113 protein-coding genes, 5 tRNA genes, 1 pseudogene and 1 riboswitch (2 of these 120 only partly in view) are annotated in these 115,343 nt (G+C 54.9%); of the genes and pseudogenes, 42 read left to right on the top strand and 77 right to left on the bottom strand.

From position 1 onward, the window contains the following. On the top strand, positions 1-646 hold the final stretch of the coding sequence (dld, locus tag KGP16_RS08280) for a D-lactate dehydrogenase (protein ID WP_021805196.1). It extends 1,052 nt beyond the left edge of the window; the window shows 646 of its 1,698 coding nt (coding positions 1,053-1,698); the start codon falls outside the window, past its left edge; it ends in the stop codon at positions 644-646. A gap of 356 nt (positions 647-1,002) precedes the next feature. Beyond that, a complete protein-coding gene (locus KGP16_RS08275) occupies positions 1,003-2,376 on the top strand; it encodes an NAD-dependent succinate-semialdehyde dehydrogenase (protein WP_094982726.1) in 1,374 nt (457 codons plus the stop codon). A 56-nt stretch (positions 2,377-2,432) separates the two neighbouring features. Here the strand turns inward: KGP16_RS08275 and KGP16_RS08270 are convergent, their stop codons facing one another. The 4 genes from KGP16_RS08270 to KGP16_RS08255 form a co-directional block, all read right to left on the bottom strand. Further along, complete coding sequence (locus KGP16_RS08270) at positions 2,433-3,611, bottom strand: MalY/PatB family protein (RefSeq protein ID WP_223501140.1); 1,179 nt, start codon at positions 3,609-3,611, stop codon at positions 2,433-2,435. Next, entirely contained in the window at positions 3,598-5,046 is a 1,449-nt protein-coding gene (gene nhaC, locus KGP16_RS08265) for a Na+/H+ antiporter NhaC (RefSeq protein ID WP_021805199.1), read from the bottom strand. Before nhaC ends, KGP16_RS08270 begins: the two co-directional genes overlap by 14 nt. A gap of 142 nt (positions 5,047-5,188) precedes the next feature. Continuing rightward, the gene (locus KGP16_RS08260; protein ID WP_094982724.1) at positions 5,189-6,193 is read right to left on the bottom strand and encodes a LacI family DNA-binding transcriptional regulator; all 1,005 of its coding nucleotides are present in this window, start codon (positions 6,191-6,193) and stop codon (positions 5,189-5,191) included. Positions 6,194-6,329: 136 nt separating this feature from the next. Then, on the bottom strand, positions 6,330-6,920 hold the full coding sequence (locus KGP16_RS08255; RefSeq protein WP_021805201.1) for a Yip1 family protein: 591 nt from the start codon (positions 6,918-6,920) through the stop codon (positions 6,330-6,332). 207 nt (positions 6,921-7,127) lie between these two features. Between KGP16_RS08255 and KGP16_RS08250 the strand changes: the two genes are divergently transcribed. The 8 genes from KGP16_RS08250 (at position 7,128) to KGP16_RS08215 (ending at position 13,157) form a co-directional block, all read left to right on the top strand. After that, entirely contained in the window at positions 7,128-7,595 is a 468-nt protein-coding gene (locus tag KGP16_RS08250) for an acyltransferase (protein WP_037375107.1), read from the top strand. Next, complete coding sequence (locus KGP16_RS08245) at positions 7,596-8,138, top strand: GNAT family N-acetyltransferase (RefSeq protein WP_021805202.1); 543 nt, start codon at positions 7,596-7,598, stop codon at positions 8,136-8,138. A 79-nt stretch (positions 8,139-8,217) separates the two neighbouring features. Further along, complete coding sequence (locus KGP16_RS08240; RefSeq protein ID WP_021805203.1) at positions 8,218-9,051, top strand: DUF1460 domain-containing protein; 834 nt, start codon at positions 8,218-8,220, stop codon at positions 9,049-9,051. Positions 9,052-9,169: 118 nt separating this feature from the next. Then, positions 9,170-9,982 carry a MetQ/NlpA family lipoprotein gene (locus KGP16_RS08235; RefSeq protein ID WP_021180425.1) on the top strand — a complete coding sequence of 271 codons (813 nt, stop codon included), beginning with the start codon at positions 9,170-9,172 and terminating at the stop codon, positions 9,980-9,982. Positions 9,983-10,114: 132 nt separating this feature from the next. Beyond that, the gene (locus KGP16_RS08230; protein WP_223501138.1) at positions 10,115-11,140 is read left to right on the top strand and encodes a MerR family transcriptional regulator; all 1,026 of its coding nucleotides are present in this window, start codon (positions 10,115-10,117) and stop codon (positions 11,138-11,140) included. 388 nt (positions 11,141-11,528) lie between these two features. After that, positions 11,529-12,077: a GNAT family N-acetyltransferase gene (locus KGP16_RS08225; RefSeq protein WP_209523510.1), complete on the top strand. Its 549-nt coding sequence runs from the start codon at positions 11,529-11,531 to the stop codon at positions 12,075-12,077. A gap of 365 nt (positions 12,078-12,442) precedes the next feature. After that, the gene (locus KGP16_RS08220; protein WP_037375109.1) at positions 12,443-12,982 is read left to right on the top strand and encodes a hypothetical protein; all 540 of its coding nucleotides are present in this window, start codon (positions 12,443-12,445) and stop codon (positions 12,980-12,982) included. Beyond that, a complete protein-coding gene (locus KGP16_RS08215) occupies positions 12,966-13,157 on the top strand; it encodes a hypothetical protein (protein ID WP_223501136.1) in 192 nt (63 codons plus the stop codon). The genes KGP16_RS08220 and KGP16_RS08215 overlap by 17 nt, the downstream gene beginning before the upstream one ends. A 121-nt stretch (positions 13,158-13,278) precedes the next feature. On the opposite strand, the gene KGP16_RS08210 is transcribed toward KGP16_RS08215, so the two are convergent. From KGP16_RS08210 to KGP16_RS08185, 6 genes are all read right to left on the bottom strand, one after another. Continuing rightward, positions 13,279-14,199 carry a DUF808 domain-containing protein gene (locus KGP16_RS08210; RefSeq protein ID WP_021805207.1) on the bottom strand — a complete coding sequence of 307 codons (921 nt, stop codon included), beginning with the start codon at positions 14,197-14,199 and terminating at the stop codon, positions 13,279-13,281. A 176-nt stretch (positions 14,200-14,375) separates the two neighbouring features. After that, the gene (pbpG, locus tag KGP16_RS08205) at positions 14,376-15,305 is read right to left on the bottom strand and encodes a D-alanyl-D-alanine endopeptidase (protein WP_037375110.1); all 930 of its coding nucleotides are present in this window, start codon (positions 15,303-15,305) and stop codon (positions 14,376-14,378) included. Positions 15,306-15,461: 156 nt separating this feature from the next. Continuing rightward, complete coding sequence (locus KGP16_RS08200) at positions 15,462-16,565, bottom strand: adenosylhomocysteinase (RefSeq protein ID WP_021180419.1); 1,104 nt, start codon at positions 16,563-16,565, stop codon at positions 15,462-15,464. A gap of 227 nt (positions 16,566-16,792) precedes the next feature. Beyond that, positions 16,793-17,476: an outer membrane protein gene (locus KGP16_RS08195; RefSeq protein WP_021805209.1), complete on the bottom strand. Its 684-nt coding sequence runs from the start codon at positions 17,474-17,476 to the stop codon at positions 16,793-16,795. 109 nt (positions 17,477-17,585) lie between these two features. After that, complete coding sequence (locus KGP16_RS08190; RefSeq protein ID WP_021805210.1) at positions 17,586-18,209, bottom strand: response regulator transcription factor; 624 nt, start codon at positions 18,207-18,209, stop codon at positions 17,586-17,588. Continuing rightward, a complete protein-coding gene (locus tag KGP16_RS08185; RefSeq protein WP_223501134.1) occupies positions 18,209-19,477 on the bottom strand; it encodes a sensor histidine kinase in 1,269 nt (422 codons plus the stop codon). Before KGP16_RS08185 ends, KGP16_RS08190 begins: the two co-directional genes overlap by 1 nt. Positions 19,478-19,681: 204 nt before the next feature. On the opposite strand from KGP16_RS08185, the gene KGP16_RS08180 reads away from it, so the two are divergent. Continuing rightward, positions 19,682-20,245 (top strand): DedA family protein, encoded by a 564-nt coding sequence (locus tag KGP16_RS08180; protein ID WP_021805212.1) that lies wholly within the window; start codon positions 19,682-19,684, stop codon positions 20,243-20,245. Positions 20,246-20,247: 2 nt separating this feature from the next. On the opposite strand, the gene KGP16_RS08175 is transcribed toward KGP16_RS08180, so the two are convergent. Together KGP16_RS08175 and KGP16_RS08170 are read right to left on the bottom strand one after the other, a co-directional pair. After that, complete coding sequence (locus KGP16_RS08175; protein WP_021805213.1) at positions 20,248-20,874, bottom strand: LysE family translocator; 627 nt, start codon at positions 20,872-20,874, stop codon at positions 20,248-20,250. A 107-nt stretch (positions 20,875-20,981) separates the two neighbouring features. Then, positions 20,982-21,869 carry a LysR family transcriptional regulator gene (locus KGP16_RS08170; RefSeq protein ID WP_021805214.1) on the bottom strand — a complete coding sequence of 296 codons (888 nt, stop codon included), beginning with the start codon at positions 21,867-21,869 and terminating at the stop codon, positions 20,982-20,984. Positions 21,870-21,988: 119 nt separating this feature from the next. Between KGP16_RS08170 and KGP16_RS08165 the strand changes: the two genes are divergently transcribed. Next, positions 21,989-22,426, top strand: a complete 438-nt coding sequence (locus tag KGP16_RS08165) for a PACE efflux transporter (RefSeq protein WP_021180412.1) — start codon at positions 21,989-21,991, stop codon at positions 22,424-22,426. A 160-nt stretch (positions 22,427-22,586) separates the two neighbouring features. Beyond that, entirely contained in the window at positions 22,587-24,053 is a 1,467-nt protein-coding gene (ansP, locus tag KGP16_RS08160) for an L-asparagine permease (protein WP_223501132.1), read from the top strand. Between the two features lie 57 nt (positions 24,054-24,110). Here the strand turns inward: ansP and KGP16_RS08155 are convergent, their stop codons facing one another. From KGP16_RS08155 to KGP16_RS08145, 3 genes are all read right to left on the bottom strand, one after another. Further along, on the bottom strand, positions 24,111-27,212 hold the full coding sequence (locus KGP16_RS08155) for an efflux RND transporter permease subunit (protein ID WP_223501130.1): 3,102 nt from the start codon (positions 27,210-27,212) through the stop codon (positions 24,111-24,113). Positions 27,213-27,222: 10 nt separating this feature from the next. Next, positions 27,223-28,311: an efflux RND transporter periplasmic adaptor subunit gene (locus KGP16_RS08150; RefSeq protein WP_223501504.1), complete on the bottom strand. Its 1,089-nt coding sequence runs from the start codon at positions 28,309-28,311 to the stop codon at positions 27,223-27,225. Between the two features lie 159 nt (positions 28,312-28,470). Then, complete coding sequence (locus KGP16_RS08145) at positions 28,471-29,223, bottom strand: SDR family NAD(P)-dependent oxidoreductase (protein ID WP_021180410.1); 753 nt, start codon at positions 29,221-29,223, stop codon at positions 28,471-28,473. Between the two features lie 975 nt (positions 29,224-30,198). Between KGP16_RS08145 and KGP16_RS08140 the strand changes: the two genes are divergently transcribed. Then, positions 30,199-30,960 (top strand): arylamine N-acetyltransferase, encoded by a 762-nt coding sequence (locus KGP16_RS08140; RefSeq protein ID WP_059201991.1) that lies wholly within the window; start codon positions 30,199-30,201, stop codon positions 30,958-30,960. On the opposite strand, the gene dusC is transcribed toward KGP16_RS08140, so the two are convergent. From dusC to rhlE, 3 genes are all read right to left on the bottom strand, one after another. Further along, complete coding sequence (gene dusC / locus KGP16_RS08135; RefSeq protein ID WP_021180408.1) at positions 30,957-31,886, bottom strand: tRNA dihydrouridine(16) synthase DusC; 930 nt, start codon at positions 31,884-31,886, stop codon at positions 30,957-30,959. The genes KGP16_RS08140 and dusC overlap by 4 nt on opposite strands. A 74-nt stretch (positions 31,887-31,960) precedes the next feature. Then, complete coding sequence (locus KGP16_RS08130) at positions 31,961-32,920, bottom strand: D-2-hydroxyacid dehydrogenase family protein (protein WP_223501129.1); 960 nt, start codon at positions 32,918-32,920, stop codon at positions 31,961-31,963. 71 nt (positions 32,921-32,991) lie between these two features. Further along, positions 32,992-34,365 (bottom strand): ATP-dependent RNA helicase RhlE, encoded by a 1,374-nt coding sequence (gene rhlE / locus KGP16_RS08125; RefSeq protein ID WP_021180406.1) that lies wholly within the window; start codon positions 34,363-34,365, stop codon positions 32,992-32,994. Between the two features lie 324 nt (positions 34,366-34,689). Here rhlE and cecR point away from each other — a divergent pair, with 324 nt between their 5' ends. From cecR to dinQ, 6 genes are all read left to right on the top strand, one after another. After that, positions 34,690-35,388 (top strand): transcriptional regulator CecR, encoded by a 699-nt coding sequence (gene cecR, locus KGP16_RS08120; protein ID WP_021805219.1) that lies wholly within the window; start codon positions 34,690-34,692, stop codon positions 35,386-35,388. Positions 35,389-35,415: 27 nt separating this feature from the next. Further along, positions 35,416-36,402, top strand: coding sequence for a secretion protein HlyD (gene hlyD / locus KGP16_RS08115; protein ID WP_021805220.1), 987 nt, complete (start codon positions 35,416-35,418; stop codon positions 36,400-36,402). Between the two features lie 9 nt (positions 36,403-36,411). Beyond that, the gene (locus tag KGP16_RS08110; protein ID WP_223501128.1) at positions 36,412-38,148 is read left to right on the top strand and encodes an ATP-binding cassette domain-containing protein; all 1,737 of its coding nucleotides are present in this window, start codon (positions 36,412-36,414) and stop codon (positions 38,146-38,148) included. After that, on the top strand, positions 38,145-39,281 hold the full coding sequence (locus KGP16_RS08105) for an ABC transporter permease (RefSeq protein ID WP_021805222.1): 1,137 nt from the start codon (positions 38,145-38,147) through the stop codon (positions 39,279-39,281). The genes KGP16_RS08110 and KGP16_RS08105 overlap by 4 nt, the downstream gene beginning before the upstream one ends. A gap of 9 nt (positions 39,282-39,290) precedes the next feature. Further along, entirely contained in the window at positions 39,291-40,397 is a 1,107-nt protein-coding gene (locus KGP16_RS08100) for an ABC transporter permease (protein WP_021805223.1), read from the top strand. Between the two features lie 352 nt (positions 40,398-40,749). Further along, the gene (dinQ, locus tag KGP16_RS27670) at positions 40,750-40,833 is read left to right on the top strand and encodes a damage-inducible type I toxin DinQ (RefSeq protein ID WP_363136641.1); all 84 of its coding nucleotides are present in this window, start codon (positions 40,750-40,752) and stop codon (positions 40,831-40,833) included. Between the two features lie 562 nt (positions 40,834-41,395). Here the strand turns inward: dinQ and KGP16_RS08095 are convergent. The 7 genes from KGP16_RS08095 to moaA all read right to left on the bottom strand — a co-directional run bounded on the left by KGP16_RS08095 (position 41,396) and on the right by moaA (position 45,673). Next, positions 41,396-41,827 (bottom strand): DUF2628 domain-containing protein, encoded by a 432-nt coding sequence (locus KGP16_RS08095; protein WP_059200189.1) that lies wholly within the window; start codon positions 41,825-41,827, stop codon positions 41,396-41,398. A 198-nt stretch (positions 41,828-42,025) separates the two neighbouring features. Next, positions 42,026-42,733 (bottom strand): Bax inhibitor-1/YccA family protein, encoded by a 708-nt coding sequence (locus KGP16_RS08090; RefSeq protein ID WP_021180400.1) that lies wholly within the window; start codon positions 42,731-42,733, stop codon positions 42,026-42,028. 125 nt (positions 42,734-42,858) lie between these two features. Then, positions 42,859-43,311, bottom strand: coding sequence for a molybdopterin synthase catalytic subunit MoaE (gene moaE, locus KGP16_RS08085; protein ID WP_021805225.1), 453 nt, complete (start codon positions 43,309-43,311; stop codon positions 42,859-42,861). A 2-nt stretch (positions 43,312-43,313) separates the two neighbouring features. Further along, positions 43,314-43,559 (bottom strand): molybdopterin synthase sulfur carrier subunit, encoded by a 246-nt coding sequence (gene moaD, locus KGP16_RS08080; protein ID WP_021805226.1) that lies wholly within the window; start codon positions 43,557-43,559, stop codon positions 43,314-43,316. Continuing rightward, a complete protein-coding gene (moaC, locus tag KGP16_RS08075; protein WP_021180397.1) occupies positions 43,556-44,035 on the bottom strand; it encodes a cyclic pyranopterin monophosphate synthase MoaC in 480 nt (159 codons plus the stop codon). The genes moaD and moaC overlap by 4 nt, the downstream gene beginning before the upstream one ends. A gap of 3 nt (positions 44,036-44,038) precedes the next feature. Beyond that, entirely contained in the window at positions 44,039-44,551 is a 513-nt protein-coding gene (moaB, locus tag KGP16_RS08070) for a molybdenum cofactor biosynthesis protein B (protein ID WP_021805228.1), read from the bottom strand. Between the two features lie 138 nt (positions 44,552-44,689). Continuing rightward, on the bottom strand, positions 44,690-45,673 hold the full coding sequence (gene moaA / locus KGP16_RS08065) for a GTP 3',8-cyclase MoaA (RefSeq protein WP_179246199.1): 984 nt from the start codon (positions 45,671-45,673) through the stop codon (positions 44,690-44,692). Continuing rightward, positions 45,664-45,806, bottom strand: a riboswitch (molybdenum cofactor riboswitch). It overlaps the preceding gene by 10 nt. Before the next feature lie 263 nt (positions 45,807-46,069). Between moaA and yvcK the strand changes: the two genes are divergently transcribed. Continuing rightward, the gene (yvcK, locus tag KGP16_RS08060) at positions 46,070-46,987 is read left to right on the top strand and encodes a uridine diphosphate-N-acetylglucosamine-binding protein YvcK (protein WP_218519673.1); all 918 of its coding nucleotides are present in this window, start codon (positions 46,070-46,072) and stop codon (positions 46,985-46,987) included. Here yvcK and KGP16_RS08055 read toward each other — a convergent pair. Both KGP16_RS08055 and uvrB read right to left on the bottom strand, forming a co-directional pair. Beyond that, on the bottom strand, positions 46,984-47,229 hold the full coding sequence (locus tag KGP16_RS08055; RefSeq protein ID WP_021180393.1) for a VF530 family DNA-binding protein: 246 nt from the start codon (positions 47,227-47,229) through the stop codon (positions 46,984-46,986). The genes yvcK and KGP16_RS08055 overlap by 4 nt on opposite strands. Before the next feature lie 102 nt (positions 47,230-47,331). After that, positions 47,332-49,344 carry an excinuclease ABC subunit UvrB gene (gene uvrB / locus KGP16_RS08050; protein ID WP_021805232.1) on the bottom strand — a complete coding sequence of 671 codons (2,013 nt, stop codon included), beginning with the start codon at positions 49,342-49,344 and terminating at the stop codon, positions 47,332-47,334. Between the two features lie 1,061 nt (positions 49,345-50,405). Here uvrB and KGP16_RS08045 point away from each other — a divergent pair. After that, positions 50,406-51,116, top strand: coding sequence for an ABC transporter ATP-binding protein (locus tag KGP16_RS08045; protein WP_021805233.1), 711 nt, complete (start codon positions 50,406-50,408; stop codon positions 51,114-51,116). A 25-nt stretch (positions 51,117-51,141) separates the two neighbouring features. Here the strand turns inward: KGP16_RS08045 and bioD are convergent, their stop codons facing one another. From bioD to bioB, 4 genes are read right to left on the bottom strand one after another with little or no spacing between them, the layout of a single operon-like run. Then, complete coding sequence (gene bioD / locus KGP16_RS08040) at positions 51,142-51,822, bottom strand: dethiobiotin synthase (RefSeq protein ID WP_059200186.1); 681 nt, start codon at positions 51,820-51,822, stop codon at positions 51,142-51,144. After that, on the bottom strand, positions 51,815-52,582 hold the full coding sequence (gene bioC / locus KGP16_RS08035; RefSeq protein ID WP_218519674.1) for a malonyl-ACP O-methyltransferase BioC: 768 nt from the start codon (positions 52,580-52,582) through the stop codon (positions 51,815-51,817). Before bioC ends, bioD begins: the two co-directional genes overlap by 8 nt. Further along, positions 52,566-53,717: an 8-amino-7-oxononanoate synthase gene (gene bioF, locus KGP16_RS08030; RefSeq protein ID WP_218519675.1), complete on the bottom strand. Its 1,152-nt coding sequence runs from the start codon at positions 53,715-53,717 to the stop codon at positions 52,566-52,568. The genes bioC and bioF overlap by 17 nt, the downstream gene beginning before the upstream one ends. After that, positions 53,717-54,754, bottom strand: a complete 1,038-nt coding sequence (gene bioB / locus KGP16_RS08025; RefSeq protein ID WP_021805237.1) for a biotin synthase BioB — start codon at positions 54,752-54,754, stop codon at positions 53,717-53,719. The genes bioF and bioB overlap by 1 nt, the downstream gene beginning before the upstream one ends. A gap of 91 nt (positions 54,755-54,845) precedes the next feature. On the opposite strand from bioB, the gene bioA reads away from it, so the two are divergent. Then, complete coding sequence (gene bioA / locus KGP16_RS08020; RefSeq protein WP_223501127.1) at positions 54,846-56,120, top strand: adenosylmethionine--8-amino-7-oxononanoate transaminase; 1,275 nt, start codon at positions 54,846-54,848, stop codon at positions 56,118-56,120. A gap of 75 nt (positions 56,121-56,195) precedes the next feature. Then, a complete protein-coding gene (locus KGP16_RS08015; RefSeq protein WP_021805239.1) occupies positions 56,196-56,678 on the top strand; it encodes a kinase inhibitor in 483 nt (160 codons plus the stop codon). Between the two features lie 43 nt (positions 56,679-56,721). On the opposite strand, the gene pgl is transcribed toward KGP16_RS08015, so the two are convergent. Next, on the bottom strand, positions 56,722-57,717 hold the full coding sequence (gene pgl, locus KGP16_RS08010) for a 6-phosphogluconolactonase (RefSeq protein ID WP_223501126.1): 996 nt from the start codon (positions 57,715-57,717) through the stop codon (positions 56,722-56,724). Between the two features lie 155 nt (positions 57,718-57,872). Between pgl and KGP16_RS08005 the strand changes: the two genes are divergently transcribed. After that, complete coding sequence (locus KGP16_RS08005) at positions 57,873-58,694, top strand: pyridoxal phosphatase (RefSeq protein ID WP_223501125.1); 822 nt, start codon at positions 57,873-57,875, stop codon at positions 58,692-58,694. A 108-nt stretch (positions 58,695-58,802) separates the two neighbouring features. Then, a complete protein-coding gene (locus KGP16_RS08000; protein WP_371822683.1) occupies positions 58,803-59,957 on the top strand; it encodes an IS481 family transposase in 1,155 nt (384 codons plus the stop codon). 244 nt (positions 59,958-60,201) lie between these two features. Here KGP16_RS08000 and modC read toward each other — a convergent pair whose 3' ends face one another. The 4 genes from modC to KGP16_RS07980 form a co-directional block, all read right to left on the bottom strand. Next, a complete protein-coding gene (gene modC / locus KGP16_RS07995) occupies positions 60,202-61,305 on the bottom strand; it encodes a molybdenum ABC transporter ATP-binding protein ModC (RefSeq protein ID WP_021805242.1) in 1,104 nt (367 codons plus the stop codon). Beyond that, entirely contained in the window at positions 61,306-61,995 is a 690-nt protein-coding gene (gene modB, locus KGP16_RS07990; protein WP_021180337.1) for a molybdate ABC transporter permease subunit, read from the bottom strand. It abuts the gene before it with no gap. After that, positions 61,992-62,765, bottom strand: coding sequence for a molybdate ABC transporter substrate-binding protein (modA, locus tag KGP16_RS07985; protein ID WP_223501123.1), 774 nt, complete (start codon positions 62,763-62,765; stop codon positions 61,992-61,994). Before modA ends, modB begins: the two co-directional genes overlap by 4 nt. Positions 62,766-62,914: 149 nt before the next feature. Then, complete coding sequence (locus tag KGP16_RS07980) at positions 62,915-63,058, bottom strand: AcrZ family multidrug efflux pump-associated protein (protein WP_021180335.1); 144 nt, start codon at positions 63,056-63,058, stop codon at positions 62,915-62,917. 179 nt (positions 63,059-63,237) lie between these two features. Between KGP16_RS07980 and modE the strand changes: the two genes are divergently transcribed. From modE to gpmA, 9 genes are all read left to right on the top strand, one after another. Next, positions 63,238-64,029, top strand: a complete 792-nt coding sequence (gene modE, locus KGP16_RS07975; protein ID WP_209528013.1) for a molybdenum-dependent transcriptional regulator — start codon at positions 63,238-63,240, stop codon at positions 64,027-64,029. Positions 64,030-64,119: 90 nt separating this feature from the next. Next, positions 64,120-65,589 (top strand): molybdate ABC transporter ATP-binding protein ModF, encoded by a 1,470-nt coding sequence (gene modF, locus KGP16_RS07970; protein WP_223501121.1) that lies wholly within the window; start codon positions 64,120-64,122, stop codon positions 65,587-65,589. 120 nt (positions 65,590-65,709) lie between these two features. Then, positions 65,710-66,282: a cysteine hydrolase family protein gene (locus KGP16_RS07965; protein ID WP_021805246.1), complete on the top strand. Its 573-nt coding sequence runs from the start codon at positions 65,710-65,712 to the stop codon at positions 66,280-66,282. A gap of 216 nt (positions 66,283-66,498) precedes the next feature. Then, a complete protein-coding gene (locus KGP16_RS07960; RefSeq protein WP_021180331.1) occupies positions 66,499-67,317 on the top strand; it encodes a CPBP family intramembrane glutamic endopeptidase in 819 nt (272 codons plus the stop codon). A gap of 264 nt (positions 67,318-67,581) precedes the next feature. Further along, positions 67,582-68,631 (top strand): galactose-1-phosphate uridylyltransferase, encoded by a 1,050-nt coding sequence (gene galT / locus KGP16_RS07955; protein ID WP_021180330.1) that lies wholly within the window; start codon positions 67,582-67,584, stop codon positions 68,629-68,631. Continuing rightward, positions 68,631-69,782 (top strand): galactokinase, encoded by a 1,152-nt coding sequence (galK, locus tag KGP16_RS07950; RefSeq protein ID WP_021805248.1) that lies wholly within the window; start codon positions 68,631-68,633, stop codon positions 69,780-69,782. The genes galT and galK overlap by 1 nt, the downstream gene beginning before the upstream one ends. Further along, complete coding sequence (gene galM, locus KGP16_RS07945; RefSeq protein WP_223501119.1) at positions 69,776-70,819, top strand: galactose-1-epimerase; 1,044 nt, start codon at positions 69,776-69,778, stop codon at positions 70,817-70,819. The genes galK and galM overlap by 7 nt, the downstream gene beginning before the upstream one ends. A 187-nt stretch (positions 70,820-71,006) precedes the next feature. Then, positions 71,007-71,345, top strand: a complete 339-nt coding sequence (locus tag KGP16_RS07940; RefSeq protein ID WP_024483131.1) for a PsiF family protein — start codon at positions 71,007-71,009, stop codon at positions 71,343-71,345. A 282-nt stretch (positions 71,346-71,627) separates the two neighbouring features. Beyond that, positions 71,628-72,380 (top strand): 2,3-diphosphoglycerate-dependent phosphoglycerate mutase, encoded by a 753-nt coding sequence (gene gpmA, locus KGP16_RS07935; RefSeq protein WP_021180326.1) that lies wholly within the window; start codon positions 71,628-71,630, stop codon positions 72,378-72,380. A 52-nt stretch (positions 72,381-72,432) separates the two neighbouring features. Here the strand turns inward: gpmA and KGP16_RS07930 are convergent, their stop codons facing one another. The 3 genes from KGP16_RS07930 to aroG form a co-directional block, all read right to left on the bottom strand. Then, positions 72,433-73,467, bottom strand: a complete 1,035-nt coding sequence (locus tag KGP16_RS07930) for a M48 family metallopeptidase (RefSeq protein ID WP_223501118.1) — start codon at positions 73,465-73,467, stop codon at positions 72,433-72,435. Between the two features lie 10 nt (positions 73,468-73,477). Continuing rightward, positions 73,478-74,656 (bottom strand): YjgN family protein, encoded by a 1,179-nt coding sequence (locus KGP16_RS07925; protein ID WP_021805252.1) that lies wholly within the window; start codon positions 74,654-74,656, stop codon positions 73,478-73,480. A 367-nt stretch (positions 74,657-75,023) separates the two neighbouring features. Continuing rightward, entirely contained in the window at positions 75,024-76,079 is a 1,056-nt protein-coding gene (gene aroG / locus KGP16_RS07920) for a 3-deoxy-7-phosphoheptulonate synthase AroG (RefSeq protein WP_179248189.1), read from the bottom strand. Between the two features lie 209 nt (positions 76,080-76,288). On the opposite strand from aroG, the gene zitB reads away from it, so the two are divergent. Continuing rightward, positions 76,289-77,227, top strand: coding sequence for a CDF family zinc transporter ZitB (gene zitB / locus KGP16_RS07915; protein ID WP_021805253.1), 939 nt, complete (start codon positions 76,289-76,291; stop codon positions 77,225-77,227). 33 nt (positions 77,228-77,260) lie between these two features. On the opposite strand, the gene pnuC is transcribed toward zitB, so the two are convergent. The 26 genes from pnuC to sdhC form a co-directional block, all read right to left on the bottom strand. Continuing rightward, positions 77,261-77,986 (bottom strand): nicotinamide riboside transporter PnuC, encoded by a 726-nt coding sequence (pnuC, locus tag KGP16_RS07910; RefSeq protein ID WP_021805254.1) that lies wholly within the window; start codon positions 77,984-77,986, stop codon positions 77,261-77,263. A gap of 30 nt (positions 77,987-78,016) precedes the next feature. Next, complete coding sequence (gene nadA / locus KGP16_RS07905) at positions 78,017-79,078, bottom strand: quinolinate synthase NadA (RefSeq protein WP_223501117.1); 1,062 nt, start codon at positions 79,076-79,078, stop codon at positions 78,017-78,019. Positions 79,079-79,571: 493 nt separating this feature from the next. After that, positions 79,572-79,647, bottom strand: a tRNA-Lys gene (locus tag KGP16_RS07900). Between the two features lie 30 nt (positions 79,648-79,677). Beyond that, positions 79,678-79,753: transfer RNA gene (locus KGP16_RS07895), tRNA-Lys, on the bottom strand. 128 nt (positions 79,754-79,881) lie between these two features. Beyond that, positions 79,882-79,957 (bottom strand) — tRNA-Lys (locus KGP16_RS07890). Positions 79,958-79,964: 7 nt separating this feature from the next. Continuing rightward, positions 79,965-80,040: transfer RNA gene (locus tag KGP16_RS07885), tRNA-Val, on the bottom strand. Between the two features lie 26 nt (positions 80,041-80,066). Further along, positions 80,067-80,142 (bottom strand) — tRNA-Lys (locus tag KGP16_RS07880). Between the two features lie 174 nt (positions 80,143-80,316). Beyond that, positions 80,317-81,120 (bottom strand): cell division protein CpoB, encoded by an 804-nt coding sequence (cpoB, locus tag KGP16_RS07875; protein WP_021805256.1) that lies wholly within the window; start codon positions 81,118-81,120, stop codon positions 80,317-80,319. 9 nt (positions 81,121-81,129) lie between these two features. Then, on the bottom strand, positions 81,130-81,639 hold the full coding sequence (pal, locus tag KGP16_RS07870) for a peptidoglycan-associated lipoprotein Pal (RefSeq protein ID WP_021805257.1): 510 nt from the start codon (positions 81,637-81,639) through the stop codon (positions 81,130-81,132). Between the two features lie 47 nt (positions 81,640-81,686). Continuing rightward, positions 81,687-82,979: a Tol-Pal system beta propeller repeat protein TolB gene (gene tolB, locus KGP16_RS07865; RefSeq protein ID WP_021805258.1), complete on the bottom strand. Its 1,293-nt coding sequence runs from the start codon at positions 82,977-82,979 to the stop codon at positions 81,687-81,689. A gap of 136 nt (positions 82,980-83,115) precedes the next feature. After that, positions 83,116-84,318, bottom strand: coding sequence for a cell envelope integrity protein TolA (gene tolA / locus KGP16_RS07860; protein ID WP_223501116.1), 1,203 nt, complete (start codon positions 84,316-84,318; stop codon positions 83,116-83,118). 78 nt (positions 84,319-84,396) lie between these two features. Then, on the bottom strand, positions 84,397-84,825 hold the full coding sequence (gene tolR / locus KGP16_RS07855) for a colicin uptake protein TolR (RefSeq protein ID WP_021805261.1): 429 nt from the start codon (positions 84,823-84,825) through the stop codon (positions 84,397-84,399). A gap of 16 nt (positions 84,826-84,841) precedes the next feature. After that, positions 84,842-85,525 carry a Tol-Pal system protein TolQ gene (tolQ, locus tag KGP16_RS07850; RefSeq protein WP_024483139.1) on the bottom strand — a complete coding sequence of 228 codons (684 nt, stop codon included), beginning with the start codon at positions 85,523-85,525 and terminating at the stop codon, positions 84,842-84,844. Beyond that, positions 85,522-85,929, bottom strand: a complete 408-nt coding sequence (ybgC, locus tag KGP16_RS07845; protein ID WP_223501115.1) for a tol-pal system-associated acyl-CoA thioesterase — start codon at positions 85,927-85,929, stop codon at positions 85,522-85,524. The genes tolQ and ybgC overlap by 4 nt, the downstream gene beginning before the upstream one ends. 133 nt (positions 85,930-86,062) lie before the next feature. Next, on the bottom strand, positions 86,063-86,359 hold the full coding sequence (gene ybgE, locus KGP16_RS07840; RefSeq protein WP_021805264.1) for a cyd operon protein YbgE: 297 nt from the start codon (positions 86,357-86,359) through the stop codon (positions 86,063-86,065). Then, positions 86,359-86,472, bottom strand: coding sequence for a cytochrome bd-I oxidase subunit CydX (gene cydX, locus KGP16_RS07835; RefSeq protein WP_021805265.1), 114 nt, complete (start codon positions 86,470-86,472; stop codon positions 86,359-86,361). Before cydX ends, ybgE begins: the two co-directional genes overlap by 1 nt. 17 nt (positions 86,473-86,489) lie before the next feature. Further along, the gene (gene cydB, locus KGP16_RS07830) at positions 86,490-87,629 is read right to left on the bottom strand and encodes a cytochrome d ubiquinol oxidase subunit II (RefSeq protein WP_021805266.1); all 1,140 of its coding nucleotides are present in this window, start codon (positions 87,627-87,629) and stop codon (positions 86,490-86,492) included. Positions 87,630-87,644: 15 nt separating this feature from the next. Next, positions 87,645-89,213: a cytochrome ubiquinol oxidase subunit I gene (gene cydA / locus KGP16_RS07825; protein WP_021805267.1), complete on the bottom strand. Its 1,569-nt coding sequence runs from the start codon at positions 89,211-89,213 to the stop codon at positions 87,645-87,647. Between the two features lie 762 nt (positions 89,214-89,975). Continuing rightward, positions 89,976-90,848 (bottom strand): succinate--CoA ligase subunit alpha, encoded by an 873-nt coding sequence (gene sucD / locus KGP16_RS07820; protein WP_021805268.1) that lies wholly within the window; start codon positions 90,846-90,848, stop codon positions 89,976-89,978. Continuing rightward, entirely contained in the window at positions 90,848-92,014 is a 1,167-nt protein-coding gene (gene sucC / locus KGP16_RS07815) for an ADP-forming succinate--CoA ligase subunit beta (protein ID WP_218519684.1), read from the bottom strand. The genes sucD and sucC overlap by 1 nt, the downstream gene beginning before the upstream one ends. Before the next feature lie 119 nt (positions 92,015-92,133). Continuing rightward, entirely contained in the window at positions 92,134-93,351 is a 1,218-nt protein-coding gene (gene odhB, locus KGP16_RS07810) for a 2-oxoglutarate dehydrogenase complex dihydrolipoyllysine-residue succinyltransferase (RefSeq protein ID WP_021805269.1), read from the bottom strand. Positions 93,352-93,361: 10 nt separating this feature from the next. Then, positions 93,362-96,178, bottom strand: coding sequence for a 2-oxoglutarate dehydrogenase E1 component (gene sucA, locus KGP16_RS07805; protein WP_021805270.1), 2,817 nt, complete (start codon positions 96,176-96,178; stop codon positions 93,362-93,364). Positions 96,179-96,432: 254 nt separating this feature from the next. Next, the gene (locus KGP16_RS07800) at positions 96,433-97,149 is read right to left on the bottom strand and encodes a succinate dehydrogenase iron-sulfur subunit (RefSeq protein WP_021805271.1); all 717 of its coding nucleotides are present in this window, start codon (positions 97,147-97,149) and stop codon (positions 96,433-96,435) included. Positions 97,150-97,165: 16 nt separating this feature from the next. Then, entirely contained in the window at positions 97,166-98,932 is a 1,767-nt protein-coding gene (gene sdhA, locus KGP16_RS07795; protein ID WP_021805272.1) for a succinate dehydrogenase flavoprotein subunit, read from the bottom strand. Continuing rightward, positions 98,933-99,280: a succinate dehydrogenase membrane anchor subunit gene (gene sdhD, locus KGP16_RS07790; RefSeq protein WP_021805273.1), complete on the bottom strand. Its 348-nt coding sequence runs from the start codon at positions 99,278-99,280 to the stop codon at positions 98,933-98,935. After that, on the bottom strand, positions 99,274-99,663 hold the full coding sequence (gene sdhC, locus KGP16_RS07785; protein WP_024483149.1) for a succinate dehydrogenase cytochrome b556 subunit: 390 nt from the start codon (positions 99,661-99,663) through the stop codon (positions 99,274-99,276). The genes sdhD and sdhC overlap by 7 nt, the downstream gene beginning before the upstream one ends. Before the next feature lie 646 nt (positions 99,664-100,309). On the opposite strand from sdhC, the gene KGP16_RS07780 reads away from it, so the two are divergent. From KGP16_RS07780 to KGP16_RS07770, 3 genes are all read left to right on the top strand, one after another. Continuing rightward, entirely contained in the window at positions 100,310-101,599 is a 1,290-nt protein-coding gene (locus KGP16_RS07780; RefSeq protein WP_021805275.1) for a citrate synthase, read from the top strand. A 388-nt stretch (positions 101,600-101,987) separates the two neighbouring features. Beyond that, positions 101,988-102,272 carry a DUF1778 domain-containing protein gene (locus KGP16_RS07775; RefSeq protein ID WP_071683113.1) on the top strand — a complete coding sequence of 95 codons (285 nt, stop codon included), beginning with the start codon at positions 101,988-101,990 and terminating at the stop codon, positions 102,270-102,272. Further along, positions 102,263-102,745, top strand: coding sequence for a GNAT family N-acetyltransferase (locus KGP16_RS07770; RefSeq protein ID WP_179252390.1), 483 nt, complete (start codon positions 102,263-102,265; stop codon positions 102,743-102,745). The genes KGP16_RS07775 and KGP16_RS07770 overlap by 10 nt, the downstream gene beginning before the upstream one ends. 23 nt (positions 102,746-102,768) lie before the next feature. On the opposite strand, the gene nei is transcribed toward KGP16_RS07770, so the two are convergent. From nei to KGP16_RS07710, 12 genes and pseudogenes are all read right to left on the bottom strand, one after another. After that, positions 102,769-103,560, bottom strand: coding sequence for an endonuclease VIII (nei, locus tag KGP16_RS07765; RefSeq protein ID WP_223501114.1), 792 nt, complete (start codon positions 103,558-103,560; stop codon positions 102,769-102,771). Positions 103,561-103,632: 72 nt separating this feature from the next. After that, a complete protein-coding gene (gene pcp, locus KGP16_RS07760; protein WP_179245125.1) occupies positions 103,633-104,277 on the bottom strand; it encodes a pyroglutamyl-peptidase I in 645 nt (214 codons plus the stop codon). 8 nt (positions 104,278-104,285) lie between these two features. Then, the gene (locus KGP16_RS07755) at positions 104,286-105,293 is read right to left on the bottom strand and encodes a DUF979 domain-containing protein (RefSeq protein WP_021805278.1); all 1,008 of its coding nucleotides are present in this window, start codon (positions 105,291-105,293) and stop codon (positions 104,286-104,288) included. Then, positions 105,290-106,021 (bottom strand): DUF969 domain-containing protein, encoded by a 732-nt coding sequence (locus KGP16_RS07750; RefSeq protein ID WP_021805279.1) that lies wholly within the window; start codon positions 106,019-106,021, stop codon positions 105,290-105,292. Before KGP16_RS07750 ends, KGP16_RS07755 begins: the two co-directional genes overlap by 4 nt. Positions 106,022-106,087: 66 nt before the next feature. Further along, positions 106,088-106,825, bottom strand: coding sequence for a 5-oxoprolinase subunit PxpA (gene pxpA / locus KGP16_RS07745; RefSeq protein ID WP_223501113.1), 738 nt, complete (start codon positions 106,823-106,825; stop codon positions 106,088-106,090). Continuing rightward, positions 106,822-107,748, bottom strand: coding sequence for a 5-oxoprolinase subunit PxpC (gene pxpC / locus KGP16_RS07740; RefSeq protein ID WP_223501112.1), 927 nt, complete (start codon positions 107,746-107,748; stop codon positions 106,822-106,824). Before pxpC ends, pxpA begins: the two co-directional genes overlap by 4 nt. Next, positions 107,742-108,398, bottom strand: a complete 657-nt coding sequence (pxpB, locus tag KGP16_RS07735; RefSeq protein ID WP_024483155.1) for a 5-oxoprolinase subunit PxpB — start codon at positions 108,396-108,398, stop codon at positions 107,742-107,744. Before pxpB ends, pxpC begins: the two co-directional genes overlap by 7 nt. A 224-nt stretch (positions 108,399-108,622) precedes the next feature. Further along, positions 108,623-109,366: a type 2 GTP cyclohydrolase I gene (locus tag KGP16_RS07730; RefSeq protein WP_024529338.1), complete on the bottom strand. Its 744-nt coding sequence runs from the start codon at positions 109,364-109,366 to the stop codon at positions 108,623-108,625. 17 nt (positions 109,367-109,383) lie between these two features. Beyond that, a complete protein-coding gene (locus tag KGP16_RS07725) occupies positions 109,384-110,364 on the bottom strand; it encodes an MBL fold metallo-hydrolase (protein WP_223501111.1) in 981 nt (326 codons plus the stop codon). A 22-nt stretch (positions 110,365-110,386) separates the two neighbouring features. Then, positions 110,387-111,811, bottom strand: coding sequence for a deoxyribodipyrimidine photo-lyase (phrB, locus tag KGP16_RS07720; RefSeq protein ID WP_223501110.1), 1,425 nt, complete (start codon positions 111,809-111,811; stop codon positions 110,387-110,389). Positions 111,812-111,826: 15 nt separating this feature from the next. Continuing rightward, positions 111,827-112,001: pseudogene (locus tag KGP16_RS07715) on the bottom strand (DUF1722 domain-containing protein); the annotation flags it as partial. 128 nt (positions 112,002-112,129) lie between these two features. Beyond that, on the bottom strand, positions 112,130-112,336 hold the full coding sequence (locus KGP16_RS07710) for a YbfA family protein (protein WP_021805287.1): 207 nt from the start codon (positions 112,334-112,336) through the stop codon (positions 112,130-112,132). A gap of 431 nt (positions 112,337-112,767) precedes the next feature. Between KGP16_RS07710 and KGP16_RS07705 the strand changes: the two genes are divergently transcribed. The 3 genes in view from KGP16_RS07705 to kdpB are tightly spaced (at most 25 nt apart) and all read left to right on the top strand, a layout consistent with a single transcriptional unit that may run on beyond the window. After that, on the top strand, positions 112,768-112,857 hold the full coding sequence (locus KGP16_RS07705) for a K(+)-transporting ATPase subunit F (protein WP_037375124.1): 90 nt from the start codon (positions 112,768-112,770) through the stop codon (positions 112,855-112,857). After that, positions 112,857-114,545 (top strand): potassium-transporting ATPase subunit KdpA, encoded by a 1,689-nt coding sequence (kdpA, locus tag KGP16_RS07700; RefSeq protein WP_218519688.1) that lies wholly within the window; start codon positions 112,857-112,859, stop codon positions 114,543-114,545. The genes KGP16_RS07705 and kdpA overlap by 1 nt, the downstream gene beginning before the upstream one ends. A 25-nt stretch (positions 114,546-114,570) precedes the next feature. Further along, positions 114,571-115,343, top strand: the 5' portion of a protein-coding gene (gene kdpB / locus KGP16_RS07695) for a potassium-transporting ATPase subunit KdpB (protein ID WP_021805289.1). The gene runs 1,297 nt beyond the window's last position; 773 of the gene's 2,070 nt are visible here — the first part of the coding sequence; it begins with the start codon at positions 114,571-114,573; the stop codon falls past the right edge of the window.

Genomic DNA, 115,343 nt, shown 5'->3' with positions numbered 1-115,343 from the left:
GCACAACCTCACCGATAACCTGATGCAGAAGCTGAGCAAGCTGGCCCCTAACCATCTGCCGCCGCGCATGAAAGAATATCGCCAACGCTTTGAACACCATCTGCTGCTGAAAATGGCCGGCCCAGGCGTAGAGGAAGCCCAGCAGTATCTGCAAAGCTATTTTGCCCAGGCCAACGGTGACTTTTTCGTCTGCACGCCTGAAGAAGGCAAGAAAGCGTTCCTGCACCGCTTTGCCGCAGCGGGCGCCGCCGTGCGCTATCACGCGGTACATGCCGATCAGGTCGAGGACATTCTGGCGCTGGATATCGCCCTGCGCCGCAACGATACCGAGTGGTTCGAAACCCTGCCGCCAGAGATCGACAACCAACTGGTGCACAAACTGTATTACGGCCACTTTATGTGCCACGTGTTCCACCAGGATTACGTGGTGAAAAAAGGCGCGGACAGCCATGCGCTGAAAGAACAGATGTTGGCGATCCTCAATCAGCGTGGTGCGGAGTATCCGGCCGAGCACAACGTCGGCCATCTGTATCATGCCAAGCCGGATTTGCAGGCGTTCTATCAGGATGCCGATCCTACCAACAGTTTTAATCCCGGCATTGGCAAAACCAGCAAGCAAAAACACTGGGGTAACAACATTCAGTAACATTTTATCCTATCCCCTCACCCCAACCCTCTCCCACAGGGAGAGGGAGCTGTCCGGAGTCGTGCTCAGGTGCGAGAGTTAGTCTGTAACTGAGTTGATTAGAATAAAAATGACGCCATTAAGTTGTGGCACATTCTGTCCCCTCACCCAACCCTCCCACAGGGAGAGGGAGCTGGTAGAGCCTGCCCTTTTGGGAGCAAAGGATCATCTCAGCACACTCGTATTAAGCCTCTGCATGCGGGGCGCTAGCGCGTTATCGCTCTTTATGCCCCTGTTCTTCTGCCCAGTCGTCTAGACTTAATGTTCTGAATAAGGCGTCTGTCAGGCGTCAACATGAGCGACGAAAGGAGCACTTCATGCCATACCAGACAGTAAACCCCTTTAACAATCAGCTAATTAAAGAATATACCCCGCATAACGACGATCAGGTGGAGCTGGCGCTGGCCCAGGCCGATGCGCTGTATCATTCCGACTGGGCCAAGGGTGAAATCATCCAGCGCCTACCCGTGTTGCATAAGCTGGCCGATCTCATGGAGAGCCGGGTGGAAGAACTGGCGAACATTGCCAGCGTTGAGATGGGTAAGCTGATCGAGCAAAGCCGTGGCGAAGTAAAACTGTGTGGCCAGATTGCCCGTTACTATGCCAATAATGCGCAAAAATTCCTGGCCCCGGTAAGCTATGAGTCCAGCCTGGGTGAGGCCTGGGTCGAGCATCATCCCATTGGGGTGTTGATGGCGGTCGAACCTTGGAACTTCCCTTTTTACCAACTGATGCGTGTGCTCGCCCCTAACCTGGCGGCCGGTAATCCGGTATTGGTCAAACATGCCAGCATCGTGCCACACTGCGCCGAAGCGTTCGAAAAGCTGGTGCATGAGGCCGGGGCACCCAAAGGCGCCTATACCAACCTGTATATTTCCCAGGACCAGGTGGCCAATATCATCGCCGACGATCGGGTGCAGGGCGTAGCACTGACTGGCTCGGAGAAAGCAGGTAGCATCGTGGCAGCTCAGGCGGCCAAGAAGCTGAAAAAGGCCACGCTGGAACTGGGAGGTAACGACGTTTTTGTCGTGCTCGACGATTGCGATCTCGAGAAAGCCGTTAAAGTCGGCGCCCAGGCGCGACTGAACAATGCCGGGCAGGTCTGCACCGCCGCCAAGCGTTTTATCGTGCAGGAGAAAGTGGCGAAAGCGTTCCTGCAACAGCTCACGGAGCATTTCAAGAATGTGAAAATGGGCGATCCACTGGATGAAACCACCACCTTAGGGCCGCTATCTTCCAAGTCGGCTCTGGAAGGGTTAACCGAGCAGGTCAATGAGGCGGTGAAACAAGGGGCCAAACTGCACCTGGGCGGCAAGGCATTACAGCATGAAGGTAACTTCTTTGAACCCACCATTCTCACGCATATCAGCCGCGATAACCCGGCCTATTTCACCGAGTTCTTCGGCCCGGTGGCGCAGGTCTATGTGGTGAGCGATGACGAGGAGATAGTGAAACTGGCCAACGACTCCCACTACGGGCTTGGCGGGGCCATCTTCAGCACGGATATTGAACGAGCCAAAAAGCTGGCCTCACGCATTGAAACCGGCATGGTGTATATCAACTCCTTGACCGATACCGCGCCTGAGCTGCCGTTTGGCGGTGTGAAACGTTCCGGCTTTGGGCGCGAGCTGTCAGATCTGGGGATTAAGGAGTTTGTGAACCAGAAGCTGGTGGTGGTAAGCCATAGCTGAGTTTTTATACTCGAGGGACGCTAAGCGGGCGCAGTATCCTGCGCCCACTATAAAAATCAATCAGTTAGTTTAGCCAACCCTGCGACGGCCATTTCAAGATAGATGCGTGGGCAGCCGAGATTGATGCGGATAAACCCCTCCCCTTGCTCGCCAAATCCACAGCCCATCGAAGGCGCAATTTTGGCCTGTTGACGCATGGCTAGCTGCAAAGCATCATCATCCAACCCCAGCGCACGGCAATCCAGCCAGGCCAGATAGGTGCCTTGTGCTGATATTATCCGGCACCATGGAGCCGCCTGCTCCATTGCCTGTGTAAACCAGCGCCGGTTCTCAGCCAAATAAGCCAACAGGGCATCAAGCCACGGACCGCCCTGCTGGTAAGCCGCCGTTGCTGCCGTCATGGCAAGCGCGTTGAAAACGTCTAACCCATGCGCATTGAGCCGTTCGACAAATTGTTCACGTAGCGCCGTATTCGGGATCAGGAAATTGGAGATGCGTAGCGACGACAACCCAAAGGTTTTACTGGCAGAGGTGGCTACAATCACCCGATCGTGCCACTGCGGCCCCAGGTGTAACACCGAGGTAAAGCGCTCATCTGGCAGGATCAAATCCGCCCAGATCTCATCAGAGATCACCGTCACCCCATGTTGCTGGCATAGCGTCAGCAATTGCGTCAGTTCCTGCGGGTTCCAGCAGCGGCCGGTTGGGTTATGCGGATTGCACAGCACCAGCAACGGCGGCTTCTCCCGCTGCAACATATCGGCCAACTGGATAAAGTCAAAGTGATACTCCCCTTCCCGCTCCTGCAGTGGGTTCTCTAGTACCCGCCGACCATTGAGAGCGATCACCTTCTTGAAGGAGCCATAAAAAGGCCCCTGCACCACGACGCCATCACCGGGCTGGCTGAGCATCTGGATCAGCAGAGCAATCCCCGGCACAACCCCTTCGATCGAGGTAAACCATTGCCGTTCCAGCGGCAGTTGGTGACGTTGTGCAAACCACTCTATAGCCGCCCGGTAGTAAACTTCGTCACGTTCGCTATAGCCAAATACGCCATGATCGACACGCGCATGCAGAGCCTGCTGCACTGCTGGCGGGCAAGGAAAGTCAAAGTCTGATACCCACATCGGCAACAGGTCGGTTTCATGCAATTGCAGATAATGCCCCATGAAATCCCATTTTACCGAGCTGGTATGGTGGCGATCGACCACCTGGTTGAAATCAGGCTGTTTCATTTGGCATCTCCTGCTGTTGAGCCTCTGGCGTCACTCTGGCGATGCCAAAACCGGTAAAGCCGTAAATCAAGGCGAAGAAGACCGCCGCGTAACACTGCACCGCCCAAGGCAGCAGATCCAGCGTGTTCACTCCCAACGTGGTGGCCATATAAACACCGGCCGCTGTCCAGGGAATGAGGGGCTCAATCACCGTACCGGCATCTTCAATGGTGCGTGACAGGTTGGTGTTATCCAATCCCATGCGGCGATAAGCATCCTTATACAGCTCAGCAGGAATGAGCAGCGCCAGTTTGCCGTCGCTGGTCGCTCCGGTGACCAGGATGGTGGTCCCCACCGTGGCGGCAATCAGTTGGCCGGTGGTGCGTACCACTTTCAGCAACCGGTTGATAATCACCGTCAGCGCACCGGTCAAGGTCAGCGCACCGGCAAACGAGAAGGCACAGAGTACCAGCAGGATGGTGCTCATCATTGAGAACATGCCACCCCGGTTAAGCAAGCGCGGAACATCGGCGATCACACCGCTGATATCATGCCCGCGTTCAGCAAACATCGACAGGTTGAAGCCGTCCATCAGCGCGTTCAGGCCCTGTTTCAGGCTAAAGCCCTGCATCACCACGGCGAGGCCGATCGCTAGCACACAGGCTGCTAGCATGACCGGGATCACCGGTCGTTTGGTCACCGCCCCCCACAGCACCAGCACCGGCGGCAGGATCAGCAGCAGGTTGAAATGATATAGGCTTTCCAGCCCAACAATGATGTCAGTGACCCGCTGTGGCGTGGCAACCGTTCCCACCACGCTGCTATGACCGGCGATCAGGTAAACGGTGGCTGCCAGCACAAAGCTGGGCAGTGTGGTGTACATCAGGTGTTTGATATGCGCATAGAGATCGGTTTCGGCCACGATGGCGGCAAAGTTGGTCGAATCCGACAGCGGAGAGATTTTATCGCCGAAATAGGCCCCGGAAACCACCGCGCCAGCCGCCGCAGCCAACGGCACATCCAGCCCCGCAGCAACGCCCATCAGCGCAACGCCGACGGTCCCCGCAGACCCCCATGAGGTGCCGGTACAGACGGAGATCACGCTGGTGAGGAAAAAGGCCGCGATCAGAATATATTGCGGGCTGATCACTTTCAGCCCCCAGTACACCATGTAAGGAATGGTGCCGCTGATCATCCAGGTACCAATCAGCCCGCCGACGCAGATCAGGATCATGATCACCGGCATAGCCTTCGCCAGTTTGCTGACGATCGAGTTGATAATGTCATCCCAGCTGTAGCCCTGCCACAGTGCCAACCCGGCAGCAACGGCCGCCGAAAGCAGTAACAGCGGTTCAATACGTAATTCCCACACCCCATAGCCGACGATCAACAGCGTCAGCATGGCAACGATCGGCAGCAAAGCCAGCCAAAGGTTGAGCGTTTTCTTACCATCCATAGGTCACCCCGAATTGTTATTGATGTGCCGCTAGCGTAGTGAATCCTGATTTCTCGGGGTGTGAGCTAGCGCCTCAAGCCATGTAACCGCTTTCATGACGGATAACTTTGTGAGGCAGATCTCAGAACAACCTCTGGACAAGTTATCCCTGCCAGCGAGTGACCGAGTCACGCAGCACCAGTTCAGCGCTAAACATGTTATTTTGCGGCGGCACCCCTTGTTGTTGCTGGCTCAGCAACGCCAGCCTGGCAGCCCGCCTGGCCATACGCTCGATGGGATAATGCATGGTACTTAACGCGGGATACAGATAGCGCGCCAGCACCACATCATCAAAGCCGATAATCGACAGTTGCTGCGGCAAGGGGATTTGGCGCTGGTGCAAGGCTCGCATCATGCCGGCGGCCATCACATCATTAAACGTCACCGCGGCCGTAAAACGATGACGGCTGGAAAGTATCTGCTCTGCGGCCAATTCGCCCCCCTCTTCATCAAAGGGCACGCTGATCACCCATTCACCCGGAACGTCGATTCCCGCCTGTGCCATCGCGTTGCGGTAGCCCTGTAAACGCAGTTTGCGATCGTCGATGGGCAAATCGGCGGTCACACAAGCAATACGCCGATGCCCCTGTTGCAGCAAATGTTCGGTCGAAGCCTGAGCCGCGCTGAGGTTATCCAACCACACGCAGCGGTTGGCAATGGCAGGAAAGTAGCGATTGATGATCACCAAACCGGGGGAATGAGCAGCATAGCGCAGCACATCGGCATCGCTCATGCGGGTGATGTGGGCGACAATCGCCTCACAGCCCTGGTTAATCAGAAAATCCAACCCGGCCTTTTCGCGCTCCGCCTGGTGCCCGCCGCTGCACACCATCAGCTTCGCCCCTTCTTTGCGGGTCACTTCCTCCACACCGCGTGCCAGACGCGAGAAAAAAGGATCGGCCAGATTGCCGGTCAGCAGCCCCAGCATGTTGCCACTGCGTTTGGCTAACGCCAGGGCCGCCGCATTGCGGTGGTAATTGAACTCGCGCATCGCTTTTTCGACACGCTCGCGGGTAACAGGCTCAACATAGGCGGTATTGTTAATCACCCGAGAGACCGTCGCAGCGGAAACTCCGGCTCGCTGCGCCACCTCTTTCATTGTCGCCATCAATTATTCCAGTCGGTATCATTTGATGAGTTGATAATAAGCAGGCGGGAGTAACAAATCCAGATGAGCGAGTTCGGCTCCTTTAAACAAAAGCCCCTCATACCCAAGGATATGAGGGGCAACGATCACGCTAACATCAGAATAACCAGGAACCATATCCCCACATTAATACCGTCAGACCGAGCAACAGCTCAAGCAACAGAATGCCCATAGCCAACGTCGAGCTGGAGAAGATAAATCCCTCTTTACGATCGATATTCAGGAAATGCGGAATGCCGAGATACAGCAGATAGCCCGAATAAGCCAGGCCGATAATCCCGACGAACAGGCACAACCAGACCACCGGGTACAGCGCCACTAATCCGCTGAGGAACATTGGAGTCGCCACATAGCCCGCAAAGACCATACACAGATGCAGACTTGGCCGCGACTCATAACGCCGCGCCATCCAGTGGATCACCTTGCCCATGATCGCCACGCCAGCCAGCATCAACAGATAAAACGCGACGGCGGTGTAGAAAGCGGTGAACATATCCAGGCGAATTGCCTGCCCTTGGCCAGAGAGCCAGCCAAGCTGCGTGGTACCGATAAACGCACTGACCACCGGTATTAACGCCATTAGCAGCACGTGGTGGGTATACAGGTGCGAGACGGATTCATTCTCGCTTTTGATCTGTTTCAACTCGACGTTGGGATGGGTCAGTAGACCCCAGACATGATTGACCATGAGACACCTCCTCACTTCGCCGCCAACCGCGATCGGCGAACGGAAAACACACCACTGGCGGTTCAGACACCGCGCAAGGGTTGCGGCTATCAGGCTCTCTGCCCTGCATCAATTATAGTCTTTGGCTGAAAAAACGTACGCTGTCAGCGGCCTGTGGGTTACTCTGCACTATAATCAATATGTTGCGTTATTTGATGGAGGGAGACCATGACAACCAAGATCCGCACCCGCCAAAGCGGGATTAATAACGTCCAGGCCGGACAGAACGTGATGGTGATAGAACCCAGCAACCTGTATGGCTGCCAGTTGGGGGACGACGTGTTTGTCGGCCCATTTGTCGAGATCCAGAAGAACGTTTGCGTGGGCGCGCGCAGCAAGATCCAGTCGCATAGCTTTATCTGTGAATACGTGACCTTGGGCGAAGATTGCTTTATTGGCCACGGAGTGATGTTTGCCAACGATCTGTTCAAAGGGGGCACCCCAAATGCCGACCCGGCAAGCTGGGGGCACACGCAGCTCGGCAACCGAGTTTCTGTGGGTTCTGGCGCCACCATACTGGCCGTGGAAATCTGCGATGACGTGGTGATTGGTGCTGGTGCAGTAGTCAGCAAAAACATCACCCGCAAAGGTATTTATGCGGGCAACCCCGCCAGGCTGCTAAGGGAGCTGGAATAATTGCATCAGGCGATCGGCATCGAAATTATCAGCGAACTCCCCTTCGGTTACCTGGAATACGGTGATTTTTCCTTTGCCGTCTCCTGTTACGCCCAGCCCTGTTTTGATAAGCCAGTCGAGCTGTGGCCGACCCAGCCAGTGGCTCCTTTCAATAAAGTCTACCCGCTGGCCCCGTTCCTTAATGACGATGGGGAAACCTTCCTCGCTCGCTACCAGGGGGAAGCGGTAGGGCATATCACACTCAGCAAAAACTGGAACGACTATACGCTGATCGAGGAGATTGCCGTTAGCCACCACGCTCGCCGCCAAGGCGTAGCCACGGCGCTATTGGATGCCGCACGTCATTGGGCACGAGAGCAGGACACCGCCGGGCTGATGCTGGAAACGCAAAACAATAATCTGACCGCCTGCCGCTGCTATCAACGCTATGGTTTTGTGCTGGGTGGCATCGATCATTTACTCTATCGTGGGCAACCGGACATTGCCGATCATGAGATCGCGCTGTTTTGGTATCTGCCGTTCAATAATGAAGTGGGCTATTGATCTACCACTTTTTGGGTGACGTTAGGTTTACCTTGCGCACGCCATACTGGCCAAACCAATGATCGCTTGGGAGAGAGGGATGCGTGGCTTGGCCCTGATAATATTGTGTACGACGCTGATGGGTTGCAGTGGTAAACAACCGGCCAAAATCCCGGTAGAATCGCTACCGCAACAGGTGAAACCAATAACAATGGCGATAGCAATGGACGATTACACAGTAAACAAACTGCAGGCAGCGCTGGCTCTGCATGCGGCGGTACCGGAAATCGATAAAGGGCGGGCCATTGAGATGCTCTCGCAGACTTTCCTGGAAACCCCTTACCTAGCCAACCGGCTGATCGGTTCCGCCACCACAGCGGAACAATTGGTGATCGATTTCCGTGGGGTAGATTGCTTTACCTATCTGGATTACGTGCAGGCGCTCAGAACCGCCACCAGCGAAAATGAATTCGTCGAAAATGTGATTCAGACGCGCTATATCAATGGGGACATCAGTTTCCCGCAGCGCAAGCATTTCTTCACCGACTGGGCACACACCCGCCAGATCCTTGCCGATGACGTCACCCCGCAACTCAGCCCGCATACCGTCACCGTGGTAAAACAGCTCAACCGCAAAGCGGATGGCGAGCTCTATCTGCCTGGCATCCCAGTCACCGAGCGCAGCGTCACCTATATCCCTAGCGAATTTATTGATGAGCAGGTGATTAGCCAATTACAGACCGGTGACTATATCGGCATCTATACCAAGCTGCCTGGGCTGGACGTTACCCATACCGGCTTCTTTATCATGACCCCAAATGGGCCGGTACTGCGCCATGCTTCCTCGCGCACGGAAAACCACAAAGTGATGGACTCGGCGTTTGCCAGCTATGTGCTGAATACGCCGGGGATCGTGGTGTTACGACCGCGCTGATCGCCGGGTTATGAGCTATAAGAAATTGTGCTTAACCAGGATTTGACTTGGCTACGGCCATAGGTTTAGCTGTTGGCACAACACTGACCGATCTTATTGTTTTTACAGGGAGTCACTCATGGCAATTGTTTGGCGCTGCACCGCTTTGGCCGCAGCATTAGCAGCAACGTTGTTATTACAAGGGTGCGATCAGAAAGCCGATCAAAACCATATCAAGGTTGGCGTCATTAACGGTGCCGAGCAGGACGTGGCAGAGGTCGCCAAACGGGTGGCCAAAGAGAAATATGGCCTGGACGTGGAGCTGATTGGCTTTAGCGGTTCGTTGCTGCCCAATGATGCCACCGACAAAGGGGAACTGGATGCCAACGTATTCCAGCACCGCCCCTTCCTGGAACAGCAAAATAAAGATCACGGCTACAAACTGGTGGTGGTAGGCAATACCTTTGTGTTCCCCATGGCTGGCTATTCGAAAAAGATCAAATCACTGTCAGAGTTGCAGGACGGCGCGGTAATTGCCATCCCGAACGATCCCACCAACCTGGGCCGTGCGCTGTTGCTGCTGCAAAAGGTTGGGCTGATCGAGCTTAAGCAAGGCAAAGGCCTGCTGCCAACCTCGCTGGATATCAGTGCCAACCCGCACAACTACCAGATTATGGAGCTGGAAGGTGCACAGCTGCCCCAGGTATTGGACGATCCGAAAGTCGCGGTAGCGGTGATCAGCACCACCTACATCAACCAGATTGGCCTGACGCCGACCAAAGACGGGATTTTTATCGAGGATAAAGATTCGCCGTACACCAATATCGTGGTGGCGCGCGAAGATAATAAAGATGCACAGAACGTGCAAAACTTCGTGAAAGCCTACGAGTCCGATGAAGTCGCCAAAGCGGCAGAGAAGATCTTCAACGGCGGTGCCGTCAAAGGCTGGTAACTCCCCCGCGATCTGTTGCAGGCGCTGGTTGTTGGTGCCTGCAACGCGCCACAAAAATTCCCCACCTCCCTGCTTGACCCTCACGTAACGTCAGGCTGTAGTATCTCTGCTCACACCAGGGAGATAACCAGCATGTTACTGAAAGTCGGCGAACTGGCCCGCCGTTCGGGCATCACCATAAGAACCTTACATTATTACCACAGCATTGGGCTGCTGGTTCCCTCTACACGTTCCGATGCCGGATATCGCCTCTACAACCGGGAAGATATTACACGCCTGCACCATATTCAAGCCTTGCGGCGAATGGGTGTCGCACTGGCAGAAATCGACTCGATTCTGGCGCACTCAGGGCTGGCATTACCTGCGGTTATTGAACAGCAGATTGCCATGCTCGATCGGCAACTGACGCAGATAACCACGTTGCGCAGTCGCTTACAGCATATGCACGCCCAATTGACTCAAGGCAATGAACCTGAACTGAATGATTGGCTGACCACGTTGGAGATGATGACCATGTACGACAAATACTTTACCGCCGACGAACTGGCGCAGTTGCCGTTCTATCAGGCCGACGAAGCGCGTAATCGTGAATGGCAGGAGATGGTGAGCACGGTGCAAGCGCTGATGGACGGTGGGGCAAGCACCGAAGATCCGCGTGCTCAGGCCATTGCGCGCCGCTGGATGTGCACGCTGGAGCGTGATACTGCAGGCAATCCGGCATTTCTGACCCGCCTCAACGCCATGCACGCCGATGAGCCTTCGATGCGCGAACAAACGGGGATCACGCCAGCAATGACCGATTACGTCACCCGAGCCTTTGCCGAAACCAAGCTGGCGATCTATCAAAAATACCTGTCTGATACCGAATATGCCTATGTCCGTGCTCACTATTTTGATCGCATTCAGGAATGGCCAGCGCTCATTGCTCAATTCCAGCAAGCGATGCAGCAGGAGGTTGCACCTGCATCAACACAGGCTAAACAGCTGGCAGCCCTTTGGCTGGAGCTGTTCCAGTCCTATGCCAGTGACAATCCGGCCACCCAGATGAAGATCCGTCAGGCGATGGAACAGGAGCCGACTTTGACCGAGGGCACCTGGCTCACCCCGGCTCTGTTGGACTATCTGCGCCAGTGCGTCACACAGCTGATGCGGGGGTAACCCGTGTCCCCTCACCCCAACCCTCTCCCACAGGGAGAGGGAGCTGGCCGGAGTACTTGTTTAACCCGTAATAACAATAAAACATAGTAATATCAAATAAGTAAAGAATGACGAAACTGGTTTGTACCTTCGATGCATCTGCGTCGTTTCAGGAAGTAATCGGGAGTATCAACGGACTCGATCGGTCCCCTCGCCCTGTGGGAGAGGGCTAGGGTGAGGGGGTAACACCTAACGCAATGGCATACCTTTCTTCACCTAACACATTTGTCAGCATGAAAATGCCATCATTTTTTCTTATCCCCACCAGACAAAAAGCCAATTTATCTTGTCGCCAGGCGCGGAGCATAATGCCTTGGTACTCTGATTTATCATCATAAAAGGGAGCTCTATGTCACTTGCACCCCCACCGCGGGCAACGCTAAGCGTCTTCGATGCCGGTACTGAGGATATGGCCGCCATTCAACAGATATATGCCCATCACGTGCTTTACGGGCCCGCCTCGTTTGAAGAAACGCCTCCGATGCTGGATGAGATGCAACAGCGCCGCCAAAACGTCTTGGCTGCGGGGTTGCCATGGCTGGTGGCGAAGATGGAAGACCGCGTCGTGGGCTATTGCTATGCCACGCCGTATCGGCCGCGACCCGCTTATCGTTATACCATCGAGAATTCGGTCTATGTCGCCGAAGGCCTGCAAGGGCAAGGTATTGGCAAGGCGTTACTCGGCGCATTGATTGCCCGCTGTGAACACGGCCCGTGGCGGCAGATGCTGGCAACGATTGGCGATGCTGCTGGCAATGCTGGCTCCCTTGCCCTGCACCGCAAGCTGGGCTTCACCAGCATCGGCACTCTAAGCGGCGTCGGGTTTAAATTTGGCGGTTGGCTGGATACTCATATGATGCAGCGGCCACTGAATGACGGCAGCCATACGCTGCCTTAGGCCCTTTCCGGGCAAGCTGCTGATTTTCATCTATAGTTAATCTTGTCGTGGCTTAGCGATCTCAGCGTGCATTCACGCATTCACTAAACATAAACAGTCGGGAGAGACGGATGAAAATTTTTCTGTGGATTATTGCGATTATCTTTATTGTTGGCCTACTGACCATTACCGGTGTGTTCAAACTGATCTTCTAGTTCTCCCCCCCATTGGGCGCATCAATGCGCCCTGCATCGCTCTGCAGTGATGTAAGCATATCAATGAGCTCAGATTCTTTTCGAGCCGCTTCCCAACTCTCTTATATTATTGTCAAAATCCGCTAAAAATCGTGTTGAATGCCTTCATTGCTACGTTAAAGAGAGCACAGGATGGCCTCAATTCATCACCTAACTCTTCCGTATCCTTTGGAAATCAACCGAGACTACGGAAAGCCCTACGTCACTGGTACCTTTGAAGTTGGAGGCAAGCTATTCCTTGTGGTGTTCAACAAAATAGCCACAGCGACAGAGGCTCGAGCCAAAGGCTACGCTATCAACATGCCTGACATACCTTTTCCACCCAATGGCATGGTAGAAATCTTTTTCGACGCTCTGAGCGTACCTGAAGAATACGGCCAATTTAGACACGTGCCGTTGCCGGGTGAAAACGGATCCAGAGTCTTGTTCAACGTTGCCAAGCTGGTGAGACTTCATTATAGTGTTTGCAAACCTGGTGGATATTTGTTCTATGCAGCGCCTGATGTTCACAGTGAACGCAAAGTTGATCTGGTCATCATCTATAATAGCCTGCTAGGGTTACGGAACCCGCAAAGAACCCAAAGTGATACCAGACTCTGTCGATTGCCAGCTGGTTGGCACGCTTATAACGGATTGTGTGCAGATGGGAGGGGTTATGTCATTACTTGCTGAAAAACCTGTTGGTAACAAAATATTGGCCCGTCAGCGCCTAATGATGCAGATGGCTGCTACCCAGGTTGTGAACCAGAAATTACTGACCGGGGAGTTTGAGTTGCGTGATGGGAAAATCGCCAAAGGGAAAAACTTCCCTGAGCCCCACCATCCGCAACTTCACCAAGAAGGTTAAGCCCACAGGCAAAACGCCGTGTTGCCGACAGCGCCAACGTTAAAAAAGCCCAATTTTTATGAGTTCGCGCTGTCAACACCCGAAAAAACACATTTCGGGTGTTTTTCACTAATCCGCAGTATCAAGCCTTAAAACGAGCCCGCACCGAACCAATCCCAGAGACCACCAGCATCACAACGCCACCGGCGATCAGGCCAAACACTGCATTCAGCAGCGTTGGGGTCAGGCCCCCAAGAATGGCACCAACGCCAGGCACTACCGTAGAATAACTCGCCCAGTCGGTGAACAGGTGATGCACCGGCGGTAAGCCGTGGGTCAAAATACCGCCACCCACCATAAACATGGCCAGGGTACCCACCACCGACAGGGTTTTCATCAGATAAGGTGCCGCACTGACGATACCGCGCCCTAACGATTGTGCTAACGCGCTACTCTTACGGGCCAGGTAGAACCCCAGATCGTCCAGCTTGACGATGCCTGCCACGATGCCGTACACCCCAACCGTCATCACAATGGCGATGCCACACAGCACAATCACCTGCTGACTAAAGGTGGCTCCGGCTACGGTCCCCAGCGTGATGGCAATGATCTCGGCGGAGAGGACAAAGTCGGTACGAATGGCGCCTTTGATTTTGCGCTGTTCATAGACCGCAACGTCCTCACTGGTATCCAGTTCCGCTTTCTCTTCTGCCTCTGCGCCCTTGCGGTGCATCAGGCTGTGGTAAACCTTTTCAAACCCTTCATAGCAGAGGTAAGCCCCACCGACCATCAGCAGCGGCGTAATCGCCCAGGGGGCGAAAGCGCTGATCAGCAATGCCAGCGGTACCAGGATCGCCTTGTTGATAAACGAGCCTTTGGCCACCTTCCACACCACGGGGATTTCGCGATCGGCCTTAACACCACTAACCTGTTGGGCATTGAGCGCCAGATCGTCTCCCAACACCCCGGCGGTCTTTTTGGCCGCCATTTTCGTCATCAGTGAAACATCATCCAGTAACGAAGCGATGTCGTCGATCAGGGTTAATAAGCTACTGCCTGCCAAAATGCACTTTCCTTATTAAAGGGTGGGATAGCCATACCGGTTTAGCATAGCGGGTTAAAAACATGAAGAGGGGAAATCCTAATGATTTTACTGCAGGTGCAGGCTTAAGTCGTGAATTTTGCACAATGGGAAAGTGATAGCCTGCCGTAACAGACGGCAGACTAATAAGTCACGTTTTATTCCGTGTCGTTCTTCGCCAGGGCGGCATCTTTCTGGCGGCGATAATCCCGCGCCGCCGCGGGGATCGGCGTTACTTTGCCGGTTTCAATCCAGGTGCGCAGGCGGCTAGCATCCGCAAAATGGGTATATTTGCCAAAGGCGTCCAATACCACCAGCGAAACGGAGCGGTTGCCGATCACGGTACGCATCGCCAGGCAGTGTCCGGCCTGATTGGTAAAACCGGTTTTGGTCAGCTGGATATTCCATTTCGGGTTGTAGACCAGATGGTTGGTATTGCGAAACGGCAGCGTATAGTTGGGATCCTTGAAGGTCGCCATCCGTTCGGTAGTGGTGCTCAACTGGCCGATCAGCGGGTACTGCTTGGTCGCCAACATCAGCTTGGTCAGGTCACGCGCGGTAGATACGTTATGAATCGATAGCCCGGTCGGTTCAACGTAACGGGTATTAGTCATGCCTAGCGCTTTGGCTTTGGCATTCATCGCCTTGATAAAGGCGTTATAGCCCCCTGGATAATGATGCGCCAAACTGGCCGCGGCCCGGTTTTCCGACGACATCAACGCCAACAGCAGCATATCCTTGCGGCTGATTTCGCTGTTCAACCGCACCCGGGAGTAGACCCCTTTCATTTCTGGCGTCTGGCTGATATCGACCGACAGCATTTCGTCCAGCGGCAGGCGGGCATCCAGCGTCACCATCGCCGTCATCAGCTTGGTGATCGAGGCGATAGGCACCACTTCATCGGGGTTACGTGAATAAATCACCCGATGCGTTTGCATATCCAGCACCATGGCACTGCCAGAAGCCAACTCAGGCTGGGAGGCCTGCACTGCGGCGGTTTTATTGCTGGCTAATGCACTCGGCACCAGTCCAGTACCGGCTTGCAACGCGAGCAGGGTTAGAACCAAAACACGGATTTTCACATGTATTACTCTGTAACGGAGGAGAGAACCGACTGCGTTGAATTATAAGTGAGGGGTATAGAATTGCACTGTGATTGTGAGTAGCTATTTGTGACAAAATCTATCGGCGCAAAATTTATGCAACCCGCGAGCGTACTGGGTTGTACGCCCGCAAGGTAAAAGTTACAGCGCTGGCTGCCAGGCAGATTGCGGCAACAGGTACAATCCGGCAGCATGCTGCTCACCGGCACCGACAATATGTCCGATCCCGGCGGCCATCACGGCCAGGGTCACATCGAAGGCATTCAGGCTGTCGCCGTAGCCTGCCGTCAGGTTGAACATCGACCCGTTGGCCAGCAGATACAGCGTTTTGTCTGCCAGTTGGTAAGCGTTCACAAATGGCATTGGCTCGCTGTGCGGAAGGCCTTGCAGGAAACCGACGTCGATCTCTTCCGCCACATGCCCAACGTTGAGGATAAACACCCCATCCTTGGCCCGTTCCAGATGCCGTGCAGACAGCACGTTTTTGGCTCCGGTGGCCGTGGCAATCACGTCGGCCTGCTCTACGGCAGTGGCTAAATCGACTACCGCCCAACCATCGTAGCGCGCTTGCAAAGCCCGGGCCGGATCGATTTCCGCCACGATAACTTGCCCGCCATAAGCCTTGGCAGAAGCGGCTACGCCCTGGCCCACCAGTCCATAACCAATCACCACCACACATTTTTCATGCAACGTCAGATGGGTGGTCTGGAAGAAGGTATGCCAGGCGGTCAGCCCAACCATGTGGCGATTATGCAGCCCTTCTTTTACCGGCAGGTCATCCCAGTTAAAGATCGGGTAACGCGGTGCAATGCCCCCCAAGCGGCTGATGCCTGAACCGGTCGCTTCCAGCCCAGCCTTGATCTGTGGGCCATTGGCAGATTGATGCAGTCGAGTGGTCAGATCGGCTCCCATTTCACACAGATGAGTCGGCCCCCAGGCCAGCGCGCGGTCGAAAGATTCAGACCAGTCGGCATCGCTCATATCACGCCAGGCGTGCGCTTGGGCACCGTGACGTTCCAGCCAGGCCACTACGTCATCCTGTACCGTCGTCGGGTTACAGGTGGTGAGATAAATGGCAGCGCCCTTATCCAACAGCCCGGCTACCAGCGGGGCCATTTTCAGATCCAGGTGCATGTTACACGCCAGACGCACGCCGTGCAGGTCCGGTAACGCCGCCACTGCAGCGCGGGTACGCGGCATATGGCGCATGGCCCACTTCAACTCACTGTCAAAATCCTGATACATCGGTTACTCCTCTACTACGCCACGCCGCCAGGGCATGGCAGAATGATTAATCTGCATCGCATGACGGCTATTATCACTTATCTCGCAGCAAAAAACCGAGGTGACCATCATGGCAGCAGCATGAGTTATGGTTTTTCCGAGCTATCAGGGGGGAGGAACCGCCGAACAGATTGTTCGGCGGTACAGGCCGCGATGGCGCAACTCACGGCCCGATATCAATGATAAGACTAGAAGAGGTAACGCACGCCTAAAGCAAACTCACTGGAAACCAGGCGTGCTTTCATTTGCTCATCTTTTAACCCACGGGCATTGGTAAAGTTATTGTAACCACTTTCAATCTTGCCCATATCCACGTAGCGGTAGCCCAAATCAAGATTGAGCCGCTCCATGGCCGCATAGCTGATCCCTGCGCCAATGGAGTAAGCCAGATTATTTTGCGTGCTTGCCGCGTATTGGCGCGAGGTATTGCCCTGCCAGCCGTCGGATTTTACTTTGGCGATACCCAGGCCAACCGTGCCATAAACCGAGAAGTCATACCCTAGCGCGTAGTCACGATAGGCATTGAGCATCAGGCGCTGAGCGTCCACTTTGTGGTGATTGTAGCTGCTGGCAAAGGTGGTTGAGCCGCTGGTGTATTCGCTTTTCTTTTTGAACACATACTCTGCCTCACTGCGCCAGCCATTGCCAAATTGATAGCCTGCAGCAATAGCCCCGTTATAGAAATTATGTTTTTCGTCACCGCTGACAAAATCACCCACGCCTGGGCGGCTGCTGGTATTCATATCTTCTGCGGATTGCCTGGCGTGCAATAGTTTTATCGCCCCATAGTATCCCTCTAAATAATCATCGGCTAAAACATTACCGGAAACAACGGAGAGGGAAACCAGCAGTACCAGAGGTTTAATATTCATGCGATCCTCGCTTGAAAGGTTATTTATGATGAACAATGAAGGTTCAGCTAAAATAACCAGCGCGCAGCGGTGTCGCAATTCGGTTGAATACCTACTGCCCTAGGTATTTTTACTTAACTCTTGGTGGAGAAAACAGCTCACCATAGACTTTCATTAACTTCACCGACGAGTTAATCGCCAGTTTGGCAAATAAATTGGCGCGATGGGCCTCTACCGTGCGCGGCGAAAGCTCTAGCTCCAGAGCAATTTCCTTGCTGGATTTCCCTTGCATAATCAGCCCGGTGACTTCCAGTTCCCGCGCTGAGAGCGTCTTGAGCCTCTCTTGTAACTCGGCGGTTGCTTGCCGCTGTTGTTGCAACGTTCGCTGATGCTCCAATGCCCCAGCGACAGTTTCGATCAGCAGATCGGCATCAATGGGCTTGGTCAGGAATTCAAAAGCCCCGTTTTTGAAGGCCCGCCGGCATAAATCAATATTCCCGTGGCCGGTCATGATGATAACGGGGATATCCAACCCCTGTTGTTGCCACTCTTCCAGAAGCGTGATGCCGCTTTTGCCCGGCATGCGAATATCCAGCAGCAAACAGCCGCACAGCGCCTGTGGTTCCCCCATCCGCTGTTGAAAATCCAGACTATTTTCATAAGCCAGCGTTTGCCAGCCCATGGTTGCCAATAGTGAAGTTAGCGAACTACGGATGGCCCGATCGTCATCAATCAGATAAATAAATTGTTCCATCACTCCTCCTGAGTGTTAAACGGAAACCATAGGGTAAAACGCGCTCCCTGGCCGGCCATATTTTCCACCGTAATAGTGCCGTTCAGGCGCTGAACCAGAGTTTCCGTCAGCGCCATGCCCAATCCCAAACCCTCTTGGCGAGTCGTGAAGAAGGGAATAAAGACCTGTTGTAATGCGGGTTCAGAAAGTCCTGGCCCACCATCGGTAATCATCAGTTGGATCCCTTGATCCGAGTATTCAGCATCGATTGCCACCCAACCTGGCTCCGGCTGATTGGGCTGTTGTGCCTGAATGGCGTTGGTCACTATGTTATGGAAGATTTGTTCAACCCAGAGAGGATCGGCTCGCAGAGGGGGTAACGCATCGGGCATTCGGTTAACGATCCTGACCTTGCCCTTGTTGATCTCATCTTCCAGCAGCATAGTGACGCGCAACCAGACCTTATGCAGATCGACCTCTTGCAATACTACCTGCTCATGCGCCAACTTTTGCCGAAATTGCAGCAACAAGGTGCTGATGCGTTTGATTTGTATCACTGCCGCATCAAGCAGCGGCGCGGCTTTATCCTGCTGCTGTTGGTCTAACAGACGCAGGGCGGCCTGGTTATAACTTAACACCGCAGTCAGCGGCTGGTTTAGTTCGTGAACCATACTGGCCGTGATTTCCCCCATGGCGTTAAGCCGAGTCAATTGCGAGAAGTGTTCACGCAAAACGGCAATATTGCGTTGGCGTTTTTGAATACGGTATTGGTCGATAAAATAGACGACAGCAGCCCAGAAAACCGGCAGCAGCAATAACAGCAACCAAGGCAAACGCGCCCAATCAGGGTCGTTTCGGGCGGATAATGCAAAAGGCTGAGAGGCACTGCTGATCCCCTTGTCCCATTGCCAATACGCTGGTTGAGCATGATCCCCCTGCTCAAATAAAGGTTTGTTGTGCCAGCTCAGGCCGATATGCCGGAAATCATGACGCTGGGGAATGTCCGCAAATAGCAGCGCAGGATCGATCAACAGCGCAAAATGTTGGTGGGCCAGCCAGTAAGTTCCCTCTCCCGTTGGCGTCAAGGTCGGGATTGGCTGCGCCTGTGGCATACGTTTCCATGCCACAATCTGCGGGAATTTTTGCTGGACGATGTCAGGATCGCTGGACACCGACAGTAAGGAAAGCACCGTCTCAAGTTGGGATAATTTAACCGTCACCTCACGATATAAAATACGATAGGTGACTGATTGCTCTTCATATTGCTGTTGCAAAGCATAAATTATCACCCCGCTCCCTGAAAACAGAGATAGAACCAACCAGAGAGCAACCTTGAGCATAATATCTCCATGTCATTGGCAGACGAGTTTATTAATAACGGATTAAACACTATGCGAATGCAAGAATCTATTATTAACATCGGGCCGTTTCAATTCCCCCCGCTGCGGGGACAGGGTGTTATAATCCTATTTCATCGCAATGAAGGAACAACAATGACGGATTTAGCCCACTACATTACCCAATATGGCTACTGGGCACTGCTGATTGGCTGCCTGCTCGAAGGGGAAACCATCACCCTGCTGGGAGGAATTGCCGCACACAACGGATTGCTGCGCCTGCCGCTGGTGATTGCGGTGGTCGCCATTGGCGGCGCCTTGGGCGATCAGGTGCTCTATTTTGCCGGGCGCCATTTTGGTGGACGGGTGCTTGCCCGTATCGAGAGTCAACAAGCACGCATTGAACGCGCCCAAAAGCTGATTGCCAGCCACCCGATTTTATTTGTGATTGGCGTACGTTTTATGTACGGATTCCGGCTTATCGGCCCGGTGCTGATCGGTGCCAGCAAGCTGCCCCCCTCGCGCTTTATCCCGCTGAATATTCTGGGGGCTATCCTGTGGGCCACGCTATTTGTACTGCTCGGCTATTTTGGTGGCCAGGCCATCAGCAGTTTTGTCAGCGGTAGTGACAAAAAGCTGTATAGCCTGCTGTTCTGCGTGGTGGTGATCGCCGCTATTCTGCTGCTTCGCTACTGGTGGCGGCGGCGTCACGCACAATAAGACTATTTGTTGAGCATCAGCTTCAGGCCCAGTAAGGCCAGCACGCTGCCGCCCAGGCGATCGAACCAGGCTTTGAAACGCAGGTAGACGCGGCGCGGGCGCGGTGACGACAGCACAAACGCCACAAAGGCATACCACAGCAGATCGACGGCCAGAGCAATCAACGGCAACACGATATACAGAACCATGGGGATCTTATGGCTAAGCAACGCCGCAAACACGCTGCCGAAGACGATAGCGGTGTTCGGGTTGCCCAGTTGGGTTAGCAGCCCGGTGGTGAACGCCCGGCGAAAGCCTAGCTGCTGGCCGCCAACCGTTTCGATCATCAACGGCTGATTAGCTCCGCGCAGCATTTTGAACGCCAGATAGATCAGATAGGCCCCCCCCAGCATTTTCAGCGTGGTATACAGCCAAGGCAGCGCCAGTAGCAGCGACTGCAGCCCCAACAAGGCGATTAGTGCGAAGATAAAACAGCCGATCCCCATCCCCAATGCCACCGCCATCCCATCGCGCCGTGACGAAGCCACCGCCGTTCGCGCTACCAGAATAAAGCTTTGCCCTGGGCTCATGGCGCCAAGCGTAATAGCCCCGGTAATGCTGAGTACCGATAATAGCGTTTCGTTGATCATGCTCTTTTCCCTTGCCTGATTCCGTTACTCAAATTAACGCGCTGGATAAAATAAAAGCAATAGAAACGTATGGATACGGGAGAAAACTGCGCCACGTTCCCCCCCGGTCAAGCATTGCCCTGCATCATCAACGCCAGCAACTCCCTGGCCGCCTTCTGTTGCGGCTGGTGCTTCAACCAAATCAGGTGCACCGGCAGACGCAGTTCGTTTTTGGTATTTTTAAATTTCAGGCGGATCAACCGGCCCTGCTCCAGCAATGGTGCAGTTAACGACAGCGGAAAGTTGCCCCACCCCAGTCCAGCTTCCACCATGCTTAGCGCCATCGGCAAACTGTCAGTACGCCAGAAGGATTCCGCTACCTGTGGGCGTTTATCGGCCATAGGCAAATCCCGGCTGGCCACCATGATCTGCCGCACGTTGACCAGTTCCTCCAGAAACAACTCGGCACCGCCAGCGTTCAGAGCTGAATGCTGTGCCGCAATGGTTGCCACCAACGACTCGCTACCCACATAGTGAAAATGTTCCTGGCTGTTCACGTCCAGCCCGCCGAATGCCAGGCACAGGCTGACCCGCTGTTGATGCAGCATATGCAAAACATCATCTTGTGGGGCAGTCAGCACCTCGATATCCAACAACGGGTAGCGCTCCGCCAACGCTTTAACCGCCGCCAGTAGACCGCTGCTGTTGATATCCGATGCCACACCGATCGACAGCCTGCTTTCCAGCCCCTGAGAAAGCTCAATGGCGTGGATCTGCAGCTGCTTGAGCTGTTCGGCGATCAAGCGTGCGTGGGGAGCCAGTGCCAATGCCAGCGCGGTGGGCACCGGTTCGCGGTGCGAGCGGTCGAATAGTTGAAAACCCAGCTCCGCCTCCATATTGGCGATCCCCATGCTGACCGCCGAAGGCACGCGCCGCAATGCCCTGGCTGCCGCCGAGAATGATCCGCGATCCAACACAGCCAAAAACAGTTCGATATTGTCACTGGAAAAATTCATCACCTCACCTATCAGTAAAACTGACAGCTCCTGACTTTTTCTATCAATAGTATTGACGTTATCTTACGCATCGGGTTGCCGGACGTCATCAGGCACGAAAAATAAAGCAGGAGAAAAGCATGCAAGGCGTGAAACGCAAACTGGTCTATGTGACCGCTTATGAAGTTATCGGTATGGTCATTTCGGCCCTTGGTTTGGCACTACTCTCTGGCTCCGCCCCGAGCAGCACCGGGCCGTTGGCGGTGATCATCACCACCATCGCCGTCAGTTGGAACCTGATTTACAACTACTTGTACGAATTCTGGGAAATCCGCCAGGCATCACGCACCCGCACGCTGAAGCGCCGCATTCTGCATGCGGTGGGCTTCCAACTGACGCTGGTGGTTTACCTGATCCCCCTGATCGCTTGGTGGATGGAGATTTCTCTGCTGCAGGCCTTGCTGCTGGATATGGCGCTGATCGTGATTATTCCCTGCTATACCTTTGTATTTAACTGGGCATTCGACAAAATATTCGGGCTACCGACCTCCGCCCTGCCTGCCACCGAATCGGCCTGAGTGAAACACTCTCCCCCTGAACCGCAGTTTTTTTGCCTCAATTCCCTAGAACGGGTAGCATGCCTCGCCGTTATTTAACGGCGCTGGTATCAACCATAAACTGCGGAATGTTGCCATGACCTCATTCCCATGATGCAAACAGACAGGAACAGGACGAATAATGCACTCAGAGAAAACGACTGCACATGACAAGCAGGCGGCCAGAAAACGTTGGTTAGACTCACACGAATCCGGTTACCACAAAAGCATGGGTAAACGGCAGATACAGATGATCGCCATTGGAGGCTCAATCGGCACTGGCCTATTCCTTGGCACCGGCGCACGTCTACAGATGGCGGGTCCGGCACTGGCGCTGGTATATCTGGTATGTGGCGTGTTTTCTTTTTTCATCCTACGCGCCTTGGGCGAGCTGGTATTACACCGCCCATCCAGCGGCAGTTTCGTTTCCTATGCACGCGAATTTCTCGGTGAAAAGGCCTCCTACGTTGCAGGTTGGATGTACTTTCTTAATTGGGCGATGACCGGCATTGTCGATATCACTGCCGTAGCGCTGTATATGCATTATTGGGGTACCTTCGCCGAGGTTCCCCAGTGGCTGTTTGCCCTGGGGGCGCTTGGGATTGTGGCTACCATGAATATGATCGGCGTGAAATGGTTCGCCGAAATGGAGTTCTGGTTTGCGTTGATCAAGGTCGCCGCCATCTCTTTGTTCCTGGTCGTGGGGGTTATCTTCCTTGGCGTCGGCACACCGGTAGCGGGTGATCCAACCGGGATCCACCTGATCACCGATAACGGCGGCATGTTCCCACACGGTCTGTTACCTGCTTTGGTATTGGTCCAAGGGGTGATCTTCGCCTTTGCCGGTATCGAACTGATAGGCACCGCCGCTGGCGAGTGTAAAGATCCGGAAAAAATGATGCCAAAAGCGATCAACAGCGTGATCTGGCGTATCGGTTTGTTCTATGTCGGCTCGGTAGTACTGCTGGTTCTGCTGTTACCCTGGAACGCCTATCAGGCTGGGCAAAGCCCGTTTGTCACCTTCTTTTCCAAGCTTGGCGTACCCTACATCGGGACCATCATGAATATCGTGGTGCTGACCGCCGCCCTTTCCAGCCTGAACTCTGGTCTGTACTCAACAGGCCGTATCCTGCGCTCACTTTCCATGGGGGGCTCAGCACCAAAGCTGATGGCTAAAATGAGCAGCCAGCAGGTACCTTACGCCGGTATTCTGGTGACCTGCGGTATCTATGTGATTGGCGTGGTGCTGAATTATCTGGTGCCATCGCAGGTGTTCGAAATCGTGCTGAATATCGCTTCACTGGGCATCATCTGCTCTTGGGCATTTATTATCGTTTGTCAGATGCAACTGCGTAAGGCGATCAAGGCGGGGAAAGCCAAACCGGTGGCGTTTAAAATGCCAGGAGCACCGGTCACCTCGTGGCTGACGCTGTTGTTCCTGTTAGCGGTGGTGATCATGATGGCCTTTGATTACCCGAACGGCACCTGGACTATTGCCACCATCCCCGTGTTGGCCGTGTTACTGCTACTTGGCTGGTTTGGCCTGCGCAAGCGTGCCGCACAGGTGAAGCTGGAACAACAGGCTCACGAACAGCATAGCGAGCCTTAACAGCTTCCATTTGCAGGTCTACCCGGCCACCGCGCCGAGTAGACCTGGTCAGCGACTCTAGGCAAACCGTGATTTAACCCATTCGCGCAGCCGTTGAATATGCAGGTACAGCGCAGGAATAAAGAAGATCCCGACCAGGGTTGCCAGTAACATCCCGCCAAACACGGTAATACCGATAATTTGGCGGCTCATCGCCCCGGCACCGGTAGCAAACACCAGCGGCATCACCCCGAGAATAAAGGAAATGGCCGTCATCATCACCGCCCGGAAACGTTGCCGGGCGCCGTCCTGCGCGGCTTCGCGAATGCTGGCCCCCTCTTCACGCCGCGCCTTGGAGAACTCAACGATCAGGATGGCATTCTTGGCCGCCAGGCCGATCAGCAGGACTAGCCCGATTTGGGCGTAAACGTCGTTGGCGAACCCCATCATGCGTAACCCCGCGACCGCTCCTGCCACCGCGAAAATCACCGACAGCATCACCACCAGCGGGATACTCCAGCTTTCATACTGAGCCACCAGGAACAAATAGGCGAACACCAGCGCCGCCAGATAGATCAGCAGGGCTTGGTCACCGGTTTGTTGTTCCTGCCAAGACAGGCCGCTCCAACTATAGCCGTAACCCTTTGGCAGCTGCTCGGCCAATAAAGACTCCATGGTTTTCATCGCCTGCCCGGAGCTAACCCCCTCGGCCGCAGAACCGTTCACCGATACCGACGGAAACTGGTTGAACTGGCTGATAAAAGGCGCGCCGATGGAAGGCGTGAGCCGTACCAGATTAGCCAGGCTCACCAGAGCGCCGGTGTCGCTGCGCACGTTCAGGCGATTAATTTGTTCGGTGCGTTGCCGGAAATCCATATCGTTTTGCAACTGCACCCGGAACATACGGTTATTGACCGAAAAATCCCCCACGTTCAGGCCGCCAAGCGAAACTTGCAGCGTATTGAAAATCCGGCTGACCGGCACCTGCAATAGTGCAGCACGTTCACGATCGACCGCTAGATCGATATCCGGCACCACGGCGCTGAAGGTGGTAAATACCCGGCTCAGCTCTGGCCGCTGGTTGGCCGCAAAAATAATCCCCTGGGCCACCTGAGCCATCTGCTGCGGCGTTTGCCCCTCCAGCGCCAGCAGGCGTAAATCAAAACCGGCGGCGTTGCCTAGCCCGGCGATGGCCGGTGGATTAACCACCATGATCATCGCCGAGGGGATTGCTGCCAGCCGGCCCTGAAGATCGGCTAACACCCGGTCAACATGTTCGCGTTGGCCCCAAGGTTTGAGCATCACGATGGCGAAGCCCGCATTGGGCGAATTGCCCCCGCTCAGCAGGCTGAAACCGGTAATTTTGATCACATCTTCCACCGCCGGGTTTTGTATCACCTGCTGATGCATCTGATCCATTACCGCCTGGGTACGTTCAAGGGAAGCTCCATCTGGCAACTGTACGTTGACGAAGAAGTAGCCCTGATCCTCCTCCGGCAGGAAAGAGGTTGGCAGACGGCTATAGCCATACCAGGTGGCCAAGCCAACGACAAAGAGTGCAATCACCGTGGTTAAAGCTCGTTTGCTAGCCAATGCGGTCATGCGAACATAGCCATCGCGCATCCGGTTCATACCCCGGTTGAAACCACCAAAAAAGCCGGTTTGCGCCAGCTCACGCCGCCGGATCAGCGTGGCACAAAGCGCCGGGGACAGCGTCAACGCGTTGATGCTCGACAGGATCACCGCCGCCGACAGGGTCACGGCAAACTGACGATACAGCTCACCGGTAATGCCCGGCAGCACCGCAATCGGCACAAACACCGCCATCAGCACTAACGTCGTAGCGACGATCGGCCCGGCAATCTGGCTAATCGCCTTGCGGGTTGCTCCTGCCGGGCTAAGAGCGGGATCTTGGGCCAGCAGACGCTCCACGTTTTCCACCACCACGATGGCGTCGTCTACCACGATAGTCAGCGCCAGGATAATGGCGAATAGGCTCAGGGTGTTGGCGGAGTAGCCGAAAACATACAGCACGGCGAAAGTACCGAGCAATGAAACTGGAATGGTGAGCGCCACGATAAAGGTGGCCCGCAGGCTCTGTAAGAACAGATAAACCACCAGCAACACCACCGCCAGGGTTAACGCCAGCGAAATGGCAATCTCGTGCAGCGTTGCCGTTACCGGGCGGGTAGAGTCATATTTGATGTCATAGCTCATATCGCTGGGGAAGGACTGCGACAAGCGTGCCATCTCCTGGCGTACCGCATTGGCAACATTCAGCGCGTTAGCTCCCGGCGTGGGGTAAACCACCAAAAATGCCGATTCCTGTTGGTTCATCGAAGCATTAACCTGGTAGTTTTGTGCCCCCAACTCGACCCGCGCCACGTCACCCACGCGCACCGTACCGCCATTGGCCCCGCTGCGGATAATCACCCTGGCGAACTCCTGCGGATCGTCTAAACGCCCCTGCCCGCTGATGGTCAAGGTTTGCTGCTGCCGGGAAGGCGAAGGCGCGGAACCGATTTGGCCTGCTGCGGCCTGCACGTTCTGCTGCTGCAACGCTTGCACGATGTCCTGCACGCTGATATTCAGCGACTCCATACGCTGCGGATCGAGCCAGACGCGCATGCTGTAATCCCGGGCGCCAAACACCTGCACATCTCCCACACCGCTGATGCGGGCCAAGGCATCGCGCAGTTGGATACTGGTGTAATTGCTCAGAAACAGCGTGTCACGGCTGCCCTTGGGAGAGAACACGCTAACGCCCAACAACAGATTCGAGGCCCGCTTGCGCACCGAAACCCCGTTGTTATTCACCTCTGCCGGTAGCTGTGCGCTAACCTGTGAAATACGGTTTTGCACCTCCACGGCGGCCATATCCGGATCGGTGCCACTGGCAAAGGTAATGCTCAGTTGATAACCGCCGTTGTTGGCGCTGGTCGATTCCATGTAAAGCATGTTGCTGACGCCGTTGACCTGAGCTTCGATGGGCGATGCCACCGCCTGAGCCACGTCGCGGGCGCTGGCTCCAGGATAGAGCGCGCTGACGGAAACCACCGGTGGCGTGATATCGGGGTACTGCTCCACCGGGATCACCTTGAGAGAAACGATCCCCACCAGGGTGATCACCAGCGCAATCACGATGGCGAACTTCGGCCGCCGGATAAAGAAATGCAGCATCAACGTCCCCTTATGGTTGCGCGTTGGCGCTGGAAAGAATGGCGTTCACCTGCATTCCGGGCCTGACGTGCTGAACACCGGAGATAATCACCTTTTCGCCAACCTTGAGCCCGGCGTTCACCTGATAATATTGCTCATGCTGTTCACCAAGAGTTACCTCGCGCACCTCCACGATATTCTCCGGGGTGACGACCAACACAAAGTGGCCCTGCTGGTTTTGCTGAAGCGCGGCGATTGGCACCAGCGTGACCGTCTGCGGTTGCTCGGCGGTCAGGATCACGTTCACCACGCCCCCGGGCAGCAACAGATGATTAGGATTGGCAAAACGGGTCCGTAACGTGACGGTACCAGTGTGGGCATCGATCTGGTTATCTACCGATTCAAAAGTGCCCGGCTCCGGGTAGGATTTGCCGTTGGCCAGTTCAAGACGGGCAGAAAACTGCCCTTCGGCAAGCTTGCCCTCCCCATTCTGACGCTGATAGGCGGCGGTAATATAGTCCCGTTCATTGATGGAGATCGCCACGCGGATCGGATCGAGCTGAATAATGTTGACCAGTGTGCCACTCGCCGCGTTGACCAGGCTGCCCACATGAAAACGGCTGTGGCCGATGCGCCCGGCAATCGGCGCATAAATTCGGGTATAGCTGAGTTGTAACTGCTGCGTATTAAGCAGTGCCCGCGCCTGGGCGACCGCCGCCCTGCTGGTATCACGCTCGGCTGCCGCGGCATCAATATCTGCTCTGCTAACCGCGCGGTTATTGCCTAACTGCTGCAAGCGCGTCAGGTTTACCTGAGCCAGGTTAGCTGTGGCAGTCGCGCTATCCAACTGAGCCTGAGCCTGTGCCACGGCAGAATGGTGTAATGCAGGCTCGATCTCGTACAGTAAATCCCCTGCCTTGACCATTTGCCCTTCGGTAAACGGCCGCTTGGCGATAAACCCTTCGGTACGGGTCTTCACCTCCACGGTTTGTATCGCCTCGATGCGGCCAAGATAGTGCAATGCGCGTTCGGGTTGGCTTTGTTCAATCAGCGCCACGGTCACCGCTGGCAGCGGTGCAGCAACGATCGGTGTGGCTATGGCCAGCAGCCACAGTGCCATAAAACGGGAGAACAGAGATTCTGTCATCGGCAGCAAGATCGCTCATCAATTAATCTAACTTGATGAAAATTATAGTTCACCCATAGCAAGTCAGAATGAGCTCTGCTGACGATTTCTTGCCAAGACGCAAGCTCGCTTACGCCTTAGCCTACCAACGGTTTACTGTGCCGTATAACCACCATCAATGCTGTAAAAGGCCCCGGTGGTGAAACTGCTGTCTATAGAAAGCAAAAAAACCACCGTTTTCGCTACCTCTTCACGCGTAGCCATTCGCCCCATTGGATGAGAGGCCGCCATTTTCTCCCGCACCAAGGCGGGTAATTTGGCCATCGATGGCGTATCGACATAGCCAGGCCCGACGGCGTTGATGCGTATCCCCCGATCGGCAAACTCCAGAGCGGCGGCCCGTGTCAAACCGATAATGCCATGCTTGGCCGCGGTATAAGGTGCAATGCCCGCAATACCGACCATGCCATTGACGGCTGAGAGATTCACTACCGCGCCACCGCCTGCCGCTGCGATAGCGGGTAATCCGTACTTCATCCCATAGAAGGTGCCACTGAGATCGGTTTCAATCACCGCGTGCCAATCTTCGATGGGGTATTCATTCAGCGGCACATCATGCGGCCCGGTGATACCGGCATTATTGACCAGCAGATGCAATTGCCCACCAAGGGCTAGCGTTTGCGCTACCGCACTGCGCACCGATTCAGGATCGCGAGCATCCATAACCAACGGAAATACCGATTTGCCTGTCGGATCTATACGTTGCGCCGTTGCTGCCAGTCTTTCGCTATTTCTGGCGGTGATCGCTACCTTCGCACCGCGATCGACCAACTCTTGAGCAATAGCCTCACCAATCCCGGTGGAAGCACCGGTCACCAGTGCCACTTTACCCGTAAAATCTTGCATAACGCCTCCCGATCGCTTTGAGTTAGGCGTTCAGGGTAAGGCTTGAGCATGACAGTTTCTGGCAGTGGCGTTCCTCCAAAAATGCTGAAGCATCACCCCATTGGCAAAAGGATAAAACGAAAAAGCCCTGACAATATTTGCCAGGGCTTTTAGGTTACTGCATATTTAAAATTCAACATTAATCAACTTACTAACTGGGTACTACTTTCGATACTATTTAAAATGTACTTGTTTATCACAGATAATATTGGGTATTAAAAAGCTAACTACATCCTCCCCTATACTGGCTGATTTACAAATTTTGACTTACCTACCTCATAATAATTAGCCGAGGCAAAGCAAGCTAAACTGGTACATTCCCCCTCGCGATATAAACTATTGACGCATGGCTTTACTTTCATTGCAACAAACTTACAGGATAAAATTAACAAGTTGCAACATTAACACTTGAGAAACAGAGCCTTACATCATCGCGTTATGGTACACACCCTGCGATCGTCGGTACTGACTACGTGGCCTTAAAACATTGTCCTTGAGTCCGAATTGGCTACTCAACGACGACTTCCCCATACAACAGAACTTCGTGGCCTTTATCGCAATATCACTAAACAACTTATTAAAAGTAATCTTTCAATCTGTTATTTAGCTAAGCAGCTAACTATCAATTTCCTGCTGCTGGATACTAATCTACGACTTTTTCAAACTATGTCAATACTGTTTTTAACAACATACGTTTATTCGCTAAATCGCTAATTTTAAACGGACTGAAATCGATACGCATTTGTCTTTCTGGTTAATTACAGACGGCGTTCACATGCTCGCAAGCCAGGTGGCCACGACCTGTCAGGAAGACGAGTGTATTGCATTGGCACAAGCGGCTTTACGCCAGCGATTTTCAGCACCGCACATATTGCTTCCCCGACTGCCGCAATTCCCGCTAATTTATGCAAAATTTCCCGTCTAGCGAGAATTCTGGTGGACATACCACGCTATCTGCAACACATCGGCTTCACAGGCACACCACAGGCCGATCTGCAAACTCTGCAACAGCTGCATCGCTGCCATATGCTGGCGGTACCCTTCGAGAATTTGAGCATTATCTATCATCAGGGAATCGATCTCAGCGAGGCCGGGCTGTTCAGCAAAATCGTCGAGCATAATCGCGGTGGGTTTTGCTATGAATTGAACCGGATATTCGCCCTGCTGTTGCAGCAGATCGGCTTTAAGGTGACGTTTATATCCGGGGAAATCCACGCCAGAGACGGCTCTTTTGGTCCGCCATTTGACCATATGGCGCTGGTGGTGACCCTGGATCAGCCGTATCTGGTCGATGTAGGGTTTGGTGATTCTTTCCTCGCCCCGCTGAAAATCACCACCACCGAACAACAACCGCAGGCCAGCGGCACCTTTCATCTTGAGCAAGACGGTGAGTGGTATCATCTCGAGCGCCGCAACGGCGATCGGACCTCCCACGCCAAGACGCTTTATCGCTTTACCCTGCAACCCCGGCAGCCGGAAGAGTTTAGCGACATGTGTCACTATCACAGCACTTCGCCACAGTCGCATTTTACCCAAAAGCTGGTGTGCTCCCGCCCCACAGAGGATGGCCGCATCACCCTCAGCGAGTTAAAGCTGATCGTGACCCAAAACCATCATCGTAAGGAGTCTACGCTGCATTCGGAGGAAGAACGGTTGGAGGCGCTGCGACACTATTTCGCCATTGAAATAAGGAGTTAGCGGCAAATCACCCGTGCAATATCCTTGGAGTTGTTTAACGTGCGGATCTCGGTAAACAGCTCCGTGGCTTCCTGATACTCTTTGCGCAGGTAGCTGAGCCACTGTTTGATGCGGGCGACGTGATATAAACCGGTATCGCCCTGCTTTTCCAGATGCACGTACTTTTGCAATAGCTGCACCACCTGCGGCCAAGGCATACGCGGTTCGTTATATTTCACCACCCGGCTCAGGTTGGGGATGTTCAACGCTCCACGCCCCAGCATTACCGCGTCGCAGCCGGTGGCCTGCATACAGGCCTGCGCACTTTGATAGTCCCAGATTTCCCCGTTGGCAATCACCGGGATGGTCAAACGCTGGCGGATCTCACCGATCGCCTGCCAGTTGATGCGATCGGCTTTATAACCGTCCTCTTTGGTACGGCCATGAATGGTGATTTCGGTCGCCCCCGCTTGCTGCACCGCATCGGCAATTTCAAAGCTGCGGGAATCCGAATCCCAACCCAAGCGCACTTTTACCGTCACCGGCAGATGCGCTGGCACCGCGGCGCGCATCGCTTTGGCACCCTGATAAATCAGTTCGGGATCTTTGAGCAAGGTGGCCCCGCCGCCGCTGCCGTTGACATGTTTGGACGGGCAACCGCAGTTCAGATCGACACCGTAAGAACCCAGTTCAACCGCCTGAGCGGCGTTTTCCGCCAGCCATTCGGGATACTGGCCCAGCAGTTGCACCCGCACCTGGGTGCCGGATGGCGTTCTGCTGGCATGGTGCAGTTCCGGACACAGCCGATAGAAGGATTTGGCTGGTAGCCGCTGATCGATCACCCGCAGGAATTCGGTGATGCAGAGATCGTAATCGTTCACCTCGGTGAGCAATTCCCGCACCAGAGAGTCGAGTACCCCCTCCATTGGAGCCAATAATACGCGCATGCCTACCCCTGCTATCTAAGAGGGCGCAATGATACGGGCGAAAGAGGGAGCCAACAAGCCTCCCGCCGATAAAATTAGCCTAGCTTGCGCAGCGGCTCACCGGCAATAAACGCCTGGATATCAGCAATCGCTTCCCGGAAATAGGTGCGGTAGTTATCATCCGCCACATAACCCACATGCGGCGTAGCCAGCACGTTGGGCAAGAGGCGCAATGGGTGATCGGCTGGCAGTGGCTCTACTTCAAACACGTCCAGCCCGGCACCGGCGATCTGTCCGGTTTGCAGCGCCTCAACCAACGCTTGTTGATCGACAATTGCCGCGCGTGAGGTGTTGATCAGGAATGCACTGGTTTTCATCTGCGCCAGCGCCTGGCGGTCGATCAGCCCACGGCTGCGATCGCTTAACACCAGATGGACCGAAACAAAGTCACTCGCTGCCAACAGCACCTGTTTTGACTCGGCAAGTTGCACACCGAATTCCTGTGCCCTTTCAGCCGTCAGATTTTGGCTCCAGGCCACGACGTTCATACCAAACGCCTGTGCCACCTTTGCCATCTGGCCGCCGATCTTGCCCAGCCCCAGTAAGCCTAACGTTTTCCCATGCAAAGTGATGCCAACATGTTGCTGCCAAGGCCCGTTGGCACGCAATCCGCTGCTTTCAGCCACCAGATGCTTGGCCAAGCCGAGGATCAGCGCCCAGGTCAGTTCCATCGGCGCTTCAGAACCGCTGGCGGTGCCACAAACGGTAATCCCTTGCCGGGTTGCCGCTGGCAGATCGATCGAAGCGTTGCGCATGCCTGAGGTGATCAGCAATTGCAGTTTTGGCAAACGGGCAAGCAATGCGGCGGTGAACGGCGTGCGCTCTCGCATAATCACCACGATCTCGCAGTCGTTGATGCGGCTCACCAGTTGGTCTTCATCGTCAATATGCTCGCGCAGGGAGAAGACCTCGACCTGCTCGCCAAGGACGGACCAATCCGCCATCGTCAGCGCTACACCTTGGTAATCATCAAGAATTGCACACTTTAATTTCATCTGGATCTCCTGAAACAGGCGAAAAAAAACCGCCAATAATTGGCGGTTCAGTATAGATCACTAATCGAGGATCACTCAGAGGGTTTATGGCTACGCGGACGGCGCGATGGAGCACCTGAACGTGGTTTGCCGTCACCCTGCGGGCGAGCACTGCCGCCGCCGCGATTTTCACGCTGACCGCCGCCATTGCCACTACGCTGGCCGCCACCGTTACCGGTACGCGGAGCGCCGCCGCCGTTGCCACGCGGAGCACCACGGCCACCACCAGCCTGACGGCCATTGATGATCGGTTCGGCTTTGATGCTTGGGTCCGGCTCATAGCCTGGCAGCGCAATACGTGGAATTTCACGCTTGAGCAGGCGCTCAATATCACGCAGCAGTTTGTGTTCATCCACGCAGACCAACGAGATCGCCTCACCGGTACGCTCGGCACGGCCAGTACGGCCAATGCGGTGGACGTAATCTTCCGGTACGTTTGGCAGCTCGTAGTTCACTACGTGTGGCAGTTGATCGATATCCAGACCACGTGCAGCGATGTCTGTAGCTACCAGCACGCGGATTTTGCCGTCTTTAAAATCTGCCAATGCGCGGGTACGGGCACCCTGGCTTTTATTGCCGTGGATAGCCGCAGCGGTGATGCCATCTTTATTCAGTTGTTCAGCCAAATGGTTGGCACCGTGCTTGGTACGGTTAAATACCAGCACCTGCTTCCAGTCACCTTCGCCGATCATCTGGGAAAGCAGTTCACGCTTACGCTTCTTATCGACAAAGTGAACGCTCTGTTCAATTTGCTCAGATGCGGTGTTGCGGCGAGCCACTTCTACCGAGGCCGGGTTGGTCAGCAGTTTACTGGCCAGCCCTTTGATCTCATCGGAGAAGGTCGCGGAGAACAGCAGGTTCTGACGCTTGGCAGGCAGCTTGGACAGCACGCGGCGGATATCATGGATAAAGCCCATATCCAGCATGCGGTCGGCTTCGTCCAGCACCAGAATTTCAATTTTGGACAGATCAACCGCGTTCTGATGTTCCAGATCCAGCAGGCGACCCGGCGTTGCCACCAGGATGTCGACGCCGCCGCGCAGCTTCATCATCTGCGGGTTGATGCTCACACCACCAAACACCACCAGCGAACGCAGGCGCAGGTGTTTGCTGTAAGCCTCAACGTTTTCACCGATTTGTGCAGCCAGTTCACGGGTTGGCGTCAGGATCAACGCGCGCACCGGACGACGGCCTTTGATTGGGTGATCGTGTTTGCTCAGCAGCTGTAATAGCGGCAAGGTAAAACCAGCTGTTTTACCGGTGCCGGTCTGGGCGCTGGCCATCAGGTCACGGCCTGCCAATACCACCGGGATTGCCTGGCGTTGAATTGGCGTAGGTTCGCGATAGCCCTGTTCTTCAACAGCGCGCAGAATTTCAGCACTTAAGCCGAGGGTTTCAAATGACATAGTAGAGAAAAACTCCAGATCCCCCCTAACCTAAACAAATGTTCGGTGCAGTTTCCGGGAGGATTATCAGACGGGGCATAAGGAGGTACTCGCACTTTTTTGCGGCACATCCTCGGCATGACCTCGAGGGATTGGCACAAACTGCAGTGCACCAAGCGCGAGAGTGTAGCAGAAATCGAACAAGAAAAGGCAATTTTACGTGTTCACAGCACTTTTCGCCGAGCAAGCTCACGGAAAAGCAAAATGTTCTGGCCTGTGGTTTACATTTTAGCCCGTCCGGCCTAAAGTTAATCATATGATTGATTAACTTTTTTAGGTCAACCTATGTCCTCTGCAGAAAACCCGCCGCTAAGCCCTCTCAAACGGGGTGAGCAAGCGCGCCAACAACTGCTCACCGCCGCGATTGAAGTGTTCGGCGAATATGGCCTTTCGGGTGCCACCACGCGGCAAATCGCCCAGCGTGCCGGGCAGAACATCGCCGCTATCACCTATTATTTCAACTCGAAAGAGGGGTTATACCTGGCGGTAGCCCAGTGGATTGCCGACTTTATCCAGCAAAGCTTCCGCCCACTGAGCGAAGAAATCGAACGTTTCTATCAACTGCCCGCGGAGCAACGCCAGCCGGAGCGTTATCTCTACCATCTCAAAAGCGGGTTGCTGGCCTTCAGCCAACTGATGACCGAACCCCACACGCTCAACCTGAGCAAGATTATGTCTCGCGAACAGCTTTCGCCAACCGATGCTTATCCGCTGATCCACCAGCAAGTGATAGCCCCGTTGCATCACTTACTGTGTCGCCTGTTAGCGGGCTACACCGGCATCGATGAGCGTTCCACCAAAATCGTCTTGCATACCCATGCGCTGATCGGTGAGGTTCTGGCATTCCGCGTTGGCCGGGAAACTTTGCTACGCCAGGCAGGCTGGCATCAGATCGCGGCAGAAGAAGCCGAGCAAATTAGCGAGGTGCTGGCCGAACATATCGACATTCTGGTTAACGGGCTACGCCAGCGTTACGCCGTCTAACTTTCCGTCTTGCAGTCAAGGAACATTATGAACAAGAAAAGAGTTGCCATTGTGGGTATAGCGATCGTGCTGATCGCCGCTGCGGCCTACGGTTTCTGGTCTTACCAACGCCAGCAGGACAAGCCTTTGACGCTGTATGGCAATGTAGATATCCGCACGGTCAACCTGGGTTTCCGCGTTAATGGCCGGTTGGCCTCACTGGCGGTAGACGAAGGGGACAGCGTGCAACAGGGGCAGCTGCTGGGCAAACTGGACGATGCCCCTTACCAGAACGCGTTGCTACAGGCACAGGCCAACGTTGCCAGCGCCAAAGCCAAACTGGATTTATTGCAGGCAGGCTACCGCAACGAGGAGATTGCTCAGGTACGATCCGAAGTGGCGCAACGGCAGTCGGCCTTCAGTTATGCCGACAGCTTCTTCCAACGTCAGCAGGGGCTATGGGCGAAAAAGGCGACCTCTGCCAACGCCCTGGAAGATGCCCGCACCGCGCGTAATCAGGCGCAGGCAAATTTGCAGGCGTCGAAAGACAAACTGTCGCAATACCTGACCGGTAACCGCCCACAGGAAATCGAACAGGCCAAAGCCAATCTGGCACTAGCCGAGGCAGCACTGGCGCAAGCCCAGTTGGATCTGCATGACACCACCCTGCTCTCTCCGTCCGTTGGTACGGTAATGACGCGAGCCGTGGAGCCAGGCACCATGCTCAGCGCTGGCAGCACAGTGTTTACCCTATCGTTGACGCGGCCGGTATGGGTTCGTGCCTACATCAATGAAGCCAGCCTGGGTAGCGCTACGCCAGGTACCGAAGTCTTGATCGAGACCGACAGCCGCCCTGGCAAGCCTTATCACGGCAAGATCGGCTTTGTTTCCCCCACCGCGGAGTTCACCCCCAAAAGCGTAGAAACGCCGGATCTGCGTACCGATCTGGTCTACCGCCTGCGGATCATCGTCAACGATGCCGATGACGCCTTGCGTCAGGGGATGCCGGTAACCGTCCATTTCACACAACCGTAAGGAACCGTGATGGCACAGGCACATACGATTGAACTGGTGGCGTTGGAAAAACGCTTTCCATCACTCGATAAACCGGCGGTAGCCAGCCTGACGACCACGTTGCGCAGTGGCGCGGTGACCGGGCTGGTTGGCCCCGATGGCGCGGGCAAAACTACCCTGCTGCGCATGTTGGCAGGTTTGCTGCTCCCCAGCAGCGGCAAGCTGACCGTCGCCGGGTTGGATCCGATCGCACAGGATCGCCAGTTGCACGCTATTCTCGGTTACATGCCGCAGAAATTCGGGCTGTATGAAGATCTGACGGTGATGGAAAATCTCACGCTGTATGCCGATCTGCGCGGAGTCACCGGCGATCTGCGTAAGCAAACCTTTGAGCGGTTGCTGACGTTTACCGATCTGACCCGCTTTACCGAACGGCTGGCGGGCAAGCTTTCCGGCGGGATGAAGCAAAAGCTCGGGCTGGCCTGTACGCTGCTTGGTCAACCTCAGGTGCTGCTGCTGGATGAGCCCGGCGTCGGCGTCGATCCCATTTCACGTCGTGAACTGTGGCGAATGGTGCATGAGCTGGCCAACGACGGCATGCTGATCCTGTGGAGTACCTCCTATCTAGACGAAGCTGAGCAGTGCCGCGAAGTGCTGCTGATGAACGAAGGTGAGTTGCTGTTCAGCGGCGCGCCACAGGATCTTACCCAGCGCATGGCTGGCCGTACCATTTTGATCGACACCCCAGCCGGTAGCCACCGATCGCTGTTGCAGCGGGCGATCTGCCTGCCTGCGGTTAGCGACGGTGTGATCCAGGGGAAATATCTGCGGCTGATCCTCAAGCCGGGTGAAGATCACCAGCAGGTATTGCGGGATCTGGATCTGCCACAGGCCGAATTAACCGAGGCCGAACCGCGTTTTGAGGATGCGTTTATCGATCTGCTGGGCGGCGGCCCGAACAGCAAATCCGCCCTGGCCGAGATCATGCCTACGGTAACGGGCGACAACTCGGAAACGGTGATCGAAGCACAGGGGTTGACCAAAAAATTCGGCGACTTTGCGGCCACCGAACATGTGGATTTCAAGGTGCAGCGCGGCGAGATTTTTGGCCTGCTTGGCCCCAACGGCGCGGGCAAATCCACCACCTTCAAGATGATGTGTGGCCTGCTGGTACCTAGCGATGGCAAAGCGCTGGTGCTCGGTATGGATCTAAAAACCAGCTCCGGCAAAGCGCGCCAGCATCTGGGCTATATGGCGCAGAAATTTTCGCTGTATGGCAACCTGACGGTGGCCCAGAACCTGAAGTTTTTCTCTGGCGTTTATGGGCTAAGCGGTAAGAGCCAGCGCGATAAAATCGAGGAGATGTCTCGCGCCTTCAACTTCGCCCCGATCCTCAACCAAACGCCGGATTCGCTTCCGCTCGGTTTCAAACAGCGGCTGGCGCTGGCCTGCGCGCTGATGCATGAGCCAGATATTCTGTTTCTTGATGAGCCCACCTCGGGCGTCGATCCCCTGACCCGGCGCGAGTTCTGGCTGCACATCAACGGCATGGTGGATAAAGGCGTGACGGTGATGGTCACCACCCACTTTATGGATGAAGCGGAATACTGCGATCGTATCGGCCTGGTGTATCGCGGCAAAATCATCGCCGCCGGTACGCCGGACGATCTCAAACAGCAGATAGCCAGCGAGCAAAACCCCAACCCTTCGATGGAAGAGGCGTTTATCGAACTGGTGCAGGGTTACGATCGGGAGGAGACAGCATGAGCAGCGACAACGGCTTTTCCTGGCGGCGACTGCGGGCATTGTGCCTGAAAGAAACCCGGCAGATATTGCGCGATCCCAGCAGCGGACTGATTGCCTTCGTCATTCCGTTGATGCTGCTGTTTATCTTTGGCTACGGCATCAATCTGGATTCCAGCAAGCTACGGCTGGGGATCCTGATGGAGCAGCAAAGCGAAGAGGCTCGCGATCTGGCTAATGCCTTTATCGGCTCGCCCTATATTGAACCGACCGTCAGCGATAACCGCCAGCAGCTGATCCAGATGATGCAGGCTGGCAGCATCCGCGGCCTGGTAGTGATCCCCAGCGATTTTGCCGAGCATTTGGCAAGGCCCAACGACCGCGCTCCGTTGCAGGTCATTACTGACGGCAGCGAGCCCAATACCGCCAACTTTGTGCAAGGCTATACCCAGGGGATCTGGCAAATCTGGCAGCAACAGCGCGCCACCGATCTGGGGCGTGATGACAAGCCACTGATTGAAGTCCAGATGCGCTACTGGTTTAACCCGGCGGCCATCAGCCAGCACTTTATTATTCCGGGGGCCATCACCATTATCATGACGGTGATCGGTGCCATTCTGACCTCGTTGGTAATCGCCCGCGAATGGGAGCGTGGCACCATGGAGGCACTGCTTTCCACCCAGGTCACACGCAGCGAGCTGCTGCTGTCCAAGCTGGTGCCGTACTATTTCCTGGGCATGATCGCCATGGTGCTGTGTATGGTGGTTTCGGTATTTGTACTCGGCGTGCCCTACCGTGGCTCCCTGCTGCTGCTGTTCGTGATCAGTAGCCTGTTCCTGGCCAGCACGCTCGGCATGGGGCTGTTAATCTCGACCATCACCCGCAACCAGTTTAACGCGGCAATGGTAGCCCTGAACGCCGCCTTTTTACCTTCAATTATGCTGTCTGGATTTATCTTCCAGATCGACAGTATGCCCGCCGTGGTGCGTGCGGTGACCTATATCATTCCGGCGCGCTACTTTGTCAGCACGCTGCAAACACTGTTCCTGGCGGGCAACATCGGCACCGTGTTGGTGATTAACCTGCTGTTTTTGATCGCCTCGGCGGTGGTGTTTATCGGCCTGACGGCCTGGAAAACCCAGCGGCGGCTGGATTAAGGGGAAGCCATGTTTCACCGTCTCTGGACGTTGATCGTTAAAGAAATGCAGTCGTTGCTGCGCGATCCGCAGACCCGCGCGATCCTGATTATGCCGGTGTTGTTGCAGGTGGTGTTGTTCCCGTTCGCCGCCACGCTGGAAGTCACCAACGCCACCATCGCGGTGTACAGTGAGGACAGCGGCCAGCACTCCATTGAGCTGACTCAGCGCCTCGCCAAAGCCAAAGCCTTTTCTCACGTGCTGTTGTTACGCAGCCCGCAGGAGATTAGAACCACCATTGATAATCAGAAGGCGCTGCTGCTGGTCCGCTTCCCGGCCAACTTCTCACGGGATATCGCCAGCGGTAATACCGCGCCGTTGCAGTTGATCCTCGATGGTCGTAACTCCAACAGCGCGCAGATCGCCGCCAACTATGTGCAACAGATCGTGCAGGACTACCAGAATGAGCTGATTGGGCAGCGTACCAAGCCCAACAACAGCGAACTGGTGGTGCGTAACTGGTATAACCCGAATCTGGATTACAAATGGTTCGTGGTGCCTTCGCTGATCGCGATGATCACCACCATCGGCGTACTGATCGTTACCTCACTTTCCGTCGCGCGTGAACGTGAGCAAGGCACGTTAGAGCAGTTATTGGTTTCGCCTTTAACCACCTGGCAGATCTTTATCGGCAAGGCGGTACCGGCCCTGATCATTGCCACCTTCCAGGCTTCGATCGTGTTGTTTATCGGTATCTTTGCCTATCAGATCCCGTTTGCCGGTTCGCTGCTGCTGTTCTATGGCACCATGCTGGTTTACGGGCTGTCTTTGGTGGGCTTCGGGCTGCTGATTTCTTCGCTGTGCGCGACGCAGCAGCAGGCATTTATCGGGGTGTTTGTGTTTATGATGCCGGCGATACTGCTTTCCGGCTATGTCTCGCCAGTGGAGAATATGCCGGTTTGGCTACAGCATCTTACCTGGGCCAACCCTATCCGCCATTTCACCGATATCACCAAGCAGATCTACCTCAAGGATGCCGGTTTCGGCATTATCTGGCACAGCCTGTGGCCATTACTGGTGATCACCGCCACCACCGGCAGCGCGGCCTATGCCATGTTCAGACGGAAGATTGCCTGAATTTCGGGCGTAAAAAAACCGACGGGTGAGGTCGGTTTTTTTACTTTCCGGCACTGAGTTGGTGGCTCTAGCCGGAGTGAGGCAGTCCACATCTAACGTAATCAGTATACGCAGGATTTGATTGATTTTCAAACTACCGCATAGACTATATAATCAGCAGGTTAGCGCTGTTTGCTGCGGAACTCTGGTCTGCGAGGGAAAGTATTCAAGTCCTGGCTGGAGTGACGGGTGGTGCCGGTTCTGGTGCTCTAGCCAGAGTGAAGCAGTCCACATCTAACAATGAAGGGCAACCCCTATAACAGGCAGTGTAAGGGCAAGTAGGGGGCTTTCACTCCATTTATGGAGAAAACGGGTGAAAGCTTTAATCGATAAAGTTCTCATCGTTCTGAAAGCGCTGGTTGCGCTGCTGGAACTGATCCGCCGGTTCATCGATTGATGATGGTGGAAACGTAGCTAAGGCCGGGGAGTTAACCACTCTCCGGTTTTTAATATTTCTGTGCAACGGTGAAGTGAAGCGCTATGGAAATGATGTTAAACCGTAAACAGAATGCGTAGAATATGCGTACTGTAATTTAATTGCTTATGGAGGGCGATTTGACGGAATCGGCGGTAGTTAAGGACAACACTTTTGACAGCATGGTCCGTTTTGGGTTGAAGATGGCCTGGTTCAACCTGTTAGCCTTGGTCATTATACTCATGGTAGCCTCTTTCGTGCCTGACGAAACGGCGGAGTGGATCGATCTCGTAGTGAGTATCCTCTGCTTCATCAATATAACGATGAATATCCTGGTATTTTGCTTTGCTTTGGTTGGACTATTTAAATCCAGATTAAAGTGGTCAGCATTGCTAGCTATGTTTATCGTTTTAGTGAGTTTTGCACTTTATCTTATTGTAATAATAGCATCTTTCCAAACCAGCTAGATTTTAAATATGCAGGGCAATATCTAGCTGATTGCCCTGCTCGCTTAACCTTTCAAATATTCATTAGTTAGTAATGTTTAGGATTGCGCAATTTTTTCAGCCGATTTCTTGGTAAAACCTTCTATCGGGTTCCAACCATCCAACCCTTTGACTTCTTTGAGATAGTAGGCATAGTTGGCAATCATGGCACAAGTACCTGCATAGGCAATATTAATACCGCGGATCGCTGGTTCCAGATTCATTGCTGTCCCAGCATCAATAATTATCAGAATCACATTAAGCACTACAACCGCACCGAATAGCACCAACCCTTTCTTCCATAAACCAAGAATGCAGAAATAAATAATACCAAAGAAAAAAGCATAAAAGTTAAAGACATATTTAGTACGGGCGAGGAATTTCATATTTTTTATCGTGTCTTTGTATTGCTGTGAGTGGATATTTCCAGCCACACTGTCAAACAGAGCAAAACGATCTTTCCATTTTTGACTTAATTCGGTCTTATCCATGATAGCTTTTCACAATCCATATTATTATCATCCTAAGTAAAAGACAGATATGACTTTTACCCTCCCTATCCATCGGATATTAAACAAAAAAAACCTTATAGATGTCAAGGTGATAATTTTTCAACCAGAAACCAGAAAAATCCCATAAAAAAGCCCCGTGTTAAAACGGGGCCAGATATTTATTGCTGAGCTAGCATATTAGCGACGGTTGCCGAAGATACGCAGGAGCATCAGGAACAGGTTGATAAAGTCGAGATACAGCGTCAATGCGCCAACGATAGCGTATTTGCGGAAGCTGTCTTTATCATCGGCATTCAGCTGTTCACCCATCGCTTTCAGTTTCTGGGTGTCATACGCCGTCAGGCCCACAAATACCAGCACGCCGATATAGGTGATTGCCCACATCAGCGCCGGGCTTTTCAGCCAGATGTTCACCAGTGAAGCCAGCACAATACCAATCAGCCCCATAAACAGCATACTACCGAAACCGCTCAAATCGCGTTTGGTGGTGTAGCCGTACAGGCTCATCGCGCCGAACATACCCGCAGTGACCACGAAGGTGCTGGCGATCGAGCTATAGGTGTAGGCAATGAAGATGCTCGATAGCGTTAACCCGGTCAGCGCCGAGTAAAGCATAAATAGCCCAGTGGCCATGGTGCCGCTCAGGCGGTTAACCATGCCGGAAATCACAAACACCAGGCCCAACTGCAGGATAATCAGCCCAAAGAAGGTGATCTGGCTAGAGAAAATAAAGTTGATGATCGCAGGCGTATGCGCTGCATACCAGGAAACAAATGCGGTCAACAGCAAGCCACAGGTCATCCAGCCATACACCTGCGCCATATAAGCCTGAATGCCGCTGTTGGCACGTTCAACGATCGAACCATTACGTGGATATCGGTCCATGACGGTTACCTTTTACATGTGAGCCAAGTTTCGGGGAACTTCCCCTGCCAATAGTAAGCGTATCACAGAAAACGCTACGCGAAACGGGCAAAGGTATTGATTTATTTCCGCTGTTGAGGCGCGATTTACCAACGCTTGGCGGCTTGTTTATCCGTATCGCGAGCCTCTACCCAGCGGTCTCCCTGCCCGGTCGCCTCACGTTTCCAGAAGGGAGCTCGGGTTTTCAGGTAATCCATAATAAATTGTGCCGCCTCAAAGGCCATACTGCGGTGAGCGCTGGTCACGCCGACAAACACAATTTCATCACCAGGAAAGAGATCACCGATACGGTGGATCACCGTTACCCGTTGCAATGGCCAACGGGTTCTTGCCTCTGCAACGATCTCTTCAAGGGCTTTTTCAGTCATGCCAGGGTAATGCTCCAACGACAGCGCGCTGACGTCATCCCCCAGATTGTGATTGCGTACCTTGCCGGTAAAGGTCACCACCGCGCCGTCATCATCACACTGTGCCAGCCACTGGTATTCTTCACCTACGCTAAAAGTTGCCTGGCCAACGCGGATACGAGTATTTTCCACTGTTAACCTCCGGTTACCGGTGGAAAGAAAGCCACTTCATCACCGGCTTGCAGCGGATGCTCTGCGGCCACCAGCGATTGGTTGACCGCCGTCAGCAATTTACCGGGCTCCAGCGCCAGCGCCCAACGATCGCCACGCTCGCACAGCGATTTACGCAGCTCTTCAACCGTAAGATACTGCGCTGGCAGGTTCAGCGTGCTGGTGCCGACCAGTTCACGCACCTGGGCGAAAAACAGAATAGTGATCATAATTCCACCTTAAAATCACCGGACTTGCCGCCGCTTTTTGCCAGCAGCCGCACCGGGCCAATGACCATATCTTTCTGTACCGCTTTGCACATGTCGTAGATGGTGAGCGCGGCCACCGAAGCGGCAGTCAACGCCTCCATTTCAACCCCGGTTTTACCGGTCAAACGGCAGCAGGTTTCGATACGCACGCGGTTAAATTCCGGCTGCGCTTCGAGCTGTACTTCCACCTTGCTCAGCATCAACGGATGGCAAAGGGGGATCAGTTCCCAGGTACGCTTCGCGGCCTGAATACCGGCAATACGCGCCGTGGCGAATACGTCGCCTTTATGGTGGCTGCCGTCGATAATCATCGCCAGCGTTGCCGCCTGCATTTCAACAAAAGCCTCGGCACGGGCTTCACGTACCGTCTCCGCTTTGGCAGAGACATCGACCATATGGGCCTCGCCAGCGGCGTTAATGTGGGTTAGCTGCGTCATGGATTATTTCTTCAAATGGGGTAAGAAGTTGCACGGGCGATGGCGCGCGTCCAACTGTTCTTCAATAATACGTTCCCAGGCGGTACGACAGGCGCGGGTGGAACCCGGCATGGCGAAGATCACCGTCTGGTTGGCAATACCGGCCACCGCGCGGGACTGGAGGGTCGCGGTGCCGATCTCTTCGTATGACACCATGCGGAACAGTTCGCCGAACCCTTCCACTTCACGGTCAAACAGCGGCAATAGCGCTTCTGGCGTATTGTCCCCGGAGGTAAAGCCGGTGCCACCGTTAATCAACACGGCCTGCACGTCATCGCTGGCAATCCATGCGGAAACCTGCGCACGGATCTGATAAATATTGTCTTTGACCAAGGCACGTGCCACTACCTGATGGCCGGTTTCCTGCGCGGCTTCCTGTAGATATTGCCCGGAGGTGTCGTCCACTTCAGTGCGGCGATCCGAAACGGTCAGAATGGCAATCTTTGCCGCAATAAATTCACTGCTGATTTGGCTCATTGTGTGTTGTGCTCCTGCTCATTGGATGCTCGGTTAGACTTGGCGTTGCCCCCTCACCCTAACCCTCTCCCACAGGGAGAGGGGACCGATCGAGCTCATATTAATCATCTGGCGTTCCCCGAGGCTATAGGGGACGTGTTAACCGCCGATAAACGATAAGTTCTGCGTGAGACCGCTATTGCCCTGATGCAGGAAGTGGGTCTGCTTTTTGGTTTGCAGCCCGCTTTGAATGCGCATTTTCAGCTGTTCCAGCTGGCCGTCATCCGCCAGCAGATCGCGTAGGGTTATCCCTTGCTCACCAAACAGGCACAGATGCAGATTGCCGATGGCGGAAACCCGCAGGCGGTTGCAACTGGCACAGAAATCTTTTTCGTACGGCATGATCAGACCAATCTCGCCCTGATAATCCGGGTGGCTGAATACCTGCGCCGGGCCATCGCTGCGGCCACGGACTTGACGCTGCCAGCCCTGCTGCTCCAACTGCAGGCGGATCACTTCGCCAGACACATGGTGCTTGCGGAACAGATCGCTGCCATCGCCGGTTTCCATCAGTTCGATAAACCGCAGTTGGATTGGCCGATCCTTGATCCAGTTAAGGAAGCTGCCCAGCTGCTGGTGATTGACATCACGCATCAGCACCGCATTCACCTTCACCTTGCTGTAACCGGCGCTAAAGGCGGCATCGATGCCCTCCATAACCTGGCGGAACTTATCCTGGCCGGTGATGGCATGAAACTGGCGTGCATCAAGGCTGTCTACGCTAACGTTAATCGCCGTGAGGCCCGCATCACGCCAACTGGCCACATCACGTGCCAGACGATAGCCGTTGGTGGTTACAGCCAAGGTTCGGATGGCCGGGTTTTCGCGCACGGCGGCAATAATGTCGGTAAAATCGCGGCGTAAAGAAGGCTCACCGCCGGTCAGGCGTACCTTTTCGGTACCCAGTTCGGCAAAGGCACGGCTGACGCGCCGAATTTCATCCAGAGAGAGGAAGGTCTTGGGGCTGCCGCTCGGTTTATAGCCATCCGGCAGACAGTAGGTGCAACGAAAGTTACACACGTCGGTGATCGACAGGCGCAAATAGTAGAATTTGCGCTCAAAAGCATCAATAAGTTGCGGCACCTGTAACACCTTCCAAATACGGGAGATGCGAGCGTTTCCACTCTGCACCCTGGTGGCTGACTTCGCCACGGCCAAGATACCCTATCGCTCCAAAGAACAACGTAGGTACCAAGGCTAGGAGTTTTGATCCCATCCCCGCTACCTCAAGTAGCCGGAACGAAACCGTGGTTTTCCAGAGAATTCTAGCGCTAAACAGCCGCGATAGCCAATGTGGATTAACGTTATATACTTGTGTATACAGCGAATTTTCACCCTCTCAAGTCTGGATAACCATAATAAACAACCGTTACGCCAGCGAATTGACCAGAATCACGCAAATCGCACTCTTTATCGCGTTTTTGTGTCAAATCCGCTACTTTATGCAGGCAGTCTACCTACCCTGAGTTAAGGAATTTTATGCGCAACCGTACCCTGGCCGATCTTGATCGCGTCGTGGCATTAGGTGGTGGTCACGGTCTTGGCCGTGTGATGTCTTCGCTGTCATCGTTGGGCTCTCGCCTGACCGGCATTGTCACCACGACCGATAACGGCGGTTCTACCGGCCGTATCCGCCGTTCTGAAGGCGGCATTGCCTGGGGTGACACCCGTAATTGCCTCAATCAGCTGATTACCGAGCCTAGCGTCGCCTCGGCGATGTTTGAATACCGTTTTAGCGGCAACGGAGAGTTGGCGGGGCATAACCTGGGGAATCTGATGCTGAAAGCCTTGGATCACCTGAGCGTGCGCCCACTGGAGGCGATCAATCTGGTTCGTAGTCTGCTAAAGATCGACGCGGCGCTGATCCCGATGTCGGAGCAACCGGTCGATCTGATGGCTCACGATCATGAGGGGCACCAGGTCTACGGTGAAGTCAATATCGATCAACTGAGGATCATGCCGCAAGAGCTGATGCTCTCCCCGCCGGTACACGCCACCCGTGAAGCGGTTGAGGCAATCGCGCAGGCCGATCTGATCCTGATCGGGCCAGGCAGTTTTCTTACCAGCCTGATGCCACTGTTGCTGCTTGAGGATCTGACTCAGGCCCTGCGCCGCAGCAGCGCTAATATGGTGTATATCGGTAACCTGGGCCGCGAGCTAAGCGTCGCCGCAGCCGCACTGACGCTGCAAGACAAACTGGTGCTGATGGAAGAGAAGATCGGCCGTAAAATGATTGACGCGGTGATCGTTGGCCCGGCGGTGGATACCAGCGCCATGCAGGATCGCATTGTGGTGCAACAACCGCTGGAAGCCAGCGATATCCCTTATCGCCACGATCGCCAACTATTACGCCAGGCGCTGGATACCGCGTTGGTGCAGCTAGCTAGCCGCGGTTAATCTTGACCCCGGAGCCAAGGATTATCGCTAACGCTGTCGATGTAGAGATCTTCCACCTGCTTGCGTGCCCACGGGGTGCGGCGCAAGAACTTGAGGCTGGATTTGATGCTCGGATCGCTGCTGAAGCAGTTGATGCGAATACGCTCTGCCAGCCCGTTCCAGCCATATTGGGCTACCAGCTTGTTCAGCAGTTGCTCCAGCGTAATGCCGTGTAACGGGTCTTTGGATGGGGTTGCGGTCATGGCGGCTACTCGTCTCAATACTTGGGGCGCACACCTTAATCAGCAAACGGGCGTACGGCAAGAAAATTTACCGGGGCGTGCATACCACGCCCCTTGGGTTCATTATGATAGCGCGATAAATTGCTCGCGCAGCTGGTGAATTTCATCACGCACCGCAGCAGCCTGTTCGAACTCCAGATTCTGCGCATGAGAATACATCTGTGCCTCCAGCTCCTGGATTTTTTGCTCCAGCGCTTTGGGGGTAAGCAGTTGGTATTGCGCCGCGCTCTCTGCCGCTTTGCCCTTCCCTTTGTGCTTGCCACGGCTGCTTGGTTGCCCAAGCTGCAGAATATCCGCAACCTTCTTGTTCAGGCCCTGAGGTACGATACCGTTGGCTTCGTTATGCGCCTGCTGCTTGGCGCGGCGGCGTTCCGTTTCACCGATCGCCTTAGCCATGGAATCGGTGATCCTGTCGCCATACAGTATCGCTTTACCGTTGAGGTTACGCGCCGCTCGGCCAATGGTCTGGATCAGTGAGCGCTCAGAACGCAGGAACCCTTCCTTATCTGCGTCCAGGATCGCTACCAGCGACACCTCTGGCATGTCCAGGCCTTCCCTTAACAGGTTGATGCCCACCAGCACGTCAAACTCGCCCAGACGCAAATCACGGATGATTTCGACACGTTCTACCGTATCGATGTCCGAGTGCAGATAACGCACCCGCTCCCCGTGCTCTTCCAGGTATTCTGTCAGGTCTTCTGCCATGCGTTTGGTCAACGTGGTGACCAGTACGCGCTCGTTGATAGCCACGCGCTTGCGGATCTCGGAAAGCAGATCGTCCACCTGAGTGGTCACCGGGCGCACTTCCACGATCGGATCCAGCAGGCCGGTTGGGCGCACCACCTGATCGATAATATCGCCGCCGGATTTCTCCAGCTCATATTTGCCCGGCGTGGCGGACACGTAGATGGTCTGCGGTGCCGCAGCGGCAAACTCTTCAAAACGCATTGGCCGGTTATCCAGCGCCGAAGGCAGGCGGAAGCCGTATTCCACCAGCGTCTCTTTACGCGAGCGGTCGCCTTTGAACATGCCGCCGATCTGCGGGATGGTGACGTGGGATTCATCTACCACCAGCAACCCGTCAGCCGGCAGATAGTCGAACAAGGTTGGCGGTGGCTCGCCCTCACCGCGCCCTGAAAGATAGCGCGAGTAGTTTTCGATACCGGAGCAGTAGCCCAGCTCGTTCATCATTTCCAGATCGAACTGGGTACGCTGCGTCAAGCGCTGTTCTTCCAACAGCTTGTTGTTTTCCAGCAGCACTTTGCGCCGCTGAGCCAACTCCACCTTGATCTCTTCCATCGCCTGCACGATACGTTCACGCGGGGTGACGTAGTGAGATTTTGGATAAATGGTAAAGCGTGGCACCACCTGCTCAATCTGGCCGGTTAGTGGATCGAACAGCGACAGGCGTTCGACCTCTTCGTCGAACAGCTCAACGCGCAGCGCCAGCTCATCCGATTCCGCCGGGAAAATGTCGATCACTTCGCCACGCACGCGGAAGGTGGCGCGCTGGAAGGCCTGATCGTTGCGGGTATATTGCAGCTCGGCCAGACGGCGCAGGATCGAACGCTGATCGATGATCATGCCCTTGGTCAGGTGCAACATCATTTTCAGGTACAGATCCGGATCGCCCAGGCCGTAGATCGCGGAAACCGAAGCCACCACTACCACGTCACGCCGTTCTAACAGCGCTTTGGTGGCCGACAGGCGCATCTGCTCGATATGTTCGTTGACCGAGGCGTCTTTCTCGATAAAGGTATCGGAGCTAGGTACATAGGCTTCTGGCTGATAGTAATCGTAGTAGGAGACAAAATATTCCACCGCATTCTCGGGAAAGAACTCTTTCATCTCGCCATACAGCTGGGCCGCCAGGGTCTTGTTGGGCGCCAGCACCATGGTGGGCCGGTTGAGATCGGCGATCACATTGGCGATGGTAAAGGTTTTACCCGAGCCGGTAACCCCCAGCAGCGTTTGGTGCGCCAGGCCGTCTTCCAGCCCCTCTTCCAACTTTTGGATGGCTTGCGGCTGATCGCCGGCCGGTTTGAATTCGGAATGCAGTTTGAAATGTTTGCTCATATCCCCATCATCTTTCAGGTTTGCGGCCAGACGGTAGCGGCCTAATTATGGAAAGACCGGAAGATTTCCGCCAGTGCCCATGATACTGGATATAAAACCAGCTTCAAGCGGATTTACGCTATTACGGCCGTTAACGGGGCGCGAACGCACCGGCAAGGTGACAATACCATGACATTTTTATTGTCAATCACCCTGTTATCCCCAGAATGCGATACAAATTAACTTTTGGCCCGGATTGCGCTGAAAAACTGCCCATCGACACATTAACGATATACGTTGGCTTGATTTTAATTAACCTGTTGATATTAAATTACTTTAATAAAAAGACGAGAATGCGGACAACCTGCGCACAACCCGCGCCCGCTCTCTGTTCACACCGCTTTTCTAAGTATAATGCACAAGGTTATCCACAGGAATAGTGGATAACTCTCACTACCCCATGGGGGGCGGGAGTTGCGGAAAGAACGCTTTTCCCAATGAAACGTCAACTGAGTCGGTTTTTTAGTTATTTTTTTACAATAATTCTGCTTTGGTTATGCCGATTAATGCTAAAAGCCGTGATAACGAAAACGCTCTTTTCGCTATTTTGCTTTTCAGGGGTTGCAAGTTGCGGCAACAACCTTTAGGGCTTGCACCAACAGCTCGCCGTGCCGCACGGTAACGGTGCAAAAAACGCCCAAGTTAACTTTATTGCCCTGACAGCCCCCTGCATACCGGGCTTAAATCAGTTAACAAAACACTAACAAACCACCTTTTTTGTTGCGCAACACCTGATGGCCTAGGAATTGCATATCCTGGTTCAGGGGCGTTACCTTGCAGAAGAACCGGCAAACGCTGGCGAAAATCGGCCGCAGCCAGCTCGGTTATCTTCGGCGAAAAAGTTCATTGCATACCAAAACCCCCCCTAGAGCCGCCAAACGACCGGTAGCGGCCATTTTCCAATTTTTAGCCTGAGCCGCGATTAGGGTAATCAGCACAGCATTTGCCACACCCGGGAGAGACACCGCTTGCTGCGGTCAACGTTATCCATACGTGAATATCGGTCTTGGAGGAGATGCCAAATGTTAAGCTTAAGGGCGGTAAACCAATATTATGGGCAACAGCATACGCTGTGGGATGTCAGCCTTGAGTTACCTCGTGGGCAATGCACCCTGTTGCTTGGCCGCAATGGAGTGGGCAAAACCACGCTGATCAATTGCATCATGGGACACCTGCCGATCGTCAGCGGCAGCATGACCTGGCAGTTGGCGGATGAGCCACCGCAAAACCTGTTGCCACAGCCGGTAGAAAACCGGGCGTTACTGGGCATTGGTTACGTGCCACAAGGGCGGCAAATCTTTTCCCAACTGAGCGTTGAAGAGAACCTGCAGGTGGCCTTGCTGGCCGGGCGTGACAAGGTCCGCCGTATGCCACCCATCATTTACAATCTGTTCCCCCGGCTGCAGGCGATGCGTATGCGCCGTGCGGGCGACCTGTGCCAAAGCGAGCAACAGCAGTTGGCATTAGGCCGCGCTCTGATGCTGGAGCCGGAACTGCTGATCCTGGATGAACCCACCGCCGGGATGTCACCTTCCCTGGCGACGGAGATCGGCCAGGTACTCCGTAAGCTGAATCAGGAACTGGGCATGACCATTTTGCTGGTTGAGCACCAACTCCCCTTTGCCCGCCATCTGGCCGACCGCTTCTGCTTGATGGATAAAGGCCGTAACGTGGCCAATGGCACGCTGGGGCAGTTGGATGAGGGGCTGATTGATGCCTATCTGACGGAGTGATTTGGCCCCTCCGTGGGCCATCAGGTTAAGGGTTCAACCTGGTTAAATCGAGATACTGTCCCAATGCCTGCTGTTCTACCTGCGGTAAATGTGGGATCTCGCCCAACAGGGGAGCGGGCAATAGGCGGCAAAGAGTGGCAAGGTACTCTTGATGGCGTTTTCCTGGCGGGGTAACGTCATTGGCGATCCAGCCTGCCAGGGTCAGACCTGACTGTTGGATCGCCAACGCAGTCAACAAAGCATGATTGATGCAGCCAAGCTTGATGCCCACCACCAGGATCACCGGCAGCTGCTCCTGCTGTGCCCAGTCGGCAAAGGTCTCATGCTCAGAAAGTGGAGTGAACCAACCGCCGGCCCCCTCTACCAACAGCCAGTCCGCACGTTGTTCAAGATGACGTAAACCGGCGGAAAGCCGTGCCAGCGAGATAGGCCGCCCTTCGGCCTGGCTGACAATATGCGGCGAAGTCGGTTCGGCAAAGGTGTAAGGGTTCACTACGGCGTAATCCAGCGCTACGCTGCTGTTTCTCTGCAGCGACAGCGCATCGCCGTTGCGTAACCCTTCATCGGTCATCTCACTGCCTGACGCCACCGGTTTATAGCCAGCACAGCGCCATCCCGCCGCGCTGGCGGCCTGTAGCAAGGCGCTGCTGGCCACGGTTTTTCCCACTTCGGTGTCGGTTCCGGTAACGAACCAGCGCTTAATCACGATAAATCACTCCATAAACCAAATGATAACTGAGAGGAAACTGCCCGTCCCGGCAAGGATAGGCAGCCTGCAATGCGGCAAGCCGCTGGCGGGAAAGCAGGCCAGCCTCGCGTCCTTGATGCAGGTGAGTCGCACCGATGCCCTTTAGCGATCGCATCAACGTCATCACGTCGGGATAACTGAGCGTTTGCCAATTTGCCGTAAGCTGGTGCCGGTAGGGATGACAGGCGGCGGCGATCTGAGTTGGCGGCAGGAAGTCATTAACATGACGCTCGCCATCGACTTGCTGCCAGGCGTCGCCTAACTCGTGCAAAGCCCCTTGTGCCAAAGTAGCGAACAGGATCAGTCCACCGGGCCGCGTCACCCGATACAACTCAGCCAGCGCCAGAGGCAAATCGCTGCACCACTGCACCACCAGGCTGCTAAAACAGATATCCACCGAGGCGATCGGCAAAGGGATATGTTCGATATCCCCCAGCAAATAGCGATCCGCCGCTTGCTGCTGACGGGCAAATGCCAGCATGCCCGGAGCCAGATCCAGCGCGCTGACCTGCTTGCCCAGCTCGCGCCAGCGACGGCTGAAATAGCCCGTGCCGCAACCGGCATCCAACACCTGTTGGCCTGGATGAGACAGCCCCATCCCCAGTAAGCGTTCACCAACCTCCCGTTGCAGCACGGCTGCGGTATCGTAGCTCGCCGCTGCCCGGCTGAAGGCCGCCGCCACCGCCTGCTTGTTCACCGTATCAATGGCAGACGTCATGCAGTACCTCCAACAAGCGATCGATATCCTGTGGCTGGTGTGCCGCAGTGAGCGTAATACGTAACCGCGCCCCCCCCGGCGGCACCGTCGGCGGACGAATGGCGCTGACCCACAATCCCTGCTCTCGCAGGCGCTGCGCCAAATCCAGCGCCTGTTGGTTATCCCCCACCAGCAACGGTTGGATAGCGGTATCCGACGCGGTTAGCGTTAACGGCAGACCCGCCACCCCGGCACGAAAATGCTGGATGTGTTTTTGCAGCCGACTACGTAGTTCATCCCCTTGCTGAATACAGCTTAACGCGGCCTGCAAGGCACAGGCTTGGGCGGGCGGCATCGCGGTGCTGTAAATCAGATGGCGGGCGAATTGCAGCAGATATTCCGCCAACGGCTCATCGCAGAGGATCGCCGCGCCGCTGACGCCAAATGCCTTGCCAAAGGTGACGACCAGCACTTCCGGGTGCACACCTTGCTGCCAGCAACTGCCGCGCCCCTGCTCGCCACGTACGCCAATCCCGTGCGCATCATCCACCATCAGCCAGGCACCTGCCTGCTGCGTCAACCGATGTAGTTCGACCAACGGTGCGCTATCCCCGTCCATGCTGAACACCCCTTCGGTGATCGCCAACTGTTGGCCTGCACAGTTTTTTTGCAGCAAGGTGGCCAATGCCTGGGGCTGGTTATGCCGAAAACGCCGCAGTTGCGCCGGTGAGTGAGTGGCCGCTTCCAATATAGAGGCGTGGCTGAGCTTATCCGCCAAAATGCGATCGTCGGCCTGCATCAGGGCAGCCAGCAATGCCTGATTGGCCGCGTAGCCGGAAATAAACAGCAGCGCACGCGGGTAGCCGAGCCACTCCGCCAGTTGCTGCTCCAGCTCATGATGAGCATGGCAAAAACCGGTGACGTGGCCGGAACCGCCGCTGCCAACGCCGTAACGCTGCGCCCCCTGCTGCCAGGCGGCAATCACCTCAGGATGTTGGCTCAGGCCCAGATAGTCGTTGCCAGAAAAATTCACATAGCGCTGGCCGTCGAGTTGCAGATAGCGGCCATTACCGCCTTGATTCACCTGACGTTGCCGATAAGCAGCGGCTCCTCGCCGCTCCTCAAGCGCCTGTTCGATCCGTTGCTGCCAGCTCATTACAGCGCCGCGTTGTAGAATTCGGCGGTATCGGCGTGCAGCAACTGCTCGGTCAGCACCTGTTGCTGCTGATTGTCGCCCTGTTCGGTGGCGGTTTGCTGCGGATTCAGGCCCAGCTTGCGGAACAGTTGCAGATCCTTGTCCTCTTCCGGATTAGGCGTGGTCAGCAGTTTGCAGCCATAGAAGATGGAGTTGGCCCCAGCCATAAAGCACATCGCCTGAGTCTGCTCGCTCATCTGTTCACGGCCTGCCGACAGGCGGACGTAGGACGTCGGCATCATGATGCGGGCAATGGCAATGGTGCGGATAAAGTCGAACGGATCGACATCGTCATTATCGGCCAATGGCGTGCCTTTCACCTTCACCAGCATATTGATCGGCACGCTTTCCGGGGGTTTGGGCAGATTGGCCAGTTGCACCAACAACCCGGCGCGGTCACGCACCGTTTCGCCCAGCCCGACAATCCCACCGGAGCAGACTTTGATCCCGGCGTTGCGCACCTTATCCAAGGTATCCAGACGTTCCTGATAGCTGCGGGTGGTGATGATGTTGCCGTAGAATTCCGGCGAGGTGTCCAGGTTATGGTTGTAGTAATCCAGCCCCGCTTCGGCCAGCCGTTCGGCCTGCGCGCCATCCAGCGTGCCCAGCGTCATGCAGGTTTCCATCCCCATCGCCTTGACGCCCTGCACCATCTGTTGCAGATAAGGCATATCGCGCTCATGCGGGTTTTTCCAGGCAGCCCCCATACAGAAACGGCTCGAACCGGCCGCTTTGGCCTTGCGCGCCGATTCCAGCACCTGTTCCACCTGCATCAGCCGCTCGGATTCCAGGCCGGTTTTATAACGCGAACTTTGCGGGCAGTACTTACAGTCTTCCGGGCAGGCACCGGTTTTGATCGACAGCAGCGTACTGACCTGCACCTGTTGCGGATCAAAATGTTGGCGGTGAATAGTCTGTGCTTCGAACAGCAGTTCGAGTAAGGGTTTATCAAACAGGGCCTGGGCTTGCCCCACTGTCCAGCGAATGCGGTCGGCCATTTACGGCGTCTCCAAAAGGGAAAAAAGTGTCGTCAGTGTAGAGTTTGCGATTATACTGTCAACCATTCTATTAAAATTTGGTTTACGGTTAATGTCTGTTTCCCCCTGCGATATTGAATTCGATCGACGCCACATCTGGCACCCTTACACCTCCATGACCCAGCCCTTGCCTTGCTATCCGGTGGTGTCCGCCAGCGGCGTCGAGCTGCAACTGGACGATGGCCGCCTACTGGTAGATGGCATGTCTTCCTGGTGGGCGGCGATCCACGGTTACAATCATCCACAGTTGAATCAGGCAGCCGTACAGCAGTTGGAAAAAATGTCGCATGTGATGTTCGGTGGCATCACTCATCCTGCCGCTATTGAACTGTGCCGCAAACTGGTAGCGATGACGCCGGAAGCGTTGCAGTGCGTATTCCTGGCAGATTCCGGATCGGTGGCGGTCGAAGTGGCGCTAAAGATGGCGCTGCAATATTGGCAGGCCCGTGGTGAACGGCGGCAGCGCATTCTGACCTTACGCCATGGCTATCATGGTGATACCTTTGGCGCGATGTCGGTCTGCGATCCGGACAACTCCATGCACAGTCTGTATCAGGGCTATTTGGCCACCCACCTGTTTGCCACCGCACCGCAATGCCGTTTTGACCAGCCTTGGGACGAACAGGACATTGCCCCGTTTGCCGAATTACTGGATCAGCACGCCGGGGAAATAGCCGCTGTGATCCTGGAGCCAGTGGTGCAAGGTGCCGGTGGAATGCGCATCTATCATCCAAGCTATCTGCAACGCGTGCGGGAGCTGTGCGATCGCCACCAAATCCTGCTGATTGCCGACGAGATCGCCACCGGTTTTGGCCGCACAGGCAAACTGTTTGCCTGTGAACATGCCGGCGTAGTGCCGGATATTCTTTGCCTGGGCAAAGCGCTGACCGGTGGCTATATGACCCTTTCCTCCACACTGACCACGCGCCACATAGCAGAAACGATCAGTAACGGAGCCGCAGGCTGCTTTATGCATGGGCCAACCTTTATGGGCAACCCGCTAGCCTGTGCCGTAGCCTGCGCCAGCCTGTCCTTGCTCGAGGAAAATCACTGGCAACATCAGGTCGCCGCCATTGAAACACAGCTTAAACAGCAGCTCTTACCGCTGGTGGCATCACCCAAAGTGGCCGACGTGCGGGTGCTTGGGGCGATTGGCGTGGTGGAAATGCATCAGCCGGTGGATGTGGCGTTGCTACAACGTGGCTTTGTCGAACGCGGCGTGTGGATCCGGCCCTTCGGTAAACTGATCTACCTGATGCCGCCTTATATCATTACGCCAGAGCAGCTCACCCGGCTGACGGCAGCAATCGCCGTGGCGGTGGAGTAACGGTTTTAAGGTTGTATTGTGGCGGCAAACCGATCTAGCTTAGGGGTTCGGTATTTTAGACAACTGGGAGTCATTATGGCTTTTCGTTTGTACAGCAGCGATCTGCAAGACGGCGCAAAAATGCCTGAACGACAGGTATTTAACGGCATGGGCTACCATGGGGATAACCTCTCCCCTCATCTGGCCTGGGAAGATGCACCGGCGGGCACCAAGAGCTTTGCCATCACGGTTTACGATCCCGATGCCCCTACCGGCTCCGGTTGGTGGCACTGGGTGGTCGCCAATATCCCGGCAAACGTGCATGAACTGCCGCCAGGTGCGGGTTCCGGCAAACCGGGGCTACCCGCTGGCGCAGTGCAAACCCGTACCGATTTCGGTAAGGCCGGTTACGGTGGTGCGGCTCCGCCACAGGGTGAAAGCCATCGTTATCAGTTCACCGTGCATGCGTTGGACGTGGAAAGCATTCCAGTGGATGCAGAAGCGAGTGGCGCGATGGTCGGTTTTAACATCCACTTCCATAGCCTTGGCAAAGCGACGTTGACGGTAAAATACAGCTGAGAAACGTTGGGGGGCGAAGCGCTTCGCCCCGATTTTTAACCCATTATTTTGCCAGTACGCTCACCCACATTGGGCCTTTGCCCACCGGGTAACGTGCCAGATCCGTCAGCTCACCGCTGTTTTGGTCAATCTGATACACGCCGATATGACCAGATTTCTGCCCTGCCGCAATCACGAAGCGACCGCTGTGATCGATATTGAAACCGCGTGGCTGCTCTTCTGTGGCATGGTGGCCAACCACCTCAATCTTGCTGCCGTCTTCCGAGACGCTGAACACGGTTAAAATGCTGGCGGTGCGATCGCTGGTATACAGGAAACGGCCGTTTGGCGTGAGGTGGATATCCGCCGCCCAACGGGTGCCGGTGAAATCGGCAGGCATCATGTCCAGGCTCTGCACCAGCGTATATTTGCCACCGTTGGCTTCGATAGCGAACACATCTACCGTGCCATCCAGTTCATTGACGCAGTAAGCGAATTTATCGTTACCATGGAATGCCATATGGCGCGGGCCTGCACCGCTTGCCGTCGCTACGGCTTCTTGGCCGTGTGGCGTCAGTTGGCCCTGTTGGCTCAGATTGAACAGACGGATGCGGTCCTCTTTCAGACATGGCACCAGCAGCAATTGATTGGTCGGGTCAATATTGGCCGAATGCGGCGCGGTCAGGCCATCGATCTGCTGGGTAGGCGCAAGCACTACGCCATCATGGCCAATCGGGCTGATGCTGGCACAGTTGCCGCTGTAAGACGCGGAGAACAGATAACGGCCCTGCAAATCGGTGGAAATATGGGTTGGGCTGCCTGGCAGTGGTGCCATCCCTGCCTCATGCAGCGTGCCATCTTCGGCGATACGGTAGCTGACAATGCCAAACGCCGGACGTACCCCAACATACAGATGAGTCTTGCCCGGGTGGATCGCCATCGGCTGTACCTGCCCCGCGACCTCGACCGTTTGCAGCAGCGCCAGTGCGCCCTTGTCGTCTAACTGCCATACGTGGATCTGCTGGCTCTCCGGGCTGGCGACATAAACGATTTGCTTCATTTGCTCTCCTTAATGAGAAAGGGTAACCGGTTTCAGTTTGTTCTAGCTTACGCGACATTTGTGACATGGCAACCCTGGCAGGTTACGCAGTTTTATCGAACGGTTATCCGGTGTACCATCGAGGTAATTTTCTTGCTAACTATAATGAGACCGCTATGAGCTACCGTGTTATTGCCCTCGATTTAGACGGCACTTTGCTAGACAACCAGAAACGTATCTTACCGCAGTCGCTGGCCGCGCTGGAGGAAGCCCGCACCGCCGGGGTGAAAGTCGTAGTGGTCACCGGCCGTCATCACGTGGCTATCCACCCGTTCTATCAGGCGCTGCAAATCGATACGCCAGCCATTTGTTGTAACGGCACCTATCTGTACGACTTCCAGCAGAAAAAGGTACTGGCGTCCGATCCGTTGGCAAAAGAGCAGGCCAAGCAGGTACTGCAACTGCTCAAGCAAAACGCTATTCACGGCCTGATGTATGTGGACGACGCCATGCTGTATCAGGAAACAAGCGGTCATGTGATCCGTTCGCTGGCTTGGTCTGAGACTTTGCCGGTAGCCCAGCGCCCAACGTTGTTGCAGGTCAACAGCCTGATGCAGGCGGCGGATGACGCGCAGGCCATCTGGAAGTTTGCCACTTCACATAGCGATCTCCCAGCGCTGCGCAGCTTTGCCGAAATGGTAGAAAAAGAACTGGGCCTGGCCTGTGAATGGTCCTGGCACGATCAGGTGGACATTGCCAAAGGCGGTAACAGCAAGGGTAAACGCCTGCAGCAGTGGGTGGAGTCACAGGGGTTGAGCATGGATCAGGTGGTCGCCTTTGGTGACAACTACAACGACCTGAGCATGCTTGAGGCCGTTGGGCTGGGCGTTGCCATGGGTAATGCCGATAATGCCATCAAGGAACGTGCAGACCTGGTGATTGCCGATCACCTGCAGCCAGGTATTGCCGAAGTGATCCGTTCTCGTGTGCTGAATTAACAAAAACGACCCCTCACCCTAACCCTCTCCCTGTACAGACCGGGGACATCATGAACACTTGTTCGGGGACATGGTAGACACTTACAACATAGGTATGAGTACTTCTGAGTGGAGTTGCTTATGCCGTGGGATGAGAGATCTGCCATGTCATTACGTACCGAGTTTGTGCTTTTCGCCTCGCAAGAAGGCGCTAATATCCGTGCGCTATGCCGTCAGTTCGGCATAGCGCCTGCTACCGCATACAAGTGGTTACATCGCTGGCACTCTGATGGGCGCGCCGGTCTGAACGAACGTTCTCGAGCGCCACACCATTCCCCCAGCAGAACCTCTGACACCGTTGTCCAACATCTCCGCGCTGCACACCTGGCCCATCCGATGTGGGGCGCACGCAAGCTCAAGCGGTGGCTCGAGATGCAGGGGCATACGTTACCGGCCGCCAGCACCGTGCATAACCTCATGCGCCGCCATGACCTGCTACCGGGCGGTCCGTCACCGACGCCCACCGTCGGACGCTTTGAACATGACGCCCCGAACCGACTCTGGCAGATGGACTTTAAAGGCCACTTCCCCTTCGCCGAAGGGCGTTGTCATCCGCTGACCTTGCTGGATGACCATTCGCGCTTCTCGCTCTGTCTGGCGCACTGCCCGGACGAGCGACGTGTCACCGTGCAGTCACAGTTGATAGCGGTGTTCGAACGTTATGGCTTGCCGGAGAGAATGACCATGGATAATGGTGCCCCCTGGGGCGACACGACGGGCAGTTGGACCGCGCTGGAACTGTGGCTGATGCGTCAGGGTATCCGGGTGGGTCACTCTCGGCCTTATCATCCTCAGACTCAGGGTAAGCTGGAGCGCTTCCACCGCAGCCTGAAGGCAGAGCTCCTGCAGGGACGGTGGTTTACCCATGCCGCGCAGTTGCAGGAGGTGTTCGACGCCTGGCGAGATACCTACAACCTGGAACGCCCACACGAAGCCCTGTCAATGGCGGTGCCAGCGTCCCGTTATCAGCCTTCATCGCGACAGTACAATGGCAATCCGGCGGCAGCCGAGTATGACGAGGGGGTCCTGGTCAGGAAAGTGGATGTCAGTGGAAAACTAAGCCTGAAAGGGATGGGTCTGAAAGTGGGCAAGGCCTTTATCGGTGAATATGTCGGGCTGAAGGAAAGTGAGAGAGAGGGCTACTACGAGATATGGTGGTACAGCACGAAAGTGGGGATGATCGACCTGAGAAATAGGTCGATCATCATGGGTAAAGGATGTTAAAAAGTGTTCACCATGTCCTTGAACACCTGTCTACCATGTCCCCGGTCTGTACACTCCCACAGGGAGAGGGAACAGATCGAGCCGCTATTAATTACAGAAAACTACCCTACCACGGCCCTGTATCAACTCACTTTTCGTAGGGAAAGGGACCGATCACGTTGGGTTGAAAATTCGGTAACGCACCTTGCATGAGGGAGCGGTCGAGTTTGCTGAAGTGACCTCTTTATTTCCAAACGAGCAGGGGCTAATAGCTCCCTCTCCCTGTGGGAGAGGGTTGGGGTGAGGGGCCATCGCGGCTGATCGACACGCTCTTGACCTGTGCATACAGCCACTGACCGGGCCTGATAGCCAGATCGTCACGTGCCCATGGGGTGATGCGCGCCCAGAGGATGTTTTCCCCGACCATCAGCTTCACTTCAACCTGCCCTGCCACATCCAGACACTCCGCCACCTTGGCGGGCAAAATATTACGAATGCTGCTGTTGGCTGGCGGTTGCAGCACTAAAGAAACGTCGGCAGCGTTGATACGAATACGCATCTGGCTACCGACCGGCGCTTCAATACCGCCGACCCACAGCCGCTGATCGCCCAGTGCCAGCGCGGTCATGGCATAGCGCGGGTGATGTTCAATCACGCTCACGCTCAACACGCTGCTCTGATCTTCTCGCTGTAGCCAAGGCCGCAGCGCGCTGCTGGCCCAAACCTCCTCCAACCCGCCGTACGCACGCACCTGGCCGTGATCCAATACCATCACCTGCTCTGCCAGGCGCAAGATCTCGTCCATGCTGTGGCTGACATAGAGAATGGGGATATTGACGTCCTGCGCCAGCCGCTCCAGATATGGTAGCAGCTCACGCTTGCGTGGCATATCGAGCGAGGCCAGCGGTTCATCCATCAGCAACAGTTCCGGCGCGGTCAACAGCGCCCGACCAATCGCGACACGCTGTTTCTCTCCGCCGGACAGGGTCAAAGGCAAACGGTTCAGCAACGGCGCAATCCCCAACAGCTCGACAATGCTGTCAAACTGGCCGCGCATACTGGCCGCCATGCCGTATTGCAGGTTGCCACGCACGCGATAATGCGGGAACAGGCGCGCATCCTGGAAAACATAGCCAACACGGCGCTTTTCAGGTGGCAGACAGACACCACTGGCGGTATCTACCAGTGTGCGGCCATTAAGCACAATACGCCCCTGCTGCACCAGCGTCAGGCCGCCGATAGCATTGATCAAGGAAGTTTTACCGGCCCCGGAAAGCCCGAAGATCGCGGTGATCCCCTGAGCCGGCAGATTAGCCTGCACGTTGAGATTGAGATCGCCAAGCTGCTGGGAGAAATCCAGTTCTAACATCTATAAGCCCATACGCTTGCGGCCCCAGCGGGCCAGCCATTCGGAAACCATCAGGGCAGCCAGGGCCAGCACGATGGCAATCACGCACAAACGCGCTGCCGCCGCCTCGGCCCCTGGCGTTTCGATCAGGGTGTACATTGCCAGCGGGATGGTACGGGTTTCACCAGGGATATTGGAAACAAAGGTGATGGTGGCGCCAAACTCGCCCAAAGAGCGGGCAAAGGCCAGCACCACGCCAACGATCACACCGGGAAGCGAAAGCGGTAAGGTGATGGTGAAAAACACCCGCCACGGGTTGGCACCCAGGGTACGGGCCGCCTGTTCCAAGCGGATATCTACCGCTTCCAGCGACATGCGGATAGCACGTACCATCAGCGGGAATGCCACCACCGCCGAAGCCAGGGCGGCACCGCGCCAGCTGAAACTGAAGCTGAAACCAAACCAGTTATATAACCATTCGCCGATAAAGCCGCGCCGCCCCATGGCAATCAGCAGCAGATAGCCCACCACCACCGGTGGCAAGACTAACGGCAGATGAACAATGCTATCCAACAACGATTTACCGGGGAAATTGCAGCGAACCAGGATCCAGGCCATTAAAATACCCAGCGGCAAACTGCAGATCACCGCCAGGCTGGAGACTTTCAGGCTCAGTTCGACCGCCTGCCATTCATACTCACTTAATATCATTTACGCGGGGTGAATCCATAACGTTCGAAGATAGCCGCAGCGGCCGGAGTCTTCAGGTAATCGTAGAAAGCCGTCACGGCTGGCGTCTGGTGATCTTTAACGATGGCCATTGGATACTCAACCGGCTTGTGGCTGTCTTGCGGGAAGATGGCAATCACTTTGACCTTGTCGCTGGCCACGGCGTCCGAGCCGTAAACGATACCCAGCGGGGCTTCTTCGCGCTCAACCATGGCCATAGCGCTGCGCACGTTATTGGCCCGCGCCAGCTGAGGCTCCAGCGTGGTCCATGCCCCCAGGTTCTGCAACGCTTCTTTGGCGTAGATGCCCGCAGGAACATGATCCGGATCGCCTACGGACAGGCGGCCACCGTTGAGCAATTTGGCCCAGTCGGTTTGCTTGTTGATAGTGATTTTATCTTGTTTGGCCGATTTGGCGGCGATCAGCACCAGTTCGTTGCCTAGCAGAGTATAACGAGTATCTTTCACTATCTGCTGCTTATCGATGGCGTAATCCATCCATTGCTGATCGGCAGAGATAAACATATCCGCAGGCGCCCCTTGCTCAATCTGGCGTGCCAGCGTTGAGGAGGAAGCAAAAGAGGAGACGACTTCGACGTCTTTGCCTTTCTGGTATTCGGTGGCGATATCTTGTAAGGCGTTGGTCAGCGAGGCTGCGGCAAACACGGTGATTTTCTCCGCCGCAGAAACCTGTGCCACCAGCCCGCAAGCCAATGCCACACCGCCAACCCAGTTAATCCATTGCTGTTTCATTGTTTTCTCCGCAAGTTAACCATCATCACATCGCTATGTAAAAAATAATATAACGCAGCGAGAACGATTGTCATGCGGTTTATCGGCAAAGCGAGAGATAACTTGAGAAATACCCGCCAAGAGAGCTCGGCGGGCATTTGGGAGGGGGATTAGCTGCGGTTTTCTTTAGGATGGCCAACTTTGGAGAAGATGTTGAACACCTCGCCCAAGCCATAAATCAAGCCTAAAATAATGGCCATCACTACCGGCACCATGACCACGGCAAACAACAGACTTTTCAATAATTCTAACATCGTAGCCTCACTTGACTGCTTTAAACCGCTGCGTAGGCTTCACTGTAAACCAAAACGCAGGCGAAAACGCGGTTATTTTACCGACTGCGGGAAATTTGTAACCGGCTAAACGTGCTCAGTTGGCGCTTTGCGGCAAATCGGCGACAATAGCCTGACTTACTGCCTTATAAGGACCCATCATGCAGGCCGAGATCCTCCTTACCTTAAAGCTGCAGCAGAAACTGTTCGCTGACCCACGCCGCATCGCGCTGCTCAAGCAAGTGGTGCATACCGGCTCGATCAGCCAGGGAGCCAAACTGGCGGGGATCAGCTACAAAAGCGCCTGGGATGCCATCAACGAGATGAATCAGCTGGCCGAGCAGACGGTGGTCGAACGCGCTACCGGCGGCAAAGGCGGCGGCGGCGCGCAGGTGACCCGTTATGGCCTGCGGCTGATCCAACTTTACGATCTGCTGGGCCAAATCCAGCAGAAGGCCTTTGACGTGTTGCAGCAGGACTCTCTGCCGTTGGACAGCCTGTTGGCCGCCATCGCCCGTTTTTCCTTGCAGACCAGCGCCCGCAACCAGTTTTTCGGCACCGTGATTGAACGCGACCATCAGCAGGTCCAACAGCATATCAGCCTGCTGCTGGCCGACGGCAACACCCGCCTGACCGCTGCCGTGACTCAGCAAAGCGCCGACCGGCTACAGTTGACGCCGGGCAAAGAGGTGTTAGCCCTGATTAAAGCGCCTTGGGTGAAACTCAGTACCGATCAGGCTTCGACCGGCCTGGCCGATAATGCGCTGCCGGGAAGCGTAGCCAGTATTCAGCCTGGTAGCGATCACAGTGAGGTTCTGGTCACGCTTAACGGCGGAGAAACGCTATGCGCCACCGTCAGCAATCAGGAACTGGCACAGTTGAAACTGAGCGTCGGCACGCCGGTACACGCCTTGTTCAATGCCGATCGGGTGATTGTCGCGACGTTGTGTTAAACGCAACGTCACGTTGCAGTATTGCCGATTGACATCTTTTCCGCTTGCGCCTATTTCTAAGGAAATTAATTGCAGAATAGGGAACATAGGATGTCGTCGTTGCACATTTCGCAAGGTTCATTTCGTCTAAGCGATACCCGCACGCTGGAGCTGGATCGGCTTGATATTCAGTCCGGCGATAGCTGGGCATTCGTCGGGGCTAACGGCAGCGGGAAATCCGCGCTGGCCCGGGCGCTGGCCGGTGAGCTGACGTTGCTGAAAGGCGAACGCCACAGTGATTTTCGTCAAGTAGTGCGGCTCTCCTTTGAGCAGTTGCAAAAGCTGGTCAGCGACGAATGGCAACGCAACAATACCGACCTGCTTAGCCAGGACGAAGACGACACCGGGCGCACGACGGCGGAAATCATTCAGGAAGAGCTCAACGATCCCGCTCGCTGCACACAGTTGGCTGAGCAGTTTGGTATCACGCCGCTGCTTACGCGCCGTTTCAAATATCTCTCTACCGGTGAGACCCGCAAAACTCTGCTGTGCCGTGCCCTGATGGTCCAGCCCGATTTATTGATCCTCGATGAGCCGTTCGACGGGCTGGACGTCAATTCACGCGCTCAGCTCGCCACTCTGCTTGGCGAACTTTCACAGCAAGGTTATACCGTGGTCCTGGTGCTCAACCGGTTTGATGAAATCCCAGACTTCATTGAGCAGGTCGGCGTACTGGCCGATTGCACCCTCACTAGCCAGGGGCCACGGCAACAGGTGATGGCCGATGCGCTAGTCGCCCAACTGGCGCACAGTGAAAATCTCAACGGCTTGACGCTGCCAGAAACCGAAGATCCCACACAGGTCATCAGGTTGCCGGACGATCGGCCACTGATCGTTCTGCGTGATGGCGTAGTCAGCTACAACGATCGCCCCATCCTCAACCAACTCAGTTGGCAGGTTAACCCCGGTGAACACTGGCAGATCGTCGGCCCGAACGGGGCGGGAAAATCCACCCTGCTCAGCCTGATCACCGGCGATCATCCGCAAGGCTACAGCAACGATCTGACGCTGTTTGGCCGCCGACGCGGTAGTGGAGAAACCATCTGGGATATCAAACGCCATATCGGCTACGTCAGCAGCAGCCTGCACCTGGACTATCGGGTCAGCTCCAGCGTGCGTAACGTGATCCTGTCCGGTTTCTTTGATTCGATCGGTATTTATCAGGCAGTTTCCGATCGTCAGCATCAGTTGACCTCACAATGGCTGGCGCTGCTCGGGCTTGGCGCTATGGGCGATGCTCCCTTCCATAGCCTGTCCTGGGGCCAGCAACGCCTGGCGCTGATCGCCCGGGCATTAGTCAAACATCCGGCGCTGCTGATCCTCGATGAGCCACTGCAAGGCCTGGATCCGCTAAACCGCCAATTGGTAAGGCGCTTCGTAGATGTGTTGATCCAACAGGGCTCAACCCAGTTGCTGTTTGTTTCACACCACGCAGAAGACGCGCCGCAATGTATCACCCACCGTTTCTCCTTCATCCCTGAAGGCGATGGCTACCGCTATCAGCAAGACGTCCTGGCGTAACATACTCGGGATGAGTGCTACAGCGCTCATCCTGAGGACATATCCGGCAACACTTCCTCCACTACGCATCACATTTGGCCTTTTATCCTTAAAGGGTACAGAAACGTTTTGGGAGAAGGTATGTCCGCCGCGCTGATTATGATTGACCTGATTGAAGATCTGGCTGGCCCTAAAGGGCGGGCGAATCACTGCCACGAACAGATCGTAACGCGTGATGTGATCGCGCACGTCAATGCTGCTGCGGCCTACGCGCGGGTGCGTAAAATCCCGGTGATTTGGTTGCGCACCGGTTTTGCCGACAATTACCACGATATTCCCCGACACTCGCCGCTGTTCAATCAGCTCAAACATATCGGCGCACTACGTTTAAGTAACGGGGGATGCCATTGGCTGGCCGGTCTGGAGGTAAAAACCGAGGATCTGTGCCTGGAAAAGAAAGGGCTCAGCGCGTTTGCCGGTAACAATTTGTTAGCCTGGTTACAGCAGCACCGCTGCCACCACCTGTTATTGGGCGGTATCAGCACCCCGCTTGCCATTGAGAGTACCGCCCGACAGGCGCACGATGCAGGCTTACAGGTAACGGTGCTACAAGATCTGTGCGCCGCCCCAACGGAAGAGATCCACCAGCAGAGCCTGGAGACCTTGCAGAACCTTGGGGAGGTTATGCGTTCGCAGGCGTGGATGCGCGGTTAAAACCACGACACCATATGTTTGAGACAGGAGGGAGTCATGCAGCACAATTAGAAACAGCTAGTTAGCCGTTATAAGCACGATTAACTACTGTCCCGACCTTTATATTCATCCTGTTGTGCTACTATCCCATTTAGTGCTCATTTATATTTAACCAGACATTAACACGCCGGATTTCCGGCATTGAGCGCCGTGTATCTATTTAAAGGGATAGCTATTATGTGGGGCGTACTTTCGGCTTCGTTGTTTTTTTTGCCATTTAACCGGCTGATTGCCTCAGTAGTATTGGCGGCGGCTGCTGCAATGGGGGTTTACCATCATGTCCTGACGCCCGTCGGGCTGGGCTATCTGGCGGTTATCGCCATTGCCATCTGGCTTCATCAACACTATCGCCAGCAGCGCAGCATCGCGCTAGCGCTGGAAGTATTTTTAGTCGCCTGCTCAATCGCTCTGTTTTATCACCTGATACCGGGCTTCAATAACCAATTGATGGTCGATCAGGTCAAAGTGGGCCCGATGAGCTCGCTGTATTCCATGTATTACAACTTCGATAAGGCACTGGTCCCCTTTCTGCTGTTAGCCTGCCTGCCAACGCTATTTAACGCGGGCAAGCCTGACAAACAAGTAGGCGTCAGCGCCTGGCTGATCCTGGTGCTCTGCATACCTGCGGTGCTGCTGTTGGCGGTGGCGCTCGGTGGGCTGAAAGTTGAGCTGCATCTACCCTCCTGGATCCTGGCCTTCATTATGGCCAACCTGTTTTTTGTTTCGATGGCCGAAGAAGCGCTGTTCCGTGGCTATTTGCAGCAGCGTCTGCGCCAGTGGCTGGGTGCCTATCCGGCACTGATTATAACCGCCCTGCTGTTTGGAGCCGCTCACTTTGCCGGTGGCATGTTGATGGTGGCATTTGCCACGCTGGCAGGGGTGATTTATGGCCTGGCCTGGATGTGGAGCGGCCGTCTGTGGGTGCCCATTCTCTTCCACTTTGGGCTAAATCTGGTCCATTTGCTGTTCTTTACCTACCCGGCTTACCAATATTAGTCCCCCTCCAGGCCGGCAGAGTTCTCTGCCGGCCTGTCCAGTGTAATCGCTACCACCTAACCCACCCTGCTGCCTTGCCTACCTCAACCGAATTAAAGCCTCAATCGATGTAAGCGATTCCATTTTTCGCGCTAGATCACCTTTTTCTCACCGCGGCCGTGCTATCTTCTAGCCATTATTTTCCAAAATGCACTCGGCTATAGTCGGTCACGCAGCAGGTGAAAGCGATTACAATTAGCCCCGTCGCTAGATAAAGGAAGCGCAATGCCTGATTTCAATCCTATCGATCATCCACATCGCCGTTTTAATCCCCTTACCGGGCAATGGGTGCTGGTATCTCCGCACCGGGCCAAACGCCCGTGGCAGGGCCAACAGGAATCCCCCGCTCAGGAAACACTGCCAGCACACGATCCCGACTGCTTCCTTTGCCCCGGCAACACGCGCGTAACCGGTGATAAAAACCCTGACTATCCAGGCACCTACGTGTTCACCAATGATTTTGCCGCCCTGATGCAAGATACCCCGCAGGCGCCGGAAAGTGACGATCCGCTGATGCGTTGCCAAAGCGCCCGTGGCACCAGCCGGGTGATCTGCTTCTCCCCCGATCACAGTAAAACGCTACCGCAGCTGACGCTACCCGCACTGGAACAGGTGATCGCCACCTGGCAGGAACAGACCGCCGATCTGGGGCGCAGCTACCCCTGGGTACAGGTGTTTGAAAATAAAGGGGCCGCGATGGGCTGTTCCAATCCTCACCCGCATGGTCAGGTATGGGCCAACAGCTTCTTGCCGAATGAAGCCGAACGAGAAGATCGCCTGCAACAGGAGTATTTCAGCCAGCATCAATCCGCCATGCTGGTGGACTATGCTCAGCGCGAGCAGGCCGACGGCAGCCGTACGGTGGTGGAAACCGAGCACTGGTTGGCGGTTGTCCCTTACTGGGCAGCCTGGCCGTTTGAAACGCTGTTGCTGCCAAAAGCGCCGGTACAGCGCCTGACCGACCTTAGTGCAGCACAAAGCCGCGATCTGGCCATTGCGCTGAAGAAACTCACCAGCCGCTATGACAACCTGTTCCAATGCTCTTTCCCTTACTCCATGGGCTGGCACGGCGCGCCCTTCAACCAGGCCGATAACCGCCACTGGCAACTGCATGCCCACTTCTACCCGCCGTTACTGCGCAGCGCCACGGTGCGTAAATTTATGGTGGGCTATGAAATGCTGGCGGAAACCCAACGCGACCTCACCGCAGAACAAGCCGCTGAACGCCTGCGTGCGGTCAGTGATATCCATTACCGCGAAGCCGGAGTGAAATAATGAGTCTGAAGCAACTTACCCAAGCCCTGTTTACCGAACACTTTGGCTACGCACCCACCCTGACGATCCAGGCTCCGGGACGAGTCAATCTGATCGGCGAACACACCGATTACAACGACGGCTTCGTCCTGCCCTGCGCCATTGATTATCAAACCGTGATCAGCGGGGCTCCACGTAACGATCGCCAGATCCGCGTATTGGCCGCCGATTACGAGAACCAGCAGGATCAGTTTTCGCTGGATGAGCCTATCGTCAGCCACGCCAATCTGCGCTGGGCCGACTATGTGCGCGGCGTGGTGAAACACCTGCAGACCCGCGATGCCAATTTTGGCGGTGCCGATCTGGTGATCAGCGGCAACGTCCCGCAGGGCGCCGGGCTCAGCTCTTCCGCCTCACTGGAAGTGGCCGTCGGGCAGGTGTTGCAGGCGCTCTATCAATTGCCGTTGGACGGCGTAGCGCTGGCGCTGAATGGCCAGGAAGCGGAAAACCAGTTTGTCGGCTGCAACTGCGGCATTATGGATCAGCTGATTTCTGCGTTGGGCAAGAAAGATCACGCCCTGCTGATCGACTGCCGCTCTTTGGAAACTCGGGCGGTGCCAATGCCAGCCGATGTCGCCGTGGTGATCATCAACTCCAACGTCAAACGCGGCCTGGTCGACAGCGAATACAACACCCGCCGGCAACAGTGCGAAGCGGCGGCTCGCTTCTTCGGCGTCAAGGCGCTGCGCGACGTCAGCCCGGATCTGTTCTTCCCGATCCTGCACGAACTGGATCCGATCGTGGCCAAACGGGCGCGCCATGTGATCACCGAAAACGATCGCACCCTGGCCGCTGCCGATGCCTTGGCCGCTGGCAACCTGAAGCTGATGGGCAAACTGATGGCTGAATCACACGCGTCGATGCGTGATGATTTTGAAATTACTGTGCCCCCTATCGATACGCTGGTCGAGATTGTGAAAGAGGTCATTGGCGATCGTGGCGGTGTGCGTATGACCGGAGGGGGCTTTGGGGGGTGCATCGTGGCCTTGATGCCGCAGGATCTGGTAGAGTCGGTACGTACAGCGGTAGCCCGCGAATATCCACTGCGAACCAACGGCCTGCAAGAAACCTTCTACGTCTGTAAAGCTTCACAAGGATCCGGTCTATGCTGAGTGATAACTCCGCCGTTGCCCCAGACGGCCAGCCCTTTATTCTCACCACCCTGAAAAATGCCGCGGGAATGACGGTCACGTTGATGGATTGGGGCGCAACCTGGCTTTCCGCCTTGCTACCGTTGAAATCAGGGGAGCAACGTGAGCTGCTGCTGGGATGCCAAACCCCGCAGGACTATCTGCACCAGGGGGCCTATCTGGGGGCCACGGTCGGGCGCTATGCCAACCGTATTGCGCATGCCAGCCTAAACATCGATGGCAAGCCACACCCGCTGATCGCTAATCAAGGGGAGCATCAACTGCACGGCGGGCCAAACGGCTTCCACGCTCGCCGCTGGCAGATAGTAAAGCAGGATGAGCAGCAGGTGGTTTATCAACTCCATTCGTCAGACGGTGACCAGGGCTTCCCTGGCAACCTCGACGTGACGCTGACTTATCGACTCACCGCCGAACACCGGCTGGAGATTGAGTATCAGGCACAGACCGATCGCGCCTGCCCGGTCAATCTGACCAACCATGCTTATTTCAATCTGGATGGCGCAGGCCACGACGCCCGACAACAGCGCTTGCAACTGTTCGCCGACCGTTATCTGCCCGTGGACGGCGATGGCATCCCCTGTGCCGAACTGACGGCGGTGGCAGGAACCGGGATGGATTTCCGCCAGCCGAAAACCCTGCGGCAAGATTTATTACGCGACCGCGATCAGCAACGGGTTAAGGGTTACGACCATGCTTACCTGTTACACGATACCTGCCACGGGTTGGCAAGCCCGGCGGCTCACCTGTGGTCTGCCGACGGCAAGGTCGCGATGACAGTGTTCACCACCGCGCCAGCGCTCCAGCTCTACAGCGGTAATTATTTGGGTGGCACACCGGCGCGCGACGGCGGTAGCTACCAGAATTACGCCGGCATAGCGCTGGAAAGCGAGTTCCTACCGGACAGCCCGAACCACCCAGAATGGCCACAGCCGGACTGTTGGCTACAGCCTGGGCAGCGTTATCAGAGCGCAACGCACTATCAGCTTATTCCTATCTGAGCCGCCACGCCCCTTGTCATGCGGTAAGGGGCGTGATTGTTATAATTGCTTACATTGCACCCCCAGGCCGTTACCTTTCCTTATTGCCAACCCCGCACTAGAATCAGGCTACCGTGGTATACACAAGCCCGTGAGTGATATCACAATTTTCGGCCTGCTGGCCGTTCAATAGCTGAAGGAACACCTAATGCGTCTGATTACTGCACTTCCATTACTGGCAGGTTTATTGCTGAGCACCAACCTGATGGCTGCCGACACCGCAGCAAAAACGCCTTCTCCGGCGCAGGCTGCCCAGCAAAAACGCATGACCGATTGTAATCAACAGGCTACCACCCAATCGCTGAAAGGTTCTGACCGTACCACCTTCATGAGCACCTGCCTGAAGGCCGAAGGCCACCATACCGAGAAGGCCCTGACACCACAGCAGCAGAAGATGAAAGACTGTAATGCCGACGCCGCTAAAAAGAGCCTGAAAGGTGACGAGCGTAAAACCTTTATGAGTAGCTGCCTGAAAAAAACCGCCTGATACATTAACGCTGTGGCGCGGATGAATAGCTCTCGTTCGCGCCCTTCGACCAGCCTGAACGATTCAGCTTTTTCCTTTGCGCCCCTCTTACCTTGCGGCCAAAAATTGGCTATGGTTAACACTATGCCTAGTGGCAGTAAGGGTTAGACAATGTCGCACGTCGTACGAAACCCTCGACTTTTAGTGGATATATTCACGGGTATATCGATTGCCGAGTAAGTAGCAGCAGAATATAATGATATTCGTTATCATTAAACCTTCAGATTATTAAGGAGTTAAGCTATGGCTGTAACTAAGCTGGTTCTGGTGCGCCACGGCGAAAGCCAGTGGAACAACGAAAACCGCTTCACCGGTTGGTATGATGTCGATCTGTCCGACAAAGGCCGTACCGAAGCAAAAGCAGCGGGCAAGCTGTTGAAAGACGAAGGTTTCTCTTTCGATTTCGCTTACACCTCCGTACTGAAGCGTGCTATCCACACTCTGTGGAACATTCTGGATGAGTTGGACCAGGCCTGGTTGCCTACCGAAAAGTCCTGGAAGCTGAACGAACGCCATTACGGCGCGCTGCAGGGTCTGAACAAGGCTGAAACCGCAGAAAAATACGGTGACGAGCAGGTCAAACAATGGCGTCGCGGCTTCGCAGTCACCCCCCCAGAGCTGACCAAAGAAGATGAGCGCTACCCGGGCCACGATCCGCGTTACTCAGCGCTGAGCGAAAAAGAGTTGCCGCTGACCGAAAGCCTCGCGTTGACCATCGATCGCGTTATCCCTTACTGGGACGAAGAGATCCTGCCACGCATCAAGAGCGGTGAGCGCGTGATCGTCGCGGCTCACGGTAACTCCCTGCGTGCACTGGTGAAATATCTGGATAACCTGAGCGAAGACGAGATCCTCGAGCTGAATATCCCAACCGGCGTGCCGTTGGTGTATGAGTTCGATGAGAACTTCAAGCCAATCAAACGTTACTACCTGGGTAATGCCGATGAGATCGCAGCCAAAGCTGCGGCCGTCGCCAACCAGGGTAAAGCGAAGTAAGATTTCGCCTCTGAAAAACAACAAGCCCCCGGTGTTGAGCCGGGGGCTTTTTTTATTGCTCTTTGATCCTGGCTGCTTCGATAACCTGCAAACGCGCCTGCATCTCTGGATGGGTGCTTAACCACTCCGGCACCTCTAGTGCCACGGTTGACGTGCTTGCCGCCTGTTGCAATGCGCGGTAAAGATCTTCCATCGCTAATAACGAACGCCCCTGGCGCTGCATTTCCGCGATTGCCCAGTCGTCTGCCTCACGCTCCACGCTGCGGGAGAACTGCATTTCATGCATAAATGAGGCTGATTGCAGCAAGGTATCGCCGATGCCGCTGACATCGCCGGTCATCCACATAAACGTCAGGGCCACCAGGGATGAACGCACCACCATACGCATAGGATGACGATACGCATGATGTCCCATTTCATGGAGCATCACCGCGGCCAGGCCGTCTTCATTGGTCGCCAACTTGGCAAGATCGTCGGTGATCACCAATGTCCCGTCAGGTAACATGAACGCATTGGCAACCTCTGGCACCGCCAGTAATTTCAATTTGAGCGGAGTGCGCTCGTGCCGCATCTGCTCCGGCATCACCTGCAAGAATAGCTTCTGTATCGCCTGCTGTTTCTCGGCAGGCAATTGCGACGGCTTGAAGCCACTGGTTTGCAGGAAATCGAGCGTATGTTTACCCAGCTTCTGTTCGGCCGCGGTAGGAATGCGCATGGCGATTTCACTGCTCGCCCAGGGGAGAACCAGGAAAACATAGGCCAGGGTCAACAGGACGGTTAGCAACAACGTCAGCAACACGCCACGCTTATAACGCTCTAAGCGGTGCACCAACCCCGGTGAACGGCGTTGATAAAACCACTGGCGGAATGACGCATCATTGGCGGGTACAAACCGGCCACCGTCTGGAAAGGTCAGCGTCAGAGGAATGCGTCCCAATGACTCGGATACGGTAATTTGCGCTAACGAAAAATAGCGATGCTCGCCATCATATTGCAGCGTTACCCCATCGCCCATATCGTTTAACAGCAGCCGGGCCGCCTGTTGGGCGGCCCGGCCAGGGCACTGGTAGTGTCCTTCAAGGATCATCAGTCTTTACTCAAAAACTGGTGCCCAGATCGAGCGCCTGTACGGCTTCTTCAGCGATAGCGGTATTGGCCGTATCGTGATGAGCCTGTACCGACAACAGCGACAGATCACCTTCAACCTGAGTTGACTCAGCAATATAGCGAGCATGGCGTACGTGTGCCACCGGAGCTGCAAGGCCCAATGAGAACACGGTGATCAGGCTGTTGGTGATCAACAGTCCCATATACGGCAGAGTCTGCATGGAAGAACGCAGTTTAACCTCACCTTGTAAGGTGGTTTGGTTAAACACGTAGTTACGCTGAGCGACAACCATATAACTGCTGGAAACCATCACACCTAGCAACAGCACCAACATCATCATGAACAGGCTACCAATATTATTTGCCATCTGAGCTTGTAACATTGCATCGGACATACCGCCAAACAGCGCCATTTGGAATAAGCTGACAAAGAACGAGCCAACCAAGACCAAGGCAATGACCAGGAATGGCAAGAAGATCAGCAGGCTGAACAGTGCAATCTTAATAAACTCTGCTTTCTTGAATTCGGCCACAAAGGGGGAAGTGCCAAAACGCAGGTTGTTCACATACAGATCATGTTGCAGGGTAGCCAGGATACCATTGATAGCGGCCAGCATCGGTACAAACAGGATGACCGTAATAGCTGCCAGCACAAGGATCGCAGTCGGGCTGCCCAGACTGCTACCAATCAAACCCAATACGATCATAACCGCATACAGACCAATCACTAGCAGTATCGGGCAGAACAGTAATACCCAGTAAGCGCGCCCGGTCTGGCATAAGTAATTGAAGCGAACACCACGATAGCTAGACATAATAGCGTTATAACGCCAGCTACGAATAATAACCCAAGGGATCAACGCAAGGAGTACCAGCATGGCAATCATGCCAAGCAACGGGTTGATAAATAAAAGAATATAGAACAGGATCACGGCGCCAATCACCAGCAGACGGCCCTTGAGGATTTGCATTGGCTGCGCGTGGTAATCAAAGCGGTCGCCATTCAATTCGGTATTACCATAAAAATATCGGCGACGACGCACCGTTGCCCAGGCTGAGTATATTCCCAACGTAATAGCCGTCAGTAATATGTTAACCAGCCAGATTGCGAAATACTCCCCGCCCGTACCACGAAAATAAATTTGATGCCGAGAACTATTGTTTTCCATCAGCTATTCATCCTGAAATTAAAGTCATTCACCATCATGCCCTTATTTTTAGATTGGGTATTTTGGTTGTAAAAAACGCATCATCATAATCATACCGTGCGGCAAGAGCAAATTGTGTTTGACTAGTAACAGTTACGCGAGATGAAAAACAGCGGCGGACAAATAAGATGTTTCCTGGAAATAAAAATTATGGGCGGTAATACCAACTTATTATCATCAAAAAAGGCCCAACGGAACGAGGAAAGCTCTACGAAATTAGTATAATGTCAGATTTTATTCTGGCGTTATTGTTGCAGGAGTCAATTCTTAAAATCACCCTAAGGGTTGGGCCCCGCAGCAATGCTGCAGGGCCACAAACACGGGTAGCTTATCGGCTACGGCGCGCCTTCACCGCTGCGGCCAGATCGCGCAGTACGGTTTCGGTATCTTCCCAGCCAATGCAGGCATCGGTCACGCTTTTGCCGTAAACCAGCGGCTCGCCGCTTTCCAGGCTTTGATTTCCTTCCACCAGGTGGCTTTCGATCATCACCCCGATAATGGCTTTTTCACCACCACGCAGCTGCTGGCAAACGTCCGCGTTCACCTCCAGCTGTTTTTTAAACTGCTTGCTGCTGTTGGCGTGGCTGAAGTCGATCATCACCTGTGCAGGTAAGCCCGCTTTGGCCAGCCCCTCTTTCACTTCTTTCACATGGGCCGCGCTGTAGTTTGGCTCTTTGCCGCCACGCAGAATAATGTGGCAGTCGCCATTGCCGCTGGTGTTAACAATCGCGGAATGACCCCATTTGGTGACGGACAGGAAACAGTGCGGTGCGCCAGCGGCATTGATAGCATCGATCGCGACTTTGATGGTGCCGTCGGTGCCGTTTTTGAAGCCCACCGGGCAAGACAGGCCAGAGGCCAGTTCACGATGCACCTGAGATTCCGTGGTGCGTGCGCCGATCGCTCCCCAGCTCATCAAATCTGCCAGGTATTGCGGAGTGATCATATCCAGGAACTCGCCCGCAGCAGGCAAGCCGCCGTCATTGATATCCAACAGGAGCTTACGCGCCAGGCGCAGGCCTTCGTTAATCTGGAAGCTGTTATCCATTTGCGGATCGTTGATCAGCCCTTTCCAGCCAACGGTGGTACGTGGTTTTTCAAAATAGACGCGCATCACTACTTCCAGCTCACCGTTGAGCTCCTGGCGCAGGGTCATCAGGCGCGCGGCATACTCTTTCGCCGCTTTGGTATCGTGAATGGAACAAGGCCCAATCACCACCAACAGGCGATCGTCATTGCCACGCAGGATGTTGTGGATCGATTGGCGAGCCAGTGACACCGTCTCTGCTGCCTGAGCCGAAGCCGGAAACTTTTCCAACAGGGCCACCGGCGGCAGGAGTTCCTTGATTTCTTTAATGCGTAAGTCGTCGTTTTGGTAATTCATCACTTTTCCATTCGGTATCGGGTGTATCGCACAGCGCGTAGAGTAGATTTCACCAATCTAGCTTGTGAGGCTTGCGCTGTAAATCACCTTTAGATCCCATAATCACCATCGGCAAATATTCAGCTCTCTACCAGGGCAGCCTATAATGAGCTAAGTAACGGCCAAGATTGGACTTTGGCACCCGACAAACTTTGCAATAAGGATAAGTAATGACTGGAGCTTCCCATGTCCATCAACCTAAAGACGGCAACAGTAAGCGCCTACTAGCCGCATTTTTAGTCACCACCCTCTTCATGGTTGTCGAGGCCGTGGGCGGGTTGCTTTCTGGCTCACTGGCGCTGCTGGCAGACGCCGGGCATATGCTGACGGATTCCGCAGCCCTGCTCGTCGCCCTGATGGCGGTGCACTTCTCACAGCGCAAACCCAACGCCCGCCATACTTTTGGCTATCTGCGCCTAACCACATTGGCCGCCTTTATCAATGCTGCCGCATTACTGCTGATCGTCGTATTCATCCTGTGGGAGGCCGTACGGCGTTTCTTCGAACCACAGCCAGTGATGGGTACCCCAATGCTGGTGATCGCCGTAGCGGGTCTGCTGGCTAACCTGTTCGCCTTCTGGCTGCTGCACCGCGGCAATGAAGAGAAAAATATCAACGTGCGTGCCGCCGCCCTACATGTTCTTGGGGACCTGCTCGGCTCAGTCGGGGCGATCGCAGCAGCCATCATCATTCTGACTACCGGCTGGACCCCCATCGATCCGATACTCTCGGTCCTGGTTTCCTGCCTGGTATTGCGCAGCGCCTGGCGCCTACTGAAGGAGAGTTTCCATGAACTGCTGGAGGGAACACCGCAGGAGGTAGATATCAATAAGCTGCAAAAGGATCTGTGCCTGAATATTCCAGAAGTCCGTAACATCCATCACGTGCATGTCTGGCAGATTGGCGAGCAAAAGCTGATGACGCTCCACGCCCAAGTGATCCCACCACACGATCATGACGGGCTGTTACGCCGCATCCAGGCCTATTTGCTGGAGCATTACCAGATTGGCCATGCGACGATCCAGATGGAGTACCAGCATTGTGATACCCCTGACTGCGGCATTGCGAGTGACCACTCACACTCCAGTCATCTGGGGCATCATCATTAACATCCAGGGGCGCTGGTTGCGCCCCCTGACGTATTAAGGTGCAGAAGAAAACGGCTGGGAGTGATTCTTCGCGGCACTGCGTATCCATAGCCAGGAGCCATTGAGCGCAATCAGCGTCAAAATGACGTATTCCAGCGCCATGGCGTACACGCCCTGGTAAGCAAAGATCGCCACGCTGATCACATCAATCACTACCCACAGTAGCCAGTTTTCGACGTATTTGCGCGTCATCAGGATCATGGCGACGATGGACAACACCATCATGGCTGAATCCCAGAACGGGAAAGCGTCCGGTTGCAGTTCTGGCATCTGTACGTTAAGACCCAGCCCCTGCATCACCGCCACCGCAATTTGCGTCAGATAGGCAAATACCCGGTCGATATTAAACGTCATCAACGCAATACCAACTACGCACACCGCCCCCCATGCCAATGCTTTAGGCAGCGGCAACCAACGGATCTGCAATTCGGCCTGATTATCCTGCGTCTGGCGGCTCCAGGCGTACCAGCCGTAAATATTGGCCACGAAGAAAAACAGCTGCAACAACAGGCTGGCGTACAGCTGGATCTGAAAGAAGATCACCGCAAACAGCGTGACGTTGATCAGGCCAAACAGATAGTTGATGATTTTCTCTTTGCTGGCATACCAGATACAGAGTAAACCAAACAGCGTGCCGATAGCCTCAATCCACGACAGGTCATAACCCCCTGCGCCAATCGGAATATGGACCAGAATGTTGCCGGTGCTGAAAAAGCTCATGTCTATTCCTTAAAAAACGTAAGCCTGGATTCAGGCGTTGCCTTTAACCTGCATTTTCAACTGCGCTGCAAAGTCCAGCATGCGGTTGAGCGGGATCAGCGCCTGGTCACGCAGTGCGCCATCAACAAAAATCTCATGCTGTGAGCCCCCTTGTTCCAGCCCTTCGGCAATAGCCTTCAGGCCGTTCATCGCCATCCACGGGCAGTGGGCACAGCTACGACAGGTGGCCCCCTCACCGGCAGTAGGAGCTTCAAACAGTTCTTTATCCGGACAAGCTTGCTGCATCTTGTAGAAAATACCGCGATCGGTGGCCACGATCAGTTGCCGGTTGGGCAAGGTTACCGCCGCCTGGATCAGTTGGCTGGTCGAACCGACGGCATCAGCCAGATCGACGATCGCCTGCGGTGACTCTGGATGCACCAGAATCGCAGCCTCCGGGTATAAGGCTTTCATACGTATCAGCGCCTGGGTTTTAAACTCGTCATGGACGATACAGGCCCCCTGCCAGCACAGCACGTCCGCCCCAGTCTGCTTCTGCACATAATTGCCCAGATGGCGATCCGGCGCCCAGATGATTTTCTCCCCCAGGCTATCGAGATGTTCAATCAGCTCAACGGCAATGCTGGAAGTAACCACCCAATCGGCACGCGCTTTGACGGCTGCTGAGGTATTGGCGTACACCACCACGGTCCGATCTGGATGGCTATCGCAGAACGCGGCGAACTCTGCCTCAGGACAACCGAGGTCCAGCGAGCACTCGGCATGCAGCGTTGGCATCAGCACCTGTTTTTCCGGGCTGAGGATTTTGGCCGTCTCCCCCATAAAACGCACGCCAGCAACCAGCAAAGTAGACGCAGGATGTTGGCTGCCGAAACGCGCCATCTCCAGTGAATCAGCGACGCAACCGCCGGTCTCTTCGGCCAGCACCTGGATCTCCGGATCGGTGTAGTAATGGGCTACCAGGACCGCATCACGCTGCTTGAGCAAGGTTTTGATCTTCTGCCGATAAAAAGCCTTCTCTGCGACGTCTAACGGCACCGGTTTCGGCGGGAATGGATATATCGCCGCATTGACATCAAACATTTCACTCATCGCTGTTATCTCTATGCTAGGCTGTGGGTCTGCTTTTTAGGCTGCTTGCCGCTTGCTCAACCACCTCGTTTTATATACTAAACAAAATACCTAATTTCTAGCCAAAAGTCGCTGAACATTTCTTGTCATGGGCAGATTTGTTTAATGGGCTGAAATTTTGCTTGAAATGAGAAGCTTTGAGCTCAAAAGATAACGGCTGGGAGCAGTGATTTGTGGGAGAGTAGGTCTGGCAGGATAACCGGCCGCCGCCGTTGTCTCGCAAGCGAGACTCGAACCTGAGCGCAGGATCTCACCCGCACGACTGGTGCGATATGACGTGCTGGAGTTTGGAGTTAGTGCTTTGGAATTTTTAAGATGGTGGGTCTGGCAGGATGACCGGCCGCCGCCGTTGTCTCGCAAGCGAGACTCGAACCTGAACGCAGGATCTCACCCGCACGACTGGTGCGATATGCGATTTTATTGCTGGGATTTTATTATTGAGAATTCTTGAAGATGGTGGGTCGTGCAGGATTCGAACCTGCGACCAATTGATTAAAAGTCAACTGCTCTACCAACTGAGCTAACGACCCACTGATGTGGTTTACTGCTAAATCTTAAAATGGTGGGTCGTGCAGGATTCGAACCTGCGACCAATTGATTAAAAGTCAACTGCTCTACCAACTGAGCTAACGACCCACTGACGTGGTTTACTTCTGAACTATGAATACAGAATGGAGGACTGTATTGTCGAAATAGATGATTTACGTGGAACTAATTCCACTAAACATCCTTCACGATTCCAGTTTTACCAACCCATTAAGAATTGGTGGGTCGTGCAGGATTCGAACCTGCGACCAATTGATTAAAAGTCAACTGCTCTACCAACTGAGCTAACGACCCACTGTAGTGGTGGGTGATGACGGGCTCGAACCGCCGACCCCCTCCGTGTAAAGGAGATGCTCTACCAACTGAGCTAATCACCCACTGTCGTGGTTACTACTTTAGAAATTGGTGGGTCGTGCAGGATTCGAACCTGCGACCAATTGATTAAAAGTCAACTGCTCTACCAACTGAGCTAACGACCCAATTTCCTAGCTGCTTTAACATCTTGCAAGTTGTCTTGGCAACGGCGGCATATATTACTAATTTATCTCAGCAGCGCAACCTAAATTTTGGCGCAATAGGTTCAACTGCTTGTTCTTCACGCGAATGAGCCCAGAATTCGGTCAAATCGACTAACTTCTGGGCTCGGTTTTTACTTACAAACTCGCTTCGCGTTTCTTGGCCTGCTTGGCCGCATCGCTGGTCGGGTACGATTTGATCACCTGCTGGTAAACGGCTTTGGCTTTATCAGCCTGCCCTTTTTCCTGCATGATCACCCCAACTTTATACATCGCGTCCGGCGCCTTGGGTGATTTTGGGTAACTCTTAACCACCACTGCATAATAGTATGCCGCGTCTTCCTTCTTACCCTTGTTGTAGTACAACTGGCCCAGCCAATAGTTGGCATTAGGCAGGTAAGTGGATTTCGGATACTGCTTTATGAAAGCCTGAAAAGCGGAGATCGCCTGGTCATACTGCTTTTTTTCCAGCGCCAGTGAAACAGCGGCGTTGTAGTCGCTGTTTTCATCGCCCGTACTAGCCGCAGCGGCTGTCGCACCCGCAGGGGCGCTGCCAGCACCGTCAGAGGACGCCGCGGCGGCTGTACCACCTGCGGCCCCCGCTGCTGCACCAGCGGAATTCTGTGCGCCACCCTGGCTAAGGCTATCCATCTGTTGATAGATCTGTTTCTGGCGTTCAACCACCTGATTCAACTGATACTGACTTTCCTGGATCTGCCCACGGAGCGTATCGATATCGCGTTGGTTGTCAGAGAGTTGTTGCTGGAGTTGGTTTAAAAGCTGGCCCTGAGCATTACTGATACGCTCAAGTGATGTGACACGGTCTTCGACCGAGCCGGACCCGACATTACTGATTGGCGCTTGGGCAGTAGCGGCCCATGGGACCGCTACGCCAACCAGTAACGCCAGACTCAACAGGTGACGTCTGAAGTTACTGTTCATGCGATTCTCTTAGTAAACCAGAACGGCACGACGGTTTTTAGCATAGGCTGCTTCGTCGTGGCCCAGTACTGCTGGTTTTTCTTTACCGTAAGAAACGATAGAGATTTGGTCAGCAGAAACGCCTTTGCCTTGCAGGTACATTTTAACTGCGTTAGCACGACGCTCACCCAGAGCGATGTTGTATTCTGGCGTGCCGCGCTCATCCGCGTGACCTTCAACAGTCACTTTGTAGGATGGGTTGTTACGCAGGAAAGCAGCATGCGCATCCAGCATCTGAGCGAACTCAGAGCTGACGTCATATTTGTCCAGGCCGAAGTAAACAATGTTGTTACGTTGCAGTTCTTGCATCTGCAGACGTGCTTGTTCTTCAGAAGACAGGTTGCTGCTGCCGTTTTCTGTACCAGTGCCAGCGCCCATACCGGATTGATCGTTATTAGCGCTTTTGTTAGAACTACAAGCTGCTACAGCCAGAACTGGCAGTGCCAGCAGAAGCCCTTTCAGCACTTTGTTCAGTTGCATTTCTTTGATCCTTTTATAGTTTTTGCCATACATATTTTAAACATGCATCACAGATACGGCGACCAGGCAGGGAATTTGACCTGTCCATCGGTTGCCGGAAGACGCGCTTTGAAGCGCCCATCAGTCGATACCAACTGCAGCACGGAGCCCATACCTTGCGTGGAGCTATAGATCACCATGGTGCCGTTTGGTGCGATACTAGGCGTTTCATCCAGGAACGTGTCCGTTAACATTTGAACGGCTCCCGATCCAAGATCTTGTTTGGCGATATGCTGAACTCCATTGTTGGAGCTCACCATCACCAGGAATTTACCGTCGAAGCTGACATCAGAGTCCTGATTCTGGGCACCTTCCCAGGTCAGACGCTGTGGTGCGCCGCCGTTAGCGCCAACCTTATAAATCTGTGGGCGACCGCCCTGGTCAGAGGTATAAGCCAGAGATTGACCATCTGGGAACCAGCTCGGTTCAGTGTTGTTGCTACGGCCATCGGTGATCTGGCTGATTTGGCCAGAACCCAGGTTCATCACATACAGATTCAGACTGCCACTTTTGGACAGAGCGAATGCCAGGCGGCTACCGTCTGGAGAGAAGGCAGGTGCACCGTTGTGACGAGGGAACGAAGCTACCTGACGGATTGCGCCATCAGACAGGTTCTGGATCACCAGCGCTGATTTACCGCTCTCAAAGGTCACGTAGGCCAGTTTGCTGCCATCCGGCGACCAGGCCGGTGACATCAGTGGCTCTGGTGAACGATGCACTGGAACCTGGTTATAGCCGTCGTAATCCGATACGCGCAGTTCGTACGGGAATTTCCCGCCGTTGGTCTGCACCACGTAAGCGATGCGGGTACGGAATGCGCCCTTGATACCGGTCAGCTTCTCAAACACGCCATCGCTGGCGGTATGAGCCGCATAACGCAGCCACTGTTTGGTCACTTTAAACTGGTTTTGTGCCAATACGGTGCCAGGCGAACCTGAAGTATCGACCAGCTGGTAGGAAACCAGATAGCTGCCGTCGGCACCAGGCTGAACCTGGCCAACCACTACGGCGTCGATGCCCAGCGCAGTCCAGGCCGCCGGCGTCACTTCAGACGCGGTGGTAGGTTGCTGCGGCATACGTGCCACATCAATCGGGTTGAATTTGCCACTGTTACGGAGATCTGCACCAACGATTTGGCCAACATCTTCCGGAGGCGTGCCTGGACCCGCCCATTTAAATGGCACCACGCCAATCGGGCGAGCAGAGTCGACCCCTTGGGTGATTTCAATGCGAACTTCCGCGTGCAGCACGGATGCCCACAGAACAATAAGACCTAACGCTACTCGAAATGCCTGCTTCATCTCATCTCCCTTATCCAGGCGGTATGCCTGCGATAATTTAGCAGAATTTTAACAAACCAACGCCAACAACACTACATATTCCCTGTTGGTTACCTTGGTACATCCATGCGTGTTACTCGCTTAAGACAAACATTATCTAGGGCTTAAATACTAGGGTAGCATTCTTAAAGTGCTCATAAACTGCCTGGCTCGGTGGTTTTGGTATATGAGCCAATTTAGCTGCCGCAACAGCAGCCTGGCATAAAGCAGGATCGCCACCAACAGCCTTGATATCAATTAACAACCCATCCGGAGCCAATTTAATACTTAAATCGCAGGTTTTACCTACAAACGAGCTCGGATCGTAGAATTTGTTTTCAATCGCCGCCTTAATCTGACCTTCGTAACCCGCAATATCAGCACCGCTTGCCCCCGCAGTTTTGGCATTCCCCTGCCCTGCAGGTTTACCATCACCTTTCGCCTTGGCAGCCCCGCCACCTTTCGGCGCATTTTTACCATCGGCCAAGCTACCAAACACATCTTCAGCAAGGGCAGACTGTTTAGCGGCTTCAGCGGCCTTCTTCTTGGCATCTGCGGCTTTCTTAGCGGCAGCAGCCTTCTCGGCAGCGGCGGCTTTTTTCGCTTCTTCTGCGGCCGCTTTCTTCTCGGCGTCAGCAGCGGCTTTCTTCTCTGCGGCTTCAGCAGCCTTCTGTTCTGCGGCAGCGGCGGCTTCTTTCTTCGCCTCTTCCGCCTGCTTTTTAGCAGCGGCGGCAGCGGCGGCTTCTTTCTTGGCTTCCGCTTCGGCTTTCTTCTGTGCGTCTGCTTGCGCCTTGGCTATTTTATCCGCCTCGGCTTTGGCTTTCGCCGCAGCTTGCTCGGCTGCCTTCTGTTGTTCTTTGGCCTTCGCCGCAGCGGCTTCTGCTGCTTTCTGCTGCTCAGCGGCCTGTTGTTGCTGCTCGGCAGCTTTCTTCTGCTGTTCGGCCTGTGCCTTGGCGTCCTGCGCGGCTTTTTCCTGCGCGGCCAAACGCTCTTGTTCCAATTCTTTCAGGCGCTGCTGTTCCGCCGCCTGCTTCTGCTGCAGCTCTTCAGCCTGCTGCTCCGCCTTCTTCTGGCGCTGCTTTTCTGCACGCTGTGCATCGCTGCTCTGTTGCTGTTGGCGATTGTACTGCTCTACCACCGCCCCTGGATCGACCATCACGGCCCCGACCACGGAACCATCACCGCCACCGCCTGCACTACTCATTTCAGTATTTTCGTACAGCGAACCCCAAATCAACAGGGCAATCAATAGAATGTGCAGAACCACCGAAACAATCACGGAACGGTTCAGCTTATCATTTTGCTCAGTTGCCTTTACCAAAATAGAATCCCAAAAACTGCTGCTTAAACGGGGTTCCTGCACCACAGGGCAGGAACCGGGTTGCCACTGACCTTACGGTTAGATTGGCTGGGTCATCAACCCTACGGAAGCGACACCCGCCTGATGCAGAATATTCAATGCCTTGATAATCTCATCGTACGGTACTTCCTTGGCCCCACCGATCAAAAACACCGTCTTCGGATTAGCTGCCAGACGCGACTTGGCTTCGGCCGCCACCTGCTCAGGCGGCAACAGCTCCATACGGTTGTGATCCACCACCAGGGTGTACTGACCTACGCCGGAAACTTCAAGGATCACCGGTGGATTATCGTCGCTGGACACCGTCTTGGAATCGGTGGCATCAGGCAAATCAACTTCAACGCTTTGGGTGATGATTGGCGCAGTTGCCATAAAGATCAGCAACAGCACCAACAAGACGTCCAGCAGCGGAACAATGTTGATTTCCGACTTCAGCTCACGCTTGTTACGACCACGAACTCTCGCCATGCTACCCTCCTACTTCTTATTTGCTGTCGCTGGAGAAGGCCTGACGATGCAGAATAGCGGTGAACTCTTCCATAAAGTTGTCGTAATTCTGCTCAAGCTTGTTAACGCGCTGATTTAGGCGGTTATAGGCCATAACGGCAGGGATCGCGGCAAACAGACCGATGGCCGTAGCGATCAACGCTTCGGCGATACCCGGTGCTACCATCTGCAAGGTGGCTTGTTTTACCGCACCCAAGGCGATAAAGGCGTGCATGATCCCCCACACGGTACCAAACAGGCCGATATACGGGCTGATGGAACCCACGGTGCCGAGGAAAGGAATATGGTTTTCCAGCGTTTCCAGCTCACGATTCATCGAAATACGCATCGCACGCGTTGCGCCTTCGATCACCGACTCCGGCGCATGGCTGTTAGCGCGGTGCAAACGGGCAAACTCTTTGAAACCGGAATGGAAAATCTGCTCTGAGCCAGTCAGGCTATCGCGACGCGCCTGGCTTTCCTGATACAGACGAGAAAGCTCGATACCAGACCAGAATTTGTCTTCGAAGGCTTCGGCGTCGCGAGTGGCCGCATTGAGGATGCGGGTACGCTGGATGATAATCGCCCAAGAGGCCACTGAAAAGCATATCAAAATCAGCATGATAAACTTGACCAGCAGGCTCGCCTTCAAGAATAGATCTAGGATGTTCATGTCAGTCACTGCTTAAACTCCGCGACAATAGACTTAGGAAGCGCTATCGGCTTCATTTGGTGTGGATCAATGCATGCAATCAATACATCGGCCTGACTCAAGAGAGTACCGTCAGAATTAACAATGCGTTGAGCAAACGTAAGAGAAGCCCCGCGTATTGAAGTGATTTTGCTCTGCACTTCCAGCAGATCGTCAAGACGAGCTGGTGACAGATAATCCACCGTCATACGCCGGACAGCGAAAGCGACATGTTCTTCACTGAGCAGGTGCTGTTGATGAAAGTTATGTTGACGCAGCATCTCGGTGCGCGCTCTTTCATAAAAAGCGACGTAACGGGCATGGTAGACCACACCACCGGCATCGGTGTCTTCAAAGTAAACACGAACCGGCCATCGAAACAACTTATTACTCACGAGACTTCCAAACCAAGGCAATTGAACGATTGCTACTATACGCAAGACGGATCGGGTTGGGAATGGGTTACTGAATGGGAATGAAAATAATTATGGGCCTGAACGGCCCATAACCGGGGGGATGCGTAATAGATTATAAAGAAACGTAAAGTAATCCTGCGGCCAGGATCACAATTGCAGGTAATGGCGCGAAAAATGCACGCCAAAACGTGCTCTGTGATCGGAAGCCGACACCGTGAACGATGCCTGCACATACTGCCCAGATCAGCAAGATGCCCTGCCAGATCTCTAACGAGCTGGTACGTGCTGCAAAGCGGCTAGGATCCCAAAAGATACATCCCGCCAAAATCACCGCCAGCACCAATGAAAGGGCCCGAACCGGGCCCTTGTCGGTGATAGCGTACAGCTTATCCACCAGTGACGAACTCATCACTTACCGTCTTGCTGCGCTTTTGAATCTTCACTGTGCTCAAGCGCCAGCGCCGTGATGATACCGAAGGCACAGGCAAGAAGCGTTCCGAGGATCCAGGCAAAATACCACATGGTTTAGCTCCTTTTGCTTAGTACAGCGAATGCTTATTTTTTTCGATGAAGTTCTTATCCAGGCGCCCAAACATTTTGTAGTACGCCCAAGCGGTGTACGCCAGAACGATTGGCACGAAGATAATGGCAACAACGGTCATCACCTGCAGTGTGAACAGGCTGGAAGTCGCATCCCACATGGTCAGGCTGACGTTAGGCACGGTGCTTGATGGCATAACGAACGGGAACATGGTTACCCCAGCCGTCAGGATCACACAGGCAATCGTCAGTGATGAACTCAGGAACGCCATCGCAGCTTTGTCCAAACGGGCAAACAGGATAGTGAACAGTGGCAGAACCACGCCCAACGCCGGCAGTGCCCACAGGGATGGATACTTGTTGAAGTTGATCAACCAGGCACCCGCCTGATGAGCGACTTCTTTACGCAGTGGGTTGGATTCCGCTGCCGTATCCAGTGCTGAGGTGATCACGAAACCGTCGATACCTTTCACCAGCCAGATACCCGCCAACAGGAAGCATACGCCCATCACCAGCGCAGAAATCTGCGCCGCAGCGCGTGAGCGCAGGTGAATCTCGGCAGTGGTACGCATCTGCAGGTAGGTTGCCCCCTGGGTCACCAGCATGGTCAGGCTGACAATACCGGCCAGCAAACCAAACGGGTTCAACAGTTGGAAGAAGTTGCCGGTATAGAACAGACGCAGATATTCATCGATATGGAACGGTACGCCCTGTAACAGGTTACCGAACGCCACGCCGAACACCACCGCAGGCACGAAGCTACCGACAAAGATGCCCCAGTCCCACATGTTACGCCAGGTGCTGTTTTCCAGCTTCGAGCGGTAGTCAAAACCGACCGGGCGGAAGAACAAGGCAGCCAGCACCAGGATCATGGCCACATAGAAACCAGAGAACGCGGCAGCATAGACCATTGGCCAGGCGGCGAACAATGCGCCACCGGCGGTGATCAGCCACACCTGGTTACCGTCCCAGTGCGGGGCAATGGCGTTGATCATGACCCGGCGCTCGGTATCGGTTTTACCGATAATGCGCATCAGTATACCAACACCCATATCGAAACCATCGGTGACGGCGAAACCGATCAGCAGGATGCCAACCAGGAGCCACCAGATAAATCGCAGTACTTCGTAATCAAACATATCTTGGACTCCTGTTTAGCGCGCTTCCTGCACGGCGGCAGTCGGTTGTTCAAAGTGGTAGCGGCCAGTTTTCAGGCTGCTTGGACCCAGACGTGCAAACTTGAACATCAGGTACATTTCAGCCACCAGGAACAGGGTGTACAAGCCGCATATCAGCCCCATCGAGAACAGAATGTCGCCTGCGGTCAGCGAAGAGGTGGCGACTGCGGTTGGCAGCACCTCACCTATCGCCCACGGCTGACGGCCATACTCCGCCACGAACCAGCCCGCTTCAACGGCAATCCATGGTAATGGCAGGCCGAACAACGCAGCGCGAAGCAGCCATTTCTTCTGACCGATACGACCACGTACCACGCTCAAGAATGACAGGCCGATAATAAACAGCATCAGCACACCACAGGCCACCATGATACGGAAGGCGAAGTACAGTGGAGCAACGCGTGGTATAGAGTCTTTGGTTGCCTGCTGGATCTGCGCTTCCGTCGCGTCGGTGACGTTTTCGGTATAGCGCTTGAGCAGCATGCCGTAACCCAGATCCTGTTTGGTATCGTTGAATGCGGTGCGCACTGCTGGATCGGTGTTACCGCCACGCAGTTCTTCCAGCAGTTGGTAAGCTTTCATACCGTTACGGATACGCACCTGGTGCTGTGCCATCAGTTCGCGCAGGCCGATAACCGGGGTGTCGATAGAACGGGTAGCAATCAGGCCGAGCGCCCAAGGAATTTGAATCGCGAAGGAGTTCTCCATTTTCTCCTGGTTCGGGATGCCGAACAGGGTAAATGCGGCCGGAGCCGGTTGAGTTTCCCATTCGGCTTCAATGGCAGCCAGTTTGGTTTTCTGCACGTCCCCCATTTCGTACCCGGATTCATCACCCAGTACGATAACAGAAAGGATCGCAGCCATACCGAAGCTGGCAGCAATGGCGAATGAACGCTTGGCAAAAGCAACATCACGCCCTTTCAGCAGATAGTAGGAGCTGATACCCAGCACGAACATCGCACCGGTGGTGTAGCCTGAGGCCACGGTGTGAACAAACTTCACCTGAGCGACCGGGTTCAAAACCAGCTCGGAGAAGCTGAGCATCTCCATACGCATGGTTTCAAAGTTGAAGTCGGAGGCGATTGGGTTTTGCATCCAGCCGTTGGCGACCAGGATCCACAACGCAGACAGGTTTGAGCCGAGGGCAACAAACCAGGTGACCGTCATGTGCTGGATCTTGCTCAGGCGATCCCACCCGAAGAAGAACAGACCGACCAGCGTCGATTCCAGGAAGAACGCCATCAGACCTTCGATAGCCAGCGGGGCCCCGAAGATGTCACCGACGTAATGAGAGAAGTATGACCAGTTGGTCCCGAACTGGAACTCCATGGTCAACCCGGTGGCCACACCCAGAGCAAAGTTGATTGCAAATAACTTGCCCCAGAATTTGGTCATATCTTTATAAATTTGTTTGCCGGACAGCACATATACCGTTTCCATAATTGCCAGCAAAAACGCCATACCCAGCGTTAATGGGACAAATAGGAAGTGGTACATCGCCGTTAAAGCAAACTGTAAGCGCGACAGTTCGACAATATCAAACATCTTGACTCCTTGCTCCTCGCAGGAAGACTCCGACTTGCGGTTATCGGTATTACTCCCGAAAGAGTAGCCGGTAACGCCCCGCAGTGAATGCCCTTAAACACAACAAAATTTGATCCAGCCTCTCCGCTTTCAACCGCACGTTCAGAGCCAGACCACGAGGGACGGGAGCAAAACGCACCAATGAAAACCGACAGCGGGTAACAAATGCAACAAGATCAACCATCCGTAATTACACAGTGGCATGATACTCGCCAAAGCCCATACAATAAATAGGTATTTGCGTGACACAGGTTGGACTTTTGGCTACAGGTCAAAAATCAGCCTAAATAGGTAGCCAGGCCAATATTGATCTAAAACAATTTAAGCCTATCTGCATATTATTGCTAGGCTCATTACGCAATTTGCTGTAATTTCCCAGCGCCCATGTTAAGCAATGGTTTAATTGTTTTTTATTGATATCTTTGTGTTAAATAAATGTAATTTAAAATACCCCCAATTGTATTACTTCAGCATTACCATTCGATAGATATTAACTTTTTATTTCCAATGACGATTGCAGTGAGTTAACTCACAAATCTGCTTTTTGCTAAGTAATCATAGACCATGTTGCGAGGTTGATCCCAGAACCTGCAAGCACTGAGTGGTCGGCTCGCACCTCCAGCAACAATGCCTTGCAAAACGCCCTTCTCTCTCAGTGACATACAAAAAAGGCCGCCCAAAGGCGGCCAAACATGTCGAGATATTATTATTTGCTATACGGTACTAACGATTCAGGATCGCCTTCACTGCATCACCGATATCAGCCAGGCTGCGTACGGTTTTCACCCCTGCCGCTTCCAGAGCCGCGAACTTCTCATCCGCAGTCCCTTTGCCGCCGGCAATGATGGCGCCAGCATGGCCCATACGCTTGCCTTTCGGTGCAGTAACACCGGCGATATAGCCGACTACCGGCTTGGTGACGTGCTCTTTGATATAGGCTGCCGCTTCTTCTTCCGCGCTGCCGCCAATCTCACCGATCATCACGATAGCTTCGGTCTGCGGATCTTCCTGGAACAACTTCAGAATATCGATAAAGTTGGAACCCGGGATCGGGTCACCGCCGATACCTACGCAGGTAGACTGCCCCAGACCGGCGTCAGTGGTTTGTTTTACCGCTTCATAGGTCAGAGTACCTGAACGGGAAACGATGCCCACCTTGCCTGGCAGGTGAATATGGCCAGGCATGATACCGATCTTGCATTCGCCCGGGGTGATCACACCTGGGCAGTTCGGGCCGATCATGCGCACACCGGCTTCATCCAGCTTCACTTTCACGGTCAGCATATCCAGAGTTGGGATGCCTTCGGTGATGGTGATGATCAGTTTGATGCCTGCATCGATGGCTTCCAGAATGGAGTCTTTGCAGAATGGCGCTGGCACGTAGATAACAGACGCGGTAGCACCGGTCGCTTCAACAGCTTCACGCACGGTGTTGAACACTGGCAGACCCAGGTGCTCAGTACCGCCTTTGCCCGGAGTCACGCCCCCCACCATTTTGGTGCCGTAAGCGATAGCTTGTTCGGAGTGGAAGGTACCCTGGCTACCGGTGAAACCCTGGCAGATTACTTTGGTGTTTTTATCGATTAAAATGGACATTATTTACCCTCCACTGCCGCAACAACTTGCTGAGCCGCATCAGTCAGGCTGGTCGCAGCAATGATATTCAAACCGCTGTCCGCCAGTTTCTTGGCGCCCAGTTCGGCGTTGTTCCCTTCCAGGCGCACGACCACCGGGACGTTAACGCCCACTTCGGCTACCGCGCCAATGATACCGTCAGCGATCAGATCGCAACGCACGATGCCACCGAAGATGTTCACCAACACCGCTTTCACCTTGTCGTCAGACAGGATGATTTTGAAGGCTTCGGTCACGCGCTCTTTGGTTGCGCCACCGCCTACATCCAGGAAGTTGGCTGGTTCGCCACCGTGCAGTTTCACGATGTCCATGGTACCCATCGCCAGACCGGCACCGTTCACCATGCAACCGATGTTACCGTCGAGGGCAACATAGTTCAGCTCCCACTGGGCCGCACGGGATTCACGCTCGTCTTCCTGAGAAGGGTCACGCATTTCACGCAGTTCAGGCTGACGGAACAGGGCATTGCCATCGGCACCCAGCTTACCGTCAAGGCAGATCAGATCGCCCTGCTTGGTCACTACCAGCGGGTTGATCTCAACCATCGCCAGATCGCGCTCCAGGAACAACGTTGCCAGGCCCATAAAGATTTTGGCAAACTGGCCGACTTGCTTACCGGTCAGGCCCAGTTTGAACGCCAGCTCACGCCCCTGGTAAGGCTGTGGGCCTGCCAGTGGGTCGATGGTCATTTTGTGGATCAGTTCCGGGGTCTCTTCCGCAACTTTCTCAATTTCAACGCCGCCTTCAGTAGAAGCCATAAACACTACGCGACGGCTGGCACGGTCAACTACCGCCCCCAGATACAGCTCTTTGTCGATATCGGTGGCCGCTTCTACCAGGATCTGGTGAACCGGCTGGCCCAGCGCATCGGTCTGGTAAGTCACCAGGCGTTTACCCAGCCAGGCTTCGGCAAAAGCACGGATATCTTCTTTGCTGTTAACGACTTTAACGCCACCAGCTTTACCACGGCCGCCAGCATGAACCTGACATTTTACCACCCACGGGCCGGAGCCGATTTTAGATGCGGCTTCTTCTGCTTCACGCGGAGTGGTACAGGCGTAACCGGTTGGTGCTGGCATGCCATACCGAGCAAACAGCTGTTTTGCCTGATATTCGTGTAAATTCATGATGTTCTATCCATTCAGGTCAGAAAGTTTTAGCCGGGTCACTTTCGCGGTATTCCGCATGACTTATCGGCCACATAGCACAGGGTGTGGGCGCGGCAAAAACCACGCCCTTGCAGGGATTAAACGTCCAGCAGCAGACGAGCCGGATCTTCCAGCATGTCTTTCACCGTTACCAGATAACTCACCGACTCTTTGCCATCGATCAGACGATGATCGTAAGACAGAGCCAGATACATCATCGGCTGGATCACGACCTGACCATTGACCGCCATCGGGCGATCCTTGATGGCGTGCATACCCAGGATGGCGCTCTGCGGTGGGTTGATGATCGGGGTGGACATCAATGAACCGAAGACGCCGCCGTTGGTAATGGTGAAGTTACCGCCGGTCAGTTCTTCCACGGTCAATTTGCCGTCACGGCCTTTGATCGCCAGCTCTTTGATTTTCTTCTCGATGTCCGCCATGCTCATGGAGTCAACGTCACGCAGTACCGGGGTTACCAGGCCGCGCGGGGTCGAAACCGCAATGCTGATATCGAAGTAGTTGTGGTAAACCACGTCGCTGCCGTCGATAGAGGCGTTCACTTCCGGGAAGCGTTTAAGCGCTTCGACTACCGCTTTGATGTAGAAGGACATAAAGCCCAGACGTACGCCGTGGCGTTTTTCGAAGGCTTCACCGTACTGCTTGCGCAGATCCATGATCGGCTGCATGTTGATTTCGTTGAAGGTGGTCAGCATCGCGGTGCTGTTCTTCGCTTCCAACAGGCGCTCGGCCACGCGTTTGCGCAGGCGGGTCATAGGGACACGTTTTTCGCTACGACCGCCCAAGGCTGGCTGAGGTGCCGCCGCTGGGGCTGCTGCAGCCGGTGCCGCTTTCTTGCTGGCAGCCAGGTGCGCTTCTACGTCTTCACGCGTGATACGGCCACCCACGCCGCTGCCTTTGATGGCGGCAGCATCGAGATCGTGTTCGGCAATCAGGCGGCGGATCGCCGGGCTGAGTGCGTCGTTGTTCTCTTCTTCCAGGCTGGCGGTTGCACGCTGTGCCGGAGTTGATTCAACGCTCTGAGCTTTCGCTTCGGTCGGCTTGCCAGAGCTGTCACCCTGACGGATACGCCCGAGAAGCTGACGTGAAGTCACGGTTGCGCCTTCGTCTTCCAGGATCGCTTCCAGTACGCCGGCTTCACTGGCAGGCACTTCCAATACGACTTTGTCGGTTTCAATTTCAACCAGCACTTCGTCACGCTGAACGGTGTCACCCGGTTTTTTATGCCAGGTGGCGACGGTCGCATCGGCAACGGATTCAGGGAGGTCAGGAACCAGAATATCTACGCTACTCATTAGCTTTCCTTTAAATTTTTTCTTCAATATTCAGCGCGTCATTCACCAGAGCCTGCTGCTGCTTCTGGTGTACGGACATATAACCCACCGCCGGAGAGGCAGAGGCTGGACGTCCTGCGTAACGTAAAGAGGCCCCAAACGGGATCACTTCACGGAAATTGTGTTGGCTGCAATACCAGGCACCCTGGTTCAACGGCTCTTCCTGACACCAGACGAAATCATGCACGTGGGCATACTGTTCCAATACCGCTTGAACGGCCTGATGCGGGAACGGATACAGCTGCTCGATACGTACGATGGCCACGTCTTTCTGGTCGTTCTTGCGGCGTTGCTCCAGCAGATCGTAATAAACCTTACCAGAACACAGCACCACGCGTTTTACCGCTTTGGCATCCAGCTCGTCAATTTCGCCGATGGCCGGTTGGAAGGTGCCGTTTGCCAGCTCTTCCAGGGAAGAGACTGCCAGCGGATGACGCAGCAAGGACTTCGGTGACATCACCACCAGCGGACGGCGCATACCGCGCAACGCCTGACGGCGCAGCATATGGTAGACCTGTGCCGGAGTGGACGGGATGCACACCTGCATGTTCTGTTCTGCACACAGCTGCAGGTAACGTTCCAGACGCGCAGAGGAGTGCTCTGGGCCCTGGCCTTCGTAACCATGCGGCAGCAGCATCACCAGGCCACACATACGGCCCCATTTCTGCTCACCGGAGCTGATGAACTGGTCGATCACGACCTGAGCACCGTTGGCAAAGTCACCAAACTGCGCTTCCCAGATGGTCAGGGTGCGCGGCTCTGCGGTGGCGTAGCCATATTCGAATGCCAGAACGGCTTCTTCAGACAGCACCGAGTCCCAGACTTTGAATTCGCCCTGGCCGCTGTGGATATTCGCCAGCGGGACATAGACAGAACCATTTTTCTGGTTGTGCACCACCGCATGGCGGTGGAAGAAGGTGCCACGGCCAGCATCTTCACCGGAAATACGGATCGGGATGCCTTCATCAGCCATGGTGGCGTAAGCCAGCGTTTCCGCTGCGCCCCAGTCAAACGGCTTGTTGCCTGCGGCCATCTCGGCACGATCGCCGTAGATTTTCGCCACGCGCGACTGCATTTCGATCGCTTCCGGTACGCTGCTGATGCGGCGAGCCAGTTCCTGCAGGCGCTTCATCTCAACCTTGCTTGGGTACTCTTCGTCCCACTCATGATTCAGGTATGGCGACCAGGTAAAGGAGTGCAGGTTCATCGGACGCCACTCTTCAACCACGCAGTCACCGCGATCGAGAGCATCGCGATACAGGTTGACCATTTCCGTGGCATCTTCCAGGCTGGCAACCTTCTGTTCGGTCAGTACGTCAGCGTAGATTTTGCGTGGCGTTGGGTGTTTCTTGATCTTCTGGTACATCACCGGCTGGGTAGCACTTGGCTCATCGGCCTCGTTATGCCCATGGCGACGGTAGCAGACCAGATCGATCATCACGTCACGTTTAAAGGTGTTACGGAAATCCAACGCCAGACGAGTGACAAAGGCCACCGCTTCCGGATCATCGGCATTCACGTGGAAGATAGGAGCCTGCACCATCTTGGCAATATCGGTACAGTATTGGGTAGAACGCGCATCCAACGGGTTGGAGGTAGTGAAGCCAACCTGGTTGTTGATGACGATACGCACCGTACCGCCCACTTCATAACCGCGAGCCTGCGACATGTTCAGGGTTTCCTGAACCACGCCCTGCCCGGTGATTGCTGCGTCACCATGAATGGTGATTGGCAGCACCATGTTGCTGCGCGCTTCGTCCAGACGGTCGCGGCGGGCACGTACAGACCCCATGACAACCGGGCTGACGATTTCCAGGTGCGACGGGTTAAACGCCAGCGCCAGGTGAACCATGCCGCCTTCGGTTTCCACGTCGGAAGAGAAGCCCTGGTGATATTTCACGTCACCGGTGCCCAGGTGTTCTTTATGCTTGCCGGCAAACTCGTCGAACAGGTCGGCCGGTTTTTTACCCAGCACGTTGATCAACACGTTCAGACGGCCACGGTGGGCCATGCCCAGCACCACTTCACGCGTGCCGTTTTTGCCTGCGTGACGCACCATTTCTTTCAGCATCGGCACCAGCGCATCGCCACCTTCCAGCGAGAAGCGTTTGGCCCCAGGGAATTTGGCACCCAGGTAACGCTCCAGCCCTTCGGCCGCCGTCAATTCGCTCAGGAAACGGCGTTTCTCATCGGTGGTGAAGCTGGCACGCCCCGCTACCGATTCAATGCGCTGCTGGATCCAGCGTTTCTCTTCGGTGTTGGTGATGTGCATATACTCGGCACCGATCGAACCGCAGTAGGTCTGCTTCAGCGCCGCGTACAGATCGCTCAGCTTCATGGTTTCTTTGCCGATGGCAAAAGAACCCACGTTGAAGGTTTCCTGGAAGTCGGCTTCGGTCAGGTTGTGGTACGCCGGATCGAGATCGGGAACGCGCTCCTGCTTCCACAGGTCTAACGGGTCGAGGTTGGCGTGCTGATGCCCACGGAAGCGGAAGGCGTTGATCAGCTGCAATACCTTGACCTGCTTGGCATCGGTTTCAGGATCGTTGATGGTGGTGTTATAACGAGCAGAATCTTTCGCCAGGCGGCGGAAGTAATCTCGCGTTTGGGAGTGGAGCTGATCGGGTTTGACACCCGCAGTTGGTAGTTGCTGGAAAATCGAACGCCAACTATCTTCAACGGAACTCGGATCGGTTAAAAAGTCTTCATAGAGCTGCTCTATGTAGGACTGGTTCGCGCCCGCCAGATAGGAGGAATCCAGCCAGGCCTTCATTGCGCCGTTCTGCATTTTGATCCCTTAAGCTTTAAAGCTTCAGTTTTCGCCGTGGTTAACATAATTACCGTAATGGTACGCTTAACGGTTCACTAGACGTGCTTATACAAGTGCACGTTCTGTTTTGGACCTTGCGGCCCCATACAAGGAACCTCTAAAAACCGGCGGGACAAACCTGATTGCCTTTAACCACAATCACGGGTCAGTTTTTAGAGATACCCTCTTGGGATGTGCGCCGGTAAAGCCACCGGCGCAGCATCTCGTTCTGTTTATGCGCCGCGTTGCAGCAGCATAGACTTGATATGACCAATTGCACGGGTCGGATTCAAGCCCTTAGGACATACACTGACACAATTCATAATGCTATGGCAGCGGAAAACACTGAAAGCGTCGTTCAGATCGTCCAATCGTGCTTCAGTTTCCGTATCACGGCTGTCGATCAGGAAGCGGTACGCCGCCAACAGACCGGCCGGGCCAACAAACTTGTCAGGGTTCCACCAGAACGATGGGCAAGAGGTGGAGCAACAGGCACAGAGAATACATTCGTACAATCCATCCAGTTTTTCCCGCTGATCCGGCGTTTGCAGGTGCTCACGCGCCGGAGGATTCTTGCCATCATTAATCAAGAACGGCTTGATTTTTTCATACTGGGTATAGAACTGCCCCATATCCACCACCAGATCACGTACCACCGGTAACCCCGGTAGCGGGCGGATCACAATCTTGTTGTTGCCTTTACGCAACGACGAGACCGGGGTGATACAGGCCAGACCGTTCTTACCGTTCATATTGATGCCGTCTGAACCGCACACGCCTTCACGGCAAGAGCGGCGGAAAGATAAGGTCGGGTCCTTTTCTTTCAGCTGGATCAACGCATCCAGCAGCATCATGTCACGGCCCTCTTCCGCTTCCAGGCTGTAGTCCTGCATGTGCGGGGCGCTATCGACATCCGGATTGTAGCGATAGATAGAGAATTCAAGTTTCATCAATCGAGCTCCGCAATTAGTAAGAACGCACTTTCGGCGGGAATGCCGCGCGCAGCTTCGGTTGCATGTTCACTTCACGACGCGTCATGCTTTCCGATTGCGGCAGATACAGCGAATGGCACAGCCAGTTGGCATCGTCACGCTCCGGGAAGTCGAAGCGGCTATGCGCGCCACGGCTCTCGGTACGGAAGTTGGCCGACACGGCGGTGGAATACGCGGTCTCCATCAGGTTATCCAACTCCAGGCATTCGATGCGCTGGGTGTTGAATTCGCTGGAGGTATCATCCAGGCGTGCGTTCTTCAGACGTTCACGGATCACTTTCAGCTCTTCCAACCCTTTCGCCATCGCATCACCTTCGCGGAACACCGAGAAGTTATGCTGCATACAGGATTGCAGTGCCTTACGAATTTCCACCGGATCTTCACCAGAACGGGTGTTGTTCCAACGGTTCAGACGATCCAGTGAAGCTTCGACGTCCGATTCGCTGGCTTCGCGGCTATCGCCCTGCTCTGCCAACGACTCTTGCAGGTGCATACCGGCAGAGCGACCAAATACCACCAGATCCAGCAGCGAGTTGCCGCCCAGACGGTTGGCACCGTGTACCGATACGCAGGCAATTTCACCTACCGCGAACAGGCCCGGGATCACCACGTCTTCGCCTTTCTCGTTCACGGTCAGCGCCTGGCCGGTCACTTTGGTCGGAATACCGCCCATCATATAGTGGCAGGTTGGAATGACCGGGATCGGCTCTTTCACCGGATCGACGTGGGCGAAGGTACGGGACAGTTCCAGAATACCCGGCAGGCGGGACTCCAGCACTTCTTTACCCAGGTGGTCCAGTTTCAGCTTGGCATGTGGGCCCCAAGGACCGTCACAGCCGCGGCCTTCACGGATCTCAATCATGATCGAACGTGCCACTACGTCACGGCCCGCCAGATCTTTGGCATTTGGCGCATAACGTTCCATGAAACGTTCGCCATGTTTGTTCAGCAGGTAACCACCTTCACCGCGACAACCTTCGGTGACCAGTACACCAGCCCCGGCAATGCCGGTTGGGTGGAACTGCCACATTTCCATATCCTGCACCGGTACACCGGCACGCAGCGCCATACCGACACCGTCACCGGTATTGATGTGGGCGTTGGTGGTGGATTGGTAAATACGACCTGCCCCACCGGTAGCCAGAATGGTTGCCTTGGCCTTGAAGTACACGACTTCACCGGTTTCGATACAGATAGCGGTGGTACCGACTACCGCACCATCCTGGTTTTTCACCAGATCCAGCGCATACCACTCGGAGAAGATGGTGGTGTGGTTTTTCAGGTTCTGCTGATAAAGGGTGTGCAACAACGCGTGACCGGTACGGTCCGCCGCCGCAGCGGTACGGGCCGCCTGCTCGCCACCAAAGTTCAGTGACTGGCCGCCAAACGGGCGTTGATAAATGCGGCCATCGTCCAGACGGGAGAACGGCAGGCCCATGTGTTCCAACTCCAGAATCGCTTCCGGGCCGGTTTTACACATATATTCAATGGCGTCCTGGTCACCGATATAGTCGGAACCCTTCACCGTGTCGTACATATGCCATTCCCAGTTGTCTTCGTGGTTATTGCCCAAGGCTACGGTAATGCCACCTTGTGCAGACACGGTATGGGAACGGGTCGGGAATACTTTGGAAAGCAGGGCACAGGTTGAGCCCGCCTGGGAAATCTGCAGCGCCGCGCGCATACCTGCGCCACCAGCACCGATAACAACTGCATCAAACTCTCTGATTGGCAGTTTCATTTATGCACCCCACACGACGATTGTTCCGTACAGTAAATAGACCAGCAACGTGACGACAATCGCCAGTTGCAGCACCAGGCGTAACGCCAGTGGCTTGATATAGTCCGTCAGCACCTGCCACATTCCCACCCAGGCGTGAACCAGGATCGACAGCAATGTCAGCAAGGTGAATACTTTCGTAATGGAGGTGGCGAAGAAGCCGCGCCAGATTTCATAGGTGATGTCCGGAGCCGTAACGACGAAGCCCAGGATATAGAGCACATACAGGGTGATGACGATGGCGGAAGCACGCAGTAACAACCAGTCGTGTACGCCGTTACGTCCTAATGCAGAAACGTTGCTTACCATACGAGGACTCCAGCCAGAATTGACAGCACGACGGTCAGACCGAACGCCACCTGGGCAGAACGGGTACCTGCGGCTAAACTCTCTTCGATATAGCCAAAATCCATTAACAAGTGACGAATGCCACCGCAAATGTGATAGGCCAACGCGGTGAGGATCCCCCAGAAAATGAATTTCACGAAGAAGCTATTCATGATGGCGGCAGCGTGCAGGAAGCCCTCTTGAGAAGAGAGAGAGATACCCAGCAGCCAGAGGAGAATGCCCACGGCAACGAAAGTAATTACGCCAGAGACTCGGTGTAAGATGGACGCTATCGCAGTTACAGGAAACCGGATCGTTTGCAGATCCAGATTGACAGGTCTTTGTTTTTTCACGGTTTTGCCCACACAGCTCTTATTATTTTCCTTCCTCCGGGCCTGGGTGGGGATCAGACAGCGTCCAAGAGCTTTCACTCTTACACCTCACGCGCTCAAACATCGACATCCTAGTGCTTAAACGGCGCGTAGTGATAACGCTGGGTGCTCCTACTTCAGGGTAATCCGGAGACCTGGCGGCAGTATAGGAGGTTCACATTCTTATTACAATTCCCATACAATCCCTTTGGTCACATTTCCCCAGAACAGTGATTTAGATCACGATTATTACATTTAGCACGAAATTAATTATCTGATTTGACAAGAGATCAACATTTCCATTACAAATAGGGCAGCAATCAACCCTATGATGCACTAGCGGTCACCGGATACACTTCCCCCTAAGCACAAGTTATGCAACAGTGTAGCGATAGTGTATGTGGTTAACATTCCAAACAGATCGTAGGTAATGATTAAAAGAAAATAACGAATCCCGATGAATCGTTAACGGCTGCTAACCCGTCTTGTTCGCCTGGTGCAAACTCTGTCCCCTACCGGCGCAAATGCGCTGTCGCTCACAGAGTTAGCGTTCGCTCGACTTTATTGCGGGCAACCTGCGGAGATTTAAGGTATTTCAGTTGTTAGAGGTTTTTAAAATAAGGCGTTAAGGAGACTGTAAATGACTGATAAGAAAGCGACGCTAAGCATCAACAACGGCGAAGCTCCGATCGAACTGGGCGTGCTCACCCCTTCACTGGGCCCTGATGTTATTGACGTACGCGCCCTGGGCTCCAAAGGTTATTTCACATTTGATCCCGGCTTTACTTCTACCGCTTCCTGTGAATCCAAAATCACGTTCATCGACGGCGACAAAGGTATCCTGCTGCACCGCGGCTTCCCGATTGAGCAGTTGGCAAAAGAGTCCTCCTACCTGGAGGTGTGCTACATCCTGCTGTACGGCGAAACCCCGAGTGCTGAAGAGTTCGAAACTTTCAAAACCACGGTAACCCGTCACACCATGATCCACGACCAGATCACCCATCTGTTCCGTGGTTTCCGCCGTGACTCGCACCCAATGGCGGTGCTGTGCGGGGTAACAGGTGCCCTGGCTGCGTTCTATCACGATGCGCTGGACGTCAACAATGAACGTCACCGTGAGATCACCGCGTTCCGCCTGCTGTCCAAAATGCCTACCGTGGCAGCGATGTGTTACAAGTATTCCCTTGGCCAGCCGTTTGTTTACCCACGCAACGACCTGTCCTACGCCGGTAACTTCCTGCGCATGATGTTTGCTACACCTTGCGAAGAGTACGTGGTGAACCCAGTGCTGGAACGCGCCATGGATCGTATTCTGATCCTGCATGCCGACCATGAGCAGAACGCGTCCACCTCCACCGTGCGTACCGCCGGTTCATCCGGTGCCAACCCGTTTGCCTGTATCGCGGCCGGTATCGCTTCCCTGTGGGGGCCAGCGCACGGCGGTGCCAACGAAGCGGCACTGAAGATGCTCGAAGAGATCAAAACCGTTGAGCACATCCCTGAGTTCATCAAACGTGCCAAAGACAAGAACGACTCGTTCCGTCTGATGGGCTTTGGCCACCGCGTGTACAAAAACTACGATCCGCGCGCCACCGTGATGCGTGAAACCTGTCACGAAGTGCTGAAAGAACTGAACAAGAAAGACGACAACCTGCTGCAGGTCGCGATGGAACTGGAACACATCGCGTTGAACGACCCGTACTTCATCGAGAAGAAACTGTACCCGAACGTCGATTTCTATTCAGGTATCATCCTGAAAGCGATGGGTATTCCTTCTTCCATGTTTACGGTGATCTTCGCGATTGCCCGTACCATCGGCTGGATTGCCCACTGGAACGAAATGCACGACGAAGGCATCAAGATCGCTCGTCCACGTCAGCTGTATACCGGCTATGCCGAGCGTGAGTTCAAGTCTCAGGTTAAAAAGTAAGCTTTAGCAGGGGCGTCATATGGCCCCTCACCCTAACCCTCTCCCACAGGGAGAGGGGATCTACCGTGCCACACATCAACGCTGGTTCTTACCCCCCATTGATACTCCCTCAGATTTGACGTGCTACATAATGACACTTGCCCAATAGTAAATCGTATCGGTTACCTCCCCCTTTTATGGCGAACGACTCGGTAGGTGACAGATCGACACCAATTCAACAACCACACTGTACCAGCTCCCTCTCCCTGTGGGAGAGGGTTGGGGTGAGGGGCGTACAGCACGTTACTTCTACGAGCGTCATTGTCATCATCGCGCTTAACGTATAGCAATCCGTTACCTTTACAGCTATTATCAACGTATAGCATTTTGTTACCATAAGGTGGATACCATGCAGAAAACCGTTCGTAAACCGACTCGTGACAAACAGATTAACGTCCGGGCGACCGAAGAAGAGCGTGCAGTCATCGACTATGCTGCGAGTCTGGTCAATAAGAACCGGACCGACTTCATCATTGAGAAGGCGGTTCATGAAGCACAGAACATCATCCTGGATCAGCGGGTATTCGTGCTTGATGATGCGCGCTATCAGGCATTCATTGAACAGCTTGAAGCTCCTGTGCAAAACGTCGAAGGGCGCAAGCGCTTAATGGATGTGAAGCCTGAATGGAAATAATCATTACCGCGCCGGAACTGCTGACAGAAGAGCATATTCTCCAACCATTCGACTGCGGAAATGAGGTGTTGAGCGACTGGTTACGCCGTCGAGCCATGAGAAACCAACTCCTGAATGCCTCCCGCACTTTCGTTATTTGTCTGGAAGGCACCAAGCGTGTTGTGGGTTATTACTCCATTGCAACCGGTTCCGTCAGTCACGCCGATTTAGGCCGTAGCCTGCGCCAAAACATGCCAGATCCTGTTCCCATCGTCCTGCTGGGACGTCTGGCCGTTGATGTATGTACCCAAGGCCATCGTTTTGGCAAGTGGCTGCTTAATGATGCTGTAAGGCGTGTTGCCAATCTGGCAGACCAAGTGGGTATTAAAGCCATCATGGTGCACGCGATAGATGATCAAGCGAGAGCATTCTATGAGTACTTCGGCTTCGTCCAGTCTCCCATCGCTGCAAACACACTCTTCTACAAGATTTGAGCTCAGTTAATCGGTAAGTTCTATCACCGCTGGCAAACCGGGCACCAATAGAACGGCCGCGAAGATAGCGCCGTTTTCTCGATCATCGCGCCACAGCGCGGGCAAGGCTCACCGCTGCGATGAAACACCTTGAAGCTGAACAGCGTACCGTGATGGCGATTTTCATCTACCTGACCACGGGTCTGATATGAAATGCGTGGAATATCCAACAGCGCCTGCGCCAACTGATGCAACGCATCAGGGGGGAGATCCTGCGGCTTATGCTTGGGTGCCAGTTCTGCCTGCCACAAAATCTCGGCTCGCAGGTAATTGCCCAGGCCAGCCAGAAAAGACTGATCCAGCATCATTCCGCCTAACTGGCGCTTACAAAACGCAGGCGATAATAGCCGCTGTTCCACCTGCTCTACGGTCAGAGCCATATCCAACACGTCAGGGCCAATACGTTTTAAAAACGGGTGCTGCTCGATCTCACCGCGCGGCGCAATGGTGATATCCGAAGCGCTATACAACAAAATCGCCCACTCGGCCGTCTCCAGTCGCACGCGCAGATCGCGCTTGGTTTCTGGCGTTTCGCCCGCTCGCACCACCTTCCACACGCCGTAAAGCTGGTTGTGGCTGTACATAGTCAAACCGTTGGAGAAATCAGTTAACAAGGCTTTACCGCGCGGTTCGATGGCAGTGATACGTCCACCGACCAGCTCGGCCTGATAGTGTTTCAGTTGCGGGAAAGCAAACCAGACTTCGGTCAGTGGTTGCTCGATCATCACCGCCGCCAGCTTATCTGCCGCCCGGCGGATCTCCGGCCCTTCTGGCATGGACAACTCCTTGATTGAAAAGGGTCCGGCAAGCCGAACCCTAGGGTTAACATGGAGGTAGCATAAATGACCTCAGTGCGTGGCGCCACCCACCACTTTCAAGTCATGCTCCACCTGCAAGGCGATCGAAATCGCCATTTCCAAAGCAAACAGCACCGTCTGGGCTGCCATACTCGGCGCACCAGGATGCTGTGCCGCCTGCTCAGGCAGGTAAGGGATATGGATAAACCCGCCCTTCACCGCCTGCTGCCCGCTTAAGCGGTGCAACAGACCGTACATCACATGGTTGCAGACATAGGTCCCGGCGGTTTGTGATACCGAGGCCGGAATGCCAGCCTCACGCATCGCATTCACCACCGCCTTGATCGGCAAGGTACTGAAATAGGCCGCAGGGCCATCTGCCACAATGGCCTGATCGATCGGCTGCTGTCCCTGATTGTCGGGAATACGCGCATCATCGACGTTAATAGCGACGCGCTCCAGCGTGATGTCAGTGCGCCCGCCCGCCTGGCCGATCGCCAACACCATCGCTGGCTGAACTTCGTCAATGGCCGCGTTCAGCACCGCCAACGCCTCACCGAAGACGCAAGGTAGCTGGCGCGCGATAATGTGCGCCCCGCCAAGCTCCAGATCGTTAAGCTGCTTCACCACCTCCCAGGATGGGTTGACACGCTCGCCGCCAAACGGCTCAAAGCCGGTAATCAATACTTTCTGCATGCGTTCTCCTAGAGGAACATCAGGAAATAAAGCAGGAATACGTTAACCAGCAGCAACGTGACTCCGGTCGGTATCTGCGCCTTGATGACCGCATTCTTGTCCGGTAACTCCAGTAACGCCGCCGGTACTATATTAAAGTTAGCAGCCATTGGCGTCATCAACGTGCCGCAATAGCCGGAAAACATGCCGATAGCCGCCATCACCGCGGGGTTACCGCCGTGTTGCAGTACCAGGATCGGGATACCGATACCCGCAGTGACAATCGGGAAAGCCGCAAACGCGTTCCCCATGATCATGGTTAATACGGCCATGCCGATGGCATACACCGCTACGGCGATAAAGCGGTTATCTACCGCCAGGTATTCCTGCGTTAAATGGGAGATAGCCGTGCCAACGCCCGCAACGGTGAACAGCAGGCCAAGAGTCGCCAGGATTTGCGGCAGGATGAAGGCCCAGCCGATGGAATCCAGCAGACGACGAGCTTCCTGCACTGGCTGCGACATTTTCTCACGGGTCATCTTCACCGCAATAACCAGACCAAGCAAACAGCCGAGGGTCATGGAGAACAAGGTAATCAAGGTGGAGTGGTTACCGCTGCCAAACACCGCCTGTTGCAAGGCCGGGATGTTATTGAACAGCAGCACGCCGATCACCGTGACGACCGGGATCGCCAGCGCCGGGATAAACAGACGGTTGCCCAAGCGTTTGGCACTGGTTTCGCGCTCTTGCTGGCTGCGCTGATGATAGCTACCAAGACGCACACCGCCAAAACCGGCGATCAGAGCCATCACCACCACCAATACGCCCACGGTGATATGCAGTTGACGCTTGGCTTCAGCCCCTGAGCCAAATAGCCCATAGGTCCAATCCCCCACCAGGAAGATCAATCCGTATAAGGCCCAGAACAGGCCGGTAGAAATACGGCGTGGGTTGGCCTTATCGCGAAACGACATTGCGGCGACGATCAGTAATACCGCACCCGCCAGCCAATAGAGATATTGTTGTTGGAATATCATTGGCCTTCTCCCTTGGCCTGCAACGCAGCCTGGTTAAGTTTGCTCAGTTCAGCGTTGAGTTGTTTGTCCATGCGGTACAAACGGAACGAGTGGATCAGAAAGGCAAAGATCGCCGTTGGGATCCCCCACAGCGCAATGTGCAGCGGTTCGGTCTGAATGCCGCCGGATTCCAGCATAAAGTTATGCATAAAGATGATCGCGCCAAAGGCGACAAAAATATCTTCACCAAAGAACAGCCCGACGTTATCGGTAGCGGCAGACATTGCCCGCAGACGATAGCGCACACGTTCCGGCAGTTCCCCATAGCGGTTTTCCGTGGCCCCCTCCGCCATCGGTGCCAACAGCGGACGTACCATTTGAGGTTGGCCGCCCAGGCTGGTCAGCCCCATTGCCGCCGTTACTTCACGCACAAACAGGTAGACGATCAGTAAACGCCCGGCGGTGGCGCTTTTGATTTTGGCAATCCACGCCTGCGCACGTTCTTTCAAACCGTGGCGCTCTAACAGCCCGATAATCGGCAGCGGCAACAGCAGGATCAGCGGCAGGTTACGGGTATTGAGGAAGCCCTCGCCAAGCTTTTCCAAAATGACATCCAGCGGCATCAACGCCGCCAGCCCGGTGATAATACCGGCGGCGATCACCACCAGCACCGGGTTAAAACGTAATACAAATCCAACCACGATGGCAGCGATGCCTATCAGTGGCCAGAGGTTTACCGCTTGTTCCATATTCACTTCCCTCTTGTCGCCCTCGGTCTTGCGGGCAATGTTGTGTTTGCTGTAGTCATTATTTTTTTATGCGGCGCTGACGCCAATCTGCTGCTGAGCAAAGCTCTCTCTCAGCTTCCTGGCATAGGCCAGCGCATGTTCCCCGTCGCCGTGCAGGCAAACGGTTTCAGCCTTGACGGAGGCCCAGCCCCCCTCAACGGTTCGTACACGCTGGTGGCGAACCATTTCCAGCGTCTGTTGCAATGCCAGTTCATCACTGGCGATCAGTGCTCCTGGTTGCCCACGCGGCACCAATGTTCCATCGGCCTGATAGCCGCGATCGGCAAACACTTCCTGCCGCGTCACCAACCCCAGTTTTTCACCTGCACGGATCAGCTCACTGCCAGCCAAACCCACCAGACGCAACGAAGGGTCTACCGCCAATACCGCACGGGTAATGGCTTCCGCCAATTCCGGCTCCACCGCCGCCTGGTTGTAGAGCATGCCGTGCGGTTTCACATGGGCCATCACGCCGCCTTCAGCACGGGTAATGGCGGCCAGCGCCCCCAGCTGATACACCACTTGGGCATACACCGTTTCTACCGGTAACTGCATCCGGGTGCGGCCGAAGTTTTCCCGATCCGGGAAACTGGGATGGGCACCAATCGCCACACCGTATTGCAACGCCCAGCGTACCGATTGGCGCATGGTCTGGGCATCCCCGGCATGGAAGCCGCAGGCAATATTGGCCGAGCTGACCAACTGCAACAGCGCTTCGTCATTGGCGCAACCTTCACCGAGATCGGCATTTAAATCGACGATCATTTAACCCCCCAGGCAATCTGTTGAATAAAGTGATCCTGCTCAGCCTTGGCGCGCTGCGCCTCTGCCAGGGTGCAGGGGATAAAGTGAAGTGCATCCCCCAGACGGATCTGCGCCAAGTGGAAGAGATCCGCCTCGATTACGCAGGCAATTCGCGGGTATCCCCCGGTAGTTTGAGCATCGGCCATCAAGACGATCGGCTGGCCGTTGTGTGGGACCTGGATGACGCCGGGTATCAGGCCGTGGGAGAGCATTTCCCGTTCAGTGGTGCGCGTCAGGGCGCTGCCACCGTGCAGGCGATAACCCATGCGGTTACTCTGCGGGCTAAGCTGCCAGGCGGTACGCCAGAAATCGTCCTGCGCCTGTTGGCTGAACTCGTCATATTCCGGCCCGGTCAACACCCTGATCCGGTTGCTGAACAGCGGCTGTTTCACGCCGATGACCGTGGTCGGCAGCGCCTGCAGCTTACCCGCAGGCAACACGTCGCCCTCTTTCAACTGCCGGCCTTCCAATCCACCAAAGCCCGCTTTCAGATCGGTGCTGCGTGAGCCCAGCATCTCCGGAACATTGATGCCGCCAGACACCGCCAGATAGCTGCGCATCCCGCGTTTAGGCATCTTCAGCGTCAGTTGCTGGCCTTTTTTTACCGGATAGCGCCAGCCCGTCCATAAAGATTTGCCGTCCAACTGAGCATCGCAGCCCGCACCGGTCAGCGCAATCCACCCATTATGGGTAAATTCGGCACTGAATTGCCCCAGCGTGATCTCCAACCCAGCCGATTCGGGCGAATTGCCCACCAGCAGGTTGGCTATTTTCAGCGCGGGGATATCCAGAGCACCGCCCTGGCTGATGCCCAAACGCCGGAAACCGTTACGCCCCAGGTCCTGGACGGTGGTGTAAATACCGGCTCGCAAGATCTTCAGCATACGCCCCCCTTTTGCGGTACAAAGCGCACGTTATCGCCCGGGCGCAGCAGCGTCGGCGGCATTTCATTCGGATTAAACAGCGCCAACGGCGTGCGGCCAATCAGTTGCCAACCGCCCGGCGTGACCAGCGGATAGATCCCCGTCTGGCCGCCACCGATCCCCACAGAACCCGCAGCAACAGACAAACGAGGTTCCGCACGGCGTGGAGTGGCCAGACGCTCCGGCATCCCCCCCAGATAGGTAAAACCAGGTTGGAAGCCCAGGAAATAAACCACATACGCGGTGGACGAATGGCATTCCACCACCTGTTGCGGCGTCATACCGGTATGGCGCGCCACCTCATCCAGGTCGGGGCCATATTCGCCGCCATAGATCACCGGGATATCGACATCGCGGGACTCTGGCACCAGGCTTTCGTTGCCCTCCCATCCTTGACGCAGCAGCTCCAGCATCGCCTCGGCATCGGCCTGCGGCGTATACAGCAACAGCGTCAGGTTATTCATTCCCGGCACCACTTCCCGTACGTCAGTGTGGTGATTCAACTTTTCTGCCAATGCCCAGATGCGCTGCTGACTTTGCAGCGTCACCGGGGGTGCCAATTCAAGCACTACAGCGCGTTCCCCTAGCAGGTAATATTGTGCTCGTTGCACCCCTATCTCCTTATACTCGTCGTGTTTCAAGCCGCAGCATGACTGACCGCTCACGAACGAATGAGCGGGTCACTGGGTAGCAACTTGAAGTTCACAGGGTATTTTATTATTTGAAAAGCGTATCAGTTATGCGGGACGTAACGTCGGCTGTCAAGAGAGCAACCTTCGGGAATATAAGGGATTAGCGGCGCTAAAGGGTTCGTTTTACCGAACCCATAGGCAAATTAGGCCGGATTGGGGATATCGATAAAGGTGACGTCAAAGCCGTGATGTTGCGCTAACCACTCGCCTAACGCCTTGATCCCACCACGTTCCGTCGCGTGATGGCCGGCGGCAAAAAAGTGCACGCCCATCTCCCGCGCCGTATGAATAGTTTGCTCAGAAACTTCTCCGCTGATAAACGCATCAACGCCAAATCGCGCCGCGCTGTCGATAAATCCCTGGCCGCCACCGGTACACCAGGCCACCCGACGGATTGCCTGCGGGGCATTATCGCCACAGTGCAACACCGCTCGGCCAAGACGGCTCTCGATACGCTGTTGCAATTCACCCGCACTGAGCGGTTGCTCAAATTCGCCGTGCGGCACCAAAGGTTCGATCTCACCGATCACGCGGATGCCCAACGCCTTTGCCAACTGCGCGTTATTCCCCAGTTCCGGGTGTGCATCCAGCGGCAAGTGGTAGCCATACAGGTTGATATCGTTGCTCAGCAGAGTTTTCAGCCGGTTACGCTTCATGCCGCGCACCGCGGGTGCTTCGTTTTTCCAGAAGTAACCATGATGCACCACTATGGCATCCGCCTGATGTTCCACCGCCGCATCCAGCAACGCCTGGCAGGCCGTCACTCCCGTCACGATACGCTGCACATGTGCCCGCCCTTCCACCTGTAGGCCATTTGGCGCGTAGTCCTGGAAGGCCGCACAGTTGAGTTCGCTGTTGATCAGATGTTCCAGATCGAGGTTATGCATAGTCATCTCACTCTCATTCAAAATTGTTGCCGATCGCCCTGTTCCATCAGGATAAATTTCACCCCCAGATCGTTGCCCTGATCCAGCTGTTGCTTGATGGTAGCACGCACATCTTCCCCCTGTTTCAGGCTGGGCTTGATGTGGCTGATGATCACCGGCAGATCTTTTAACGATCCCTCTCCGCCGCTGTACTGCTGGAGGTTTTTCAGCTCCTTCAGTAGCCAGGCCGGGGTCAGATGTCCATACAGATGCTTGTCATCCACCTCGTTCGGGTAAGAGATTTCGATAATCATGCCCTTCAGCTTCTTCTGCTCAATCAGCGGCCCCAGTACGCGCCAGGCGCCATCCAGATTGCGTGACTGTTCCAGCGCATCCGGCCCGGTATCGCCAAAGTAGGCAAATGACCCTTCACGGTCGGCCACCAGCAACATCGAAGAGGGGTAGCGATCGTGGCTAAGTGGGTACATCACCCCGCTCAAACCGGTCAGGCCCAGGGTCACACGCTGCAGCGGGCGCACCGTTTGCAAGCGGTAAGTGCCTAGCCGCGAGCCATTACCGGCATCGGTAAAATTGGGCCAGGCTTTCCAGTTAAAATAATGATTGCGCAGCGTCAATACGGTATCAGCCTGTGCATAAACGGTTTTTTTACTGTCTTCCGGTGAAGCAAGGATCAACCCAGCCACGTGATCCAGATGGCCATGGCTAATGAAGTAACCGCCAATCAGCTGACGGAAAATATAGCCCTGCGGAGTTAAGGGAGCGGCCAGCTCGGGCGTGACCTGCGGAAAACTGCCCTTTTCCAGCCCTTTGGCAATCCCCGGCAGCAACGTCCCGGCATCCAGTGCCAGATACTGCGTCTGGCTATCACTGCGGATCAGATAAGAAGTCAGATTGCCGTCGCTGACGCCACCGTCGACGCCTAGCGCCACTACGTCAAAACCGGCCACGGCCAACGCGGAATAGCCGCCCAGGCACAGGGCCAGTAGTTTCTTCATCATCAGGAAGCTCCTTGCTGTAACTTTAAAGTCCCCCTCGCTTGGCCGCTTCAAAAGCCGCCAACGTCTCCAGCCGAGCCTGCTGGTGTTGGACTATCGGCGGCGGATAATTCAGAACCTGCTGCTGCTTTTCCGCCCAGCGATGGGGTTGATGGAGCTCATTGTCCGGTACATCCGCCAGTTCAGGCAACCATTTACGGATAAAAGTGCCTTTTGGATCAAAACGTTCGCCCTGAGTGGTCGGGTTAAAGATGCGGAAATAAGGTGCGGCATCGGTGCCGGTAGAGGCGGCCCACTGCCAGCCACCGTTGTTGGCGGCCAGATCGCCATCAAGCAATTGGGACATGAAATACTGTTCACCGGCGCGCCAATCGATCAGCAAATCCTTGACCAGGAAGCTGGCCACGATCATCCGCAGGCGATTATGCATCCAGCCGGTTTGATTGAGCTGACGCATGGCAGCATCGACAATCGGGTAACCGGTATTGCCCTGTTGCCAGGCCAGTAACGCCGCGTCGTTGCGTTGCCAGCATACCTTATCCGTCCAGGCGATAAAGGGACGGTGCTTGCATAACGCAGGATACGCCACCATCAGGTGACGATAAAATTCTCGCCAGATCAGCTCATTAAGCCAACTGAAAGCACCGCTTTGCGGATTTTCCAGCACATCGGGGCACTCGACGCGCAGACGGTTGACGCACTGGCGGGGAGAGATAACGCCAATAGCCAGGTAGGGTGACAGATTGCTGGTGCCGGCAATGGAGGGCAAATCGCGCTGTGTCGCATAGTCTTGCACCCGCTCGCGGCAGAAAGCGCGCAACCTGTGCAATGCAGCCTCTTCACCTGCGGGATAGCCCTCTCCCACCTCAGCCAAAGGATAATCGAATGCCACCGCTGCGGTAAAACCAACGGCTTCCCCACGCGGGCGTGGTGCTGGCAGAGAGCTCACGTCGGTCTCGGCCAACCGCTGGAGAAAGGCTTTGCGAAAAGGCGTATACACCTTGTACATCTCGCCGTTGCCGGTTTGCACGCTACCGGGAGGCAACAGCAGGCTATCATCAAAGCTGTGGAACCTCACCTGCCCGGCCAACGCCTGCTCAAGGCGGGCGTCACGTTGACGCTCATTGATTTCATACTGACGATTATAATATAGGGCCGTAACCTGCTGGCGCTGGCAGAACTCCACCAGCCAGTTAACCGAACCGGCAAAATCGTCGCCCTGATGGCAAATCAGTTCAATGCCCCGAGCCGCCAGCGCCGCTTGCACCTGCAACAGATTGGCGTGGATAAACGCCGCCTGACGTGGCGCCATATGGTGCTGGCGCCATTGCGCGGGGGTAGCGATAAATACCGCCAGCACCTTGGCTTGCGGATCGCTACAGGCGGCAGAGAGGGCTTTATTGTCGGTAATGCGTAGATCGTTACGCAACCAGACCAGATGCGTGGTCATAACACTCCTTGCAGGTTAATGGCCGTAGCGCAGGCACAACGCCTCCGGATAGGGCTCAAAATAGCGCTGTTGCGCCAGATAGCTATCAGGATATTCGGCCATGTCATGTTTTAACAGCGTAATCGGTAATCGGTGCCAGCAGCGGTTGCATCCCCTGGCGATAGTGGTCGATAAGCCTGGCCAGTTCCTGCGCTATATCTTGTCTCCCACCAACGGGTTAATGCTAGAAGTGTAGAGGATTTAGTGCGTTAGTGCGGCCTAAAACGCAAAAACCCCCGCCAAAGGGGCGAGGGTTCGTAGTAGTGCAACGGGCCAGGATTAATAAAAATCGCAGGACGCCGTTTCTGCCTGTTGCAGCCAGACCGGTTTATTGCTGGTTTTTGACCAGACGCGGTGTAAATAGCTGTAAAAACGTGCGCGATCGGCACGGAACAGCATCACCGGCAAGGCAAGAACACCGATCAGAATCACTGCGCTACGGCGCAGGAGGACCCGATGCAACGGATAGGCTTGGTAGTTAGACATACGAACCTCCTTAAAAACATCCGCGCCAGGTTGTCAGGACCCGACGCAATGCGAAACGATAAATGATGGCCAAATGGAAACTGAGCAAAATATTACCGCATAGGTTGTAATTTTACAACTCATCCGACCACTAAAATGCGCAAAAAGAGCACAAAAAAGGCCTCCGTAACGTAATTTTGTTACATCAAGGTTAATAACTAACTTAACATTAGTTACATTGTGGTTTCTTGGCGTTACTGGGATCATTTAACGGATTTTTACGCCAACAACCCATCCGCCCACGCCCTTCCTGCGTATAAAACCGCCAATTTCTGCCGTTATTTCAATCATTTTTATACTTTTTTTACACCCGGCCCCGCTATTTTTTCATCTTCTTTCTACTGCCCTCCCTACACTCAGGCTATCAAAAACAACACCTCTGGAGGTGTCCCGTGAGTTTCAGCGTTATTGGTGGTGCGCTGTTGGTTCTGCTGCTGTTGGGCTATCTGGTTTATGCCCTGTTTAATGCGGAGGACTTCTGATGGCAGCTTCAGCCTTCTTGTTGATCGCCAGCTTTGTGCTGGTGCTTCTGGTGCTGGCTCGTCCCCTGGGCAGCTTTATAGCTCGCCTGATCGAGGGAGAGCCACTACCGGTCCTGCGCCATGTGGAAGCAGCCGTCTGGCGTTGCTGCGGTAATGACACCGCCGAGATGACCTGGTGGCAATACGCACTGGCGATCCTGTGGTTCAATATCCTCGGTTTAGTGCTGCTGTTGGTACTGCTGATGGCACAGGGTTCCTTACCGCTCAACCCACAAGGGTTCCCCGGTTTATCTTGGGATCTGGCGTTCAATACCGCCGTCAGCTTCGTCACCAATACCAACTGGCAGGCCTACAGCGGGGAAAACACCCTCAGCTATCTCAGCCAGATGGCCGGGTTGACGGTGCAGAACTTCCTGTCTGCCGCCACCGGTATCGCCGTTGCCTTTGCCCTGATCCGGGCCTTTGCACGCCGTTCCAGCGCCACCATTGGTAACGCCTGGATCGATATCCTGCGCATTACCCTGTATGTGCTGTTGCCACTGTCTCTGCTGATCGCGCTGTTCTTCGTCAGCCAGGGGACGTTGCAGAACTTCCTGCCTTACCTGCATGTGACCACGCTGGAAGGGGCACAGCAGACCTTGCCGATGGGACCCGTAGCCTCGCAGGAAGCGATCAAGATGCTCGGCACCAACGGTGGCGGCTTCTTCGGTGCCAACTCGGCGCATCCGTTTGAAAACCCAACCGTATTGACCAACTTTGTACAGATGCTGGCGATCTTCCTGATCCCTTGCGCCCTGTGCTTCGCCTTTGGTCAGGTGGCCGGTGAAAACCGCCAGGGTCACGCGCTGATCTGGGCCATGGCACTGATCTTTATCGTTGCGGTGATCGTGGTGATGAATGCTGAGCTGGCTGGCAACCCGCATCTGAGCGCGCTTGGCAGTAGCAGCAACATCAATATGGAAGGTAAAGAGTCCCGCTTTGGCATTCTCGCCAGCAGCATGTTCTCGGTGGTGACCACTGCGGCCTCCTGCGGTGCCGTCAACGCCATGCATGACTCCTTTACCGCGCTGGGTGGCATGGTGCCGATGTGGCTGATGCAGATTGGCGAGGTCGTGTTCGGCGGCGTCGGTTCCGGCCTGTACGGCATGCTGCTGTTCGTGCTGCTGACGGTATTTATCGCCGGGCTGATGATTGGCCGCACGCCGGAATATCTCGGTAAGAAGATCGATGTTTATGACATGAAGATGACCGCGCTGGCGATCCTGGTGACGCCGACCTTGGTACTGCTGGGCACCGCGTTGGCGATTGCTACCGACGCTGGCCGTACTGGCATCCTCAACCCAGGGGCGCATGGCTTCAGTGAAGTGCTGTACGCCTTCTCTTCGGCAGCCAACAACAACGGTAGCGCCTTTGCTGGCCTGAGCGTCAACACGCCGTTCTACAACCTGCTGCTGGCCTTGGCGATGTTTGTTGGCCGCTTCGGGGTGATCCTGCCAGTGCTGGCCATTGCGGGTTCGCTGTGTGTCAAAAAACGCCAACCGGCGGGCAACGGTACGCTGCCAACCTACGGGCCACTGTTTATCGGCCTGTTGGTCGGCACCATCCTGCTGGTCGGTGCCTTGACCTTTGTCCCTGCACTGGCGCTAGGCCCGGTAGCCGAACATTTACAACTGTGGTTGGCCAATTAACAGTCATAACAGAGAGAAGAACAAGATGACTCGCAAACAACGCGCACTGTTTGAACCGGCACTGATGCGTACCGCGCTGATCGATGCGGTGAAAAAGCTGGACCCACGCGTTCAGTGGCGTAACCCGGTGATGTTCGTGGTGTACCTCGGCAGTATCCTGACTTCGGTCATTTGGCTGGTGGTGCTTTCAGGCAACGCCGAAGGTAGCGCGACGTTTACCGGCAGCATCGCCATGTGGCTGTGGTTTACCGTGCTGTTCGCCAACTTTGCCGAAGCGCTGGCGGAAGGACGCAGCAAGGCTCAGGCGGAAAGCCTGAAGGGCACCAAGAAAACCAGTTGGGCAAAGAAACTCGCCACGCCGAAGCGTGATGGCGCTACCGAGAAAGTCTCGGCCGAGAGCCTGCGTAAAGGGGATATCGTGCTGGTGGAAGCCGGTGACACCATCCCTTGCGATGGCGAAGTGCTGGAAGGCGGCGCCTCGGTCGATGAAAGCGCCATCACCGGTGAATCTGCACCGGTGATCCGTGAATCCGGCGGTGACTTCTCCTCCGTGACCGGCGGGACGCGTATTCTGTCCGACTGGCTGGTGGTGCAGTGCAGCGTCAACCCGGGGGAAACCTTCCTCGATCGCATGATCGCGATGGTCGAAGGTGCCAAACGCCGTAAAACCCCAAACGAAGTGGCACTGACTATTTTGCTGGTGGCGTTGACTATCGTGTTCGTACTGGCGACCGCAACCCTGTTCCCTTACTCGCAATACAGCGTGGAAGCCGCAGGCAGCGGCAGCATAGTCTCGAT

Source organism: Serratia sp. JSRIV006 (genome assembly GCF_019968685.1).
Lineage (GTDB): Bacteria > Pseudomonadota > Gammaproteobacteria > Enterobacterales > Enterobacteriaceae > Chania > Chania fonticola_B.
Note: the sequence above shows the minus strand (reverse complement) of the source record. Positions and strands in the feature narration are given on the sequence as shown.

Coding starts and splice junctions, on each gene's coding strand:
- KGP16_RS08275 (WP_094982726.1), top strand. CDS start 1,003: ATGCCATACCAGACAGTAAACCCCTTTAACAATCAGCTAATTAAAGAA.
- KGP16_RS08270 (WP_223501140.1), bottom strand. CDS start 3,611: ATGAAACAGCCTGATTTCAACCAGGTGGTCGATCGCCACCATACCAGC.
- nhaC (WP_021805199.1), bottom strand. CDS start 5,046: ATGGATGGTAAGAAAACGCTCAACCTTTGGCTGGCTTTGCTGCCGATC.
- KGP16_RS08260 (WP_094982724.1), bottom strand. CDS start 6,193: ATGGCGACAATGAAAGAGGTGGCGCAGCGAGCCGGAGTTTCCGCTGCG.
- KGP16_RS08255 (WP_021805201.1), bottom strand. CDS start 6,920: ATGGTCAATCATGTCTGGGGTCTACTGACCCATCCCAACGTCGAGTTG.
- KGP16_RS08250 (WP_037375107.1), top strand. CDS start 7,128: ATGACAACCAAGATCCGCACCCGCCAAAGCGGGATTAATAACGTCCAG.
- KGP16_RS08240 (WP_021805203.1), top strand. CDS start 8,218: ATGCGTGGCTTGGCCCTGATAATATTGTGTACGACGCTGATGGGTTGC.
- KGP16_RS08235 (WP_021180425.1), top strand. CDS start 9,170: ATGGCAATTGTTTGGCGCTGCACCGCTTTGGCCGCAGCATTAGCAGCA.
- KGP16_RS08230 (WP_223501138.1), top strand. CDS start 10,115: ATGTTACTGAAAGTCGGCGAACTGGCCCGCCGTTCGGGCATCACCATA.
- KGP16_RS08225 (WP_209523510.1), top strand. CDS start 11,529: ATGTCACTTGCACCCCCACCGCGGGCAACGCTAAGCGTCTTCGATGCC.
- KGP16_RS08220 (WP_037375109.1), top strand. CDS start 12,443: ATGGCCTCAATTCATCACCTAACTCTTCCGTATCCTTTGGAAATCAAC.
- KGP16_RS08215 (WP_223501136.1), top strand. CDS start 12,966: ATGTCATTACTTGCTGAAAAACCTGTTGGTAACAAAATATTGGCCCGT.
- KGP16_RS08200 (WP_021180419.1), bottom strand. CDS start 16,565: ATGTATCAGGATTTTGACAGTGAGTTGAAGTGGGCCATGCGCCATATG.
- KGP16_RS08195 (WP_021805209.1), bottom strand. CDS start 17,476: ATGAATATTAAACCTCTGGTACTGCTGGTTTCCCTCTCCGTTGTTTCC.
- KGP16_RS08190 (WP_021805210.1), bottom strand. CDS start 18,209: ATGGAACAATTTATTTATCTGATTGATGACGATCGGGCCATCCGTAGT.
- KGP16_RS08180 (WP_021805212.1), top strand. CDS start 19,682: ATGACGGATTTAGCCCACTACATTACCCAATATGGCTACTGGGCACTG.
- KGP16_RS08175 (WP_021805213.1), bottom strand. CDS start 20,874: ATGATCAACGAAACGCTATTATCGGTACTCAGCATTACCGGGGCTATT.
- KGP16_RS08170 (WP_021805214.1), bottom strand. CDS start 21,869: ATGAATTTTTCCAGTGACAATATCGAACTGTTTTTGGCTGTGTTGGAT.
- KGP16_RS08165 (WP_021180412.1), top strand. CDS start 21,989: ATGCAAGGCGTGAAACGCAAACTGGTCTATGTGACCGCTTATGAAGTT.
- ansP (WP_223501132.1), top strand. CDS start 22,587: ATGCACTCAGAGAAAACGACTGCACATGACAAGCAGGCGGCCAGAAAA.
- KGP16_RS08155 (WP_223501130.1), bottom strand. CDS start 27,212: ATGCTGCATTTCTTTATCCGGCGGCCGAAGTTCGCCATCGTGATTGCG.
- KGP16_RS08150 (WP_223501504.1), bottom strand. CDS start 28,311: ATGGCACTGTGGCTGCTGGCCATAGCCACACCGATCGTTGCTGCACCG.
- KGP16_RS08145 (WP_021180410.1), bottom strand. CDS start 29,223: ATGCAAGATTTTACGGGTAAAGTGGCACTGGTGACCGGTGCTTCCACC.
- dusC (WP_021180408.1), bottom strand. CDS start 31,886: ATGCGCGTATTATTGGCTCCAATGGAGGGGGTACTCGACTCTCTGGTG.
- KGP16_RS08130 (WP_223501129.1), bottom strand. CDS start 32,920: ATGAAATTAAAGTGTGCAATTCTTGATGATTACCAAGGTGTAGCGCTG.
- rhlE (WP_021180406.1), bottom strand. CDS start 34,365: ATGTCATTTGAAACCCTCGGCTTAAGTGCTGAAATTCTGCGCGCTGTT.
- cecR (WP_021805219.1), top strand. CDS start 34,690: ATGTCCTCTGCAGAAAACCCGCCGCTAAGCCCTCTCAAACGGGGTGAG.
- hlyD (WP_021805220.1), top strand. CDS start 35,416: ATGAACAAGAAAAGAGTTGCCATTGTGGGTATAGCGATCGTGCTGATC.
- KGP16_RS08110 (WP_223501128.1), top strand. CDS start 36,412: ATGGCACAGGCACATACGATTGAACTGGTGGCGTTGGAAAAACGCTTT.
- KGP16_RS08105 (WP_021805222.1), top strand. CDS start 38,145: ATGAGCAGCGACAACGGCTTTTCCTGGCGGCGACTGCGGGCATTGTGC.
- KGP16_RS08100 (WP_021805223.1), top strand. CDS start 39,291: ATGTTTCACCGTCTCTGGACGTTGATCGTTAAAGAAATGCAGTCGTTG.
- KGP16_RS08095 (WP_059200189.1), bottom strand. CDS start 41,827: ATGGATAAGACCGAATTAAGTCAAAAATGGAAAGATCGTTTTGCTCTG.
- KGP16_RS08090 (WP_021180400.1), bottom strand. CDS start 42,733: ATGGACCGATATCCACGTAATGGTTCGATCGTTGAACGTGCCAACAGC.
- moaD (WP_021805226.1), bottom strand. CDS start 43,559: ATGATCACTATTCTGTTTTTCGCCCAGGTGCGTGAACTGGTCGGCACC.
- moaC (WP_021180397.1), bottom strand. CDS start 44,035: ATGACGCAGCTAACCCACATTAACGCCGCTGGCGAGGCCCATATGGTC.
- moaB (WP_021805228.1), bottom strand. CDS start 44,551: ATGAGCCAAATCAGCAGTGAATTTATTGCGGCAAAGATTGCCATTCTG.
- yvcK (WP_218519673.1), top strand. CDS start 46,070: ATGCGCAACCGTACCCTGGCCGATCTTGATCGCGTCGTGGCATTAGGT.
- KGP16_RS08055 (WP_021180393.1), bottom strand. CDS start 47,229: ATGACCGCAACCCCATCCAAAGACCCGTTACACGGCATTACGCTGGAG.
- uvrB (WP_021805232.1), bottom strand. CDS start 49,344: ATGAGCAAACATTTCAAACTGCATTCCGAATTCAAACCGGCCGGCGAT.
- KGP16_RS08045 (WP_021805233.1), top strand. CDS start 50,406: ATGTTAAGCTTAAGGGCGGTAAACCAATATTATGGGCAACAGCATACG.
- bioC (WP_218519674.1), bottom strand. CDS start 52,582: ATGACGTCTGCCATTGATACGGTGAACAAGCAGGCGGTGGCGGCGGCC.
- bioF (WP_218519675.1), bottom strand. CDS start 53,717: ATGAGCTGGCAGCAACGGATCGAACAGGCGCTTGAGGAGCGGCGAGGA.
- bioB (WP_021805237.1), bottom strand. CDS start 54,754: ATGGCCGACCGCATTCGCTGGACAGTGGGGCAAGCCCAGGCCCTGTTT.
- bioA (WP_223501127.1), top strand. CDS start 54,846: ATGTCTGTTTCCCCCTGCGATATTGAATTCGATCGACGCCACATCTGG.
- KGP16_RS08015 (WP_021805239.1), top strand. CDS start 56,196: ATGGCTTTTCGTTTGTACAGCAGCGATCTGCAAGACGGCGCAAAAATG.
- pgl (WP_223501126.1), bottom strand. CDS start 57,717: ATGAAGCAAATCGTTTATGTCGCCAGCCCGGAGAGCCAGCAGATCCAC.
- KGP16_RS08005 (WP_223501125.1), top strand. CDS start 57,873: ATGAGCTACCGTGTTATTGCCCTCGATTTAGACGGCACTTTGCTAGAC.
- modC (WP_021805242.1), bottom strand. CDS start 61,305: ATGTTAGAACTGGATTTCTCCCAGCAGCTTGGCGATCTCAATCTCAAC.
- modB (WP_021180337.1), bottom strand. CDS start 61,995: ATGATATTAAGTGAGTATGAATGGCAGGCGGTCGAACTGAGCCTGAAA.
- modA (WP_223501123.1), bottom strand. CDS start 62,765: ATGAAACAGCAATGGATTAACTGGGTTGGCGGTGTGGCATTGGCTTGC.
- KGP16_RS07980 (WP_021180335.1), bottom strand. CDS start 63,058: ATGTTAGAATTATTGAAAAGTCTGTTGTTTGCCGTGGTCATGGTGCCG.
- modE (WP_209528013.1), top strand. CDS start 63,238: ATGCAGGCCGAGATCCTCCTTACCTTAAAGCTGCAGCAGAAACTGTTC.
- modF (WP_223501121.1), top strand. CDS start 64,120: ATGTCGTCGTTGCACATTTCGCAAGGTTCATTTCGTCTAAGCGATACC.
- KGP16_RS07965 (WP_021805246.1), top strand. CDS start 65,710: ATGTCCGCCGCGCTGATTATGATTGACCTGATTGAAGATCTGGCTGGC.
- KGP16_RS07960 (WP_021180331.1), top strand. CDS start 66,499: ATGTGGGGCGTACTTTCGGCTTCGTTGTTTTTTTTGCCATTTAACCGG.
- galT (WP_021180330.1), top strand. CDS start 67,582: ATGCCTGATTTCAATCCTATCGATCATCCACATCGCCGTTTTAATCCC.
- galK (WP_021805248.1), top strand. CDS start 68,631: ATGAGTCTGAAGCAACTTACCCAAGCCCTGTTTACCGAACACTTTGGC.
- galM (WP_223501119.1), top strand. CDS start 69,776: ATGCTGAGTGATAACTCCGCCGTTGCCCCAGACGGCCAGCCCTTTATT.
- KGP16_RS07940 (WP_024483131.1), top strand. CDS start 71,007: ATGCGTCTGATTACTGCACTTCCATTACTGGCAGGTTTATTGCTGAGC.
- gpmA (WP_021180326.1), top strand. CDS start 71,628: ATGGCTGTAACTAAGCTGGTTCTGGTGCGCCACGGCGAAAGCCAGTGG.
- KGP16_RS07930 (WP_223501118.1), bottom strand. CDS start 73,467: ATGATCCTTGAAGGACACTACCAGTGCCCTGGCCGGGCCGCCCAACAG.
- KGP16_RS07925 (WP_021805252.1), bottom strand. CDS start 74,656: ATGGAAAACAATAGTTCTCGGCATCAAATTTATTTTCGTGGTACGGGC.
- aroG (WP_179248189.1), bottom strand. CDS start 76,079: ATGAATTACCAAAACGACGACTTACGCATTAAAGAAATCAAGGAACTC.
- zitB (WP_021805253.1), top strand. CDS start 76,289: ATGACTGGAGCTTCCCATGTCCATCAACCTAAAGACGGCAACAGTAAG.
- pnuC (WP_021805254.1), bottom strand. CDS start 77,986: ATGAGCTTTTTCAGCACCGGCAACATTCTGGTCCATATTCCGATTGGC.
- nadA (WP_223501117.1), bottom strand. CDS start 79,078: ATGAGTGAAATGTTTGATGTCAATGCGGCGATATATCCATTCCCGCCG.
- cpoB (WP_021805256.1), bottom strand. CDS start 81,120: ATGAACAGTAACTTCAGACGTCACCTGTTGAGTCTGGCGTTACTGGTT.
- pal (WP_021805257.1), bottom strand. CDS start 81,639: ATGCAACTGAACAAAGTGCTGAAAGGGCTTCTGCTGGCACTGCCAGTT.
- tolB (WP_021805258.1), bottom strand. CDS start 82,979: ATGAAGCAGGCATTTCGAGTAGCGTTAGGTCTTATTGTTCTGTGGGCA.
- tolR (WP_021805261.1), bottom strand. CDS start 84,825: ATGGCGAGAGTTCGTGGTCGTAACAAGCGTGAGCTGAAGTCGGAAATC.
- ybgE (WP_021805264.1), bottom strand. CDS start 86,359: ATGAGTTCGTCACTGGTGGATAAGCTGTACGCTATCACCGACAAGGGC.
- cydX (WP_021805265.1), bottom strand. CDS start 86,472: ATGTGGTATTTTGCCTGGATCCTCGGAACGCTTCTTGCCTGTGCCTTC.
- cydB (WP_021805266.1), bottom strand. CDS start 87,629: ATGTTTGATTACGAAGTACTGCGATTTATCTGGTGGCTCCTGGTTGGC.
- cydA (WP_021805267.1), bottom strand. CDS start 89,213: ATGTTTGATATTGTCGAACTGTCGCGCTTACAGTTTGCTTTAACGGCG.
- sucD (WP_021805268.1), bottom strand. CDS start 90,848: ATGTCCATTTTAATCGATAAAAACACCAAAGTAATCTGCCAGGGTTTC.
- sucC (WP_218519684.1), bottom strand. CDS start 92,014: ATGAATTTACACGAATATCAGGCAAAACAGCTGTTTGCTCGGTATGGC.
- odhB (WP_021805269.1), bottom strand. CDS start 93,351: ATGAGTAGCGTAGATATTCTGGTTCCTGACCTCCCTGAATCCGTTGCC.
- sucA (WP_021805270.1), bottom strand. CDS start 96,178: ATGCAGAACGGCGCAATGAAGGCCTGGCTGGATTCCTCCTATCTGGCG.
- KGP16_RS07800 (WP_021805271.1), bottom strand. CDS start 97,149: ATGAAACTTGAATTCTCTATCTATCGCTACAATCCGGATGTCGATAGC.
- sdhA (WP_021805272.1), bottom strand. CDS start 98,932: ATGAAACTGCCAATCAGAGAGTTTGATGCAGTTGTTATCGGTGCTGGT.
- sdhD (WP_021805273.1), bottom strand. CDS start 99,280: ATGGTAAGCAACGTTTCTGCATTAGGACGTAACGGCGTACACGACTGG.
- KGP16_RS07780 (WP_021805275.1), top strand. CDS start 100,310: ATGACTGATAAGAAAGCGACGCTAAGCATCAACAACGGCGAAGCTCCG.
- KGP16_RS07775 (WP_071683113.1), top strand. CDS start 101,988: ATGCAGAAAACCGTTCGTAAACCGACTCGTGACAAACAGATTAACGTC.
- KGP16_RS07770 (WP_179252390.1), top strand. CDS start 102,263: ATGGAAATAATCATTACCGCGCCGGAACTGCTGACAGAAGAGCATATT.
- nei (WP_223501114.1), bottom strand. CDS start 103,560: ATGCCAGAAGGGCCGGAGATCCGCCGGGCGGCAGATAAGCTGGCGGCG.
- pcp (WP_179245125.1), bottom strand. CDS start 104,277: ATGCAGAAAGTATTGATTACCGGCTTTGAGCCGTTTGGCGGCGAGCGT.
- KGP16_RS07755 (WP_021805278.1), bottom strand. CDS start 105,293: ATGATATTCCAACAACAATATCTCTATTGGCTGGCGGGTGCGGTATTA.
- KGP16_RS07750 (WP_021805279.1), bottom strand. CDS start 106,021: ATGGAACAAGCGGTAAACCTCTGGCCACTGATAGGCATCGCTGCCATC.
- pxpA (WP_223501113.1), bottom strand. CDS start 106,825: ATGATCGTCGATTTAAATGCCGATCTCGGTGAAGGTTGCGCCAATGAC.
- pxpC (WP_223501112.1), bottom strand. CDS start 107,748: ATGCTGAAGATCTTGCGAGCCGGTATTTACACCACCGTCCAGGACCTG.
- KGP16_RS07730 (WP_024529338.1), bottom strand. CDS start 109,366: ATGCATAACCTCGATCTGGAACATCTGATCAACAGCGAACTCAACTGT.
- KGP16_RS07725 (WP_223501111.1), bottom strand. CDS start 110,364: ATGATGAAGAAACTACTGGCCCTGTGCCTGGGCGGCTATTCCGCGTTG.
- phrB (WP_223501110.1), bottom strand. CDS start 111,811: ATGACCACGCATCTGGTCTGGTTGCGTAACGATCTACGCATTACCGAC.
- KGP16_RS07710 (WP_021805287.1), bottom strand. CDS start 112,336: ATGTCTAACTACCAAGCCTATCCGTTGCATCGGGTCCTCCTGCGCCGT.
- kdpA (WP_218519688.1), top strand. CDS start 112,857: ATGGCAGCTTCAGCCTTCTTGTTGATCGCCAGCTTTGTGCTGGTGCTT.